We start from the raw sequence: 112,383 nt of genomic DNA on the forward strand, positions 1-112,383 counted from the left end.
GGCGACCGGGTCGAGGAGTGGGTGCCGGTGCAGGACCCGAACGTCGCCGCCTTCCTCGGCTACGGGGTCGGCGAGTGGGCGCCCGGACGGCGGCTCGGCTTCGCGGCGATACCCGCCGTGCACCACCTGCTCCTCGCGCACGGCCGCGGGGCGATCGCGCTCCGCGGGGCCGGCGCGACCACGATCGGCTGCGCGACCCACCACAGCCCCGTCTGGCCGATGTCGGAGGACCCCGCCGACGTGGGCGCCGCGAAGCTGGTGGACGCCGTGTGGAACGCCGTACCGCTCGAGGCGATGCTCCTCGGCCGCTACCCCGAGGACCTCTGCTCGCTCTTCGACGAGGTGGTCGCACCCGGTGACCTCGCGACGATCCGGCAGCCGCTCGACTTCTACGGGATCAACTTCTTCGCCCCCCAGCGGATCGGAGCGGCCGCGGAGGGCTCCGACATCCCGATGCAGGTCGTCCCGCTGCTCGGCCACCCGGCCACCGACGTCGGCTGGGCGGTGGTGCCGGCGGCGCTCCGTGAGTGGCTCATCGTCACCCGGGCGCGCTACCGCGCGGCCATGCCGCCGCTGGTCATCACCGAGTGCGGAGCGGCCTACGACCTCCCGCCGGGCGACGACGGCGTCGTCGACGACGAGCCCCGGATCGCCTACCTCGCGGCGCACATGGAGGCGGTCGCCGCGGCCATCCGGCGCGGCGTCGACATCCGAGGCTTCTACGCCTACACCCTGCTGGACGGCTGGGACTGGGACGATGGCTTCCAGGGCAAGTACGGCTTCGTCCACGTCGACCGCGCCACGCTGGCCCGGGTGCCGAAGCGGTCCTTCCAGTGGTACGCCGATGTGATCGCCGGTCAGGAGCAGCCGGCCTGAGCCCGGTGCCTAGTACGAGTGGGCCTGGTCGAACACCGCGCGCACCCGCGCGTCGTCGTACTCCTCGCCCAGCCAGTCGAACAGCCCGCGCAGGACGCCCGGGTCGGCGACGTACTCGTCGTAGTGGACCCGGAAGGCGTCCTCGCCGAGCCCGCGGGCGACCTCGAGGAGCTGCTCCTCGGCCGCCTTCAGCCGGCGCGCCTTGGCCTCGGTGTCGCCCTCGGCCCACCAGCCGCTGGCCAGCACGCCGTCGTGGTCACGGGTGTTGACGACGAAGCGGGCGCCGGGGAAGACCTGCTGCAACCAGGCGACGTAGGCCGGCAGGTCGGCAGCCGCCCAGCGGATCTCCTTGAACCCGGTGACGCGCGTGTCGGGCCGCGGCCGCATCACCACCGTGGTCGCGACCCTGCGCAGCTCCTCGAGGGACCGGTCGGCGTCGAAGTCGCCGATCCCGAACCACGGCCGGGTCGGGCGCTTGGTCTGGGGGCCGTGCCGTGCCCGCCGGTCGACCATCGTCGTGTGGAAGCGGAACAGGTGGCGCAGCGCGTCGCCGTTCTCCCCGCGCAGCAGGTAGCCGGGGATGGAGTTCAGGACGCCGTTGACGAGCGTCGAGCCGGACCGGCCGTAGGTGACCACGAAGAGGTAGCCGAGGTCGTCCCGGCCGCGCTGACGGGCCCGCAGCTGCGCGATCCGGCGGTCCTTGCGGGCGACGAGCCCGCGCAGCCGGTCCACCTCGCGGCGCAGGTCCTCGATCTGCGCCGACGTACGACGAGCGAGCCCTGCTCTCACGCGAGGTGATTCTCCCCGAGGGCGACGGCGAGGGGAAGCGGCTCAGACGAGCGCAAGACGCTCGCCGGTGGCCTTGATCGCCTCGGGATCGCCGGGGGTGGGGACCCAGGGCAGGGTGAGGTCGTCGCGCCCGGCGTAGCGCGGGATGACATGGAGGTGGAAGTGGAACACCGTCTGCCACGCCGCCTCGCCGCAGCTGTTGATGAGGTTGACGCCGTCGGCGTCGAGCGTCTCGACGACGTGCCTCGCGAGCCGCTGCCCGGTCGCCGCGACGGCGGCGAGGTCCTCGGCGGGGATCTCCAGGAGGTTCTTCGTGTGGGCCTTCGGCACCACCAGCAGATGGCCCTCCGACGCGGGCGCGAGGTCCATGAACGCGTAGGTCCGCTCGTCCTCGAAGACCCTCGTGCTCGGGATCGCGCCTGCCACGATCCCGCAGAAGACGCAGTCGCTCTGGCTCATGGTGCGAGGGTAGCGGGCCGGGCCGGGGTCGCCGAGAGCGCTGCCGCGACCCGGGTGCCCTGCTCGATGGCGCGCTTCGCGTCCAGCTCCGCGGCCACGTCCGCGCCGCCGATGAGGTGCCACCCGTCGCGCTCCCCGCCGGCTGAGGGACCGGTCCACAGGTCGCGGACCGACTCCTGACCGGTGCAGAGGACGATCGTGTCGACCTCCAGCACCCGCTGCTCGCCGTCGACGGCGTAGTGCAGCGCGACGCCGCCGGGTGCGTCGTCGATGCGGTCGTACGCCGCCCCGCGCACCTGCGTCACGCCCTCCTGCCGCAGCCTGGCGCGGTGGGCCCAACCGGAGGTCTTGCCGAGTCCGAGACCGATCGGGCTGGTCCTGCGCTGCAGGAGCGTGACCCTGCGGGCCGGCTCCCGCGGCGTCGGCTCGGTGAGGCCGCCGCGATGCACGGCGGGGTCGCCGACGCCCCAGTGGGCGCGCCACTCCTCGAGCGTCTCGGGCCGGTGGGTGAGGAAGGACGAGACGTCGACGCCGATCCCGCCCGCGCCGATCACGGCCACTCGGTCGCCCGGCTCGACCCGGCCGGACAGCACGTCGGCGTACGTCGCGACGGCGGGGTGGTCGACGCCGGCGAGGTCGGGGATGCGGGGTCGCACGCCGGTGGCGAGTACGACGTGGTCGAAGCCCTCCAGGTCGGCCGGTGTCGCCCCGGTCTTGAGCCGCGTGTCGACGCGGAGCACCTCGAGCCGGCGCCCGAAGTAGCGCAGCGTCTCGGCGAAGTCCTCCTTGCCCGGGACGGCCATCGCCAGCCGGAACTGCCCGCCGATCTCCTCGTCCCTCTCGAAGAGCGTGACGGCGAAGCCGCGCTCCGCGGCCGAGGTCGCGGCGGCGAGGCCCGCCGGTCCGGCGCCCACGACCGCGACCCTCGGCCGGTGGACACGGGAGATCGGCTCCAGGACGAGGGTGGTCTCACGCGCCGCCCGCGGGTTGACCAGGCAGGATGCCTTGCGGTTCTCGAAGGCGTGGTCGAGGCAGGCCTGGTTGCAGGCGATGCAGGTGTTGATCTCGTCGGCGCGGCCGGCGGCGGCCTTCTCGACGAAGGAGGGGTCGGCGAGCAGCGGGCGAGCCATCGAGACCAGGTCGGCGGTGCCGTCGGCGATCACCGACTCGGCCAGCTCGGGGGTGTTGATCCGGTTCGACGCGCAGACCGGGACGCTCACCTCGGCCCGCAGGCGCGCGGTCAGGTCGAGCCACGCGCCCCGCGGGACCTGGGTGATGATCGTCGGTACCCGGGCCTCGTGCCAGCCGATCCCGGTGTTGAGGACGGACACGCCGGCGGCCTCCAGCGCGTAGGCGAGGTCGACGGTCTCCTCCCAGGTCTGGCCGCCCTCGACGAGGTCGATCAGGGAGAGCCGGAACATGATCGGGAACTCCGGACCGACCAGGTCGCGGGCCCTTCGCACGATCTCGGTGGGGAAGCGCATCCGGTTGACCGCGCTGCCGCCCCAGCGGTCGGTGCGGTCGTTGGTCCGCTCGGCCAGGAACTGGTTGATCAGGTAGCCCTCCGAGCCCATGATCTCGACGGCGTCGTACCCCGCCTTCCGCGCCAGCCGGACGCTCCGCGCGAAGTCGGACGCCGTGTCGTCGACGCCCCTGCTGGACAGCGCCGACGGCTTGAACGGGTTGATCGGCGCCTTGGTCGCCGACGCCGACACGGAGAACGGCGTGTAGCCGTAGCGGCCGGCGTGGAGCACCTGCAGCGCGATGGCGCCGTCGTGCTCGTGGACCGCGTCGGTCACCCGGACGTGGCGCGCGGCGTGGAGCCGGTTGGACATCTCCGAGGCGAACGGCTTGAGCCAGCCGCGCTTGTTGGGGGAGTAGCCGCCGGTCACGATCAGCCCGACGCCGCCCTTCGCACGCTCGGCGACGTACGCCGCCAGCTTCGGCAGGTCCCACACGCGGTCCTCGAGGCCGGTGTGCATCGACCCCATTACGACGCGGTTGCGCAGGGTGAAGCCGCCGACGGTGAGCGGGCTGAGCAGGTGGTCGTACGCCATGGGCAGGCAGGTTACCCGCCGGTAGCGGCCGACGGGCGCCCGGCGGCCATACGATGCGGCCATGCCACCGCGCCGCCTCGCCCTCGTCGCCGTCCCGCTCCTTGCGCTCGCCGTGCTCAGCGGCTGCTCCGAGAAGACCGACTCCGGCGGCGCCTCCGGGGGAGGTTCGGCCTCCTCGCCGGCGTCGTGCGCGCCCGCGGACCTGCCACTGAAGAAGTCGGGCACGCTGACCATCGCGACCGACTCACCGGCGTACGAGCCGTGGTTCTCGGGCAACGACCCGAGCAACGGCAAGGGCTTCGAGTCGGCGGTGGCGTACGCCGTGGCGAAGCAGCTCGGCTTCTCCGCCGACCAGGTCACCTGGGTGAAGCAGTCGTTCAACACCTCGTACACGCCCGGGCCGAAGAGCTTCGACTTCGACATCAACCAGATCTCGGTGACGCCGGAGCGCGAGCGCGCGGTCGACTTCTCCGAGGGCTACTACACCGCCGCGCAGGCGGTGGTCACGCTGAAGAAGAACGCCGCGAAGGCCGCCACCCTGGCCGATCTCAAAGGACTCAAGCTCGGCGCACAGACGGCGACGACCTCGCTCACCGCGGTCCGCGAGGACGTCCAGCCCGACCAGCAGCCGCTGGTCTTCTCGACCACCAACGACGCCAAGCAGTCGCTGCTCAACGGCCAGGTCGACGCGATCGTCACCGACCTGCCGACGGCGTTCTACATCACCTCCGCGGAGATCCCGGGCAGCACGATCACGGGGCAGTTCGCCAGCAGCGGGTCACCCGAGGAGTTCGGGCTGCTCATGCAGAAGGGCAGCGGACTCAAGGGATGCGTCGACCAGGCGATCGACGCGCTGAAGAGCGACGGCACGCTGGCCGCCCTGGAGAAGAAGTGGCTCTCCGACGTCGTCGACGTCCCCGTCCTGAAGTGAGCGCGTGACCGGCCTCGAGGAGTGGGCGCCGAGCGCCCGCCAGCGGGAGCGGGAGGCGGTCGCCCGCGGCCTGCGCGTACGTCGCGGCGTGCTCGCCTCCGCCGTCACCGTCGTCGTGCTCGCCCTGGTGGTGGCCGGGATCCTGAGCTCGCCGGGGTGGGACCGGGTCAGGGAGTACTTCTTCTCCTGGCCGGACGCCCGTGACTCGTTCTCCTCGATCGGCACCGGCTTCTGGATCAACCTGCGGATCTTCCTCGTCGCCGAGCCGTGCGTGCTCGTGCTCGGTGCGCTCGTCGCGGTCACCCGGCAGACGGTCACCCCCTGGCTCGCGCCGCTGCGGCTCGTCGCCGTCGTCTACACCGACCTGCTGCGCGGCGTCCCGACCATCCTCGTGGTCGTGCTCTGCGGGATCGGGCTGCCGGCGCTCAACCTCACCGGCATCACCACCTCGCTGTTCTGGCTCACCACCCTTGCCCTGGTGCTGTCGTACGGCGCGTACGTCTCGGAGGTGATCCGCGCCGGCATCCTGTCGGTCCACCCGACCCAGCGGGCCTCGGCGGAGGCGCTGGCGCTCTCCCGGTCGCAGACCATGCGGTACGTCGTCCTGCCGCAGGCGGTCCGGCGCGTCGTACCCCCGCTCATGAACGACCTCGTCTCCCTCCAGAAGGACACCGCGCTCATCTCCGCCGTCGGCGTCTTCGAGGCGCTGCGAGCCGCGCAGGACTACCAGGGCTACCACTTCAACGGCACGCCGCTGGTCGTCGCGGCGGCGTACTTCCTCGTCGTCGCCGTGCCCCTCACCCGGCTCACCGACTGGCTGATGATCCGCGCGATCAGGCGGGAGCAGGGGAGATGACCCTCCTGGAGGTGACCGGCCTGCGGAAGGCGTACGGCGGCCGCGTGGTGCTGCGCGACCTGTCGCTGACCGTCGACCAGCACGACGTCGTCTGCCTCATCGGCTCGTCCGGGTCGGGCAAGTCGACCCTGCTGCGCTGCCTCGACCTGCTGGAGACGATCGACGACGGCGTGATCGTCTTCGACGGCCGGGAGATCTCCGACCCGCTCGTCGACCCGCGGGAGGTACGCCGCGAGATCGGGATGGTCTTCCAGGCCTACAACCTCTTCCCGCACCTGACCGTGCTCGACAACTGCACGCTGGCGCTGGTCAAGGTGCACGGGCTGGCGCGCGAGGAGGCTCGGGAGCGGGCGCTCGGCCTGCTCGCCCGGTTCGGGCTCGACGACAAGGCGGGCGCCCATCCCGACGCGCTCTCCGGCGGCCAGCAGCAGCGGGTGGCGCTGGTGCGGGCGATGTGCCTGCGGCCCCGGCTGCTCCTCCTCGACGAGATCACCGCCGCCCTCGACCCCGAGCTCGTCGGTGAGGTCCTCGACATCGTCCGGGCCGAGGCGGAGGCGGGGACGACGATGGTCATCGCGACCCACGAGATGGCCTTCGCGCGCGAGGTGGCGACCCGGGTGTGCTTCCTCGACGAGGGCCGGATCCTCGAGCAGGGCGCCCCCGCCGACCTCTTCAACGACCCGCAGCAGGAGCGCACGAGGCGGTTCCTCGCCCGGGTCCTCCCGTGACGGGCCGGGGACGTTTGCGTGACGTTTCGGTGACACCCCCCGCGGCTACCGCGTAGCGGCCGCAGCGGGGGCTGTGGCGCTCGTCATCAGCGCTGTTCGCGGGCGGTTTCCACTCCCTAGACTCGCGGCACCGACCAAGGCACGACTCGGCGTGAGGTGGTGGGATGGCGCTTTTCGACGCGTGGGAGGCACCGCGGCGAATCATGAGCCGCTGGGGGCGCTCCGCCCCGACCGCCGTACGCATGCCGCGGCAGCGGTTCGCCTACGGTCGCACGCTGACGATCGGCAGGTCTCCGGAGAACGACCTGGTCGTCTCCGACCATCGCGCCGACCACCACCACGCCCGGTTCGTGTCGCTGCCCGACGGGCGCTACCGGCTGCGGGATCTCGGCTCCGACCACGGCACGTACGTCAACGGCGTCCAGATCCCCGGGCGCACCGCCGTCGAGCTCCGCCACGAGGACCGGATCGCCATCGGCCGCACCACGTTCCGGATCAGCGGCAACACCCTCGAGCCCTGCACCGAGACCGCCGACATCGCCCTGTGGGCGCGGCGCCTCACCGTCACGGCGGGCGGACGGACGATCCTGCGCGACGTCTCCTTCCGCGCCCCCGAGCGCTCCCTGATCGCCGTGATCGGCCCCTCGGGGTCCGGCAAGACGACGCTGCTCAAGGCGGTGACCGGCTACCGCCCCGCCGACGAGGGGGAGGTGCTGTACGCCGAGCGCGACCTCTACCGGGAGTACGCCGAGCTGCGCGACCGGATCGGGCTCGTGCCGCAGGACGACATCCTCCACGCCGAGCTCACCGTCCGGAAGGCGCTCGGCTACGCCGCCGAGCTGCGCTTCCCGCACGACACCGCCGTCGACGTCCGCCAGGAGCGGATCGACGAGGTGCTCCGCGAGCTCCGGCTCCACGCCCACCAGGACAAGCGGATCAGCTCCCTGTCCGGCGGCCAGCGCAAGCGCACGTCGGTGGCCCTCGAGCTCCTCACCAAGCCGTCGCTGCTGCTCCTCGACGAGCCCACGTCCGGGCTCGACCCCGGCATGGACCGCGACGTCATGCAGCTGCTGCGCGGCCTCGCCGACGGCGGCCGGACGGTGCTGGTCGTCACCCACTCGGTCGCCGAGCTCGCGCTGTGCGACCAGGTGCTCGTCATGGCGCCCGGCGGCACGCTGGCGTACGCCGGGCCGCCGCACGAGGCCCTGCCGTACTTCGGCCACTCCTCCTGGGCCGACGTCTTCGCCGACTTCGAGAACGACGCCGACGCCGACTGGCGGGAGCGCTGGTTGGGGTCGGCGCCCTTCGAGCGGTACGCCGCCGACGCGGAGTCCGAGCCGGCCGCCCGGACGTCGGCCCGGGTGCGCCCCACAGCCCTGCCGCCGCGGACGCAGCCGTGGGGCACCCAGTTCTCCACCCTCGTACGCCGCTACCTCGCCGTCATCCGCGCCGATCCCGGCTTCATGGCGCTGCTGGTCGTGCTGCCCGTGGTGCTCGGGCTCTCGACGGTGACGATCAAGCCGTCCAAGGACCTGACATCGCTCGGGTACGACGCCACCGGAATGCTCATCCCCAACATCGTCACCTCGACGGTGCTGATGGTGATCGCCGTCGGCATCTGCTTCACCGGCGCCGCCAACGCCGTTCGCGAGCTGATCAAGGAGCGGGTGATCTACGAGCGAGAGCGGGCCGTCGGGCTCTCCCGCTCGGCGTACGTGTGGTCCAAGGTCGTCGTCCTCGGCGCGATCACCGCGCTGCAGGCCGTGGCGATGACCGCGATCGCGACCTCCATCCACGGCGTACCCGGGCGCGGACTGGTGCTCGGCCCCTTCGTGAGGCTGGAGCTCGCCGTACCGATGATCCTGCTCGGCGTCACCGCGATGCTGGTCGGGCTCGCGATCTCGGCGCTGGTGCGCACGTCGGAGCGGACGATGCCGCTGCTCGTGATGTTCGCGGTGCTGCAGATCAGCTTCGGCGGCTGTCTCTACTCCCTGCTCGGCTCACCCGGGAACTGGTTCTCCTGGGTCATGCCCGCCCGCTGGGGAGTCGCCGCGATGGGCGACACGCTCGACCTCAACGAGCAGTTCCGCGACCGCGACTTCCCGCACCGCATCGACTGGCTCTGGCAGCACGCCCCGGACCACTGGGCGTTCGCCGTCGGCGCGCTGCTGCTCCTCAGCACCCTCCTGCTCGTCGCCGTCTTCCGGCTGCTGCGGCGTCACGAGCCGGAGGTCATGCGCCGCTGAGTGCACGGGCGCGCCCGCGTGCAGCGGTGCCTGAGCAACCGAAATGTGATGCCGCCTGGTTGCTGAGACACCGGGGCATGCACAACCAACCCGGCAGCGGTGGCTGAGCAACCGCCGCGACCGTGCGAGGGGTTCTTAGGACACCGCTGCTCGGGACTTCGGACCGCGGGACGCGACCCGTTTGCGCTCCGCTCCGGCGCGAACGCGATCCTTCCGTGGCCCGACGGCCACTGAGCACTGCCTGAACAGAAGCTTCCACCGCTCGCCGAACTCGGGCGGTGGGCCGTCGTAGCCGGCCCTCAGCAGCTCGCGGTAGACCTCGCCGACCAGCGTCCGGGCGTGGTCGAGCTTCTCCTTGGTCGCCTGGACGTAGCGGATCCCATGTGCTCGATAGATCGCATATCGGTCGATGTCGTAGACGTACTGGTCGCGGCTCTCCTGATGCTGCGACCCTTCGTATTCGACGACCGTCTTCCACCGCTTGTAGACGAGGTCGCCAACGACGACGACATCGTCGCCGATGGGCAGCGTCACGTTGGACTCCGGAACCGGAAGCCCGGCGAACTCGAGCACGCTCCGAGTCTCGCTCTCCTTGAGTGACCGTGACCGCGGATCGAGATGGTCCAGCACCCAGACGGCCTCGTGCGCCCCGGCCCGCCACAGACCACTGAGTGCGACGTCGCGGATCTCGGAGATGGTCGTGTGCCTGTTGCGAAGCAGCCAGTCACCGACCTTGATCGCATCGACGACCCTGGCCGTCGCGCAGTAGGCGATGAACGCTGCCGCCACGCTGACGCATCGACCGTCTGTCGGTGGCAGCTCCTCGGTGCGGTGCAGGAAGATCTCATCGAACTTCAGATGGTGATCGCGCTCGACGACGAACCGCATGGGGCGCTTCGGCCCGAAGTCACAGCCGAGCTGCTGGATGAGGGTGATGCCGGTGAGGTAGGCGTCGTCGGGCAGTGCCAGGGTTGCCGCTCGGACCCAGTCGGCCTCGGTCATCGCATGGTCAGCGCACCGCCAGACTCCGGGGAAGATCCGCACGAAGCGCTTGCCCTGCAGCATGCGCGACGACACGCCGGCGCTCTTCGCGGCCTGTCGGGTGAAGGGCCCGCTTCGGAGCTCGTCGGGAATCGGCTTCATGCTCCAACGGTGGGCGCGTACGCCGCGCCGAGGCAGCCACGCCGACGAGGCTGTGGAAGGGGCGCACGCGAACCTTGCCTGTGGGTGGCCTCTGGCCAGGGCTCCAAGAGCCGAACGGCGGTGGAGCAGCAACCGAGTCCGTCGATCGTTCGGTTGCTGATCCACCGCCACCGCGGGTGCGGGCCGGGCTCAGACGGCGGGCAGCGCGGGCACCTCGGTGCCGGAGACGGACTGGACGACGCGGACGACCTGGGTGGAGTAGCCGAACTCGTTGTCGTACCAGAGGTAGAGGATCGCGTTGTCGCCGTTGACGATGGCGGCGTTGCCGTCGACGGTCACGGCGGAGCGGGAGCCGACGAAGTCGGTGGAGACGGCGTCCTTGGCCGTGGTGAAGTCGATCGCCCGCTTGAGCGGGCCACGGAGCGAGACCTCGCGCAGGTGGGCGAGCACCTCCTCCTTCGTGGTCTCCCGCGCCAGCCGCAGGTTGAGCACGGCGATGGAGACGTCAGGCGTGGGGACGCGGATCGCGTTGCCGGAGATGTGGGCCTCGAGGCCCGGCAGCGCCTTCTTGATCGCGGCCGCGGCACCGGTCTCGGTGATGACCATGTTGAGGGTCGCGGCCCGGCCGCGACGGTCGGCCTTGTGGTAGTTGTCGGCGAGGTTCTGGTCGTTGGTGAACGAGTGGACCGTCTCGACGTGGCCGGAGACGATCCCGAACTCGTCCTGCATCGCCTTGATCGGCGGGACGATCGCGTTCGTCGTGCACGAGGCGCAGGACAGGATCCGCTCCTCGGGATCGACGGAGCCCTGGTTGACGCCGTGGACGATGTTCGGCACGTCGCCCTTGCCGGGCGCGGTGAGGACGACCTTGGCGATGCCCGGGCGCAGGTGCTGGGAGAGGCCGGCCCGGTCCCGCCACTTGCCGGTGTTGTCGATCAGGATGGCGTCGTCGATGCCGTACAGCCGATAGTCGACCTCGTCGGGGGAGTTGGCGTAGATGAACTTGATCTCGTTGCCGTTGGCGATGATCGAGCTGTTCTGCTCGTCGACCACGATGGATCCCTGGAAGGCGCCGTGGATCGAGTCGCGGCGCAGCAGGGAGGCGCGCTTGGTGACGTCGTTGTCCCCGCCCTTGCGTACGACGACGGCCCGGAGCCGCAGGCCGGAGTTGGCCTCCGCCTTCTCGATGAGCAGCCGGGCGACGAGCCGGCCGATGCGGCCGAACCCGTAGAGCACCACGTCGCGCGGGCCGGACGGCTCCGGCTTGTTGTCCCCGAGGACGGGGGCGAGCTGCTCGGCGACGTACGCCTCGAGGGGGAGGCCGCGGGTGTCGGCACGGTGGCCGACGAGGAGCATGCCGATGTCGACCCGGCTCGGGCCGGGGTCGGCGGCGACGACCGCCCGGAGGACCGGCAGGGTATCGGCGACCGAGAGCTCCTCGCCCTCGACCTGGCGAGCGGCCCGGTGTGCCTTGAGGATCGAGACGACCGACTTGTTGACGAGGGTCTTGGAGTGGACCGTGATCGTGACCCCCTTGTCGCGGTGGAGGCGGCCGATGAGCGGGATCATCTCCTCCGCGTCCCTCTCGCGGGCCTGCCAGCGGGTGAACGGGTCGCTCTGCGTCACGATTCTTTAGTCCTTCTAATATCTCGACGTCGATCTGATGCTAGGTTTCCCGACCTCCGACGGCCACCTTGAACGTTCCAACGCCCCGTCCGACGTGGCCCGCGTCACGGACCGCGGGCCGTACGCGCTGAGCCGGGTGCCATGATCGGGCACATGGTCATGCTGGGAGTCGGGACCGGGCCGCTGCGCGGGGTGAAGGTGGTCGAGCTGGCCGGGATCGGACCCGGCCCGCACGCCTGCACGATCCTCGCCGACCTCGGCGCCGACGTGATCAGGATCGACCGCCCCGGCGGCCAGCTGCTCGGCGGCGGCGCCCATGACCTGCTCACCCGCGGCCGCCCATCGGTCGCGCTCGACCTCAAGCAGCCGGCGGCGGTCGAGACCGTGCTCCGGCTGGTCGGGTCCGCCGACCTCCTGGTCGAGGGGATGCGCCCGGGCGTCGCCGAGCGGCTCGGAGTCGGTCCCGAGGTCTGCCTGGAGCGCAACCCGCGGCTGGTCTACGGCCGGATGACCGGCTGGGGCCAGGACGGACCGCTCGCCCACGCCGCCGGCCACGACCTGACCTACATCGCCACCACCGGCGTCCTCCACGGCCTCGGCCAGGACCCGGCGCGTCCCCACTTCCCGGTCAACCTGGCCGGTGACTTCGGCGGCGGCTCCACCTACCTCGTCATCGGCCTGCTCGCCGCCCTCCTCGAGGCGCGGGCGAGCGGCACCGGCCAGGTCGTCGACGCCAGCATCGTCGACGGCACCAGCCACCTCGCCACGATGCTCTTCGGCATGGCCGCGGGCGGGCTCTTCTCCGAGCGCCGCGCCACCAACCTGCTGGACGGGGGCGCGCCGTACTACGACCTGTACGAGACCGAGGACGGCCGCCACGTCGCCGTCGGCGCGCTCGAGCCGCAGTTCTTCGCGGCGCTGGTGAGGCTGCTCGGGGTCGAGGACCGCTGCCCGGCCCAGCACGAGATCGAGCGGTACGACGAGATGCGTGCCCTCTTCGCGAAGGCCATCGCCACCCGGACGATGGCCGAGTGGGCCGAGCTCGCCGAGGGCACCGACGCCTGTCTCGCGCCGGTGCTCACGCCGACCGAGGCGAAGGCGCACCCCCACCTCGCCGCCCGCGGGACGCTGGTCGAGCGCGACGGCGTCACCCAGCCCGCGCCGGCGCCCCGGTTCAGCCGCACCGAGCCCGGCCTGACCACCCCGCCCGCCGCGAAGCCGGGCGCCGACACCCGGGAGGCGCTGCTGGCCTGGGGCATCGACGACGTCGACGTGCTCCTCGACGGCGGGGCGGCGGTGCAGGCCTGATGCAAGTTCCCGAGACACGGTTCCCAGGAACCTTACCCGTCGGTAGTTTGGGCCCATGACGACCACCGACCACGTCGACGTCCTCATCGTCGGAGCCGGACTGTCCGGGATCGGCGCGGCCGCGCAGCTGCGCCGGGACCTCCCGGACAAGCGCGTCGCGGTGCTGGAGTCGCGCGCTGCCAGCGGCGGCACCTGGGACCTGTTCCGCTACCCGGGGATCCGCTCGGACTCCGACATGTTCACCTTCGGCTACAAGTGGCACCCCTGGCCGAGCGACCGGTCGCTCGCCGACGGCCACATGATCCTCGACTACCTCCGCACGGTGTCGAAGGAGTACGCCGTCGACGAGCTGATCCGCTACGGCCACACCGTGACGGCGGCGAGCTGGGACAGCGCGGCCAAGCGGTGGACGGTCACGGCCGACACGGCCGACGGCCCCCGCACCTTCACCGCCGCCTTCCTGTGGAACTGCGCCGGCTACTACGACTACGACCGGGGCCACCAGCCGGAGTTCCCCGGCCTCGGCGACTACGAGGGCACCTTCGTCCACCCCCAGCACTGGCCGGAGGACCTCGACTACGCAGGCAAGAAGGTCGTCGTCATCGGCTCGGGCGCGACGGCCGTGACGCTCGTGCCGGCGATGGCCGACGAGGTGGAGCACATCACGATGCTGCAGCGCTCGCCGACCTACATCCTGGCCCGCCCGGGCCGCGACCCGCTGGCCCGCGGACTCTCCGGCGCGCTCGGCCGGCTGCCGGGCCTCGGGCCGCTCAAGCGCCTCCGGGAGAGGGCCGGCTTCGAGGCGGTCCGCTGGGCCAACATCCTGATGCTGATCGGCTCCTACCAGCTCTCCCGCAAGCGACCCGCCGCCATCAAGAAGATGGTCCGCGAGGGTGCGATCAAGCAGCTCACCGCGCGCGACGGCGGGCCGGGCCTGACGCCCGAGGAGGCCGAGCGCTACGTCGAGCAGCACTTCACGCCGGCGTACGACCCCTGGGACCAGCGGCTCTGCGTCGTCCCCGACGGCGACCTCTTCCAGGCGATCCGGGAGGGGAAGGCGAGCGTCGTCACCGACCGGATCAAGACGTTCACCGCCAAGGGGATCGAGCTCGAGTCCGGCGAGACCCTCGAGGCCGACATCGTCGTCTCCGCCACCGGCCTGTCGGTCAGGCTCTTCGGCGGCATCGACCTCACCGTCGACGGCACTCCGGTCGCCGTCAACGAGACGATGTCCTACAAGGCCCTGATGCTGTCCGGCGTCCCGAACTTCGCCTACACGATCGGCTACACCAACGCCTCGTGGACGCTCAAGGCCGACCTGGTCAGCGACTTCGTCTGCCGCCTGCTGAGGCTGATGGACGAGAAGGGGTACGCCGAGGTGGTGGTCGAGCGCGACCCGACCGTCGCGGAGCGACCGTTCATGGACCTCACCTCCGGCTACATCCAGCGGGCGCTCGACCGGATGCCCAAGCAGGGCGATCGCCCGCCGTGGCGGCTGAGGCAGAACTACCTCGTCGACCTGCGCGTCATGAGCGGGGAGATCGACGACGGCACGCTGACCTTCAGCTGACCCGGCCGACGCCGAGGGCGGCTCGCCGAATCGTCGCGGGGCCACCGGAGCCGGTAGGGTGAGGGGCACGGTCCGCCCAGTCTTGCCTCGGGCCGTGACTTTCGCGGGCCTCGGCCTGCTGAGGCCGGATCCCCGGCTCCGCCCTCCCGGGCGGTCGTGGCGAGACGCCTCGCCCCTGAGTGGATTCCCCTTGTCTTCCTTCGTCGAACTCGGCGTGCCCGCCGAGCTTGCCCGCGTGCTCGAGAGCCGCGGCATCACCACCCCCACCCCGATCCAGGCCGCGACGCTGCCGGACAGCCTCGCCGGCCGAGACGTCCTCGGCCGCGGCCGCACCGGCTCCGGCAAGACCTACGCCTTCCTGCTGCCGCTCGTGGCCCGCCTCTCCGGCGGGCGGCCGGCGCGACCGGGTCGGCCGCGTGCCCTCGTCCTGGCCCCGACCCGCGAGCTCGTCGGTCAGATCAAGGACTCGCTCGACCCGCTGGCCAGGGCCGTCGGTCTGAGCGTCCAGACGGTCTTCGGCGGCGTGGGCCAGGGTCCGCAGGTCGCCGGCCTGCGCAAGGGCGCCGACATCGTGCTCGCCTGCCCCGGCCGGCTCGAGGACCTCATCGCCCAGCGCCACGCCGACCTCGGCGCCGTCGAGCTCACCGTCCTCGACGAGGCCGACCACATGGCCGACCTCGGCTTCCTGCCCGCCGTACGCCGGCTGCTCGACACCACGCCGCGCGACGGCCAGCGCCTGCTGTTCAGCGCCACCCTCGACCGCGGCGTCGACGTCCTCGTGCGCCGCTACCTCCACGACCAGGCCGTCCACGAGGCCGACAGCGCACAGTCGCCCGTGGCCACGATGGACCACCACGTGATCCACCTGGCCACCCGCGAGCACCGGCTTCCGGTCCTGGTCGACCTCGCATCGGCGCCGGGTCGCACCGTCGTCTTCACCCGCACCAAGCACGGCGCCAAGGGCCTTGCCCGCCAGCTCAATCGCAACAGCGTCCCGGCCGTCGAGCTGCACGGCAACCTCTCCCAGGGCGCCCGGCTGCGCGCGATGGAGGCGTTCCGGTCCGGCGACGCCACCACGCTCGTCGCGACCGACCTCGCCGCCCGGGGGATCCACGTCGACGACGTCGCGCTCGTCGTCCACGCCGACCCGCCGGCCGAGCACAAGGCCTACCTCCACCGCAGCGGCCGTACGGCGAGGGCCGGTGCCTCGGGGACGGTCGTCACGCTGATGACCGACGAGCAGGTGAAGGACGTCCGCGCCCTCACCCGCGAGGCCGGGATCAAGCCGACGGTCACCCGGGTCGACGGCGTCGGCCACCCCGTTCTCGCGCAGCTCGCCCCCGGCGTACGCACGCGGCCCGGTGCGTTCTCGCCGGAGCCCGCCGCCGGTGCGGCGGGCGGGCGTCCCGCCCGGCAGGGCGGCAGCGGCGCCGCGTCGGGTGGCGCCGCGTCCGGCGGTGGTCGTCGAGGCGGTCGCCCCGGCTCGCGCTCGCGCCGGCGCAGGCGGCCTGCCGCGAAGTAGTCGCCGGTTCCGGCGCGACCCTTGATCCCGGGACATGGGTCCCATTAACTTGGCCCCATGGTCACCCAGGGCTACGCCGACACGCTCCGGACTCTGAGCACCGCGTCGGTCGAGGTCCGCTTCGAGCCGTTCAAGGACATCGACTGGGACAGCCCGGAGCTCGCCGTGATCGCCGACGACGACCGCTGGATCCTCAGCAGCGCCGACCCGATCGGCGGTCACTCGTGGTACCAGTCGCTGCCGCGCCAGCGCCAGATCGTCATCGGGATGTACCGCTCGGCCCAGCTGTCCAAGACCGGCATCCACTTCGAGCAGCTGCTGATCAGCGGCCTGATGTTCTACCTGCTCGGCGCCGACAACGGCGACCCCGAGTTCCGCTACGCCACCCATGAGGCGACGGAGGAGACGAACCACAACCAGATGTTCCAGGAGTTCGTCAATCGGGTCTGCCCGGACGCGGCCGGCGCTCCCGGCTGGCTGACGACGACGATCCCGCTCATCGCGACGGTCGCCCGCCTCTTCCCGGAGCTGTTCTTCCTCGTGGTGCTCGCGGGCGAGGAGCCGATCGACCACCTGCAGAAGGACGTCCTGCGCCACGAGAAGCAGGGCCACCCGCTCATGCGGCGGGTGATGCAGATCCATGTGGCCGAGGAGGCCCGCCACATCGGGTTCGCGCACACCTACCTCACCGAGCACGTGCCGCATCTCGACCCGGTCCGCAAGACCGTCCTCGGCCTGATGTTCCCGGTGATCCTCAGGCTCGGCTGCGACGCGATCATCAAGCCGTCACGGACGGCGCAGGACGAGATGGGGATCCCCGACGAGGTCGCCAGGGAGCTGTGGTGGGACCGCCCCGAGTCGCAGAAGGCGCTGCGCGACCTGTTCTCCGACGTACGCATGCTGGCCGACGACCTCGGCCTCCGCGGCCGCGTCCCGCGGCTGATCTGGAAGGCGCTCGGCATCGATGGTCGGCCCGCCCGGTTCCGGGCCGAGCCTGCCAGCGCTGCGACCTGAGCCACGAGGGAGCAACCCGAGGGAGCTGTCCTCCGAGGGGGATGGGGCGGAGCCACTAGGCTCCGCCCCATGGACGGACGGGCTCGGCGCTGGCAACAGCACAACGACGCTCGCCGCAGGCGCATCGTCCAGGCCGCCATCGAGCTGATCGAGGCCGAGGGCCCGGACGTGACGCTGCAGGCGATCGGCGAGCAGGCCGGCCTGTCCCGCTCGGTCGTCTACCGCCACTTCGCCGACCGCCGCGAGCTCGACGTGGCCGTCCAGATCCACGTGCTCGAGGGGCTGTGGGCGCAGCTGCTGCCCGCCGTGGAGCTGCGTGGCACCGTCCGCGAGACGATCGAGCGTGCCATCAGGGTCTACGTCACCTGGTCGGTCGAGCACCCTCGGCTGCACCGGCTCGCCGACTACGACGTCGCCTCCGACGGCAACGGCCCGCTTCAGCGTGGTCTCGAGATGGTCGCCGCCCGGATCTCGGAGGTGATCGTGGCGGCCTTCCAGCTCCTCGGCGCCGACGTGAGCGAGGCCGACAGGGCCTCGGCCGACCCGCTCGTCTTCGGGTTGGTCGGGATGGTCTTCAGCACCGTGCGCCGCTGGGTCCACCTCGGCGAGAAGTATCCCGACGCCGACGCGATGGTCGACCTCCTCACCGAGTCGGTCTGGGCGCTGCTCGAGGCGCGCGGGCGCGCCTACGGCCTCTCCCTCGACCCCGACCGTCCGCTGGACGAGCTTCTCTCCTGACGCCGGCCCCGCGACGACCGGATCGCTGCTACGTTCGCTCCGAACGTGAGACGTAGGTCACACGAGGGCGCCGCGACGCGGCGGGATCCGAGGAGGGTGACGGATGGTCAACGTGGCATCGCTGGTGTGGAGGCACGCCGACAGCGATCCGGAGCGGGTGGCGGTCATGTCGCCCACCGAGAGGGTCAGCTACCGGGAGCTGAGAGACGCCAACGCGTACGCCGCCGGCGCGGTGCGCCGGGCCGGCCTGGCGCCCCTCGACCGGGTCGTGCTCGTCGCGCCGAGCGTCCCGGAGTTCCCGAAGACCTACTACGGGCTGCACGCCGCCGGGGTCACCGTCGTCACGATGAACACGATGTCGACGCCCACCGAGGTCGGCTACGCCCTCGACGACGCTGACGTCTCGCTCGTGATCGCCTGGCAGGACTGCGCGGCCGCCGCGGAGGCAGCCGCGGGCGAGCGCGGGATCCCGTTCTGGCGGCTCACACCGGGCGGCGGCCTCGAGGGGGCGCCGGACGGCGCGCCGTCGTACGACGTCTACGACCACGAGCCGCTCGACACCGCCGTCATCCTCTACACCTCGGGGACCACCGGGCGGCCGAAGGGCGCCGAGCTCACCGCCGCCAACCTCGTCGACACGACCGCGTCGTTCGTGCCGGTCCTCGACATCACCCCGGACGACAGGTTCGGGACCGGGCTGCCGCTGTTCCACGTCTTCGGTCAGTGCGTGTGCATGAACACCACGCTGGTCAACGGGGCGAGCTTCGGGATCATCTCGCCGTTCCACCCGGTCGACATGATCGAGATGATCAAGCGCGAGCAGCTGACGACGGTCTCCGGCGTACCCACGATGTGGAACGCCATGCTCCACGTGCCCGGCTACGGGCCCGAGGACTTCGCCGCGCTTCGGATGGCGTCCTCGGGCGGCGCGTCGATGCCGGTCGAGGTGATGCGGGCGTTCCAGGAGCGGTTCGACTGCGCCATCCTCGAGGGCTACGGCCTCACCGAGACCTGCGGCGCGACCAGCTTCAACGACCTGCACAAGCCGGCCAAGCCCGGCACCGTCGGACCGGCGCTGCCCGGCACGTCGATCGAGATCCGCGACGCCGACGGCAGGCCGGTGCCGACCGGCGAGGTCGGCGAGGTGTTCATCAAGGGGCCGACGGTGATGAAGGGCTACTGGAACCGGCCCGACGCCACCGCCGCCGACCTGAAGGACGGCTGGCTGCGCACCGGCGACCTCGGGACCCTCGACGAGGACGGCTACCTCAGCATCGTCGACCGGGTGAAGGACCTGATCATCCGCGGGGGCTACAACGTCTACCCGCGCGAGGTCGAGGAGGTGCTCTACGAGCACCCCGACGTGGTCGAGGCGGCCGTGGTCGGCGTACCCGACACGCACTACGGCGAGGAGATCGCCGCCGTCGTCGTCCTCGCGCCCGGGTCGACGGCGACCGGCGACGACCTGAAGGCGTGGACGAAGGAGCGACTCTCGGCCTACAAGGTGCCGCGGCTCTACCAGTTCGTCGACGCGCTCCCGAAGGGGTCGACCGGCAAGATCCTCAAGCGCCAGATCGACCGGAGCGGCCTCGCGCCGCGGCCCGCCGCCCGCACCGCCACGACCGCCTGACCTGCCGAAGGAGCCATCGATGACCGACGTGCAGACCGTCTCCGGCCCGGTCGACTCCGCCGACCTCGGCAAGGTGCTCGTGCACGAGCACGTGTTCGTCGTGGGTGAGGAGTACCGCCAGAACTACGAGGACTGGGACGAGGAGGCGATGGTCGCGAAGGCGGTCGCCGACCTCACCGAGCTCAAGGGCCTCGGGATCGACACGATCCTCGACCCGACCGTGCTCGGCCTCGGCCGCTACATCCCGCGCATCCAGCGGATCGCGCAGCAGCTGACGAGCGACGGGGTGGACCTCAACATCGTCGCCGCGACCGGGCTCTACACCTACAACGAGATCCCCTTCCAGTTCCACTACACGGGGCCGGGGCTGCTCTTCGACGTGCCCGAGCCGCTGACCGAGATGTTCGTCAAGGACCTGACGGAGGGGATCGCCGACACCGGCGTACGCGCGGCGTTCCTCAAGTGCGCCATCGAGTCCCAGGGGCTCACGCCCGGCGTCGAGCGGGTCATGCGGGCCGTCGGCCAGGCCCACGTGCGGACCGGCGCGCCGATCACGGTGCACACGTGTGTCCAGAACGAGAGCGGCCTGATCGCCCAGCAGGTGCTCCGGGAGGAGGGCGTCGACCTGACGAAGGTCGTCATCGGCCACTCCGGCGACACCACCGACATCGGCTACCTGACCAAGCTCGCCGACGCCGGCTCGCTCCTCGGCATGGACCGGTTCGGGCTCGACGTGCTGCTGCCCTTCGAGCAGCGGGTCGACACGATCGTCGAGCTGGTGAGGCGGGGGTACGTCGACAAGGTGGTCATCGCGCACGACGCCGCCTGCTTCATCGACTGGTTCGACCCGGTCGCCAAGGAGCAGATCCAGCCGAAGTGGAACTTCCGGCACATCAGCGAGGACGTCGTCCCCGCGCTGCTGGCCAAGGGCCTCACCGAGGCGGACCTGACCACGATCCTGGTGGAGAACCCCCGGCGCTACTTCGAGTGAGCCTCAGACCCCGAGGGACCGGCCGATGATCTCCTTCTGGATCTCGGTGGTGCCGCCGTAGATGGTCTGGATGCGGCTGTCGACGTACGCCTTGGCGATGGGGTACTCGTTCATGTAGCCGTAGCCGCCGTGGAGCTGAACGCCCTGGTCGACGACCTTCTTCTGCAGCTCGGTGGTCCACCACTTCGCCATCGAGGCGAGCGAGGTGTCGACCTCGCCGCGGTCGAGCCTGAGGATGCAGTCGTTGACGAAGAGGCGGGCGATGTGGGCCTCGGTGGCCATCTCGGCGAGCAGGAAGCGGTTGTGCTGGAACCTCCCGATCGGGCGGCCGAACGCCTCGCGCTCCTTGGCGTAGGCGAGACAGAGGTCGAGGACGTGCTCGACGGCGGCGACGGCGAGCGTCGCGACCGAGACCCGCTCGCGGGGGAGCTCGGTCATCAGGTGGATGAAGCCGCCGTTCTCCTCGCCGAGGAGGTTCTCCTTCGGCACCGCGACGTTGTCGAAGAAGAGCTCCGCGGTGTCCTGCGCCTTCATCCCCATCTTGTCGAGGTTGCGGCCGCGGCTGAACCCCTCCATCCCGCGCTCGACCACGAGCAGGCTGACGCCGTGGGCGCCGGCCTCCGGGTTGGTCTTGCACACCACGACGACCAGGTCGGAGAGGATGCCGTTGGTGATGAACGTCTTCGACCCGTTGAGGACGTAGTGATCCCCCTTGTCGACCGCGGTCGTCCGCACGCCCTGCAGGTCGGACCCGGCGCCGGGCTCGGTCATCGCGATGGCCGAGACCAGCTCGCCGGTGACCAGCCCCGGAAGCCAGCGGCGCTTCTGCTCCTCGGTGCCGAGATGGCTGATGTAGGGCACCACGATGTCGTTGTGGAGCGTGAAGCCGAGCCCGCTGGCGCCCACCCGGATGATCTCCTCGGCGAGCACCGCGTTGAAGCGGAAGTCCTCGATGCCGGGGCCGCCGTACTCCTCCGCGACGTCGAAGCAGAGCAGGCCGGCCCCGCCCGCCTTGTCCCACACCGCGCGGTCGACCTGGCCGTCCTTCTCCCACTGGTCGTGGAAGGGGACGACCTCCTTCTCCAGGAAGGCGCGCGCGGTGGCGCGGAAGTCCTCGTGCTCGGCCTCGTAGATGGACGGCCTCTCGGGCATGCGGCTCTCCTCGACGGCGTACGACGGAGTGGCGGTGATGGGTGACAGCGCCACTGTGACAGCGACACTGGCACAGTGGCAAGGGCCTTGGATGCTAGCGTGCGGACCATGAGCGAGGAGGCCACCGATCTGCTGCCGGACGAGGGAGCGACCGACGAGCTGCTCACCATCGACGAGCTGTCGGCCGCGACCGGCCTGTCGGTGCGTACGACGCGCTACTACGCCGGCCTCGGGCTCGTCCCGCCGCCGATCAGGCGCGGCCGGGTCGGCTACTACGGACCCGAGCACCGGGCCCGGCTCGAGCTGGTCAGGGCGCTGCAGGACCACGGCTTCACGCTGCAGGCGATCGAGCGCTACCTCGCCCGGCTGCCGGAGGACGTGACGGTCGAGGACCTCGCGATGCAGCGGGCGATGATCACCTCCTGGACCACCGAGGCGCCCGACGACGTCCAGGCCCGGATCGGGCGGGAGCTGCTCGCGCTGGGCCTGCCACGCGACGCCCTGGCGGCGGCGTACGCCGCGACCTCGCGCCACATGGCCGCGCTGGCGGAGGAGCTCAACGGCATCCTGCGCGAGCAGGTGGTCGACGCCTTCAAGCGCACCCACCACACCCGCGAGGAGGCGGCCGAGCTGGAGAAGGCGCTGCCGCGGCTGCGCGAGCTGACCGTCGAGGCGATCGTGGTGAGCTTCCAGGATGCCGCCAACCAGGTCATCAGCCGCTCGCTGCAGCGTCCGCGCTGACGCCGTCGTACGCCGTCCGGGGGAGCCCCCTGTTGACCGTGACAGTTTCGGTGTCACAATCGTCGGCATGGCCGAGGCATTCATCTATGACCACCTCCGGACGCCCCGCGGACGTGGCAAGAAGACAGGGGCGCTGCACGAGGTGAAGCCGATCGACCTCGTCGTCGGGCTCCTCGACGAGGCGCAGAAGCGCAACCCCACCATGGACACCAGTCGGATCGACGACGTCGTGCTCGGCTGCGTGACCCCCGTCGGTGACCAGGGCATGGACATCGCCCGCACCGCGTCGCTCGTGTCGGGCCTGCCCGAGTCGGTGGCCGGCGTACAGCTCAACAGGTTCTGCGCGTCGGGCCTCGAGGCGGTCAACCAGGCCGCCGCCCGGGTGCGCAGCGGCTTCGAGGACCTCATCATCGCCGGCGGCGTCGAGTCGATGAGCCGGGTCCCGATGAGCAGCGACGGCGGCGCCTGGGCGATGGACCCGGCGACCAACCTCGCGACCGACTTCGTCCCCCAGGGCATCAGCGCCGACCTGATCGCGACGCTCGAGGGGTTCACCCGCACCGACGTCGACGGGCTCGCCGCCGAGTCGCACGCCCGCGCACACGCCGCGTGGGAGGCCGGCTACTTCAAGGACGCCGTCATCCCGGTCTACGACGCGAACGGCCAGGTCGTCCTCGACCGCGACGAGCTGATCCGTCCCGGCACCACCGTCGAGTCGCTCGCCGGGCTCAGGCCGTCGTTCGCCGACCAGGGCCGCGACGCCGGCTTCGACGACGTCGCGCTCGCGAAGTACCACTGGCTCGAGAGGATCGACCACGTCCACCACGCCGGCAACTCCTCGGGCGTCGTCGACGGCGCCGCGCTGGTGCTCGTCGGCAACGAGCAGGTGGGCAAGGACTACGGCCTCACCCCGAAGGCGAAGATCGTCTCCACCGCGGTGATCGGCTCCGAGCCGACGATCATGCTGACCGGTCCGGCCCCGGCGGCGCGCAAGGCGCTCGCCAAGGCCGGCCTCGGCGTCGAGGACATCGACCTGTGGGAGATCAACGAGGCCTTCGCCGCGGTGGCGATGCGCTTCATGAAGGACATGGGCATCGGCCCCGAGGTCACCAACGTCAACGGCGGCGCGATCGCCATGGGCCACCCGCTGGGCGCCACCGGCGCCATCATCCTCGGCACGCTCGTCGACGAGCTCCAGCGCCAGGGCAAGCGTCGCGGCCTCGCCACGCTCTGCATCGGCGGCGGCATGGGCATCGCCACGATCGTCGAGCTCGTCTGAGCGTCGCACCGAAAGGCACTTGAAGAGATGACTGACCAGACCGCCGTCCAGTACGACATCGACGCCGACGGCATCGTCACCCTGACCCTGGACGACCCCACCCAGGGCGCCAACACGATGAACGAGCTCTACGCCGACTCGATGAAGGCGGCCGTGGACCGGCTCTACGCCGAGGAGGAGCAGATCACCGGCGTCGTCGTCACGAGCGCGAAGAAGATGTTCTTCGCCGGCGGCGACCTGAAGAAGATGATCAAGGCGACCCCGGCCGACGCGCCCGCGGTCTTCGCCGAGGTCGAGGGGATCAAGGCGACCCTGCGCCGTCTCGAGACCTTCCCGAAGCCGGTCGTGGCGGCGATCAACGGCGCCGCGCTCGGCGGCGGCCTCGAGATCGCGCTGGCCACCAACCACCGGATCGCGCTCGACGCGACGTACGACATCGGCCTGCCCGAGGTCACCCTCGGCCTGCTCCCGGGCGGGGGTGGCGTGACGCGCACGGTCCGGATGTTCGGCATCATGACCGCGCTCATGGAGATCCTCGGCCAGGGCACCCGGTTCAAGCCCGCCGCCGCCAAGGAGAAGGGCCTCGTCGACGAGCTCGTCGCCACCCCGGAGGAGCTGGTCCCCGCCGCGAAGGCGTGGGTCAAGGCCAACCCGGAGGAGACCCAGCAGCCCTGGGACAAGCCCGGCTACAAGATGCCCGGCGGCACCCCGACGAGCCCGAAGCTCGCGGCGTTCCTGCCGGCGTTCCCGCCGATCCTGCGCAAGCAGCTCAAGCAGTCCGACATGCGGGCGCCGAAGGCGATCCTGGCCGCGGCCGTCGAGGGCGCCCAGGTCGACTTCGAGACCGCCACCCGGATCGAGTCGCGCTACTTCACCCACCTGGTGACGGGGCAGCAGTCGAAGAACATGATCCAGGCGTTCTTCTTCGACTTGAACGCCATCAACGCCGGCACCTTGCGGCCCGACGGCGTACCCACCTACCGGGCAGCCAAGGTCGGCGTCCTCGGCGCCGGCATGATGGGCGCAGGGATCGCGTACTCCTGCGCCCGCGCAGGCATGGAGGTCGTCCTCAAGGACGTCGCCCAGGAGAACGCCGAGCGGGGCAGGGCCTACACCGCAGGGCTCAACGAGAAGGGCGTCTCCCGCGGCAAGATCACGCCGGAGTTGGCCGACGAGATCCTCGGTCGGATCACCGCCACGGCGGACCCGGCCGACCTGGCCGGCTGCGACCTGGTGATCGAGGCGGTCTTCGAGGACGTCGCGCTCAAGCAGAGGGTGTTCGCCGAGGTCATGCCGCACGTCAACCCCGACGCGCTGCTGTGCACCAACACCTCGACGCTGCCGATCACCGACCTCGCCAAGGGGATCGACCGGCCGGGCGACTTCATCGGCCTGCACTTCTTCTCGCCGGTCGACAAGATGCCGTTGGTCGAGATCATCAGGGGCGCCGAGACCTCCGATGAGGCCCTCGCCCGGGCGTACGACGTCGTCCAGCAGATCAAGAAGACGCCGATCGTCGTCCACGACAGCCGCGGCTTCTACACCTCGCGGGTCATCGGCGTGCAGATCGAGGAGGGCATGGCGATGCTGAAGGAGGGGCTGGCGCCGTACTCCCTCGAGCGCGCCGCCACGCAGGCCGGCTACCCGGTCGGGCCGCTCCAGATCGCCGACGAGCTCAACCTCGAGCTGATGCACAAGATCGCCAGGACGACCCGCGAGGCCGCCGGCATCGAGGAGCCCACCGTCACCGAGCAGGTCGTGGACCCGATGATCGAGGCCGGCCGCTCCGGCAAGCTCAAGGGCGCCGGCTTCTACGAGTACGCCGACGGCAGGCGCGGCTCCATCTGGGCCGGGCTGGCGGAGATGTTCCCCGTGGCTGAGGAGCAGATCCCGCTCGAGGACGCGAAGGAGCGGATGCTGGTCCGCGAGGCGATCGAGACGGCGAGGTGCTTCGAGGAGGGCGTCCTCACCTCGGCCGCCCACGCCAACATCGGCTCGATCTTCGGCATCGGCTTCCCGCCGGCCACCGGCGGCGCCGCGCAGTTCATGACCGGCTACGAGGCCGCCGACGGCACCGTCGGTCTCGCGGCGTTCATCAAGCGGGCCGACGAGCTGGCCGACAAGTACGGCGAGCAGCTGCGGCCCACGTCGTACCTCCGCGACCTCGCGGCCGAGGGCGGGTCCTTCCCCGCCTGACGTCCGCGGATCGGCGCTTCGGCAGGCGACGGCTGTTCGTCAAGGTATGCAGGGAAGTGATCACTTCCCGTGCGGAGCTCCGCTGGGGGAGTGCGCCTTCGGCTGCATACCTTGACGAACATGCAGGCAGCCCGCGCTCCAGGGTTCAGCTCAGGCAGAGGCAGAACGGGTGGCCGGCCGGGTCGAGGAACACCCGGAACGACGTGCCGGGCTGGTGCTCGGCCTTGGTGGCGCCGAGGGCGAGGGTCTGCTGCTCGGCCTCGTCGAGGTCCTCGACCATGACGTCGAGGTGCATCTGCTGCGGGACGTCCTGGCCGGGCCAGACGGGCGCGCGGTAGTCCTCGACCCTCTGGAAGCCAATGGTGTTGTCGTCGGTGCGGGCGTCGGCCCAGCCCCCGTCGTCGTCCACCTTCACGTCCCAGTCGAGCAGGGCGCCGTAGAAGCCGGCGAGGGCGGCGGGGTCTGGGCAGTCGATGACGAAGGCGGGAAAGCGTGCGATAGGCATACCGACAACGTAGGAGCGGTTCCGGACGACCTACGTCCGCGAAGCGGACAAGAAAAAGTCAGGGTTGACTGTTTGTTGCGTGGCGCGCCAGGGTGGCCGGGTGACCACGGCCATCCGCGTCCCCCAGGAGCAGCGCACCCGAGTCATGCGCGCCCGGCTTCTCGACGCGACGGTGGAGCTGCTGGTGGAGAGGGGCTTCGCCGGGACGAGTACGACGCTGGTCTCGCAGCGGGCCGGCGTCTCACGGGGCGCCCAGCTGCATCACTTCCCGACCAAGAACGATCTCGTCGTCGCCGCGGTCGAGCACGTGGCCGACACCCGGGCCGAGTCGCTCCGCGCAAGCGCCCGGGAGCTGCCGGAGGGGCCGACCCACACCCGGCAGGTGCTGCAGATGCTGGCCGACCACGTCACCTCGCCGGTGTTCACCGCCGCGCTGGAGCTGTGGGTCGCCGCCCGCACCGACGCCCAGCTGCTCGCCGCGGTCGGCCCCCTCGAGCAGCGGATCGGCCGCGAGCTGCACCGGGTCACCGTCGAGCTGCTCGGCGCCGAGGAGTCGCGGGCCGGCGTACGCGAGCTCGTGCAGGCCACCCTCGACCTCGTCCGCGGGCTCGGTCTCGCCGCCACGCTCTCCGACGACGCCAGGCGACGGGAGCGGATCCTCGACCAGTGGGCCGACGTCCTGGACCGGGAGCTGACGCGATGAGCCTGCTGGACGACGTGCTGGGCGACCTCGCCCTCGAGGGGCTCGAGCTGCGCGAGGTGGTCGCCGGCCTCGGCGAGGCGGGGTGGCGTACGCCGACGCCGGCGGAGGGCTGGGACGTCGCCACCCAGATCGCCCACCTGGCGTGGACCGACGAGGCGGCGACTGCCGCGGCGCGTGCGACCACGGGCGACAAGGACGGCTGGGACGAGATCGTCACCGAGGCGCTCGACGACCCGGAGGGCTACGTCGACGCCGAGGCGAGGGCCCTCGCGACGCTGCCGTCGACCGACCTGCTCACCACCTGGGACGAGGGCCGCACCGAGCTCGCCGAGGCGCTGCGGGCGGTGCCCGAGGGCCAGCGGCTCCCGTGGTTCGGCCCCGCGATGTCGCCGGCGTCGATGGCGACCGCGCGGTTCATGGAGACCTGGGCCCACGGGCTCGACGTACGCGAGGCGCTCGGGCACACCTACGAGCCCGGCGACCGGATCCGGCATGTCTGCCATCTCGGCGTCCGCGCGCGCGACTTCGCCTACGTCGTACGTCAGCTGGACCCGCCTCCCGAGGAGTTCCGGGTCGAGCTGACCGCCCCGAGCGGCGAGGTGTGGACCTGGGGGCCCGAGGACGCCGCGCAGCGGGTCACCGGGCCGGCGTACGACTTCGCCCGGCTGGTCACCCAGCGGATCCACCGCGACGACACCGACCTGACCGCGACCGGCGACGAGGCCCCGCGATGGCTCACCATCGCGCAGGCGTTCGCCGGTCCACCGGGAGAGGGGAGACCCGCCCGTGGCTGACCCTGTGCGGATCGGCAACTGCTCCGGGTTCTACGGCGACCGGCTCTCGGCGATGCGGGAGATGCTCGAGGGCGGGCCGCTGGACTACCTGACCGGCGACTACCTCGCCGAGCTGACGATGCTGATCCTCGGCCGGGACACGCTGAAGGACCCCTCGACCGGCTACGCCCGGACCTTCCTGCGCCAGCTCGAGGACTGCCTGGGTCTCGCCCTCGAGCGCGGCGTACGCCTCGTCTCCAACGCCGGCGGGCTCAACCCGGCCGGCCTCGCCGAGGCCGTCGAGAAGCTCGGGACGGGCGCCACGGTGGCGTACGTCGACGGCGACGACCTCAGGGGCCGCGCGGCCGAGCTCGGGCACCCCGGCGCGCTCACCGCCAACGCCTACCTCGGCGCCTTCGGGATCGCGCACGCGCTCGAGGGCGGCGCCGACGTCGTGGTGACCGGGCGGGTGACGGACGCGAGCGTGGTCGCCGGGCCGGCGATCGCCCACCACGGATGGAGCCGGGACGACCTCGACGCCCTCGCCGGCGCGGTCGTCGCCGGCCACGTCATCGAGTGCGGCACCCAGGCGACCGGCGGCAACTTCTCCGGGTTCCTCGACGCCGGCCTCGGCGGGCCGGAGCCGCTCGGCTTCCCGATCGCCGAGATCGCCGCCGACGGCTCCTCGGTCATCACGAAGCATCCCGGCACCGGCGGGCTGGTCAGCGTCGACACGGTGACCGCGCAGCTCTTCTACGAGATCCAGGGTGCCCTCTATCTCGGTCCTGACGTCACCACCGACCTCACCTCGATCCGGCTCGAGCAGGTCGGGGAGGACCGGGTCGCGATCGGCGGTGTCACCGGCTCGCCGCCGCCCGCCGAGCTGAAGGTGGCCGTCAACGAGCTCGGCGGCTTCCGCAACGGCGTCGAGTTCGTGCTCACCGGGCTCGACATCGACGCCAAGGCGGCGTGGCTGCGGACGCAGCTCGGCGCGGCGCTGCCGGAGGGGCCGGACTACGCCTGGTCGACCTACCGCGTGCCCGCCCCCGACTCGCCCACCGAGGAGGGTGCCGCCTGCCTGCTGCGGCTCACCGCCCGCGCGACCGACGCCGACCTGGTCGGCAAGGCGCTCACTGCCCCGGCCATCGAGCTCGCCCTCGCCTCGTACCCCGGCTTCCACGTCACCGCCCCGCCCGGCCGGCCCTCGCCGTACGGCATCTACCAGGCGGCGTACGTCGGCCGCGACTCGGTCACCGAGACCGTCCATCTGCCCGACGGCTCGACGTACGCCGTACCCCCGCCGCCCCTCACCCAGGACGTCATACGCCCCCCGGAGCCGGAGGTCCCCCTCCGTATGACGTCCCCCGGCCCGACGACACGGGTCCCCCTCGGCCGGATCGCGTACGCCCGGTCGGGCGACAAGGGCGGCGACGCCAACCTCGGCCTCTGGATCCCGCAGGGCGGGCCGGACGCGGCGGTGGACTGGCTGCTCGGGTACGTCACCAAGGAGCGCGTCCACGAGCTCGTGCCGGAGGCGGCCGAGCTGCCGATCGAGCTCACCCCGCTCCCGAACCTGCGCGGCGTCAACGTCGTCCTGCACGGCCTGCTCGGCGAGGGCGTCGCCGCGTCGACCCGGTTCGACCCGCAGGCCAAGGCGCTGGGCGAGTGGGTGCGCTCCCGCGTGGTCGAGATCCCCGAGGAGCTGCTCCGATGACCGACCACGCCGACCTGTTCGCACTGGGCGCGGAGTTCACCCGGCGCGAGGTGGTCCCGCACCTGCAGGAGTGGGAGGACGCCGGCGAGGTGCCGCGCAGCCTCCATGCGGCGGCCGCCAAGCAGGGCCTGCTCGGCCTCGGGTTCCCCGAGGAGGTCGGCGGCGAGGGCGGCTCGGTGCGCGACGTCATCGCGATGAACGAGGGGATGCTCTCCGAGGGCGCCTCCTCGGGCCTGCTCGCCGCCCTCTTCACCTCCGGCATCGCCCTGCCCCATCTCGCCCGCCACGGCAGCCCGGAGCTGGTGGACCGCTACGTCAGGCCGACGCTGGCGGGCGAGCTGATCGGCAGCCTCGGCATCACCGAGCCGGACGGCGGCTCCGACGTCGCCCACCTGCGGACGACGGCGGTCCGGGTCTCGACGGGCTCGACCACCGAGGATCACTACGTCGTCAACGGCGCCAAGACGTTCATCACCTCCGGGGTCCGCGCCGACTTCGTGACGACGGCGGTCCGGGTCTCGACGGGCTCGACCACCGTTCCGGGCGCCGGCGGCATCTCACTGCTCGTGATCGACCGGGACACGCCCGGCTTCACCGTGACCCGCTCGCTGCGCAAGATGGGCTGGCACTGCTCCGACACTGCCGAGCTCGCCTTCGTCGACTGCCGCGTCCCGGCCTCCAACCTGGTCGGCGAGGAGAACGCCGGCTTCGGCTACATCGCCGAGGCGTTCGTGACGGAGCGGATCGCGCTCGCCGTCCAGGCGTACGGGATCGCCGCCCGCAGCCTGGCGCTCACGGCGGCGTACGCCCGTGAGCGCAGGACCTTCGGCGACCCGCTGATCAGCCGACAGGTCGTCCGCCACCGGCTGGTCGAGATGCACCGCCTGGTGGAGGTCGCAAAGACCTACACGTACGCCGTCGCCGACCGCTACGACAGCGACGGCCCCACGCCGCGGACCATCGCCGACGCCGCGCTGGCGAAGCAGACGGCCGTCGAGGCCGCGGCGTACGTCTGCGACCAGGCCGTCCAGCTCCACGGCGGGACCGGCTACATGCACGGGGCCGAGGTCGAGCGGCACTACCGCGACGCCCGGATCCTGCCGATCGGAGGAGGAGCCACCGAGGTGATGACCGACCTGGCCGCCAAGCTGCTGGGGTATGACCGATGACCAACCGCGAGGCCATGCTCGAGAAGCTGGAGTCGCTCGACGCCGAGCACGCGAAGGCGGTGGCCGGCGGCGGGCAGAAGTACGTCGAGCGCCACCATGCCCGCGGCAAGCTGCTCGCGCGCGAGCGGATCGAGCTGCTGATCGACGAGGGCAGCCCGTTCCTCGAGCTCTCCCCCCTGGCCGGGTGGGGCAGCGACTTCGCCGTCGGCGCCTCGCTGGTGACCGGGATCGGCGTGGTCGAGGGGGTCGAGTGCCTCATCACCGCCAACGACCCGACGGTCAAGGGCGGGGCGTCCAACCCGTACACCCTGCGCAAGTCCTTCCGCGCCGCCCAGATCGCGGAGGAGAACGACCTGCCGACCATCAACCTCGTCGAGTCCGGTGGCGCCGACCTGCCGACCCAGAAGGACATCTTCATCCCCGGCGGCCGGACGTTCCGCAACCTGACCCGGGCCTCCGCCGGACGCCGCCCCACCATCGCGCTCGTCTTCGGCAACTCCACCGCCGGCGGCGCCTACATCCCGGGGATGAGCGACTACGTCGTCATGGTCCGTAACCGGGCCAAGGTCTTCCTCGGCGGCCCGCCGCTGGTCAAGATGGCGACCGGCGAGGAGTCCGACGACGAGTCCCTCGGCGGCGCCGAGATGCACGCCCGCACCTCCGGGCTCGCCGACTACCTCGCTGAGGACGAGTACGACGCCCTCCGGCTCGGGCGGCGGATCGTCGCGCGGCTCAACCGGGAGCGGGTCTCCGGGGAGACATTCGCGGAGCCCGACGCCGACCCCGAGGAGCTCCTCGACCTGATCCCCGCGGACCTGAAGGAGCCGTTCGACCCGCGCGAGGTGATCCGCCGACTGGTCGACGGCCGCGGGCCGGGCAACGAGCAGGTCTTCGACGAGTTCAAGCCGCTCTACGGGCCGAGCCTGGTCACCGGCTGGGCGCGGCTCCACGGCCACCAGATCGGCATCCTCGCCAACGCGCAGGGCGTCCTCTTCAGCGAGGAGTCGCAGAAGGCCACGCAGTTCATCCAGCTGGCCAACCAGATCGACTGCCCGCTGCTCTTCCTGCACAACACGACCGGTTACATGGTGGGCGCGGACTACGAGCAGCGGGGGATCATCAAGCACGGCTCGATGATGATCAACGCCGTCTCCAACTCCACCGTCCCGCACCTGACGGTGATCATGGGCGCGTCGTACGGCGCCGGCAACTACGGCATGAACGGCCGCGCCTACGACCCCCGCTTCCTCTTCACCTGGCCCTCCGCCAAGAGCGCCGTGATGGGGCCGGCGCAGCTGGCCGGCGTGATGTCGATCGTGTCCCGCGCGAGTGCTGCGTCGAAGGGGCAGCCGTTCGACGAGGAGGCCGACGCCCAGATGCGTGCCTACGTCGAGCAGATGGTCGAGGAGCAGTCGCTGCCATACGTCCTCTCCGGGCTCGTGTACGACGACGGCGTGATCGACCCGCGCGACACCCGGACGGTCCTCGGCATCTGTCTCTCCGTCATCGCGAGGCAGCCCATCAGGGGCACGCAGAGCTGGGGGGTGTTCCGCCCGTGACCATCACCAGGCTGCTCGTCGCCAATCGCGGCGAGATCGCGAGCCGGGTCTTCCGTACCTGCCGCCGGCTGGGCATCGAGACGGTCGCGGTGCACTCCGACGCCGATGCCTGCCTGCCCTACGTGCGGGAGGCCGACCACGCCGTACGCCTCCCCGGCGACGCCCCGGCCGAGAGCTACCTGCGCGCCGACCTCCTCGTCGAGGCCGCGGAGCGCGCCGGCGCCGACGCGGTGCACCCCGGCTACGGCTTCCTCTCCGAGAGCGCCGAGTTCGCCCGCGCCGTCGAGGCCGCCGGTCTCACCTGGATCGGCCCGGCGCCTGGGTCGATCGAGGCGATGGGCTCCAAGATCGAGGCCAAGGCGATCATGAAGCGCGCGGGCGTACCCGTCCTCGAGGCGCCGCCCGACCCCACCGAGGCCGACCTGCCCCTCCTCGTGAAGGCCTCCGCGGGAGGCGGCGGCCGCGGGATGCGGGTGGTCAGGGTGCTGGCCGACCTCGAGCCCGAGATCGCCGCGGCGAAGGCGGAGGCGGCGAGCGCGTTCGGCGACGGCACCGTCTTCGTCGAGCCGTACGTCGAGCACTCCCGGCACGTCGAGGTCCAGGTCGTCGGCGACGGCCACGGCGGCGTGCTCGTCCTCGGCGAGCGGGACTGCTCGACCCAGCGGCGCCATCAGAAGGTCGTCGAGGAGTCGCCCGCACCGCTGCTGCCCGACGCCACCCGGACGGCGCTGCACGACGCGGCCCGACGGGCCGCGGCGGCGATCGGCTACCGCGGCGCGGGCACGGTCGAGTTCCTGTACGACCCCGAGGGCGACCGGTTCTGGTTCCTGGAGATGAACACCCGGCTCCAGGTCGAGCACCCGGTGACCGAGGCGGTCTTCGGCGTCGACCTGGTCGAGCTCCAGCTCGCCGTCGCGGAGCGCGGTGTGATGCCGGACGTGAGCCATGGCTCACCCCTGGCATCACAGGGGCACGCGATCGAGGTCAGGCTGTACGCCGAGGACCCCGCCGCCGGCTACCAGCCGCAGTCCGGCACGCTCGCGGCGTTCGAGATCTCGACAGGCTCGATCACCGAGGCCGGCGCCGGCATCCGGGTCGACGCCGGCTACGAGACGGGCAGCGAGGTGAGCACGTTCTACGACGCGATGCTCGCGAAGGTGATCGCCCACGCGCCGAGCCGCGAGCAGGCGGTCCGGATGCTCGCAGCGACGCTGCGCCGCGCCCGGATCCACGGAGTGGTGACGAACCGCGACCAGCTGGTCCGGATCCTCGGCTCGGAGGAGTTCCGGGCCGGCGCCGTGAGCACCGACCTGCTCGCGGACGGCAGCCTCGCCGTCGCCGAGGGTCCGGCCGACCCGGCCGCGCCGCGCGCCGCGGCCATCGCGCTCGCCGAGACCACCCGCCGGCCGGGCTTCCCCGTCGCCTGGCGCAACGTCACGAGCCAGCCGCAGCGCACGAGGTTCGAGGGCGACGTCGTCGTCGAGTGGTACGGCACCCGCACCGGCTACCGCGTCGAGGGCAACGACGTGATCGCGGTGGTCCCGACGGGCTCGACCGACGAGTGGCGCGTGACGCTCGAGACCGACGGCGTGCGCACGACGTACGACGTCGCGATCCGCGGCCGCCGCGGCGCGGAGACCGTCGACGTCGACTCGCCCCTCGGCCACACGGCGCTGCGGAGGGTGCCGCGGTTCACCGACCCGGCCGAGGCGACGAAGCCGGGCAGCCTGCTCGCGCCGATGCCCGGCACGGTCGTGGCCGTCCACGCCGAGCCCGGCGCCGACGTCACCGCCGGCCAGGCGCTGGTCGTCCTCGAGGCGATGAAGATGCAGCACACCGTGAGCGCGCCGACCGACGGCGTACTCACCCAGGTCGACGTCCGGCCCGGCATCCAGGTCGCCGCCGGCGAGGTGCTGGCGGTGGTCTCGACCGGGACCGGCTCAACCGACGAAGGAGAGGCATGACGGCGTTCACGGAGCCCGAGGAGCGGCTCGCGCTGCGCGAGGCGGTGCGCGGCCTGGCGGGGAGGTACGGCCAGGACTACATCCGGGAGCGGTCGCGGACCGGGCAGAAGACCACGGAGCTGTGGACCGACATGGGCAAGCACGGCTTCCTCGGGGTCAACATCCCCGAGGAGTACGGCGGCGGGGGCGGCGGCATCGGGGACCTGTCCGCCGTGCTCGAGGAGGCGGCGGCCGCGGGCGCGCCACTGCTCCTGATGGTCGTCAGCCCGGCGATCTGCGGAAGCATCATCGGCAGGTTCGGCACCGAGGCGCAGAGGCGGCGCTGGCTGCCGGGCATCGCCGACGGCACCTTCACGATGGCGTTCGCGATCACCGAGGCCGACGCCGGCTCGAACTCGCACAAGATCACCACCACCGCCACCAGGGACGGTGACGGCTGGGTCCTGAAGGGGCAGAAGACGTTCATCTCCGGGGTCGACGAGGCCGACGCCGTCCTCGTCGTCGCCCGGACGTCCGACGCCCGGACCGGGAAGCTGAAGCCCTGCCTCTTCGTCGTACCCACCGACGCCGCCGGCCTCTCCATGACCCACATCCCGATGACGATGCAGATGCCGGAGCGGCAGTTCACGCTCTTCCTCGACGAGGTCCACCTGCCGGGCGACGCGCTCGTCGGCGACGAGGACGCGGGCCTCCTGCAGCTCTTCGCCGGCCTCAACCCCGAGCGCATCATGGGCGCCGCGATGTCCAACGGCATGGCGCGCTACGCGCTGGAGAAGGCGGTCGCGTACGCCACCACCAGGGTCGTGTGGAAGGACGCCCCGATCGGCGCCCACCAGGGCATCGCCCACCCGCTCGCGAAGGTCAAGATCGAGCTCGAGCAGTCCCGGCTGCTGCAGCAGAAGGCCGCCGCGCTGTACGACGCCGGCGACGACCTCGGCGCCGGGGAGTACGCCAACATGGCGAAGTACGCCGCCGGCGAGGTCGCCTGCAGCGCGACCGACGTCGCCGTGCACACCCACGGCGGCAACGGGATGACCGAGGAGTACGGCCTCGCCAACATGCTTCTCGCCGCCCGGCTGGGCCGGATCGCGCCGGTCAGCCGGGAGATGATCCTGAACTTCGTCGCCATGCACACGCTCGGCCTCCCGAAGTCGTACTGACCCTCGGATCCGGTGCCCCGGACGGCCCGGATTCGGGGCGGATCGGGGCTTGACAGGTAGCCTGAGTGCGTGGCCGGCGTCATACGAGCGGTGGACCGGGCTCAGCGCCGGGTCCCTGCTGTGGCGTTCCCGCTCGGCGTGATCTACAAGTTCTTCGACGACCAGGGGAACTATCTCGCCGCGATCGTCACCTACTACGCGTTCGTGGCGATCTTCCCGCTGCTGCTCCTCGCCTCGTCGATCCTGGGCTTCTTCCTGCAGAACAACCCGCACCTGCAGGACGAGCTGCTCAACTCCGCGCTGAGCCAGTTCCCGATCATCGGCGAGCAGCTCGGCCAGAAGAAGCTGACCGGGTCGACGGGTGCCGTGATCGTCGGGTCGCTCACCGCGCTCTACGGCGCGATGGGCCTCGGCCAGGCGATCCAGAACACCGTCAACACGGCCTGGTCGGTCCCGCGCAACAGCCGGCCCAACCCGTTCCTGCTCCGGCTGCGCAGCCTGGTGCTGCTCGCGACCGCCGGCATGGCGGTTCTCAGCGTGTCCGTCGTCTCCACGCTGTTCGGCCAGACGGAGGCGTTCGGCACGCGCGCCGACCAGGTCACCCGCTGGCTCGTCACGATCGGCACCGTCGCCATCGTCACCGGCATGCTCACCGTCCTCTTCCGGCTCGCCACGACCCGCGACCACCCGCTGAAGACCGCCCTCCCCGGTGCGTTCACCTTCGCCGTGCTGTGGCAGACGCTGCAGTTCTTCGGTGCGTTGTACGTCAACAACGTCCTCAAGGTCACCAACGGCATGAACGGCACCTTCGCGCTGGTCCTCGGCCTGATGGGGTTCCTCTACATCGCCTCGGTGATGGGCGTGCTCTCGATCGAGGTCAACGTCGTCATCGCGCGCCACCTGTGGCCCCGCGCGCTGCTCACGCCGTTCACCGACCGGGTCGACCTGACCGAGGCCGACCGGCGGGCGTACGCCGGCTACGCGCTCATGCAGCGGCACAAGGGCTTCGAGACGGTGGCCGTCACCTTCGACGGCCGCGACGGCCACACCCACGAGATCGTGATGGACCCCTCGTGGCTGCAGAAGAGCACCCGCAAGATGCGCGCCCGGCCGCGGACGCCAGCGGACGAGCTCGCCCGCCCCGGCTACGCCAGCGAGCCCGGGGTCGCGCCCGAGCCCGGCACGGAGGAGACCCTGCGGCCGCCCGCGGGTCCGACCGCGCCGCCGCCGACCCGACGCGCCCACCTGCGCCCGCTGCCCAAGCCGGACGACACCGGCGAGACCCCGAAGCAGGACAAGCGCAAGCGCGGCTGATCACCGCAGCGGCACGAACCGGTACCACCCGTGCTCGCTCGTCCGCACCTCCTCGCCGTCGCGCTCGACCACCAGCATCCGCCCGTCGACGGGGATCACCATCCGGGCGCCGTCTGCGAGCTGCTCGACCAGCTCCCCGTGCAGGTGGGTGGACTCGGCGGAGACGAGGATGCGGTCGTACGGCGCATCCCGGGGCAGCCCGAACACGCCCTCCTCGGCCTGCTCGATCCGGGCCCACGGCTGGCCGGTCGCGGCGAGGTTCTGCCGCCCGAACGCCACCAGCTCGGGCACCAGCTCCACCCCGACGACGCTCCCGGCGGAGCCGACGAGGTGGGCGAGGATGCCGGTCGTCCAGCCGGAGCCGGACCCGACGTCGAGCACACGCTGCCCGGGGCGTACGTCGAGCAGCCGCAGCATGTCGGCGACGGTCCGCGGCTGGGAGTTGGTCTGACCGTGGCCGATCGGCAGCGGGCCGTCGTACGCCGCATGGCGACGCTCGCTCTCGGGGAGGAAGCCCTCCCGCGGGACGGCGGCCATCGCCTCCGCGACCGCGTCTCCGGTGGCCATGGAGCCAGTCAAGCACGGCGCAGCGGTGTGGCAAGGTGCACGCATGGCCGATCAGCTGGTGCACCTCGAGACCGCCGACGGGGTCGCGACGATCACCCTCGACTCGCAGCACAACCGCAACGCGCTCTCCCAGCAGCTCGTCACCGAGCTCTTCGCCGCGCTGCACGCCTGCGACAAGGACGACGGCGTGACCGTCGTCGTGCTGCAGGCGGCGGGGTCGGTGTTCTGCGCGGGTGCCGACCTGTCGGAGGCCGCCACCGTCGGGATGGAGGAGGGCACCCGGCAGATCGTCGCCCTCCAGCGCAGGATCCTCACGCTCGGCAAGCCGGTGGTGGCGAAGGTGCACGGCCCCGTCCGCGCCGGCGGCCTGGGGCTCGTGGCGGCCGCCGACGTCGCCCTCGCCGCCGACACCGTCAGCTTCGCGCTCACCGAGGTGCGGCTCGGACTGGCGGCGGCCGCCATCTCGCTGACGATCCTGCCGCGGGTCGACGCCCGGGCGGCGTCGTACGCCATGCTCACCGGGGAGCCCTTCGACGCCGCGAGGGCCGCGGAGATCGGGCTCGTCACGACCGCCGTCCCCGCCGACCGGCTCGACGAGGAGGTGGCAGCGGTCGTGGCCGCGCTCCGCAAGGGCTCGCCCCAGGGACTGCGGGAGACGAAGCGGCTCCTCGTCCGTGACCTGGTCGCCCACGTCGACGCCCACGGCGACGACATGGCGCACCTGTCGGCACGGCTGTTCGGCTCCGAGGAGGCGCGTACGGCGATGCAGGCGTTCCTGTCCCGGAAGAGGTAGGCAACCGGCGGCAGCGACGCGACAGTGATCGCCTACACACCCGTCTCGTGAGCAGACCCGAGCCGACGGGGTCGGGTGCGGGGTAGGATCGACTACTTGCCACCCGCGCGCGTGCGCGGGTGGCAAGTCCGGTCCTGCTTCTCATGGGGGAACAGTCAGCTTGAGTGACGAACTGGTCGAGCGCGAGGTCGCTCGTGAGCAGGAGTTCGTGGATCGGGTCTACACCCAGCTGGAGGTGTCGGCCAAGGCCGCTCAGGAGCTCGCGCAGGAGGGTCACGCCCGTGGCGGCCTCGGCCACGAGGGCGGGCTGGTGGAGCGCGACGCGATGGTGTTCCAGGCGGCCCGCCGGATGGCCCAGCTCGACGCCGCCCACGAGGGGCTGGTCTTCGGGCGGCTCGACCTCGACCCCGGGCTCGACGACGAGCCGCGCTACATCGGCCGGATCGGCCTGCGCGACGCCAACCGCGACTCGCTGCTGATCGACTGGCGCGCCCCGGCCGCCGCGGTCTTCTACCAGGCCACCGCGGTCGAGCCGCGCGGCGTGCTCCGCCGCCGGGTGCTCCGCTCCGAGGGACGCACGGTCGTCGGCGTCGAGGACGAGCTCCTCGATGCGGAGACCGCCGAGCGGGTCGAGGCCGACCTGCCGATCATCGGCGAGGGCGCGCTCATGGCGCAGCTCTCCCGCGCCCGCGACCGGCAGATGCACTCCATCGTCGCGACCATCCAGGCCGAGCAGGACAAGGCCATCCGCGCCCCTGGCAAGGGCGTCACCACGATCACCGGCGGCCCCGGGGTCGGGAAGACGGTCGTCGCGCTGCACCGGGCGGCGTACCTCCTCTACACCGACCGGCGCCGCTACGAGTCCGGCGGCGTGCTCATCGTTGGGCCGAGCGGGGTCTTCATGCGCTACATCGAGCGGGTCCTGCCCTCGCTCGGGGAGACCGCGGTCGCGCTGCGGTCGCTCGGCGAGGTCGTCGACGGCGTACGCGCGACCCGCCACGACGAGCCCGCCGTCGCCGACGTCAAGGGGTCGGCGCGGATGGCCGAGCTGATGCGGCGTACGGCGCGGCAGCAGGCGCCCGGGTCGCCCACCGAGTTCCGGGTCTTCTACCGCGACGACGTGCTGCGGCTCGACCGCGGTCGCCTCGGCCAGCTCCGCCGCCAGCTGATGGGCCAGGGCCGGCGCAACCAGCTGATCAGGCGGGTGCCCGGCGCGCTGCTCGACCTGCTGTGGCGCCAGGTCCGCAGCGAGCGCGGCCGCGACCGCGGCCGGGAGTCCTTCGATGACGAGCTGCTCGGTGACGACTCGTTCGTCGAGTTCGCCGCCGCGTGGTGGCCGCCGCTCGACGCCCGCGAGGTGCTCGGCTGGCTGCACGACCCGGAGTTCCTCGCCCGGGTTGCGGACGGCCTGCTGTCGCACGACGAGCAGCAGCTGCTCCTCAAGAGCTGGTCCGGCCGCACGACCGAGGACCGTGACCTGGCGATCGAGGACGTGCCGCTGCTTGACGAGCTGCGCTACGCGCTCGGCGACCTGCCCGAGACGCCCGACGACGAGCGCGACCGCGACCCTGAGCACGTTCGTGGGGCGGGCATCGACATCGGCGAGCTGCTCACCGCCGCCGACCGGGAGTTCTCGTCGGGTCGCTCGTGGACGCCGCCGGCCTACCGCCTCGAGGACGACCCGTTCGCCCACGTCCTCGTCGACGAGGCCCAGGACCTGACGCCGATGCAGTGGCGCATGGTGGGCCGCCGCGGTCGGGCCGCCTCGTGGACGATCGTCGGCGACCCCGCGCAGTCCTCGTGGCCGGTGCCGGAGGAGTCGGCGAAGGCGCGGGCGGAAGCGCTGGAGGGCAAGCCGCTCCACGAGTTCCACCTCTCGACCAACTACCGCAACAGCGCGGAGATCTACGCCTTCGCCGCGGCGTACGCCGACCGCGTCGGCCTCGACGCCGACCTCCCGACCGCCGTCCGGTCGACCGGCGTGGAGCCGACCGTCCTCGAGGGCGTCGCCGACCTCGAGGCGGCCACCCGGCAGGCGGTCGCGGACATCGCGTCCCAGGTCGGCGGCACCGTCGGAGTGGTCGTACCCGCCGCGCGGCGCTCCGACGTCAACCGCTGGCTGGCGTCATGGCCGGAGTTCGCCGACGACGCCCCGTCCGCGGCCGCCTCGGCCGCCGACCCGACCTCCGTGCCGTCCGGTGAGGACCGGATCGTCGTCCTCACCGGCCTCGACACCAAGGGCCTCGAGTTCGACGGCATCGTCGTCGTACGCCCCGACGAGATCGAGGCGGAGTCCGCCACCGGCCGTGCCACCCTCTACGTCGTCCTCACCCGCGCCACCCAGCTGCTCACCACGATCTCCTGACCGCGGCCAGCCAGGGGTGGCCCGGCAGCGTCCGCTCGAGCCCGTCGCGCAACCACCTGCGGCGGCGCTCGTCGAGGAAGGGCAGGGTGCTGTCGAAGTCGCGCTGGTCCTTGGGGCGCAGGCCCTTGGCCTTGTAGAGCAGCTGGATCTCGGGCTGCAGGTAGCGGACGCCATCCCTCGTCCACAGCGCGTCGGCCATCGGCATCCGCAGCGACTCGTCGCGCTTGTAGACCCACTCGGCCGGCGTGCCGGGGGCGAGCAGGATGTCGTACTCCCACGGCTGCATCGCACCGGGTCGGGTCCAGACCTGCCCGCACCCGGCGGGAAGTACGTCGTCGGCCGCGCCGAGCGGGTCGTCGTCCGGCAGCAGCGGAGTGAGCGCCCCGGCGCAGGCGGCCCAGACGTCCAACCGCCCGGCGAGATGACCTCGCAGCAGCGCCAGCTCGCAGCGCAGCACCGAGGGGTCGGTGTCCTCGTGCTCGCGCTCGACCCCGGTGAACGCCTCCAGCGCCCAGCCGCCGGCGACCCACCAGGTGCCGGTGTAGCCCTCGAAGAGGGCCGCCACCTCCGCCGGCGTACGTGGTGCCCACGGGCCGTAGAGCCGCTCGAACTCCGCCGTGTCCAGGTCGTTGACGCCCACCTGCCGAACCCTAGGTGTTGGATGGGCGGATGAGCGGCGACGCCGGAGTCTGGACCGCCTACAACAACGTCCGCGCGAGCCGGAGCGAGCCGCGGGAGTCGACCCGGGCCCTGATCGCGTACGCGGGGCCGGGCGCCGGCCGGCTCGCGCTCGACCTGGGCTCGGGCGCGGGCGTGGAGACCGAGGCGCTCGTCCGGGCGGGCTGGCGCGTGCTCGCGATCGACGCCGACCCGGCCGCCGCCGGTCTGACGCAGGCGCGCCTGCCCGAGGAGCTGCGCGACCACGTGGAGGTCCGCACCGCCGCCTTCGACGAGCTCACCGACCTGCCGCCGGCCGCGCTCGTCCACGCGGCGTACGCCCTGCCCTTCGCCGGTGACGGGTTCGAGGCGCTCTGGGCGCGGATCCGCGCCGCCCTGGAGCCGGGTGGCTGGCTCGGCTGCACGCTGTTCGGGGTCAACAACGGAACGCTCGGGGACGGGGACGAGCACGGGACCGGCGTCGTCCGGCACACCCGCGCGCAGGTGGTCGCACTGCTCGAGGGGCTCGAGGTGGTGAGGCTGGACGAGGACGAGTACGACGGCGGCTCGTTCTCCGGCCCGCAGCACTGGCACACCTTCGACGTGATCGCGCGGTGCCCCCGTCTGGTGGAACACCCCGCCGACCCTCCGGGGAGTGCAACTACGCTCACCCCATGACCACCGGCACCGATGCCCCGTCCGGCGCGCCCGCCGATGCGCGCGGCGCGATCGACGCGCTGGTGGGTCACGAGGCGTGGGCGATCATCCGCCGCTCGACCCGCGCGGGCGACCGCGCCACGGTCGGCCTCGTCGGCGGCCGGCGGTGGGTGGCCGAGTCGCTGCTCGACGTACCCCTCGAGGACGGCGCACCACTCGAGGGCAGGCAGTGCGACCGACTGGTCGCGGTGCCGTTCCGGCAGGTGCGCGAGCGCGGCTTCGAGGCCCACGACGACGGCACGCCGCTGGTGGTCGTCGACGTCGACTACGAGCGGGAGTTCTCGGTCGCCGAGGTGGTCGACGCGCTCGACGACCTGGACGACCTGGCGATCTCGTTCAGCGACACCGGCGGCTTCGAGACCGACGACGCGGCGTACGCCGACGTGGTGAAGGCGATCATCGAGGAGGAGATCGGCCAGGGGGAGGGCGCCAACCTGGTCGTCGGCCGGCACTACCGCGCCACCCTCGCCGACTGGGACCACCGCAAGGCGCTGACTGTCTTCAAGCGGCTGCTCGAGCGCGAGCGGGGCGCGTACTGGACCTACGTCTTCTTCACCGGGGACCGCTACCTCGTCGGCGCCAGCCCGGAGCGGCACGTGAGCGTGCACGGCGGCGACGTACGCATGAACCCCATCTCCGGCACCTTCCGGCTGCCTCGGGAGATGCCGGCCGAGCCGGAGGCGGCCGCGGCGGCGCTGAAGGGCCAGTTGCTCGACTTCCTGCGCGACGAGAAGGAGATCTACGAGCTCTTCATGGTCGTCGACGAGGAGCTGAAGATGATGTGCGACATCTGCGACCAGGGCGGCACCGTGCTCGGGCCGTTCCTCAAGCCGATGTCGCGGCTCATCCACACCGAGTACCTCCTCGCCGGCCGCTCCGCCCGCGACCCGCGCGAGATCCTGCGCGACACGATGTACGCCGCCACCGTGACCGGCTCCCCGGTCGAGAACGCCTGCCGGCTGATCAAGAGGTACGAGCCCGAGGGCCGCGGCTACTACGGCGCCGCGCTGGCCATCATCGGCCGCGACCCGGCCGGCGCGCCCGTCGTCGACAGCCCGATCGTCATCCGCACCGCCGACGTCTCGCTCGACGGCCGGCTGAAGGTGACCGCGGGCGCGACGCTGGTGCGCGACTCCGACCCGGCGTACGAGGTGGCCGAGACCCACGCCAAGGCCGGCGGCATCCTCAGCGCCTTCGGGCTCGTGCCGCCCGCACCGCAGCTCCGGCAGGACGTCTCCGAGCTGGTCACCGACGAGGACGTCCTCGTCGCGCTCGCCAACCGCAACCGGCGGCTCTCCGGCTTCTGGCTCACCGACCAGGCCGACGAGGAGCCCGACCCTCGCCTGCGTGGCAAGCGCGCGGTGATCCTCGACGGCGAGGACGACTTCGTCCGCATGCTCCGCCACATCCTGCGGGTGATCGGCCTGGAGTCGACGGTGGTCCGCCACGAGGAGTACGCCGCCGGTGCGTTCGACGGGGCCGACCTCGTGATCGTCGGGCCCGGCCCCGGCGACCCCCGCGACGACGCCGACCCGAAGATGGCGAAGCTGCGGGCCGCCGTCGACGAGCTGCTGACAAGCCGCAGGCCGTTCCTCGCCGTCTGCCTCGGTCACCAGGCGCTCTGCCACCGGCTCGGGCTCGGGCTGCACTACAAGGACATCGTCTTCCAGGGCACGCAGTCGCGGGTCGGCCTCGGCTTCGGCGGGCGGCCCCGGCGCGAGCGGGTCGGGTTCTACAACACCTTCGTCGGCCGCGTGGACGACGCCGCCCTGCCCCCGGGCGTCACCGTCGACGCCGACCCCGAGTCCGGTGACATCCACGCGATCAGCGGGCCGCACTACTGCGGCATCCAGTTCCACGCCGAGTCGATCCTGACCGAGCGCGGCTACGACCTGCTCCACGACCTCGTGACCGACCTGCTGGTGGGGGATGAGCGCTGAGCTCCTGCGTCCTGCGCCGCGGATCGTCGTCGTCGACCACCGCGACTCCTACGTCTGGAACCTCGTCCACCTGATCGCCGAGGTCGCCGGGCGGATGCCGGACGTCGTCGAGCACGACGAGGTCAGCGCCGGCGACCTGGCCGGCTACTCCCACGTCGTACTCTCGCCCGGGCCCGGTCACCCCACCGACCCGTGCGACTTCGCGGTCGGGCGGGAGGTGCTCCGTCTCGGGACCGTGCCGGTGCTGGGCGTCTGCCTCGGCATGCAGGGCCTCGTGACGGCGTACGGCGGCCTCGTCGAGCGGGTCCACCCCGTCCACGGCGAGGTCGCGGCGGTCGCCCACGACGGATGCGGGGTCTTCGCCGGCGTGCCGTCGCCGCTGGCGGCCGTGCGCTACCACTCGCTCGCCGCGACGCGCGTCCCCGACTGCCTCGAGGTCACCGCCCGGGCCGAGGACGGCGTCGTCATGGGCGTACGCCACCGCGAGCTTCCGCTCGAGGGCGTGCAGTTCCACCCCGAGTCGGTCCTGAGCGAGTACGGCGCCCGGCTGGTCGCCAACTTCCTCGACGCGGTGCCGGCGGTGGTCCCGTGACCACCGCGGGCGACGTCGTGGCCGCCTTCGCCGAGGTCGCCCGCACCCACCCGCGCTGCGTCTGGCTGGACGGCGGCGGCGCCCGGGACTGGTCCCGGCAGACCTCGCTGCTCGGCTGGCTCGAGGACGACGACGTCTCGCTCACCTACTCCGCAGCCCGGCGGGAGGTGCTCCGCCACCGTGCGGGCCGCGCCGAGGTGGTGGGCGATGACATCTGGGACGTCTTGGCCCGCGAGGTCGGCCCGGGCGAGCAGTGGTTCGGGTACCTCGGCTACGCCTGCCGCCCCGACCTCCCCGCCGCGCCCTCGGGCGATCTGCCCGATGCGGTCTGGATGCGGCCGTCCCACCTGCGGCTCGTCCGGCACGAGGTTGTCAGGGAAAATCCGACCTTGTCGGGTGTCTGGACAGCCGACAAGGTCGGGAATCCCCGGCCGGCCGGGGATTCCACGGCCGCCACCCCGCCGGCCACCGCCTATCGCCGCGCCTTCGGCGAGGTCCAGCAGGCGCTGCATGCGGGCGACAGCTACGAGACCAACCTGACCTACCGGGTGGGCCTGGAGGCCGACCTGGACCCCGTGGGGGCCTACCTCCGGCTGCGGCGGCTCAACCCGGCGCCGTACGCCGGCTTCCTCCAGCACGACGTGCCCGACGCGGAGGCGTGGCTGCTGAGCTCGAGCCCGGAGAGGTACGCGCTGGTCGGCGACGACCGCTGGATCGAGACCCGGCCGATCAAGGGCACCACCCCGCGCGGTGCGACCCCGGAGGAGGACGCCGCGCTCGCCGAGCTGCTCCGCAGCGACCCGAAGTTCCGCAGCGAGAACCTCATGATCACCGACCTCCTGCGCAACGACCTGTCGATGGTCTGCGACCCCGGGACCGTCTCGGTGCCCGCGCTGATGACGGTCGAGTCCTACCCGAGCGTCCACCAGCTCGTGTCCGTCGTGCGCGGCCGGCTCCGCGACGGCGTCGGCACCATCGAGGCGCTCCGCGCGCTCTTCCCGGCCGGGTCGATGACCGGCGCGCCCAAGCTGCGGACGATGGAGGTCATCGACCGGGTCGAGGCACCGGCCGCGATGGGCGGGCCGCGCGGGGTGTACGCCGGCGCGTTCGGCTGGATCTCGGGCGACGGGCCGGCGGATCTCGGTGTCGTGATCAGGAGTACGACGACGGACGGCTCGGGCAGGTGGACGATCGGCACCGGCGGCGGGATCACGGTGCGCAGCGACGCCGTCGAGGAGTGGGCCGAGTCCCGCTGGAAGGCGGAGCGGCTCGTCACGGCGCTGACCGGCGGCACACGCCGCGACATCGCCGTCACGAACACCGGGTGACACGCAGGAGACCGTCGTCACTGACCTGTTGGCCAGTGGTTGCGGGGGGTAATACCGTGGACAGCACCATGGCGACCACTGACGACCGGGCCCAGCCCCATGTCATCGTGCTCTTCGGCGCGACGGGGGATCTCGCGCGCCGCAAGCTCCTGCCGGGCCTGCTGCGACTCTTCGAGGCGGGTCTGCTCCGCGACGCGATGATCGTCGGCACCTCGCTCGAGGACATCGACGACGAGACCTTCCACAAGCAGGCCCGCCAGGCCTGCGAGGAGTTCGGCAAGGGCACCATCACCGACGCCCGGTGGGAGCCGTTCGCCGAGATGCTCACCTACGTCTCCACGGCCGAGGGCCCGCACGCGCTCGCCGACGCCGTGAAGGAGGCGGAGAAGAAGCTGGCCACGCTGGGCCGCGACGTACGCCGCCTGCACTACCTCAGCGTGCCGCCGAAGGCGGCGCTCGACGTGATCCGCCAGCTCGAGGAGGCCGACCTCGTCGAGCGCGCCCGGATCATCATGGAGAAGCCGTTCGGCACCGACCTCGAGTCGGCCAAGGTGCTCAACGCGAAGATCCACGAGGTCTTCAGCGAGGAGCAGATCTTCCGCATCGACCACTTCCTCGGCAAGGAGGCGGCGCAGAACATCCTGGCGTTCCGCTTCGCCAACGGCCTCTTCGAGCCGATCTGGAACCGCAACTTCATCGACCACGTCCAGATCGACGTCCCCGAGACGCTCGGTCTCGAGGGGCGCACGGCGTTCTACGAGTCGACCGGCGCCTACCGCGACATGGTCGTCACCCACCTCATGCAGATCCTCGCGTTCATGGCGATGGAGCCGCCGACGTCGCTGGCGCCGGGGCCGATCAGCGACGAGAAGAACAAGGTCTTCCGCTCGATCCGCCCGCTGGACCCGAAGAACGTCGTCCGCGGTCAGTACACCGGCTACCGCGGCAAGGAGGAGGTCGCGGACGACTCCGACACCGAGACCTTCGTGGCGCTCAAGGTCATCATCGACAACTGGCGCTGGGCGGGCGTGCCGTTCTTCCTCCGCACCGGCAAGAAGATGGCCGAGGGGGCGCGGATCATCTCGATCGCGTTCAAGGAGCCGCCGCTCACGATGTTCCCGGCAGGCTCCAACGCCGGCACCCAGGGGCCCGACCACCTCACCTTCGACCTGGCCGACCAGTCGAAGATGTCGCTGTCGTTCTACGGCAAGCGGCCCGGCCCGGGCATGAAGCTGGAGAAGCTGTCGATGCAGTTCGCCACCAGCGACACCTCCTCGGCGAGCGGCGTGCTGGAGGCCTACGAGCGGCTGATCCACGACGCCATGCGCGGCGACCACACCCTCTTCACCACCGCGGAGGGCATCGAGACGCTCTGGGAGATCTCCCAGCCGCTGCTCGACGCGCCGCCGCCCGTGCGGCTCTACGCCCCCGGCTCGTGGGGCCCGAACGCGATTCACCAGCTCATCGCGCCGCACGCCTGGCGGCTCCCGTTCGAGCGGTCCTGGCGCGAGACGAGCACGACCACGCGCTGAGGCGCCCTCAGCCGGTCGGCGAGGCGCTGGGCTGGTCCTTCGGCGCGTTCGCGGACAGCTGCGCGAGCAGCACCAGCGCCGAGCGGCGCATCCGGCCGGCGTCGTACGGCGCCAGCGCGAGGCCGTTGAACGACTGGATGAGTGAGCCGTCCTGCACGAACCCGGACACGTAGTAGGCCTTCTTGGTCTGCTGCACCACCATCCGGGCGGCGTCGGCGCCGGGCACCTTCGGCCGGCTCACCGTGCCGGCCTGGACGTTCATGGGCTGCCAGGCGGCGTCGAGCCCGCCGGGCCACCACAGGTAGTTCAGCTCGTACGTCGGCCCGCCCTGCTTCCCCGGCAGCAGCGCGCACCGGGCGGCCGAGCTCGAGCCGGTGTCGACCTTGAGCGGCGAGCCGAGCGCCTGCGCGACGGGGGAGGGGTCGAGCCCGTCGCAGGGGTCGTACGCCGGCCAGGCCGACGCCGAGGAGGACGACTGCCCCGACGGGCTCGGCGAGCCGCCGGACGACGGGTCGGAGGAGCCGCCGCAGGCGGAGACCCCGAGCAGCGCGGCCGAGCCGAGGGCGAGCAGGCCGCCGAGCCGGCGTACTCGCGCCGGAGCGCACACGTTCACCGGTGCGCTCCCGCGGGCTGCCCGGTCGGGGCGGTGCGCGGCATCGGGTGCGGCGAGCCGGGCAGGCGTACGACGAGCCGGGCCCCGCCGGCCGGCGTGCGGCCCGCCTCGACGCTGCCGCCGGTGCGCTCGACGACCTGCCGGACGATCGCCAGCCCGAGACCGGAGCCGGGCATGCCGCGCGACTCGGCGGAGCGGTAGAACCTGTCGAAGACGTGCGGCAGGTCGCTCTCGGCGATGCCCGGCCCCTCGTCGTCGACGGTCAGCACGCCGTGGTCGAGCGAGACCCGCACGGTGCCGTGCTCGGGGCTCCACTTGGCTGCGTTGTCGAACAGGTTGGTGACCGCGCGCTCGAGCCCGCCGGCCTCGCCGAGGACCCACCACGGCGTGGCCTCGACCTCCCAGGTCACCGTGGGGGCGCGCAGCCGCACCCGGGCGAGGGCCTGGTCGACGACGTCGTCGAGGTCGACGGCCTCGACGACCGGCGCCGGCGGCTCGTCGCGGGCGAGCTCGACGAGGTCGCCGATGAGCGTGGTGAGCTCCTCGATCTGCGCGCGGATGTCGCCGAGCAGCTCGGCGCGCTGGTCGCCGGTGATCGAGGCGTCGGCCTGGGTCAGCAGCTCGATGTTGGTGCGGAGCGAGGTGAGCGGCGTACGCAGCTCGTGGGAGGCGTCCGCCACCAGCTGCCGCTGCCGGTCCCGCGAGGCGGTCAGCGCCGCGAGCATGGTGTTGAACGACGAGGCCAGCGAGGCGATCTCGTCGTCGCCCTCCACCGGCAGCGGCGTGAGGTCCTCGGTCCGCGCCCGGTTGCGTACGGAAGCGGTCAGCCGTCTCACCGGCCGCAGCCCGCCGCTCGCCACGCCCCAGCCCGCGACGCCGGCGGCGATCACCCCGGCCGCGCCGAAGAGCAGCATGACGAGGCCGAGCCGCTTGTACATGTGCTCCTGGGGTTCGAGCGACTGCGCGAGGACGAGCGCGTTGTTCTGGCCGGGAATCGGGACAGCGACGACGCGGAAGGTCGTGGTGGTGGTGCTGACCGTGCGGACCGAGGTCGTGACCTGGCCCTGGGCCACCGCGATCTCGGGGGCGCCGGGGCGGGGGAACCTGGACGCGTCCTGGCTGGCCATCCACCAGCCCTGTTCCCCGTAGACCTCGCCGATCTGGACTCCGCCGGCGTTGAGCGCCCAGCTCGGCAGCTGCCGGTTGGTGCGGTAGTCGATGACGATGGCGTCAGCGTCGTTCGCCGCGCTGCGGGCGCGGGCGAGCAGGGACTCGTCCATCGTGGCTTGCAGCTGCATCCGCATGACGACGTAGACGCCGACGGCGATGCCCGCGATCGAGAGCCCGACCGCGATGGTCGTCAGCAGCGTCACCCGGCTGGCGAGGGAGCGCCGGTAGTGCCAACCGGTGGTGGGAAGACTCATGACTCCTTCAGGACGTACCCGATCCCGCGCACGGTGTGGATCAGCCGCGGCTCGCCGGCCGCCTCGGTCTTGCGACGCAGGTAGCCGACGTAGACCTCGAGCGAGTTCGCCGTGGTCGGGAAGTCGTAGCCCCAGACCTCCTCGAGGATGAAGGCCCGCTCGAGGACGCGTCGCGGCCGGCGGAGGAACATCTCCAGCAGGGTGAACTCGGTGCGGGTGAGGTCGATCCGACGGTCGCCGCGGGTCACCTCGCGGGTCGCGACGTTCATGGACAGGTCGGAGAAGGTGAGCACCTCGTCGTCGGCGCCCTCGGGCGGTACGGCGCGGCGCAGCACGGCCCGCAGCCGCGCCAGCAGCTCCTGCAGCGCGAACGGCTTGGTGAGGTAGTCGTCGGCACCCGCGTCGAGCCCCTCGACCCGGTCGCCGACCGAGTCGCGAGCCGTCAGCACGATGATCGGGACGTCGTTGCCGGCGGCGCGGAGCGCCTTGGTGGCCTCGATGCCGTCGAGCCTCGGCATCATGATGTCCATGACGACCACGTCGGGCGCGTGCCCGGCGATCCCCGCGAGCGCCTCCGCCCCGTCGCCGGCCAGCGCGACGTCGTACCCGTTGAACTCCAGCGACCGGCGCAGCGACTCACGCACGGCCTTGTCGTCGTCGACGACGAGGACGCGCGGCTTCGCATCGGCACTGGTCACGGTGCAAGTCTGGCACCCCAGACTGAGCCGGCGCTGAGAGCCGGAGGGGGAATCCGCTGAGGGTCGCCTCGGGGCGCTACATCTCCTCGTGGGTCTCCGGGTCGCCCCCGAACAGGCGGCCGTCGGGCCGGCCGAGCGCGGTGATCGCCGCGACCTCGTCGTCGGTGAGCTCGAAGCCGAAGACGTCGAGGTTCTCCGCCTGGCGGGACGGGGTCGCCGACTTCGGGATCGGCAGGGCGCCGAGCTGGTGCTGCCAGCGCAGGATCACCTGGCCGGGGGTCACGCCGTGGGCCTCCGCGGCGTCGCGTACGGCGGGTTCGGCGTACGGCGCCCGCCGCTTGCCCATGGGGCTCCACGACTCGGTGAGGATCCCCCGCTCGGCGTTGACGGCGCGCATCTCCACCTGCGGGAAGTACGGGTGCAGCTCGATCTGGTTGACGACCGGCGCGACACCGGTGTCGGCGCTGATCCGGTCGAGGTACGCCGCGGTGAAGTTCGAGACGCCGATCGACCTGACCAGGCCCTGCTTCTGCAGGTCGACGAGCGCGCGCCACGCCTCGGCGTACTTGTCCCGGCTCGGGTTCGGCCAGTGGATGAGGTGCAGGTCGAGGTGGTCGAGACCGAGCCGCTGGAGGGACTCCTTCGTCGAGGCGATCGCCTCGTCGTAGCCGTGGTGGCGGCCGGGCAGCTTGCTCGCGACGGCGACCTCCTCGCGCGAAATGCCGGCACGGCCCATGAATCGGCGCAGCGCCTCGCCGACCTCCTCCTCGTTGCCGTAGTTCACCGCGGTGTCGAGGAGGCGGTAGCCGGTCCTCAGGGCGCTCACGATCGCGGTCACGCCCTCCTCGCCGCGCAGCGGGTAGGTCCCGAACCCGATGGCGGGGAGGGTGGAGCCGTCGGACAGCGTGAAGGTCGGGACGTCGGCCATGCCTCCAACCTACGGGTCGGGGCCAGCGTCCGGTCAGGCGTTCTCCTTGCGGAACGTCGAGACGCCCCACCACATCGCGAGGACGAAGAGTACGACGGCCAGGCCGACGCCCCAGGCCGTCGAGCTGTCGTCGAAGACGCCGAAGAAGGAGTTGCGGACGGCGTCGACGACGTGGCGGACGGGGTTGACCTCGCTGAGCCGCTCGAGCCACGTGGTCCCGAACGACATCGGCAGCAGGATGCCGCTCAGCAGCAGGACCGGCATGGCGACGATCTGGATGACCGGCGCCATCGTGTCCTCGCTCTTGACCGTGAGCGCGAACGCGTTGGACGCGGCCGCGCAGGCACCGCCGAGCAGCATCGTGATCACGATGCCGGCGACGATCCCGCCGAGGGGCGCGTCCATCCCCAGGACCAGCCCGAGGACGACCAGGATCACCGCCTGGACCAGGAACTGCAGCAGGTCGCGGAGCAGCCGGCCGACCAGGAGGGCGCCACGGCTGGCGGGGGTGACCCGCTCGGCCTCGATGACCCCCTCGCGCCACTCGCCGATCAGGCTGAAGCCGGCGAAGAACGCGCTGAAGATCGCGAGCTGGACGAGCATGCCGGGGACGAACCAGGTGTACTTGTTGCCGCCGAGCTGACTGATCACCGGCTCGAGCAGCGGGCCGAACAGCAGCAGGTAGAGCACCGGCTGCAGGAGCCCGATGATCACCCAAGCCGGGTTGCGGAGGTTCATCCGCAGCTGGCGGGTGAAGACGATCCACGACTCCCGCAGGAAGCCGGTCACCGGCCCTGACATCGAGGCGGTCACGAGCGGGCTCCTTCCATCGCTGCCTTGGGGTCCTCGGTGGCGGCGTCGGCATCGCGCAGCGACCGCCCGGTGAGGGTGAGGAACACGTCGTCGAGAGTGGGGCGGGCGACCTCGATCGACTCGAGCGACACCCCCGACGCCTCGAGGTCGCGCAGCAGCCCCGGCACGGCCTTGCCGGCCCGGGCGACCCGGCCGCGGACGTGGCGGCCGAGCACCTCGACGTCGTCGGAGATCGAGGCCAGCCTGTCCCGAGCGCGGACGAGCTCGTCGTCCTCGGCGACCTCGAGGTCGACCAGGTCGCCGGAGATCGACGCCTTGAGGTTGTCCGGGGTGTCGTCGGCGACGATCCGGCCCCGGTCGATGATGAGCAGCCGGTCGGCGAGCGCGTCGGCCTCGTCGAGGTAGTGCGTCGTGAGGAAGACGGTCGCGCCCTCCTTGTCACGCAGGTCGGCGATGTGGCGCCAGAGGTTGGCCCGCGCCTGCGGGTCGAGCCCGGTCGTCGGCTCGTCCAGGAAGACGAGGCCGGGGTGGTGGACGAGCGCCATCACGATGTCGAGTCGGCGCTTCTGTCCGCCGGACATGTCCCGCGGCTTGCGGCGCCACAGCCCGTCGAGCTGGAGCCGGTCGAACAGCTCCCGGCCGCGGGCCACGGCCGCCTCCTTGGTCATGCCGTAGAGCCGGGCGTGGTCGACGACCTCGTCCCCGGCGTACGCCCCCGAGAAGGTGGACCCGACCTGCGAGCAGTAGCCGATGCTGCGGCGTACGTCGACGGCCTGCGTCGCGACGTCGAACCCGGCGACGGTGGCGGTGCCGGCGGTGGGCTTCAGCAGCGTCGTGAGGATCCGCAGCGTGGTCGTCTTGCCGGCGCCGTTCGGCCCGAGGAAGGCGACCACCTCGCCCTGCTCGACGTCGAGGTCGACCCCGTCGACCGCGACGACCTCCTTCTTCTGCTTCCCCTGCCCGGTGCGGAACGTATGCCTGAGTCCGCGTGCGTGGATCATCGATTCCCCCTGGATGTGCGCCGTCCAGCCAAACACGGGCCGCCGACGGCCGTCACCCGCGTTTTCGCGCGAGGTTCTAGGAACACGCTGTCGCGGCCCGCCGGTCGCGGACCCGAACCGACACAGTTCGGTGGTGGTCGGCAGGATCGCAGCGGGCCGGCTCGCGCGCGGGCGGGCGAGCTGCGTCGCTCCGGGCGGGCGACGACGCGGTCTCATTGGGTACGCGGCGCGGAGCGGTGCGGGGCTTGTCGACCATCATGTCGGCGGCGCGATCTCGTCGGTGACCGCCGGTCGTCGGTGGCAGAGGCGGAGCGGCGTCGCTGTCATGGCATCTCCCTGGTGTTCGAGGGTGCTCTCACCTCTACGACGAAGCAGGGTCGTCCGATTCGACATCCGCGAACGTGCCGGCGAGGAGCTGCCATCGATGCCCGTCGGGATCCGCAACGAGGGCGCGGTAGCCCCAGGAGGTCGGCCCCGGCTCCGCGACGGCGGCACCGCCTCCGGCGACCGCCTTCGCGAAGAGGGCGTCGACCGCCGCGACCTCGTCGAGCTCCAGGGTGAGCACGCACTCGACGTCCGCGTCGGGCGCGGCCGGGCGCCCGGCCACCCACGAGAAGCCTCCGTCAGGCACGAGGACCGCCTGGCAGCCCTCCGAGAGGACGACGCGGAGCGGCTCGGGTACGCCGTCCTCGGCCGGCTCGCCCGGCGTCTCCAGGCCGAGGCCGTCGCGGCAGAACGCGTGCGCCGTGCGTCGGTCGTGGGTGGGCAGGAGGATCGTCGTACGCATCGGACCCCCTTAGTGGCAGTGGTGGTCGCCGGCGGGCCCGGTCGCGCCCAGGTCGTCGCTGCGGCCGGCCTCGAGGCGGGACCATTGCAGCGTCGGGCGGCCGTTGAGACGGAACTGCTCGCCGCGGGTGCCGAGGTCCTGCGGCCAGCCCTCCGGCGAGTCCTCCCAGACCTCCTGGCGACCGTAGACGGTGAGGTCGAGCAGGCCGTAGGAGTTGGACATGATCTCGCAGCCCCGCCCGGTGATCTCGTACGTCTGGAAGACACGGTCCCCGTCGCGCAGGAACACCTTGATGCCGGAATCGCCGAGCTCCTCGTAGAGCTCCGGCGCGGTGTACCACGGCGCCTCGAGCCCGAGGAAGTCCCGGTAGCGGGCGACCTCGCTCCACGGCCCGTGGGTGATGGTCGCGTACGTGACGTCGCGGGAGTGCAGGTAGGAGAGCTCGCGGACGTGGCCGTTGAAGAACGAGCAGCCCTCGCACTGGTCCGGCGCGGTGTGGCCGGCGTGCCACATGTGGAAGTAGGTGATCAGCTGGCGGCGGCCCTCGAACACGTCGAGCAGCGTCACGTCGCCGTCGGCGCCGACCAGCGGCGTGGCCGCGTCGAGCTCGACCATCGGCAGCCGCCGGCGGGCCGCGGCGATCGCGTCGCCCTCGCGGGTGTGGGCCTTCTCGCGGACGAGGAGCTCGTCGACCTGCTGCTGCCAGGTCTCCCGGTCGACGACGGGAGGTGTTGCGGTCATGGTGGACTCCTTGGTGGGAGGGGTGCCGTCACCCTGCGACGGCGTAGGTGAGGGCGACGGTGCCCTTGCTGCTGGTGCCGGTGGCGACGAGGCGCAGGCGCTGCGGCTCGACGAGGTCGCCGAAGAGCCGCTTGCCGCCGCCGAGGACGAGCGGGTGGAGGAAGAGCCGGAGCTCGTCGACGAGCCGGGCGCCCATCAGCTGCTGGACGATCGTGCCGCTGCCGAGGATCACGAGGCCGCCGTCGCCGCCGGCCTTCAGTCGCGTGACGGCGTCGACGAGGTCGCTGGCGAGCAGCTCCGCGCCCTTCCAGTCGAGCGCGGTGACGCGCCGGCTGGCGACGTACTTCGTCGCGTTGTTGAGGCTGGCCGCGATCGGGTCGCTGTCCGGCTGGTGCGGCCAGTAGGCGGCCAGCACGTCGTACGTCCTGCGGCCGAGGAGGTACGCCGAGGTCGCGCCGGAGCCGATCTCGCCCGTCACCTCGCCGACGGCGTCGCCGTACGGCACGCCCCAGCCGCCGTGCTCGAAGCCTCCGGAGCGGTCCTCGTCGGGCGACGCGAGACCCTGCATGACGCCGTCGACGCTCAGGAACTCGACGGCTGTGATCCTCATCGGCATGGCTGCTACGATAAACATAGTTTCTGGTCTTGTGAAGATAGTTATTGGCAGCGAAGGGGATCTCTTGCCGACGAAGCGCACGTACCGCGACCACGGCGACGCCTGTCGCGCCGCGAACGCGCTCGACCTCGTGGGCGACCGCTGGAGCCTCCTGGTCGTCCGGGAGCTGATCCTCGGGCCGAAGCGCTTCGCCGACCTCCAGGACGACGTCCGCGGCATCACCCCGGCCGTGCTCACCGATCGGCTGCGCTCGCTCCAGGAGGCCGGCATCGTCGAGCAGGTCGTGCTCGACGACCTGGCCCGGACGCGCGCGTACGTCGCGACCGAGTGGGGCCGGGGCCTCGAGACGATCCTGCAGGACCTCGGTCGGTGGTACTCCGCAGGCCCCTTCGCGTCCGCCGCGCCCGACGGGCTGGGCATGACCCCGGACGCCATGGTGATGGCGATGCGCACGATGGCGCCGCCCGTCCCGGACGGCCTGCCGCCCATCTCCCTACGCCTGTACGACGGCCGCCGACCCGATCCGCCGAGCCGGCACTACCAGGTCGCCGCCGCCCGTCGTCGCCTCGTGGCGGAGCGCGGCATCCCCGTCGACCCGGTAGCGACGGTGACGGCCGACGCCACCGCCTGGAGCGGCGTGCTGTTCGGTGGTCTGCCGCTCTCCGAGGCTGAGCGGAGCGGCGCGGTCGTGGTCGAGGGCAGGCGGAAGCCCGTGAAGCGTCTGGTGGCGCTCTACGCCCGGCCGTGAAGTCGTTGCTTGTTCAACCGACCGTGGACGGCTTTCCCGCCGACATACCGACGGTCTAACCTTCCCCACCGTGCGTGCGCGAAGGAAGGCCTCATCGACGATCACCGTCGGCACCCGTCCCCTCGAGGACTTCCACGTACGCCAGGCGAAGGATCCCCACAGCCGTGTGCTGGCCGGGGAGGCGCGTGACTGGCTGCTGGTCAAGTCCCTGCTCCACCCCGGCGAGCGTCCGCTGGCCCGGGTGGCGGTGCGCTTCCCACACGAGGGCAAGGCCGCCGGGCACGCGTTCCTCACCGACCTGCGCGTGATGTTCGAGTTCCGCGAGAAGGTGTTCTCGATCAACCTGGGCGCCATCGTCTTCGCCGGCCGCCCGCCCGGCCCGAGCCTCGGCGACTTCGTCGTCGAGGCGATGGTGCCCGACCGCAACGGCATGTCGCGCTTCTCGACGACCATGCGGGTGCGGGACGAGGCGGCCTTCCACGACTTCTTCCCCACCCTGCTCGCCGCCGCTCGCGCGGCGGGCGCCCAGCCGGCCGTCGACACCGACTGGGCAGGTGACGCGGCGCCGCCGGCGCCGGTCGAGCCGCCGGCCGCCACCACGATCACGACCGGCCGGCAGGAGGACCTCCCCGAGCACGTCATCGTGAAGGCGCTCTCGGGCTTCCTGCACCAGGGCGAGACGGTCGTCGCCGCGGCCGACATGGTCCACAACATGAGCGAGGTCGCGCTCAAGGTGTTCGTGACCGGCGAGCGCCTCATCGTCGTCGAGGGCACCCTCATCTGGGCGGCCGACCTGGGCCAGGTCCATCTCGTGTACGCCGGCGGTGCGCAGACGCACCTGCGGCTGCTGGTGGGCTCGGTCGACGACAGCCTGACCCTCGGCTCCGGCACCGCGACGGTGACCGAGCAGCGCCGGCTGGTGCTGCGGTCGCGCTACGACCAGCTCGCCTGCGAGCGGATCCACGCGCACCTGGCCGAGCACGCCGGCGGCGTACTCCAGGCCTGGCCGGACTGAGCGCACCCCCGGCACAGATCGCGACAGGCCCCGGCCGGACGGCCGGGGCTGTCGTCGTGCAGACGCTCGGCGCTCAGTCCTGCGGGTTGAAGATGAAGCCGAGCGCCAGCGACCAGGCGAGGTGCCACACGTAGATCGCGACGACCATGCTCAGGCCGAGGTTGAGCGAGAAGAACCCGGGATGGAACGCGGTCATCTGCGTCGGGACCCACCACAGGCAGCTCAGCGTCGCCAGGACCATCCCCATGCCGACGCCGCGGGCAACGTTGCGGCCGGTGGTGTGGGTCTTGCCGAGCAGCGGGAAGATGGGCAGGCCGTAGCCCAGCGCGAAGACCATCCCGTTGAGGCTGTGGAAGAGCATCCCCTCGAACCACTGCGGCGTGGCGTCGGCCTTCGGCATGAGGACGAGGCCGTTGAAGAGCGCGAAGTCCAGCTTCGGCAGCCCGAAGAGGCCGGACATCCAGTAGCCGATCATGTCGGCGACGTGGCTGGCGAAGAAGCCCGCGACGAGCGACCCGATCAGGCGGTGGTTGTTGACGTACTGCGGCCAGTGCGTGCCGGTCGTCTGGCTCAGCACCGCCGGGATCGGGGCGTCTGCCATCTGCGGGCTCAGCGGTGCGGCCGGCAGGCCCGCGTGCGGGGGCCCCTGGGCCGGTGGCGGGGTCTGGGGCGGGGTCTCGGGCGGGAAGCCCTGGTACGAGTCGGACAGCATGTTGCGCCGGGCCGCGAGCTCTTCGGCGCTGGCGGCGTGGACTGGCCGATACGGCTGGTGCGACGAAATGGTGGTTCCTCCTTGGTCGGCCCCCATGGCTTCGGACGTCGAGCCTGCGAGACGCCGGTGGTCTCGACAGCCGGTGGCTACGTCCGCCGGAGGATACCGGCGGTACGAGCGCGGTTCAGTGCCCGGGTCCGCGCGGACCCACCGGGTCGGCGCAGAGGGCGACGATGGTGCCGGGCGAGGACGTCGTCGTACCTCTGGGCAAGGGAGCGGCCCTGCTGCGGCCCGGACACGGCGTTGACGACCGGGAGCGTGACGAGCGCGGTGAGGGCGGCGGCCTTCGCGGCGGTCAACAGCGTGGCGACCGCCTCCGGCGGTCTGGGGACTCCGAGCAAAGCCGGTCGACGACGCCACCGGCCGGCGGTGACGGCCACGCCGTAATCTCGGCGCATGGACTCCTGGTTCTCCTCCCCGTCCGACGTGGCCCAGCGGCTCACCGGGGTCGGCTACCTGGCCGACCCGGCGACCGCCACGACGGCCTACCTCGCCGGGAGGCTCGAGAAGCCGGTCCTCGTCGAGGGCCCCGCCGGCGTCGGCAAGACCGAGCTGGCGAAGGCGATCTCCCGCGCCACCGGCGCGGAGCTGGTCAGGCTGCAGTGCTACGAGGGGCTCGACGAGGCCCGGGCGCTCTACGAGTGGAACTACAAGAAGCAGCTGCTGCGCATCCAGGCCTCCGGGGCTCTGCTCGAAAAGGAGGGGGCCTGGGAGGCGACACACGACGACATCTTCAGCGAGGAGTTCCTGCTCACCCGGCCGCTGCTGACGGCGATCCGCCGTGACGAGCCGACGGTGCTGCTGATCGACGAGGTCGACAAGACCGACGTCGAGGTCGAGGCGCTGCTGCTCGAGGTTCTCTCCGACTTCCAGGTGACGATCCCGGAGCTCGGCACCGTCGCCGCCGTACGCCGCCCGCTCGTCGTCCTCACCTCCAACGCGGCGCGCGAGCTGTCGGAGGCGCTCAAGCGGCGCTGTCTCTACCTGCACCTCGACTACCCGAACGCCGAGCGGGAGCGGGCGATCGTGACCTCCCAGGTGCCCGAGCTCGACGACAAGGTCGCCGGCCAGCTGGTCTCGGTCGTCGCGCGGCTGCGCGAGCTGGAGCTGAAGAAGGCGCCGAGCATCGCCGAGTCGGTCGACTGGGCGCGGACGCTCATCGCGCTCGAGATCGACGACTTCGACGAGAAGGCCGTCAGCGACACCCTCGGGGTCGTGCTCAAGCACGTCTCCGACCAGGAGCGGGCCATCAAGGAGCTGCGCCTGCGATGACGCTCCTGGACCGCCACCTCGCCTTCCTCGAGGCGCTGCGCGGCGCCGGCCTGCCGGTGTCGCTCTCGGAGGACCTCGACGCCGTCGCCGCCGTCTCGGCGATCGGCTGGTCGTCGCGGGAGACGGTCAAGGACACCTACGCCGCCACGCTGGTGAAGAAGCAGAGCCTGCGGCCCACGTTCGACGCGCTCTTCGAGCTGTACTTCCCGCGGATGGTCGGCGAGGGGGCGGTTCCCGCCGACGCGGAGCAGGTCGCCGGCGAGGGCACGGCGAAGGACGGCCCCGAGGCGCTGGTGGACCTGCGCGCCGAGCTCCAGGAGGCCCTCGAGTCCGGTGACGAGGAGCGGCTGCGGGCGCTCGCCGCGGAGGCGATGGCACGGTTCGGCGCGATGCCGGGTCGCGGTCCCGGGCTGAGCTCGTGGTCGTCGTACACCGCGCTGCGGCGGATCGCACCCGACGAGCTGATGGAGAACCTCGTCGACGGCCTGCGTCGCTCGGGCTGGACCGAGGAGGAGGCGGAGCGTACGGCGGACCGCCGGCTGGCGTCGTACACCGCGATGGTCGAGGCCGACGCGCGCCGCCGGATCGCCGAGGAGAAGGGCCCGCAGCACATCGCCAACGTGCACGTGAAGCCGACGCTCGACCGGCTCGACTTCCTCCACATGCGCCGGGCCGACGTCGACCGGCTGCGCCGGGAGATCTACCCGCTGGCGCGGCGGCTGGCCACCCGGCTGGCGCTCGAGCAGCACACCCGGCGGCGCGGCCCGATCGACATGCGCCGCACGATCCGGTCCTCCATCGCCGCCGGCGGCGTCCCGCTCGACACCCACCACAAGCCGCGTCGCCCGCACCGCACCGAGCTGGTGGTGCTCTGCGACGTGTCCGGCTCGGTCGCCAACTTCGCCTCCTTCACACTGCTGCTGGTCTTCGCGCTGCAGGAGGTCTTCGGCAAGGTGCGGGCGTTCACGTTCGTGGACACGGTCCACGAGGTGACGTCGTACTTCCGGCCCGGCGCCGACCTCGCCGAGGTGATGACCCGGCTCGTGGAGTCCTCGGCGCATGCCTCGATCTTCGGGCGCACCAACTACGGGCGGGCGTTCAAGACCTTCACCGAGGAGTACGTCGAGGCGATCACCCCCAAGACCTCGCTGCTGGTCCTCGGGGACGCGCGCAACAACTACTCCGACCCCGAGCTCGCCGCGCTGCGGACCATGGCCGGCCGCGCCCGGCATGCCTGGTGGCTCAACCCCGAGGCGAAGCGACAGTGGGACACCGGCGACTCCGAGGCGTCCAGGTACGGCACGATCGTGCCGATGGTCGAGTGCCGCAACCTCGGCCAGCTCTCGGAGTTCGTCCGCGAGATCGCCTAGGCCTCTCCCGCCAGGCTCATGTCGACCAGCCACTCGACCGGCGCGACGTCGTCGGTGTAGACCCGCCCGCCGTCGAGCCCGGGCTCGATCCGCGCAGCCGTGGCCGCGACGACCGGGGAGAGGTCCGCGGGCAGCCCGGGGAGCGCGGCGCGCAGGCCCTCGGCGGGGTCGGGGCCGGTGGTCGCGACCAGCTGGCTGTTGGTCGGCTGCGAGGCGTCCCGCCAGACGTGGTCACCGAACGACGTGCGCAGGGTGGCGGTCAGGACCTTCTCGAGCGTGTCGGACCCCTCCGGGTGCGCGGAGTTGATGACGAGCACACCGCCCGGGTCGAGGTGCTGCTTCGCGAGCGCGAAGAACTCCCGGGTGGTGAGGTAGAACGGGATGTAGGGCTGCCGGTAGCAGTCGAGCATGATCACGTCGAAGCGCCGGTCGGTCTCCTCCAGCCACGGGCGCGCGTCGGCGGTGTGGGTGTGGAGGTTCGGCCCGTGCAGGTCGAAGAGCTCGCGCCCGACCTTGGTCAGCTCGCCGTCGATCTCGACCGCGTCGACGCGCGTGGCGGGGAGGTAGTGGCCGAGCTGCCGTGCCGTCGTACCCGCCGCGCTGCCGAGGATCGCCACCGAGTCGGGCGCCCGCCCGCCGGCGTACGCGAGGGCGAGCATCTCGTCCCAGTAGTTCCCGGTCAGCCAGTGTCCGGGGCGGTAGGCGGAGTGCACGGCGTGCCCCTCGTTGAGCTCGAGGTAGCGGGTGCCGTCGGCCTCCTGGATCACCCGGGCGTACTGGTACTCCGTCTCGCGCTCCCAGATCACCCGCGCCCCCTGGGTATCGGCCGACTTGACCGTGCCGGTCGGGAGGGCGATGAGGCCGAGGATGAGGACGGGTACGGCGGCCGCCGGCCACCATCGGCGCGCCAGGTGAGGCAGCGCCGAGAGCGCCATCGCGGCCGCGAAGACCAGGAAGGTACGCCGCGTCCCGACCACCGGGATGAGCAGCAGCGCGGCGAGGAAGGTGCCGACCAGCGACCCCACGGTGGAGATCGCGTAGAGCCGGCCCGCGGTGTGGCCCGCCCCCTCGATCGAGTCGACCCGGAGCCGGACGGCGTACGGCGAGACCATGCCGAGCAGGAGCAGCGGGATCGCGAGGAGTACGCCGACGCCGACCAGGCTCCCGACGAAGGTGGCCGCGCTGAGCTGGTCGACCGCCTTCACCGCCTCCCTCAGGAACGGCCCGCTCACGAACGGCACGACGGCCAGCAGCGCCGAGGCGACCATCACGATCTTCGCCAGGCCGCTCGGGTGCGGGTCGCGGTCGGCCATCCGCCCGCCCAGCGCGTAGCCCACCGACAGCGCCACCAGCACGATCGCGATCGTGTTCGCCCACACGATCGTGCTCGCCCCGAACCACGGCGCCAGCAGCCGCGCCGCCGCGATCTCCGCCCCCAGCGTCCCGGCGCCCACGGTGAACACCAGCAGCTCCAGGGAGCGGGATCGCAGGCTCATGCTCGCAACCTATCCGCGGGGCGGGGACGTGCCGGCCCTTGGAATCCCCGGCCGGCCGGGGAAACCCGACCTTGTCGGCCATCCAGACACCCCACAAGGTCGGATTTCCCCTGACAACCTCGGGCGTCGCGGGGTTCGCGCGCGTGCGCTGCGCGTCGCCGCGCCGTAGCCTCCCGCCTCATGCATGACACGCATCCGCTGGCCGGCCGGGCCGCACTCGTCACCGGGGTCAGTCGACGGCGCGGGATCGGCTTCGCCGTCGCGCGGCGGCTGGCGCGGATGGGTGCGTCGCTGGCGATCCATCACCACGCGGAGCACGACAAGATCGAGTACGGCGAGGCCGAGGACGTCGGCGTACTCGCCGAGGAGCTGCGCGCCGACCTGATCGGCGGCGCGCAGCTCGTCGACCTCCCGGGCGACCTGTCGGACCCCGATGCTCCGGCCGCCCTCGTCGAGGGGGCACGGGCAGTGCTCGGTCATCTCGACATCCTGGTGTGCAACCACGCCCACGGCGGCGACGCTGTCTCGATCCGCGACGTCACCGCGGAGGCACTCGATCGGCACTGGGCCGTCAACACCCGGGCCACGCTGCTGTTGACGAGGCACTTCGCCGCCCAGCACGACGGCCGCCCGGGCGGCCGGGTCGTCTGGATGACGTCCGGGCAGGCGCTCGGCCCGATGAGCGACAACCTGGCGTACGCCGCGTCCAAAGCCGCCCTCGCAGGTGCGACGCTCTCGGCCAGCGCCGACCTTGCCCGCGACGGGGTCCTGCTCAACACCGTGAACCCCGGACCGGTCAACACCGGCTACCTCGACGACGCACCGCCCGCGGTGGTCGAGCGCTTCCCGGCCGGCCGCATCGGAGAGCCGGACGACCCCGCCCGGTTGATCGCGTGGCTCGTCTCCGACGAGGGCCGCTGGATGGTCGGGCAGCTGCTCGACAGCGAGGGCGGCTTCGTCCGATGAGCACGCGCCACGTCCTGACCGAGCGGCTCGACCTGCGACCCATGGCACCGGAGGACGCCGAGGTGCTCTTCCCGATCCTGAGCGACCCGCGGATCTGGTGGTACGACCCGGAGCTGCGCCACACCGACCTCGAGCAGACCCGAGCGTACGCCGTACGCGCGGCCGACCGCTGGACGCCCGGGCCGAGCTACTGGACGGTGCGGCTGCGCGCGAGCGGCGAGGTGATCGGCTCCGGCGGCGTACAGCGCCACGAGCCAACGAGCTGGAACCTCAACTACCGGATCGCGCCGGCAGCGCAGGGCCACGGGTACGCCACCGAGCTGGCGCTCGAGGCCCTCCGGGTCGCCCATGCCGCCGACCCGGACAGCGCCGTGATCGCCTGGATCGACGAGCACAACACGCCGTCGCGCCGGGTCGCCGAGCGGGTGGGCCTCCTCGACCAGGGCGTCCGGCCGACCCCGAACGACGGCAGGCCGCGGGTGGCGTACGCCGACCGGCCGCTGCCCGGCGCGCCGTAGGCTCGCGCCCTCCGGATCCTGCCCGGCCGCCGCTACGTTCGCCGTGCTGCACGCGCGCGATCCGCGCACAGGCAGCCAGGTGTGGTCTGACGAGTGACCGCGCGCCGCAGCACGTCCGAGCGCGGCCGGCTGACCGAGGAGGACCCCGCCGAGCACCGGCTGGTCGCGCTCTTCACCGCGAAGGAGCGGGAGACGCTCGCCCGGCTCCTCGAGAAGTGGGCCGTCGACCTCGGCGCTTGACCTTCACCCAACGGCAACGCCCAGCCTCGTCGTACCGGTGATGGTCACCGGAGGACGAGGATGGGTGCCGTGAGCGACCGGATGAGCATCGGCGACTTCGCCCGCAGGACCGGGCTGACGCCGAAGGCGCTGCGGTTGTACGACGAGCTCGGGCTGCTCGTGCCGGTGGAGGTGGACGCCCTCACCGGCTACCGGTGGTACGCCGCCGGGCAGCTCGAGCGGGCCCGGCTGGTCGCGAGCCTGCGACTGGTCGGGATGCCGCTCGCGCGGATCCGGCCGCTGCTCGACCTGCCGCCCGAGGAGGCGGCGGCCGAGCTCGAGGCGTACTGGCGGCAGGTCGAGGCCGACACCGCCTCGCGCCGGCGCGTCGTGCGCACCCTCGTCCAGCAGCTGAGGATCGAGGAGACCAGCATGATCACACCCACCACCGCGCCGCTCCACGCCGAGACCGGGGTCAGCCTCCGGCAGGGCGGGCGCGAGCGCCAGCAGGACGCCGTGATCGCGACGGCCGACACGTTCGGGATCGCCGACGGCTTCGGGGAGCGCGACGACCTGGCGGCCGCCGCCCTCGACGCCTTCCTCGGAGGCGGCTTCGAGGCGGCGCTCGCCGCGGCCGCGACGGGAGGCCCCGAGACCGGGACGACGCTCACCGTCGTACGCCTCGCCGGCGGACGCGCCCGGATCACCCACGTCGGCGACGGCCGGGTCCACCTCGTCCGCGACGACGAGGTCACCCGGCTGACCCGCGACCACACGATGGTCGCGGCTCTCGTCGAGGCCGGCGAGCTGACCGAGGAGGAGGCGCGGTCGCACCCGCACCGCGCCCTGATCAACCGCGCGCTCGCCGGAACGCCCGTCGTCCCCGACGAGACCGGTGTGGACCTGCGTCCCAGCGACCGGCTCGTGCTCACGACCGACGGCGTCCACTCGGTGCTCGCCGACGACCTGCTCGCCGACCTGATCACGGCAGACGCCGGTCCGCAGCGGGTGGCCGACGCGCTCGCGGCCGCGGTCGAGGACGCCGGCGCGCCCGACAACCACGGCGTGGTCGTCGTCGACGTCTCCTAGGCGAGGTAGCCCAGCTCGCGGATCCGGTCGAGCTCCGCACGCAGCTCGGGGTGCGGGGCGGAGTCGGCCGCCCGGGCACCGTGGACGAAGCTGCTCTCCTCCTCCGTCGACGCGCCGTCATAGACGACGGTGAGTCGGTGGGGGGCCGAGGCGTTGATGAGTCCTCCGAGCAGCGCCACCGGGTCGGACCGGTCCTCCAGCGAGAGCACGCGGATCGACTCCGGCACGCGAGGTGCGGCCGCGGCGGGCGCGCCGACGGTCACGACCTGGTCGATGTTGAAGCCGGCCGGCGGCCCGGCGGCCATCGAGGCGGCGGTGGCGCCGCCGGCTGCCGAGCCGACGAGCATCAGGTGGGAGCCCGGCTCCACGGCCTGCTCGATCGCCTGGGTCGCCGCCTCGGCGTACGACGCCAGGTCGCCGGACACCAGCCGCAGCCGTCGCTCGGGCGAGCCGGGGGCGTACGGGCCGGGGAGGTAGGCGATGTAGCGGCCGGGTGCGGCGGGACGGACCGAGACCGAGGTGGTGACGCCCTCGAGGGTGCGCATGAGCTCCTCGAGCGAGCGGGGTACGTCGGCGGCCGGCTGTGACGCGGGGGCCGTCGCCTCCTCGGGCTCGGCGACCAGCTCGCCGGCGACGTCGCGCAGCGCGAACCGGGGGTCGGTCGCGAACGGCCCGACGGAGACCGCCCGCAGCCCGCCGGCGGCGGCCAGTGAGCCCTGCTCGCCCCGCGGGATCCCGGAGGTGAGCAGCGAGCGCAGCTGGAGCGACTCGAGGAGGGTGCCGCCGGAGGCGATGTGCTCCATCAGCTCGGGGTGCTCCTGGGCGAGCTCGCCGAGGTAGGCGGTGACGCCGTCGCGGTCGAGCGCGTCGGTCTCGATCAGCCCGGCGGAGACCAGCGAGCCGCCGAGCTCGACCTCGGGCGCGAGGTAGCCGACGGCGCGGCCGGCGACCGAGCCCAGGCTCTTGTAGGCGGCGCTCTGGAGCTCGTCGATCCACTGGTAGGTGAGCACGGTGGCGCGGACGATCAGCGCGTCGGCGTCGAGCTCGACGCCGCGGTTGAGCAGGCCCTGCTTGCCGCTCGTGGCGGCGCGCACCTCCTCCTCCGCGTCGGCCCAGGTCCTCGGGGAGAGCTCCGCGGAGTCGGCCACGTCGGGATCGCGGAGGATGTCGCTGCCGAGCCTGGCCCAGTCGCGCAGCTGCTCGCCCACCGCGTCGAAGCCGTCGGCGAGCTCGAGCATCCGGGCGTACTTGTCGACGTCGGTCATCGGGCCACCTCCGCGAGCACCGGGGCCAGCTCGGCGGCGAGGTCCGAGGGCTCCACCCGGGTGAGGACGAGCGTGGCCTCGTCGTCGCGGACGGTCGGCCGCATCGCCCGCCAGCCGTCGTCGACGAGGGTCCAGGAGACGATGCCGATCGGGGCCGAGCCCTCGGCGGTGACCGGGGCGACGATCGCGCGCAGCCGGCCGTGGGCCTCGGTCGCGAGCGCGGTGAGCACCGAGATCAGGGTCGCGTCGCCCGAGGCGAGCACCGGCACGAGATCGTCCCGGCCGGAGCGGAGCGCCTCCAGGACCGAGTCGGCCAGGGCGAAGGGGACCTCGAGGTGGTCGGGCACCTGCGACGGTCTGAGCCCGCAGTCCTCCGGCAGCCCGGCGGCGCGGCCGAGCTCCGCGGCCCAGCCTGCGGTCGGGAACCAGGCGAGCTCGAAGAGCAGGCCGTCGGTCGTGGCGAGGGTGGCGACGGCGTCGCCCTTCTGCCGGTGCCAGGCGTGGCCGCGCAGGTCGTCGACGGCCACGTCGAGGTCGACCGCGACCTCCGGGGTGGCGAGCAGGCCGAGGGCGCCGGAGATGCCGGCGTCGAGCTCCTCGTCGACGACCAGCCCTCGTCGGGCGAGCGAGGAGGCGGGGTCGCCGAGCGTCGCGGCCGCCTCCGCGAAGGCGGCGTCCTGGGCCGACGCACGGCTCTGGCCGAGACGGTCCTCGAGGCCGCTGGCGGGTCCCGACTCGACGACGTCGAACGGGAGCGGGGCGTCGACGAGCCGGCAGGCGTGGCGCAGCTCAGCGAGGGTGAGTCCGACCCGGCGGGGTACGCCGGCCCAGGGCTCGTCGGGCTGCGCGGGGGAGGAGGGCCCGAGATCGATCGTCGTCACGCGAGCTCCACCTCCAGCCAGTCCTTGTGGCCGGGCTGCGGCCTGGTGAGGCCGAGCACGCCGTCGGCGGCAAGGGCGTCGGCGCGCCGCTCTGCGGCGGCGATCGCCTCCTTGAGCCGGTCGACCTCGAGCAGGTGCTTCTCGAGCGCGTCCGCGGCGGTCTCGTGGCGCTGGGCCACGTTGCGGAGCGCGAGCGCACGGGCTTTGATCCGCTCGCGCATCGCGTCGGCCGCCCGGCCCCTCCACTCGACGCTCTCCGCGCGGGCGACGAGCTGGTCGGCGGCGACTCGGATCTCGTCGGCCCGCTCCCTGAGCCGCTCGGTCCGGTGGCGCATCACCTCGGTGTCGCCGTACATGTCCCTCCTCTGCCGTGCCCTGCGGGCCCCCTACCCGGCGGCGCGGCTGCCGAAACCACCGACTTCGCTAGGCGACCAGGACTGTGGACAGCCGGTCGAGGGCCTCCTCGATCTCCTCGCCCGAGCCCGCGAAGGAGAGCCGCACGTAGCGGTGGCCGTCCTCGGTGTCGAAGTCGACCCCCGGCGCCACCGCGACGCCGGTGGTGTCGAGCAGCCGGTGGGCCCACACCATGGTGTCGTCGGTCCAGCGGCTCACGTCGGCGTACACGTAGAAGGCGCCGTCGGCGGGCGCCATCGTCGTCACGCCGAGCGACCTCAGCCCGTCGAGGAGCAGCCCGCGGTTGGCGGCGTAGCGCGCGACGTGGCCGTCCAGCTCGGCGTACGCCGCCGGGGTGAATGCCGCGACGGCGGCGTACTGCGCCAGCGCCGGCGGGCAGATGGTGAAGTTCCCGACCAGCACATCGACCGCACGACGCAGCCGCTCCGGCACGAGCAGCCAGCCGATCCGCCAGCCGGTCATCGAGAAGTACTTGCTGAAGCTGCCGAAGACCACCGCCTCCCGGGAGGTCTCCCAGGCGCTGTGGCCACGCCCGCCGCCGTCGTAGGTGATGCCGTGGTAGATCTCGTCGGAGATCAGCCAGATCCCCTGCTCCTCGCAGTAGCGAGCGAGCGCGGCCAGCTCCTCGGGGAGCAACATCGTGCCGGTGGGGTTGGCCGGGCTGGCGACGACGAGCCCGTCGAGCCCGGGGCCCGACCCGTACCGCTCGGCGACCTGCTCGACGGTGGGCTGGAAGCGGGTGGCCGGCCCGGTCGGGATCTCGACGACCTCGCAGCCGAGGGCGCTGAGCACGTTGCGGTAGCAGGGGTACGTCGGCCGGGCCATCGCCACCCGGGACCCGACGTCGAACGCGGCGAGGAACGCCGCCAGGAAGCCGCCGCTCGCGCCGGTGGTGACGACGACGTCGTCGGGCGAGACGTCGAGGCCGTGCCAGCGGCGGTGGTGGCCGGCGATCGCCTCCCGCAGCTCGAGGATCCCGGTGGCCGAGGTGTAGCCGAGCGGGTCGCCGCTCTGCAGCAGCCTGACCGCCTCGTCGGCCACCGCCTTCGGCGCCCCCGTGGACGGCTGGCCGGCCATGAGCGACAGGGCGTCGCCGTGGTCCCGCTGGCGCTGCGCCGCTCTCGCGATCATGTCCATGACGTGGAACGGAGGTACGTCGGCGCGCTGGGCGACGCCCAGCCGCGAGGCCACCGTCCGATCCATGCCAGCAAATTACGCCCGCCGATAGACTCAGACGCCGCCACCCCCACCTGCGAGGTGACATGAGTCTCGACGTGCACCAGCTCGACATGTTCGTGCTGGTCGGCGCCGCGGTCACACTGCTGGCGATCCTCGCGGTACGCGTCTCCTCCAAGGCCGGGCTGCCCTCCCTGCTCGTCTACCTGCTCATGGGCGTCGCGCTCGGGGAGTCCGGGCTCGGCATCCAGTTCGAGGACGCCGAGGCGGCGCACGCGCTCGGGTTCGCCGCGCTGGCGCTGATCCTGGCCGAGGGCGGCGTCACCACCCACTGGGCGGAGGTGCGTCCGTCGATCCGGCTGGGCGCGGTCCTCGCCACCGTCGGGGTGACGATCTCGATCGCCGTAGTCGCGGTCGGTGCCCACTTCCTGCTCGGGCTGACCTGGGAGCTGGCCTTCCTGCTCGGCGCCGTCACCAGCCCCACCGACGCGGCGGCGGTGTTCTCGGTGCTCCGCGTCGTACCCCTCCCGCGGAGGCTCACCGGCGCCCTCGAGGCCGAGTCCGGTCTCAACGACGCCCCGACCGTCGTGATCGTCACCCTGATCGCCGAGGGCGGCATCCACGAGCACGAGCCCTGGACGATCGTCGGGATCGTCCTCGGCGAGCTGCTCCTCGGCATCGTCTGCGGGCTGGCGGCCGGCTTCGGCGGTGCCTGGCTGATGCGCCGCGCCGCGCTGCCAGCGTCCGGTCTCTACCCGCTGGCCGTGCTGACCCTGACCTTCCTCGGGTACGGCGTCGCGACCTGGGCGCACGGCTCCGGGTTCGCCGCGGTGTACGTCGCCGCGCTGGTGCTCGGGAACTCCGACCTGCCCCACCGGGCGGCCACCAGGTCGTTCGCCGAAGGCGTCGCCTGGCTGGCCCAGATCGGGCTGTTCGTCATGCTCGGCCTGCTGCTCTCGCCCGGCCGGATCGGCGTGTCGACGGTCGGCCTGGCGCTGCTCGGGGGCCTGATCCTCACCTTCGTGGCCCGCCCGCTGTCGGTGCTGGTCAGCAGCCTCGCGGAACGGCTGCCGCTGGGCGAGCTCGTCTTCCTGTCGTGGGCGGGCCTGCGCGGCGCGGTCCCCGTCGTACTCACGACCATCCCGCTCGCCGAGGGCACCGACGGCGCCGAGCAGCTCTTCGACCTGGTCTTCGTGATGGTCGTCGTCTACACGCTGCTGACCGGCCCGACGCTGCCGCTGATCGCCCGCTGGCTCGGGATCGCGCGGCCGATGGACCCGCGCTCGCTCGACCTCGAGGTCGCGCCGCTGGAGCAGATCGCCGCCGACCTGCTCCAGGTCCGCATCCCGCAGGAGTCCAAGCTCCACGGCGTCGAGATCGGCGAGCTGCGGCTGCCGCGCGGGGCATCGGTCTCGCTGGTCATCCGCGACGGCCAGACGCTGGTGCCCGAGCAGCGCACGGTGCTGAAGGCGCGCGACGTGCTCCTCGTCGTCGCCCCGCGGAGCCTGCGGGAGACGACCGAGAAGAGGCTCGAGCAGGTCAGCCGGCGCGGCCGCCTGGCCGGGTGGCTCTAGTCGACCGTCGGACTGCAGATCGTCGTGTCGAAGGTGGCCTTGACCATCTTCTTCCCGCCGGAGACCTCGGGGAACTTCTCGCCGACCACCACGACGACGCCGGGGTGGGTGGTCGCCCGCTTGATGATCTTGGGGCCGTGCAGCCAGCTCGCCACGAGGCGTACGGCGGGGCTGTGCGGGGTCGTCGTCCAGATCTGGACCCGGGGCACGCCGGCCTGCTTCGGTGCGTTGGTGCTGGCGCCCTGGCTGAAGCCCTCGTCGGTCAGCGCCGAGATCGTGCGGGCCGCGAGCCCCTCCCGGTCGCTCGCGTTGAGCACCGTCACCACCACCTGCGCGGGGAAGATCTTGTCGCCCTTCGAGACCGGGGTGTCCACGCAGACCGAGGCGTCGGCCTTGCCCGGCAGCGGCTTGGTGAGCGACTTCCAGCCCCAGACGAAGGCTCCCACCAGCACGATGGCGACCACGGAGAGCACGACCGTCGTACGCACAGGGGAGACGCTGCCGGAGAGCATCATGACGCCACCGTGTGCACACGCGCATGGAGCACGTTCCGCTGCTGCAGGGCGGCCCGCAGCGCGCGGTGGAGGCCGTCCTCGAGGTAGTACTCGCCGCGCCACTCCACGACGTGGGCGAAGAGGTCGCCGTAGAACGTCGAGTCCTCGTCGAGCAGCGAGCCGAGCTGCAGGGTGTCCTTGGTCGTCACCAGCTCGTCGAGGCGGATCTGGCGCGGGGGGAGAGCGGCCCATGCCTTCGCGGTCAGACCGTGATCCGGGTAGGGGCGCCCGACTCCGACACGCTTGAAGATCACGCCGCAGACTGTATCGCCGCTTGCCAGGGGCCACATCCCGAAGCGGAGGAACGCGCGCCAGCGCCTGAGGCGACGGCGGAAATTGAATAGGCTTCGGGCATGACCGACGCTGCTGCCATCGTCGAGGCGGTCGGCCCCGGCTACCGGTTCGACGGGCCTGCTCTCGAGCTCGGCGGGCTGATGACCGACGCCGAGAGCCTGTCCGACGTCCACATCCGGATCCCGATCCAGATGTTGAACCGGCACGGCCTCGTCGCCGGAGCGACCGGGACCGGCAAGACGAAGACGCTGCAGCTCATGGCCGAGCAGCTCGCCGCTGCCGGCGTACCCGTCTTCGCCGCGGACATCAAGGGCGACCTCTCCGGGCTCGCCACCCCCGGCGCGGCGAGCGAGAAGGTCAGCGCGCGGGCCAGGACGGTGGGCCAGGAGTGGCAGGCGAGGGGCTTCCCGGTCGAGTACTTCGCGCTGGGTGGCGTCGGCACCGGCATCCCCGTGCGGGTGACGATGGAGGGGTTCGGGCCGACCCTGCTGAGCAAGGTGCTGGGCCTCAACGACACCCAGGAGTCCTCGCTGGGCCTGGTCTTCCACTACGCCCAGCAGAAGCAGCTGAAGCTCGTGGACCTCGCCGACCTGCGGTCGGTGGTGCAGTACCTCGTGTCCGACGAGGGCAAGGCCGACCTCAAGGGGCTCGGCGGGCTCTCGCCGGCGACCGCGGGCGTCATCCTGCGCGACCTGATCGCCTTCTCCGACCAGGGCGCCGACGCGTTCTTCGGCGAGCCCGCGTTCGACACCAGCGACCTGCTGCGGACCGGGGCCGACGGCACCGGGCTGATCTCGCTGATGGAGCTGCCCAACCTGCAGGACCGCCCGGCGATCTTCTCCACCTTCCTGATGTGGCTGCTCGGCGACCTGTACCGCCGGCTCCCCGAGGTCGGCGACGTGGACAAGCCGAAGCTGGTCTTCTTCTTCGACGAGGCGCACCTGCTCTTCAACGACGCCTCGGACGCGTTCCTCGACCAGATCACGCAGACGGTGCGGCTGATCCGGTCGAAGGGGGTCGGCGTCTTCTTCGTGACGCAGTCGCCCACCGACGTACCCGAGGAGGTGCTGGCGCAGCTCGGGTCACGGGTCCAGCACCAGCTCCGGGTGAACACCCCGAACGACGCGAAGGCGCTCAAGGCCACGGTCAACACCTACCCGACCTCGTCGTACGACGACCTCGGCAAGGTCATCCAGACCCTCGGGATCGGCGAGGCGATCGTGACCGTGATGAACGAGCGCGGCGCGCCGACGCCGGTCGCGTGGACCCGGCTGCGCGCCCCGGAGTCGCTGATGGCGCCGACCGCGGCGGCGACCATCGAGGCACAGGTGAAGGCGAGCCCGCTGTACGCCAAGTACGCCACTGCGGCCGACCCGGAGTCGGCCGCCGAGACGCTCGACGCCAGGATGAAGGCCGCCGAGGAGGCGGCACAGCAGGCGGAACGCGAGCAGGCCGAGGCCAAGAAGGCGGCCAGAGGGGCCCGCTCGAGGCCGACGTCGTCGACGAGCCGCCGGAAGCAGGACGACGACTCGATGCTCGAGCAGGTCGTGAAGTCCTCGGCGTTCAAGAACGCCATGAACACCGCCGCCCGGGAGATCGTCAAGGGGCTCTTCCGCCGACGCTGACCCGGGCACGCGAAGGGGCACGCGAAAGGGCCGGTCCGTGCGCAACGGACCGGCCCTTCAGGTCTGCGGTGCGACGGGCTCGGGACCCGTCCCCGCTGTCTGCGATCTCCCGATGGGCGATCAGGCAGACCAGCGAAGCGAGTCGTCGACGAGGTCGGCGAGTGCGTGCACACCTCGCAGGTCCTGCCGCTCGTCCATGAGCTTGGCAAGTCTGCTGGCGTGGCGGAACTTGAGGCTGGCGCGCTGCGTGACCACGCGCTCCAGCTCGGCGTCCCGGTCGAGCGAAATCGGGTTCTCCATCTCGGCCCCCTGAACGTGTCTTGTAGCGGTTCTTGCGGTGTGGCATCAGAGTGCGCCAGCAAGGTCGCCAGAAGATTGTTGGAACGTTACAAGCAGGTGACCTGAGGGCGCGCCCGGGTGTGATCTCGGCGACGTCTTCCGCGGGTCGGAAGTCCCGCCGCCCGGGCCCGATCCGGGACCCATCCCGGACCGATCCGGGACCGACGGGAAGCGGCTAGAGCGACGGCTCGGTGAGGGCGAGCTGGACGACCTCGACGCCCCGGTCCCGGGTCATCAGCCGGCCGCGCCCGGGCGGCATCGGCACCGGCCGCAGGTTGCCGAGCAGCGGGCCCTCGTCGGGTGAGCCGGAGAGCAGCAGGCCCGGCATCGCGAGGTCGCGCAGGGACTGGATCACCGGCTCGTACAGCGACCGCGAGGCGCCGCCCGAGCGGCGGGCCAGGATGACGTGCAGGCCGACGTCGCGCGCCTGGGCGAGCAGCGGCTGCATCGCGTGGACGGGCGAGCCCTGCTGGGTCGCGACGAGGTCGTAGTCGTCGACGAGGACGAAGACCTCGGCGCCCTTCCACCACGACCTGTTGCGGAGCTGCTCGGGGGTGACGTCGGGGCCGGGGATGCGGTTCTCGAGGTACGCCGCTAGGTCCCGCAGCGCCGGCTGCGCCTGCGTCGCGGAGGTGAGGTAGTTGAGCAGGTAGTCCTCCGGGATCTCGCCCAGCATCGAGCGGCGGTAGTCGACCGCGACGATCTGCGCCTCCTTGGGCGTGCGGGTGCGCATGATCTCGCGGGCCAGGGTGCGCAGCAGGGTGCTCTTGCCGGACTGGCCGTCACCGAAGACGAGCAGGTGGGGCTCGGCGTCCGGGTCGATGCCCACCGGGGCGAGCTCCTTCTCGTTGACGCCGAGCCACAGCCGCCTGTCCGTGGACCCGGGGCCCGCCCCGGCGCCGACGCCCGCCTGGGCGAGCAGGTCCTCGAGCGGCAGCTTGGACGGCAGCAGCCGCAGCTTCGGCCCGGCGGGCCCGGTCCAGGCGGCGTCGATCCGCGCGATGAGGTCGTCGACGCCCTCCCCGAGCGAGTCGGCGGCCGGCTCGCCGTCGATGCGCGGGAGCGCCCCGAGGAAGTGCAGCTTCTGCATCACCAGGCCGCGCCCCGGACGGCCGGACGGCACGAGCGCCGCGATCTTGCGGTCGACCTCCGAGTCGAGCGGGTCGCCGAGGCGCAGCTCGAGGCGGGTCCCGAACATGTCGCGCATCGCGGCCCGGAAGTCGGCCCACCGGGTCGCGGCCGCCACGATGTGGACGCCGTACGTCAGGCCCCGCGGGGCGAGCTGCTGGATCTCGAACTCGAGCTCGTCGAAGTCCGCGCGCAGCGTGCCCCAGCCGTCGATGACGAGGAAGACGTCGCCCCAGCCGTCGTCGGCACGGCCCTGCGCGCGCCGGGTGCGGTAGGTCTCGATCGAGTCGATGCCGGCACTGCGGAAGTACGCCTCGCGCCGGTCGATGATCCCGCTGACCTCGGCCAGGACGCGGTGCACGATGTCGGGCTCCGACCGGGTGCCGACACCGGCGACGTGCGGGAGCCGCGCGAGCGGCGCGAAGGTGCCGCCGCCGAAGTCGAGCACGAAGAACTGCGACTCCTGCGGGGTCGTGGTCAGCGCCATCGACGCCACGATGGTGCGCATCAGGGTGCTCTTGCCGCTCCGCGGCCCGCCGACGACGGCGACGTGGCCGGCCGCGCCGCCGAGGTCGATGGTGAGCGTGTCGCGTCGCTGCTCGCGCGGACGGTCGACGGTGCCGAGCGGGATGACGAGGCCGCCGAGGTTGCGCCAGCCCGGCGACACCAGCCCGAGCCGGGGGTCGACGGTGAGGTCGGCCATCAGCTCGTCGAGGGTGTCGGGTACGTCGAGCGGCGGCAGCCAGACCTGGTGGGCCGGAAGCCCCTGGCCGGTCATCCGCTGCACGGCGACGTCGAGCAGCGACGGCTGGTTCCCGTCGGCCGCGGCGGCCGCCGCCGGCGTACGGGCCCCCTCCGGCTCCGGCTCGGGCAGGTCGAGCTGGCGGACCTCGGCGATGGTGAACGGCAGGATGCCCTGCAGCTTGCCGCCCTCGTCGCGCCGGATCCTGCTTCCGCCCGCCGGCGGTCCGGAGACGTAGGCCGCCTTGAACCGCTGCATCGTCGTCGGGTCGGGCTTGAGGTAGCCGAGCCCCGGAATGGCGGGCAGCTCGTAGGCGTCGGGTACGCCGAGGACCGCGCGCGACTCCTGCGCGCTGAAGGTGCGCAGGCCGACACGGTAGGACAGGTGCGACTCGAGGCCGCGGAGCCGGCCCTCCTCGAGACGCTGCGAGGCGAGCAGGAGGTGGAGGCCGAGCGAGCGGCCGAGACGGCCGATCGTGACGAAGAGGTCGATGAACTCCGGCTTGGCCGACAGCATCTCGGAGAACTCGTCGACCACGATGAACAGCGACGGAAGCGGGGCCATCGACGGGTCCGCCGTACGGGCCCGGTTGTAGTCGCGGATCGAGGCGAAGTTGCCCGCCTCGCGCAGCAGCTCCTGGCGCCGCACCATCTCGCCGGAGAGCGCGTCCTGCATGCGGTCGACGAGGGTGAGCTCGTTGGCGAGGTTGGTGATGACGGCTGAGACGTGCGGCAGGTCGGCCATGCCGGCGAACGTCGCGCCACCCTTGAAGTCGACGAGCACGAAGTTGAGCTGCTCGGGCGAGTGAGTCAGGGCGAGGCCGAGCACGAGGGTGCGCAGGAACTCCGACTTCCCGGAGCCGGTCGCCCCGATGACGAGGCCGTGCGGCCCCATGCCCTGCTGGGCGGACTCCTTGATGTCGAGGTGGACCGGGCTGCCGTTGTCACCGAGACCGATCGGCACCCGGAGCCGGTCGCGCGCGGGCCGCGGGCGCCAGGAGAGGTCCGGGTCGAGGGTGCGTACGTCGCCGAGCCCGAGCAGCTCCATGAAGTCAGTGGGGCCGGCGATCTCCGTGGCGCTGCCCTCGCTCTCGCCGCCCGGGCTGATGGTGTGAAGCGCGGTGAGCCGGCGGGCGTACGCCTCCGCGCCCTGGACGCTGAGCTGGTCGACCCGCACCCGGACCGGCTCCTCGCGCACCCGCACGACCTGGGCGCGCCAGCTGGTCTCCTCGCCGTCGGCCTCGGCCTCGCCGGGGCCGGTCAGCAGCAGCCGGAGGTGGCTGGAGTCGATCAGCTCGTCCCAGCGGGCCGGCAGGTCGAGAACGGTGACGCCGTGAACGCCGTCCTCGGGGATCACGTGGTTGCCCGGCGGGACGTGGCCGCCGTCGACGACGACCACGACGTGCGGGGTCATCGGCCGCTCGTCGGCACCGAAGCGGGGCCGCTCGACCAGGTCGGCCGGGAGCAGCACGGCGAGGTCGTCGACCGAGGTCGCCACCATCCGCATCGGCCCGACGGCGTCGGTCTCGCGGGCGCTCTGGGCGTGGGGGAGCCACTTGACCCAGTCCCAGTCGGCGAGGTGGTCCTCGGAGGTCAGCACCGCCACGATGAGCTGGTCGGGGGAGTGGAACGCCGTCGCCGAGCAGATCAGCGCCCGCGCCGCCGACCGGGCCTGCTCCTCGGGCCCGCAGATCTCGATCTTGTCGAAGGCGCCGAGATCGAGCGCGGCGGGCAGGTCGGGCTGGAGACGGTGCACGACCAGCAGTCGGTGGAGCGCGCTCGCGGATGCCGGGTCGACCTGGTCGATCGGCGCGCTCTCGGGCGGCACCAGCTGGAGGGACAGCGGCTGGTTGCAGACGCCGTACCTCACCTGCAGGAAGCGCGGGTCTCCGGAGCCGCGCTCCCACAGCCGGGACCGCTCCTCCGCGATCGCGGGCAGCGACTGCGGGTCGGGGTTGTACCAGGTCAGCGCCCGGCGCTGCTGCTCACCGGCCTTCCGGGCCGTCGCGCGTACGCCGGCGAGGTAGCGCAGGTAGTCGGTGCGCTGGCCGCCCACGGTCTGCTGCCGCTGCTTGCGCTGCCGGTCGATCTGGACGAACACGAACCCGAGCGTCGCGAAGAGGAACATCCCGGCCGAGATGAACTGCCGGCCGCCGGTGCCGCTCTGGCCGCTCATCGTCGCGACGAGGACGATCGAGCCGAGGCTGCCGAGCATCGGGATGGCGTTCATCATGACGCCGCTGGCGCCCTCGGACTGCTCGATCGGCGGCGGGGGCTGCAGGACCAGCTGGCCCTCGGGGATCTCGGGCTCCTCCGTGCGGCCACCACGGAGCGTGGTCGAGATCGTCACATGTCCCCCTTGACTGCCCCTCGAAGACGGAACCCGGAAATCTTGCGCTGGGAAGGCCGGCGGTCGATCGATGATAGAGCCGTGGCACGAGTGCTACTACCCTGCTGACGTCGCCCTACACACGACGGGACCAGACGCACGCATCCGGGAGGCGCGATGACTGGACGCACGGCCATCGGGGTCGGTGCGCTCGCCGTGACCGTGCACGGGCCCGCCGGCGTCCTCGATCTCGTCGTACCCGCCGACGCCCAGGCCTCCGACGTCGCGAGGGAGTACGCCGGCCAGCTCGGTCTCCCCTCGGTGCCCGTCCTGCGCAGCCGCCGCGGGGAGGCGTTCGGGCCGGAGGAGGCGCTCGCCGCGCGCGGGATCGCCAGCGGCGACCTGCTCGTGGCCGACGGTCCGGTCCCGGCCCCGCCGACGACCCGCCGGGCACCGAGCGCCACGACGGCCGCTCCCACGCTCTCGGCACTCTCGGCGTTCTGGGTCGCGGTGGCCGGCGCCGTGGCCGCCCTCGCGGGCTGGACCGGCGCGCACAGCGACGGCGTACGCCTGGACGTGACGGTCGTGCTCCTCGGGCTGGCGGCCCTCACCGGCCTCCTGCCCACCGACGCGCTCGCGCCCCGGCGCGCGGTCGTCGCCCCGGCGTTCGCCGGCGCGGCCGCGTTCGCGGTCGCGTGGGACCCCGAGCCCGAGCGGCTGCCCACCGTGGTCGGCGTCGCCGCCCTGGCGGCCGCGGTGGTCGCGGCGCTGGCCCGAGCGGTCGACCGGCGAGCCGAGGAGGCGCTGCGGGTGTGGATCCTCGCGGGCGCCGCCGTCTTCGTCGTCAGCTGCGGCGGCGCGCTCGCAGGCGTCGCGCCCCAGGTCGTGTGGGCGGTGTTCTTCGTGGCGTCGGTGCTCGCGGCGCGGATCGTCCCGTCGTACGCCGTCGACGTGCCGGACTCCTACCTCATCGACATCGAGCGGCTCGCCGTGACCGCCTGGTCCGCGCGCACACGCCCTGCGGGCCGGCGCGGGCGGACGCTGGTGCCGCCGGCCGCCGTCGCCGAGGTGGCGGCCCGCGGCTCGCGCACGCTCACCGCGGCGAGCTGGGCGGTGCTGCTGCTCTCCTGCGTCTCCGGGCCCCTGCTGCTGGCCACCGCGACGGCGCCGGTGGACCGGATCGGCGCCCGGGTCGTCGTCCTCGCCGGGGCCAGCGCACTGCTCCTCGCGGCCCGGAGCTACCGGCACGCCTTCGCCCGCGGCCTGCTCCGCACCGCCGGCGTGATCACCGGCGCCGCCGGGCTGGCCGCCGTCCTCGCGGCTGCCGACTCCGGCGTGGTCGTCGGGCTCGGCATCGCCGCCGTGGTGATCGCCGTCCTCGTCGTCGCGGCGGCGGTCGCGACCGGCCGCGGGTGGCGCTCGGTCTGGTGGGCGGCACGCGCCGACCTGGCCGAGTCGCTGGCCGGCGCGGCAGCGATCGCGGCGCTGGTCGTCGCGGTCGGACTCGTCCGTCACCTGTGGGAATCAGGTTTCGGTGTTTAGGCCCGTGAGACAGGGGCATATGGAGGTTCGTCCGGCCTCCGGGGGACTGCTCCGGGGTCGGTCGGCAGCAAGACTGACCAATCCGAGCCCGGCGTCCATGTCCGGGGGGAAAGGGAACACGGACACATGACTTCCGGCAACGAAATCAGGCAGGATCACTCACTCAACACCGCCTCGCAGGCCCTGGTCGACGCCCGGGAGGAGCTGAGGCGCAAGGCCGCACGACTCGAGTCGGCGATCATGCACTACCAGAAGGACTTCCAGGGCGACGCCGGTGACGCGTTCTTCGCGCTCCACACGCTGTGGCAGGACCGCCACCGCCAGATCACCAACGCGCTCAACGTCCTCTCCGACGGGCTGACCGGCACCCACAAGCTCGGCATGACGGCCGACGAGACGATCGCGTCGTACGCCAAGCAGGAGCAGAAGGACCTCAGCTACTACGACGGCAAGCTCGGCGGCTGACCGCCACCGCGACGACCAGGAGAGACCGATGAGTAACGACCAGATCTACATCAAGCACGCCTCCCTCGACGAGGCCCGCGCCCACCTCGAGATGGGTGTCAAGGACATCGACAGCACCCTCACCAACCTCGAGCACCAGCTGAACCCGCTGCGCGCCAACTTCAGCGGTCTCGCCAAGGAGGCCTACCAGCTCGCCCAGCAGATGTGGGACGGCGCGATCACCGACATGAAGGCCGCGCTGCTCAAGCACGGCCAGCTCGTGCAGGACGCCAACGACGGGTTCCGCGACGCCGACAAGAAGGCCGCGAGCTACTTCGAGGGCTAGGACCCGACCACGGGCCGTGCGGTTTCGACGCCGCCACGTCCCACCCCCGAAGGGGCCGGTGACTCCACCGGTCCCTTTCGGCACGTCCGCTGAGAGCTCGCCACCACAAGGAGTCAGTCCATGACGCAGATGTCGGTCGGGGCTTCCGGCCTGGTGAGGGTGACCGTCGCCTCCGGGACCCGGCGCGTCGATCTCGTCCTCCCGGGCACGGTCCCCGTGGCCGAGCTGCTGCCCGAGCTGGCCCGCAGCGTCGGGCTGCTCGACGCCGCGACCGTCTACGGCGGCTACCGCGTCGTCCTCGCCGACGGCCGCCGACTGTCCGGCGACACCGGGCTGATCCCCCAGGGCGTCGAGGACGGCGGTGTCCTCACGGTCACGGCGGGCGTCGACGTGGAGCCGCCGCGCGTCTACGACGACGTGGTCGAGGCGATGACCGACGTCGTCGAGCGCGACCTGAAGCCCTGGCAGCCCGAGGCCGGCCGGCGTACTGCCCTCTCGGCCGCGTGCCTGCTGCTCCTCCTCGGGGCCGTCGCCCTGCTCGTCCAGGGCGGCGCGGCGCTCGCCGGCGCCGCTGCAGCGGTCATCGCCGTCGTGCTCGTCGGCGGCGCGGTGGTGCTCTCCCGTGCCGAGTCCGAGCCCGCCGCCGCGGTGGCGGTGTCGTGGATGGCCGAGCTGTACGCCGCCGTCGCCGGCCTCCTGGTGGCGCTCCACCAGACCTCGGACCGGGTCTTCGGGATCCCGGTCGCGTGCGCCGGGGCGGGCGCGCTGATCGCGGGGCTGCTGTGCCTCCTCGGCCTGGGCGAGGGTCGGATGCTGGTGCTCCCCGGTGCGATCGTCGGGCTGGTCTACGTCGCGGCCGGGCTCGTGCTGCACGCCGTCGACTGGCGGGCGCCGGTGCTCATGACGGTCGTGCTCGTCGTGGTCGTGCTCTTCGGGAGCATCTTCCCCTGGATCGCCCTGTCGCTGACGTCGACCGACGTCCAGCGGCTCTACTCCCCGCAGGACATCACTGCCGAGCCCGGCGACATCGATCCGTCGCGGGTGGCGGCCGACGCGCGGGTCGCCCACGAGATCCTGGTCGCGATCTCGGCGACCGTCGGGCTGCTGCTCGTGCTGGTCGCGCCGATGGCCGTCAGCCTCGGCGTCTCCGGCACGCTGCTCGCGGTCGCCGCCTGCCTGGTCGTCATGCTGCGCACGAGGCAGTACCGCACCGGCTCGGAGGTCCTCGTCGGCCTGGTGTCGGGCATCCTCGGCCTGGCGGCGACCGCCGTCGCGCTGCTCTGGCTCCACCCCGACTGGCGGCCCACGACGGCGGTTGTGCTGGCCGCGGCGGGCGGCGTACTCCTCGCGCTGACGCTCGTCCCCACCAGCGCGTCCATCCGGCGCGGTCGGCTCGGCGACGTCGCTGAGACGGTCGGGCTGCTCGCGCTGCTGCCGCTCCTCGTGCTCGCGTCCGGCCTCTTCTCCTCCGTGAACGTCTGAGATGACGACGAAGAAGGACCTGGTCGAGGCCCACGCGTTCAGCCGTCGCCGGCTGGTCACCGCGTTCGTCTCCGGCGCGCCCGGTGGCCGGGAGGTCGAGCCGACCCGGCCCGGCCGCACCATCGTGGGCGGGGTCGCCCTCGCCGTGCTCCTCGTCGCGGGCGCCGCGATCGGCTCCGTGCTCGCCCCGCGCGCCTCTGACGACTGGGACTCCCGCGGCCTGGTCGTGACGAAGGAGGGGGAGAGGTACGTCGTCACCGAGGACAACGGCGACCTGCGCCCGGTCATCAACCTCACCTCGGCCCAGCTGATCCTCGGCCTCGAGCCGCCCACGTCGGTGGTCTCCCAGGAGACGGTCGACGGCGAGACCCCCGGCGCGACGATCGGGATCGACGGCGCGCCGGAGGCGCTTCCGCGCCCGAGCGAGTTCGTCGAGAGCGGCTGGACGGCGTGTACGTCGGACGGCCAGGGCATCGCCGTCGACATCGAGGGCGACCCGGCCGTGAAGAACGCGCCGACCACGGGGTTCCCCGTCACGACCAAGGACGGCAAGGACTGGCTGATCGCGGAGAGCGTCGGCAGCGACGGCGTCGCCCGCGCCTACCGCTTCCAGCTGCCGGGAAAGCCGGCCGCCGTGCTCAACGGCGTCTTCGGCTCCTCGGTGAGCCCGATGACCGTGCCCGACCGCTGGCTCGCCCTCTTCGACCAGGGCGACCCGCTGACGTCGTCGAGCTTCGACTACACCGACGCCGGCAGGCCCTCCGACCTCGCCGGGAAGGACGGCGTCCCGGAAGGCGCCAAGGTCGGCATGCTGGCGACCTACCAGGGCAAGAGCTACCTCGTAGCGCGCGACGGCCTGCTCGCCCTCACCGAGTTCGAGGCGACCGTCTACGCCAACACGCAGGTCGCGGGCGCCGGAGCGACCCCGGACTCGATCGAGCTCGATCGACAGCCCCTGGACCTGGTCGATGAGAAGCTGCCCGCCACCTGGCCGGCGAGCGACCTGACCCCGGTCGTCGGCGCGATGTGCGCCCGACTCGTGGCGGCCCCGGGCGAGGACTCCTCGGTGCGGCTCGGCGTCGACCCCGGCACCACCGCGTGGCCCGAGACGCCGCCCGCGGCCGCCGCCGTCCAGCAGCACGTCGAGCCCGGCGCCGGCGCCTTCGTCTACTCGGGGAGCGGATCTGACGAGAAGGGGCTGATCCCGTGGATGGTCGACGGCCGCGGGGCGGCCAACCAGGTCGGCGACGCGACCAGCGTCGCCAACCTCGGGCTCGGCTCCTACGACGCGCCGGTCGTGAGCGACGCCTGGATCGAGGTGCTCGGCCGGGGCGTCGAGCTGTCCACGGACCTCGCGCTCTGCCCGCCGGGCTCCACGACCAAGAAGGGCTCCTCCGAGTGCGCGCCCAGCGGCACCTGACCGCGGCCGCCGCGGTCCTCCTCGCCCTCGGCACCGGCGCCGGGTCGGCGGTCGTCGGTGTCGTGACCGCCCCGCCGGCGTACGCCGCGGAGAGGTCGGTCCCGTGCCGGTCCGTCGCCACGGTGGACGACGCCGGCGTGAAGAGCGTCGACCTCAGCTATCCCGACCCGTACGACGAGATGCGGATCGCCGACGCACAGCGGGCGGTCGGTCGTACGCCGGGCAGCGGCGTGACGGTCGCCGTCCTCGACTCCGGCATCTGGCCGGGGGTCGCGGCGCACGTCCTGCGACCGTCGTTCAAGCCGAGCCAGACGCCGGGGAAGTACTACCACGGCACCACGGTCGCCGGGCTCATCGCCGGGAAGGCGACCGGCGGCGCCCCCGGTGGGATCGCTCCGGGCGCGACGCTGATCGACCTGCCGGTCAGCACCGCGCCGCAGACCGGCGACGAGGAGCCCGCGGTCTCGCGGCCCTCGGTGGAGGCGGCGCTGCACTACCTCAACGCGACGCGGTCGAAGTACTCCCACCTCGTCGTCAACCTCTCCGTCGAGTTCGACACGGGCAGCCCGGTGCTGCGGCGGGAGATCAGACGACTGGTGCGCAGCGGCGCGATCGTGGTGGCCGCCGCCGGCAACCGGACGGAGTCCGAGGAGACCACCTCGCCGACGCCGAGCGCCGGTCCCGCGGACGCCCGCGACCAGGTCTTCCCGGCGGCCTACCCCGGTGTCGTCGCCGTCGGCGCCACCCTCACGGAGGGGATGTCCGGCGACGTCAGCCAGTACGTCGTGCCGAACTCCGCCACCGACGTCGCCGCGCCCCCCGTCGGCGCGCACTCCTACACGCTCACGGGCCGGCCGTGCATCGTCGACGAGCCGACCACCTCGTGGTCGACCGCGGAGGTCAGCGGCGTGCTCGCGCTGCTCGCCTCGGCGTACCCCAAGGCGAGCGCCGGCGAGATCGTCGACCGGCTGCTCCGGACCGCGAGCGGCCGTGAGGACGTCCCCGGCCGCTACACCGGCGCCGGCGTCGTCCAGGCCTACGACGCCGTCACCCGGCCGCTCGACGACGGCAGGACCGCGGCCCCGGCGCCGGTGGCGCGCGCCAACCTCGGCCGGCCGGAGCGCGACGTCCTCCGCGGGACCCGCCATGCGGCGCTCTGGTGGGGCCTCGTCGGAGGCGGGGCGCTCGTCCTCGGGCTGGTGCTGCGGCCGCTGCTCTCGCGCCGGCGACGCTGAGCCGGACGCAGCGGCCGCGATGTGATGCGGCCGAAACCATGCGCGGCGAGAATGCCGTCGGGAGGTGCAGCATGCACACAGCGGAGCCCGGCGCCGTCACGGCCACCGACCTCGAGATCGCGGTGCTCGGCCCGCCGCGCCACCCCTCGCCGCTGGCGAGCACGCTCGTCGAGCGGCGCAGCTCGCTGCACTGGGTCGACGAGGGCGACCGGGTGCTGTTCGACGACACCCTCGGGATCGCCGCGGGTCGCGACGTGCCGATCAGTCTGCTGCCGTCGATGGAGCCCGGCGGGCCGCGCCGTCGGCTCTACTTCGACCCCGCCACCGCGCGGGCCGGCGTCGTCAGCTGCGGCGGGCTCTGTCCCGGGATCAACGACGTCGTACGCGGCCTCGTGCTGCAGCTCGCGCAGTACGGCGTACGCACCGTGCTCGGCTTCCGCAACGGCTACCTCGGGCTGGTCCCGCCGCTCGGCGAGGAGCCCTTGGAGCTGACCCCGGCGTCGGTCCGCGGCATCGACCGGCAGGGCGGCTCGCTGCTCGGCACCTCCCGCGGGGCGCAGGACCCGGAGGCGGTCGTCGACACGCTGCAGCGGCACGGTCTCGACATGCTCTTCGTCATCGGGGGCGACGGGACGCTGCGGGGCGCCGCCGCGATCGCCGCGGCCGCCCGTGCGCGGCGGGCGGACATCGCCGTCGTCGGCGTACCCAAGACCATCGACAACGACATCCCCTACATCGACCACAGCTTCGGCTTCCAGACCGCGTTCGCGCGGGCGGCCGAGTCGATCCGTGCCGCGCAGGTCGAGGCCGCGGCCACGCCGTACGGCGTCGGGCTGGTCAAGCTGATGGGCAGGCACTCGGGCTTCATCGCCTGCTACGCCTCGCTGGCCTGTCACGACGTCGACGTCGTGCTGGTGCCCGAGGTGCCGTTCACGCTCGACGGGCCGCGCGGCGTCCTCGAGTTCGTACGCCGCAAGGTCGAGGAGCAGGGGCACGCGGTCGTCGTCCTCGCCGAGGGGGCGGGGCAGGACCTCGTCCCACCCGACGGCGCGGGCGCCGCGGACGCCTCCGGCAACCTGCGGCTCGCCGACATCGGCGGCCTGCTGCGCCGCCGGCTGACCGAGCACTTCGCCGAGCATCGGATGGGGCTCAACCTGCGCTACGTCGACCCCGGCTACGCGATCCGCAGCGTCCCGGCGAACGGGTACGACGGCGTCTACTGCACCAGGCTCGCGCACGCCGCCGTCCACGCGGCGCTGTCCGGGCGGACCGAGATGATCGTCGGCCGCTGGCACGGCCGCTTCGTGCACCTCCCGATCGCGCTCGTCACCGGCGTACGCAACGTCGTGGACCCCGAGGGCGACCTGTGGCTCACCGTCCTCGAGACCACCGGGCAGCCGCCGGTCTTCGACGGCTGAGACGCGAAGCTGGTGCCGGTCGGCCCTCGATCTGCTCGATCGGCTGCCGTACGACACCAGCTTCCTCGCCTGGCGGAGGATGCGGGATTCGAACCCGCGAGGGCTGTTAACCCAACCCGCTTTCCAAGCGAGCGCCATAGGCCTCTAGGCGAATCCTCCGCGGAGGAGGGTACCGGTGCGCCGGTGCCGGAGCGAAATCGCGTCGGGGCCGCCGGCCCGGCTTTGGAGTGGCCGCCGGTGCTCACCTAGACTCCAGGGCAACCCCCCGTGTGGCGGCATCTCGCCGAATCCCCCAGGGCCGGAAGGCAGCAAGGGTAAGTGAGCTCTGTCGGGTACGCGGGGGGCCTCCTGCATTTCGCGGGCTCGACCTCCGGCCAGAGGTGGCTCGGCCGGCGTACACCTGCGCGGCCGGAGGCCGCTACCAGGTGTCGGTGGGGATGGTTAGGGTTTCTGACGTGGACTCACCCCTCGCCCTCTACCGCCGCTACCGGCCCGAGACGTTCGCCGAGGTCATCGGCCAGGACCACGTCACGACGCCGCTGCGCAACGCGCTGGCGAACAACCGGGTGAACCACGCCTATCTGTTCTCGGGCCCGCGCGGCTGCGGCAAGACGACCAGCGCGCGCATCCTCGCCCGGGCGCTGAACTGCGAGAAGGCGCCGGTGGCGGACCCGTGCGGGGAGTGCGACAGCTGTCGCGACCTGGCCCGTGGCGGGCCGGGGTCGATCGACGTCATCGAGATCGACGCCGCCTCCCACAACGGCGTCGACGACGCCCGCGACCTGCGGGAGAAGGCGTTCTTCGCCCCGGTGAGGAGCCGCTACAAGGTCTACATCATCGACGAGGCCCACATGGTCACGGCGCAGGCGTTCAACGCCATGCTGAAGCTCGTCGAGGAGCCTCCCCCGCACCTGCGGTTCATCTTCGCCACCACCGAGCCGGACAAGGTCATCCCGACGATCCGGTCGCGGACGCATCACTACCCGTTCCGGCTCTTCCCGCCCAAGCTGGTCGCCGACTACATCGCCACGCTGTGCGAGAAGGAGGGGATCGCGGTCGAGCCGGCGGCGCTGCCGCTGGTGGCCCGTGCTGGTGGCGGCTCGATGCGCGACAGCCTCTCGGTCATGGACCAGCTGCTCGGCGGTGCCGGTCCGCAGGGGGTCACCTACGAGCTGGCCGTCGGCCTGCTCGGCTACACCCCCGACTGGCTGCTCGACGAGGTGGTCGACGCGTTCGCCGCCCGCGACGGCGCCGCCGTCTTCGGTGTTATCGACAAGGTCATCGAGACCGGCCAGGACCCGCGCCGCTTCACCGAGGACCTCCTCCGCCGGCTGCGCGACCTCGTCATCGTCGCCGCCGTCCCCGACGCTCCGGCCAGTGGGCTCGTCGAGGTCTCCGAGGACGCCGGCGAGCGGCTGGTGGCCCAGGCCAACCGGTTCGGAGTGCACGAGCTCTCCCGCGCCGCCGACATCGTCGCGACCGGGCTGACCGAGATGCGTGGGGCGACGGCTCCGCGGCTGCTGCTCGAGCTCGTCTGCGCGCGGGTCCTGCTGCCCGGCGCCGACCACGGCACCGAGGGGCTCGCCGCACGGCTCGACCGGCTCGAGCGCCGGGTCGATATCAGCGGCACCCCGTCGCCGGCCCCGGCTCCCGCCCCGGCCGCTCCCGCGCAGGACCGCCCGGTCCTCAAGCCCTCGGTGGGCGCGCCGCGCAGCGGTGATTCCGCACCCGTTCCCGACGAACGATCGGTTGCCCCGCCACCGCCACCCACCGCCGGCGGTGAGCCTGCAACCGTTCCCGACGAGCGATCGGTTGCTGCGCCACCGCCGCCCGAGGAGGGCCACCCCGAGACCGCCCACCCGGAGCCCGAGCCGGCCCAGCCGGCCACGGGCGGCCTCACCCTTGTCGACGTACGCCGACTGTGGCCGGACGTCGTCGAGGCGGTGAAGACGAGGCGGCGGATGGCGTGGATCCACCTCACCCAGAACAGCCAGGTGGTGGCGCTCGACGGCAACGTCCTGACGCTCGGGTTCACCAACCCCGGCGCGCGCGAGTCGTTCGTCAACGGCCGCTCCGACGAGGTAGTCAGGCAGGCGGTGATCGACGTCGTCGGCGCCGACTGGCGGATCGAGGCGATCGTCGACCCCGGCGCCCAGGCGGGCGGGCCCCCGCCCGAGCCGCCACGGGGGAGCGCCCCGCCGACGCCACCCGGGTCGGGGTCACAGCCCGGACCGCCGGGTGGGGCGCCGCCGGGCGACCCGGGCAGTGACCCCGCCGCGATCGCGAAGGCGCGTGGGGCGATCCGCCCGACCCGCACCGGTGAGCAGCCGCCGTCGGTCGAGGACCGCGCCGCGCGGCTCGCCCAGGCCGATGCCGACGCCCACCCCGACGACCTCGATGCCGACGTCGAGGTGCTCGGCGGCGCCGAGCTGCTCCAGCGGGAGCTCGGCGCCCAGATGATCGAAGAGATCCGCCACCAGTAGGAGGACCAGATGAGTCAGAACCCGTTCGAGGGGCTGGGCGGCGGCCTCGACCTCAACGCGCTGCTCCAGCAGGCCCAGCAGATGCAGGAGCAGCTGGTCTCGGCGCAGGACAAGCTCGCCGAGACGATCGTCGAGGGCACCGTCGCCGGCGGCGCGGTGACCGTGAAGGTCAACGGCATCGGCGAGCTGGTCGGCGTGGACATCAAGCAGGGTGAGTTCGACGGCAGCGACCCCGACGACCTCGAGGACCTCTCGGCCGTCATCGTCGCCGCCTACCGCGACGCCAAGGCCCAGGCCGACGCACTCGCCAGCGAGTCGCTCGGCCCGCTCGCGGGCGGCGGACTGCCCGGCGGGCTCCCCGGCGGGCTCCCTGGCGGGCTCCCCGGCGGTCTGCCCGGTGCCGGCGGCGGATCGGGCGAGACGCCCGGCAAGCTGGGCTTCTAGAGAGCGGGCAGCGTTGTACGAAGGTGTCGTCCAGGATCTCATCGACGAGCTCGGCAGACTGCCGGGCGTGGGTCCGAAGAGCGCGCAGCGGATCGCGTTCCATCTGCTGCAGGCCGACCCGGCCGACGTACGCCGGCTCGCCGACGTGCTCGTCGAGGTGAAGGCGAAGGTCAAGTTCTGCTCGGTCTGCTTCAACGTGTCCGAGGAGGAGACCTGCCGGATCTGTCGCGACCCGCGGCGCGACCCGAGCGTGCTGTGCGTGGTGGAGGAGTACAAGGACGTCGTGGCGATCGAGCGGACCCGTGAGTTCCGCGGCCGCTACCACGTGCTCGGCGGCGCGATCAGCCCGATCGACGGGATCGGCCCCGACCAGCTCCGGATCCGCGAGCTCGTGCAGCGGCTCAACGACCCCGCGATCACCGAGGTCATCCTCGCCACCGACCCCAACCTGGAGGGCGAGGCGACGGCGACCTACCTCACCCGCCAGCTGGGCCCTCTGGGGCTGAAGGTGACCCGACTGGCCAGCGGGCTTCCCGTAGGCGGAGACTTGGAGTACGCCGACGAGGTCACGCTCGGGCGGGCATTCGCAGGAAGGCGGGCAGCTGAATGACGACACCGACGCCGGGAGAGACGACTCTCGACCCCCAGACCAACGGGTTCGCGATCCAGATCGCGGACTCCGTGGAGAGCTTCCTGCTCGCGATCCGGGCGATCGCCTCGGAGGGTGACCGCGGCAGCGCCGTACCCCTGCTGCTCCTCGAGGTGAGCCAGGTGCTCCTCGCCGGAGCCCGTCTGGGGGCCCACGCGGACTTCGAGGTGCGGGAGGAGTACCAGCCCGACGTCGGCCCGGAGGTCGACGTCGACGAGCTGCGGCTGCGGCTCGCCGAGCTCCTCGGCTCCCTCGACACCTACAGCTTCGTCTTCGACCCGTACGAGCCGGAGGTCGTGATCAGCCAGATCTCCGACGACCTCGCCAGCGTCGTCGCCGACGTCGAGAACGGCCTGCGCCACTTCAAGCGTGGCGACATCGCCGAGGCGCTGTGGTGGTGGCAGTTCAGCTACGTCAGCAACTGGGGCAACCTCGCGGGGGCGGTGCTCAACGCGCTCGTGACGGTCGTGTCGCACGACCGGCTCGACGCCGAGTTCACCGGCGAGGAGGAGGACCTCGCCGCGGCCAATGAGATGCTGGAGGGGGAGGACCCCTCGGCAACGTAGAATTCGGTGAACCCTACGCACCGAACCCGAGGACCATCAGTGGGCATTGTCGTCCAGAAGTACGGCGGCAGCTCCGTCGCCGACGCTGCCGGCATCAAGCGGGTCGCGCAGCGCATCGTCAACACCAAGAAGCAGGGCCACGACGTCGTCGTCGTGGTCTCCGCCATGGGCGACACGACCGACGAGCTGCGTGACCTCGCCGAGCAGGTGACCCCGCTCCCGCCGCCGCGCGAGCTCGACATGCTGCTCACCGCCGGCGAGCGGATCTCGATGGCGCTGGTCGCGATGGCGATCGCCCAGCTCGGCCACGAGGCCCGCTCGTTCACCGGCTCGCAGGCCGGCGTGATCACCGACTCGGTGCACGGCAAGGCGAAGATCATCGACATCAAGCCCGGCCGGATCGAGACCGCCGTCAAGGACGGCGCCATCGCCATCGTCGCCGGCTTCCAGGGTGTCTCGCAGGACACCAAGGACGTCACCACCCTCGGCCGCGGCGCCTCCGACACGACGGCGGTCGCGCTCGCGGCGGCGCTCGGCGCCGAGGTCTGCGAGATCTACAGCGACGTCGACGGCGTCTTCACCGCCGACCCGAGGATCGTCGAGACCGCGCGCAAGCTCGACCGCGTCTCCACCGAGGAGATGCTCGAGCTGGCCGCCTCGGGTGCGAAGATCCTCCACCTGCGGTGCGTCGAGTACGCCCGCAACTACGACATGCCGATCCACGTCCGCTCCTCCTTCTCCACCAAGGAGGGCACCTGGATCATCCCCGACAGCGCACTGGCAGGAGAAGAGACCATGGAGCAGGCGATCATCGCCGGCGTGGCCCACGACCGCTCGGAGGCCAAGGTCACCGTCGTCGGCGTCCCCGACAAGGTCGGCGAGGCCGCGCGTATCTTCGAGACGCTCGCGGCGGCCGAGATCAACATCGACATGGTCGTGCAGAACGTGTCCGCGGCCGCCACCGGGCTCACCGACATCTCGTTCACGCTGCCGCGCAACGACGGCCAGACTGCCATGGGCGCGCTCGCCCGGCTGCAGTCCGAGATCGGCTACGACAAGCTGCTCTACGACGACCAGATCGGCAAGGTCTCTCTCATCGGGGCCGGCATGCGCTCCCACCCGGGGATCACGGCGAAGTTCTTCTCCGCCCTCGCCTCGGCCGGGGTCAACATCGAGATGATCTCGACCTCCGAGATCCGGATCTCCGTCATCGTCGACGAGGCGCAGGTCGACACCGCCGTCCAGGCCGCCCACACCGCGTTCGACCTCGACGCCGACGAGGTCGAGGCGGTCGTCTACGGAGGGACCGGCCGATGAGCGAGAAGCGGGTCAACATCGGGGTCGTCGGCGCCACCGGCCAGGTGGGCGTCGCGATGCGGCAGATCCTCGCGGAGCGGAAGTTCCCGGTCGGCGAGATCAGGTTCTTCTCCTCCCCGCGCTCGGCGGGCAAGGTGCTGGAGTTCGAGGGGCCCGGTGGTCGGCAGAGCGTCGTCGTCGAGGACGCCGAGACCGCCGACCCGACCGGGCTCGACATCGCGCTCTTCTCCGCCGGTGCGGGCGCCTCCCGCGCGCTGGCGCCGAAGTTCGCCGCCGCCGGCGTGATCGTCATCGACAACTCCTCCGCCTGGCGCAAGGACCCCGCGATCCCGTTGGTCGTCGCGGAGGTCAACGCCGCTGCGATGGCGCCGGTGATCGAGGCCCGCCAGGGGATCGTCGCCAACCCGAACTGCACGACCATGGCGGCGATGCCGGTCCTCAAGCCGCTGCACGACGCGGCCGGCCTGACGCGGCTGGTCATCTCGTCCTACCAGGCCGTCTCCGGCTCCGGGATCGCCGGCGTCGAGGAGCTGGCCACCGAGGTCTCCGCGGCCGGCGAGAAGGCCCGCGAGCTGGCGTACGACGGCGAGAGCGTCGCCTTCCCCGAGCCGGTCACGTACGTCGACACGATCGCCTACAACGTCCTCCCCATGGCCGGCTCCATCGTCGACGACGGGTTGAACGAGACCGACGAGGAGCAGAAGCTCCGCAACGAGTCCCGCAAGATCCTCGACATCCCCGACCTGCCGGTCTCCGGCATCTGCGTTCGGGTCCCGGTCTTCACCGGCCACTCGCTGTCGGTCAACGCCGAGTTCGGTGAGGAGATGACCCCCGAGCGCGCCCGCGAGCTGCTCGCCGGCGCCCCCGGCGTGGAGCTCCGCGACGTCCCGACACCGCTGTACGCGGCCGGCAAGGACCCCTCCTACGTCGGTCGGCTCCGTCAGGACGAGGGTGTCCCGGGCAACCGCGGGCTGGCGATGTTCATCGCAGGCGACAACCTCCGCAAGGGCGCGGCGCTCAACACCGTGCAGCTCGCGGAGATCGTCGCCGCTGCCCTCTGAGCGGTCCGCCCGGCCTCACAGCCAGTCGGCGAACGCGGCCGGCACCCCGAGCTGGTCGAACGCGCCCTCGTCGCGGATCCGGGACGCGGCGGTGGCCAGCGACGCGTACGCGACCAGCGCCAGCCTGCCCCCGACGCTGATCCGGCGTACGCCGGCCCCCGCCAGCTGCGCGACGGTCAGGTCCGCCGGCGCGAGCACGTTGACGGGCCGCGCCACGGCCTCGCAGACCGCGCGGATCTCGTCGAGGGTGCGCAGCCCGGGCGCGAACAGCACGTCGGCCCCGGCCTCCTCGTAGGCCTGCATCCGCGTGATCGTGTCGTCGAGGGCGGGGTTGCCGCGGATGTGGTTCTCGGCGCGGGCGGTGAGGACGAAGGGTACGTCGAGCGCGCGGGCGGCCTGCGCCGCGGCGGCGACCCGCTCGGCGGCCAGGGCGAGCGGGTAGAGCCCGTCGACGGGGTCGAAGTCCTCGATCGACCCACCGACCGCGCCCGCGCCGGAGGCCGTGGTGACGGCGAGCGCAGCGTCGGCGGGCCGTGGTCCGTAGCCGTTCTCCAGGTCCATCGCGACCGGCAGGTCGGTCGCCTCGTCGAGCACGCGGGCGTGCGCGGCCACCTCGTGGAGCGCGACGCTGCCGTCGGCCCGGCCGAGTCCGAACGCGAAGCCGGAGCTGGTGCTCGCGATCGCCGGGAAGCCCAGAGTCGTGAGGACCCGGGCGGAGCCGGCGTCCCAGGCGTTGGCGATGACGAAGGTCCCGCGCTCGTGGAGCGCGCGGAACGCCTCGCCCTTCTGCTGCTGGCGTGATCCCATGCCTCGACCCTGGCACCCGGGCGGGCGACCTCGCACGCGGGTTTCGGACGGGTCAGCCGGTCACGTCGCGTCGATGTAGCGCACGCTCACCCATCGGGCCAGCACGAAGGAGGCCACCGCGAGGACGACGATCACCACGGCGCCCCACAGGGAGTCGACGTGGTCGGTCAGGAACAGGATCGACAGCACCGAGACCAGCCCGGTGCCGAGGAAGCCGATGCTGAACGGGGACGGCGTGCCGAAGGCGCGCAGCAGCAGCCCTCCGCCGACCACCCCGATGACGAAGATGCCGAGCAGTAGGGGGAAGCCGGCCCGACCCAGCGACGTCGTCCCGCGGGCGGCCTGGCTGAGCTGCTCGCAGCCCCAGACCGACACGACGAGCCAGAGGCCGACGACCAGGCCGGTCACGGCCGCGGCCGTGTGTCCGTCGAGCGGGAGCTCACGGGCCGGTCGGGGCGCCTTCGGCGGCTTCGGGACGCGTCCCGCCTTCGCGGGCTTCTCGTCGGGCCCGGGCTGCTCGGGCTCCGCGGCCTGCTCGGGCCCGGCGGCCTGCGCGGGGAGCACCTGGGTGGGCTCCTCGCCCGGCTCCTTCGGCTTCCAGCGGTCGTCGTCCACCGGCTCGAGTCGGGCGGTGTCAGCGGTATCCGGCGTCTCCTCGGCGGGCTCGGTCCGCTCGTCGCGCGAGTCGTCCGCCGGCGTACGCCCCGCCTTCTCCTTCTTCCGCCGGAAGCCCAGCTTCGGCGGCTCGAGCCGGTTGCCGAGATCGTTGCCCATGCGGGCCAGTGTTCCACGGGTCGCGGGCCGACCCGGAGACGTCAGAGGCCGGCGCCGCGCGCGGCGAGGCGCCGCTCCTCCTGGGGTACGACGTCGCGGGAGTGCTCCACGAGCGTGCGCGCCACCCGGCTCAGCGGCCGGCCGCGCCGCCACGCCATGACGACGACCTCGGGCGCCGTCGACTGCTGCAGCGGCCGGGTGACCACCGGCAGCCCCTCGGACGTCATCCTCATGGCCGGACGCTGGAGCAGGAGCGTCCAGCCCAGGCCGCGGCCGACCAGGGACCGGACGGTCTCGATGTTGGTCGAGCGGAAGCGTACGTCGGGCTCGACGCCCATCGACCCGAGCACGTTCAGGGCGTGCTGCTGCGTCACGGGCGTCGCGAGCAGGATGTAGGGCTCGTCGGCGAGGTCGCGGGCGTCGAGCGGGGTCTCGGGGTCGGCGGCGGCCCAGTGGTCGGCCGCGAGCAGGACGGCCGGGCTGCGGGTGCCGAGACGCACCCGCTCGGAGCCGACCGGCAGCATGTAGTCGTAGCAGACCAGGACGTCGATCAGGCCGTGGTCGAGCGCGTCGGTGAGGTCGTCCTGGCTGCCCTCGCGGAACGTGAGGTCGACGGCCGGATGCAGCTCGGTGAACGTCGAGAGGACGATCGGCAGGATCGTGGGGCCGAGGCTCTGGAAGCAGCCGATCGACACCGCGCCGGTGAGGTGCTCCGGTCCCACCCGGGTCTCGTGCAGGAAGTCGTCGGCCGTGTGAAGGACCGCGCGGGCGCGCTCGAGCACGTAACGGCCGGTCGGCGTGAGCGCGACGCCGCGCGACCGCTGCCGGGTGAACAGCGTCTCGCCGAGCGCCTTCTCGAGCTGTCCGACGGCGAGTGAGACGGCCGTCGGCGAGAGGATCAGCTGCTCGGCGGCGCGGGTGATCGTGCCGCTCTCCGCCACCGCCACGAAGAGCTGGAGCTGGCGCAGCGTGAACGGCAGGTCGCCCTGCAGCGGAGCCTCCGACTGGGTGACCACCACCACTCCTTCCTCAGTTCAGCAGTGGAACTAGGCACGGATTCTGTGCTTGCAGCGAGTATGACGCACGCCACATGCTCGACGCACCCATCCCGGACGAGAGGAAGCGCAGATGTCCGCGCCAGTGGCCTTCACCCCCGAGCACGAGGAGTTCGCCTCGTGGGTCAGGGACTTCGCCGCCGAGTTCAGCGACGGCTACAACGACCGCGCCCACAGCGACGAGTTCCCCTGGGACCTCGGCCGCGCCATGGGGAAGCAGGGCCTGCTCGGGCTCGGCACCTCGGAGGAGCGGGGCGGCCAGGGCCTGCTCGGTGACGAGCTCACCAAGACCCACCTCGGCATCGCCCACGAGGAGCTGGCGTACGCCGACTTCTACCTCAGCCAGCTCGCCTACACGTGCAACCTGACCGCGCCGCTGCTGGAGCGGTTCCTGCCGTCCCACCGTGCCGACGAGTACGTCCCCGGCATCGTCAACGGCGACCACGTCGTCGCGCTCGGCCTCACCGAGCCGGGCAGCGGCTCCGACGCCGCCGCCATGCGGATGAAGGCGACCCGCGTCGAGGGCGGCTGGAAGCTGAACGGCGAGAAGACCTCGATCACCTTCGCCCCCCACGCCACCGCGATGATCACCTTCGCCAAGGTGGTCGACGAGAGCACCGGCGAGGGCGGGATCACCGCCTTCCTCGTTCCTCTGGCCCAGGACGGCGTGACGATCCAGAGGTTCGCCGACCCGGGCTGGCGCCCGCTCGGTCGCGCCGCGGTCTTCCTCGACGACGTGGTCGTCCCCGACGACCTGGTCATCGGCGGCGTCGGCAACGGCTTCAAGCTGGTCATGAAGGAGTTCGACTACACCCGCTCGGTCATCGGCCTCATGTCCTCCGGCGTGGCCCGCAAGGCGCTCGACCTCGGCATCTCCTACGCCCGCGACCGCAAGGCGTTCGGCAGGCCGATCGGCGCCAACCAGGGCGTCAGCTTCCCGATCGCCGAGCAGGCCACCAAGCTCGAGGCCGCCCGCTGGCTCTGCTATCGCGCGCTCTCGCTCGCCGACCTCGGGAGGTCCTTCACCAGGGAGGCGGCGATGGTGAAGTGGTGGGTCACCGACGTCTCCCTCGAGACGATCCGCCAGGTCGTCATCCTGCACGGCCACACCGGCTTCGCCGAGGAGATGCCGCTCCAGGCGATGCTCCGCGACGTCTCCGGCCTCGAGATCGGCGAGGGCACCCCCCAGATCCAGAAGCTCGTCATCGCGCGCAGCCTGATCGGGCGGGAGACGGTGGGATGACCGAGCAGCAGACCCAGCAGCCGGCCGGCCCGCTCGCCGGCGTACGCGTCGTCGACCTGACCCAGGCCCTCGCCGGCCCGTTCACGACCGCCCTCCTCGCCGACCTGGGCGCGGACGTGGTCAAGGTCGAGCCGCCGCGCGGCGACATGCTCCGCAACGTCGGGCCCTTCCATCCCGACGACGAGCGCCGGCCGTACGGCGCGGTCTTCGGCAACGCCAACCGCAACAAGCGCAGCCTCGTGCTGGACCTCAAGGCCCCGGAGGGGCGCGAGGTGCTCCTCGAACTGGTCGACGGCGCCGACGCCGTCGTCGAGAACTTCTCGCTCGGCGTCATGGACCGCCTCGGCCTCTCGTACGAGACGCTCGCCGAGCGCAACCCGAAGCTCGTCTACACCTCGATCCGCGGCTTCGGAGACACCCGCGGCGGCGAGAGCCCGTACGCCGACTGGCCGGCCTTCGACATCGTCGCCCAGGCCATGGGCGGACTGATGTCGATCACCGGCCAGGACCGCGACAGCCGGGTCCGGGTCGGGTCGGGGATCGGTGACACCGCCGCCTCCCTCTTCGCCGTCTACGGCACCCTCGCCGCGCTCTTCGAGGCGCAGCGCTCCGGGAAGGGTCAGTACGTCGACGTCGCGATGGTCGACGCCGTGCTCGCGCTCTCCGAGGTCGTCGTCAACAACTACGCCTACACCGGCATCGCGCCCGAGCCGATGGGCAACCAGCTCAACGGGTTCGCGCCGTTCGACGTCGTACCCACCAAGGACGGCGAGGTCGCCCTCGGCGCCCCGCACCGCGCGCAGTGGGTCAAGCTCTGCGCCGCGATGGAGCGCGAGGACCTCGTCGACGACCCGCGCTACGCCACCGACCACGCCCGCTGGCTGCACCGCGAGGAGGTCTACGAGGTCCTCAACGAGTGGACCTCGCGGCACTCCACCGAGGAGCTGGTGGACCTGCTCGCCGGACAGGTGCCGCTCGGCCCGGTCAACACCGCGGCCGACATCTTCGCCGACCCGCACTTCCGCACCCGCGAGATGCTCCCGACCGTCGAGGTCCCGGGCACGGCCGACCGGGTGTCGGTGACCGGGGTCGTGCCCAAGCTGTCCCGCACCGCGGGCGGCGTACGCCATCGGGCCCCGCTCGTCGGCGAGCACACCGCCGAGATCCTCCGCGGCCTCGGGTACGACGAGGCCCGCATCGCCGCGCTCACCGACGCCGGCGCCACCACCGTCCCGACCGCCGTCCCCACCGAGACTCCCGAAGGAGCCGTCCGATGAAGATCACCCGGATCGACCTGATCCCCGTCTCGACCCCGATGGTCAAGCCGTTCAAGATGCCCGGCACCAACATCACCCACATCCACAGCCTCGTGCTGCGGATCGAGACCGACGAGGGCGTCGTCGGCGTCGGCGACTCGGGCGACACCTCGAGCTGGTACCGCGGGGAGACCCCCGACTCCATCGCCGCGATGATCCGCGACCACATCGCGCCCCGCTTCCTCCTCGGCCAGGACCCGCTCGCGATCGAGAAGATCGTCGGCCAGATGGACACCTTCGTCCGCGACAACAACCAGGCCAAGGCGCTGGTCGACTTCGCGCTGCACGACCTCAAGGGCAAGGCCTTCGGGATGCCGGTCTACGAGCTGCTCGGCGGGAAGACCACGGACGGCTCGGTCCAGGGCTGGGTCGCTGGCGCCGGCTCCGCCGAGGAGCTCGCCGCGGAGGCCCGCCGCGCGCTCGACGCCGGCTTCGCGCTGGTCAAGATCAAGTCCGGCGGCGACCAGGCCGCCGACGTACGCAACGTGGCGGCGGTCCGCGACGAGATCGGCGACGACGTACGCCTTGTCCTCGACGTCAACGGCTTCTGGAACTACGACCAGGCGCTCACCACCATCCGCAGGCTGGACGGGTACGGCCTGTACTGCATCGAGCAGCCGCTGCCGCACTACGACATCGAGGGGCTCGCCAGGCTTCGTGACCGGGTCGGCACGCCGATCTTCGCCGACGAGTCCGCCCAGGAGCTGCACCACCTCAAGGAGATCATCGACCGCCGCGCGGCCGACGGCCTGTTCATCAAGCTGCAGAAGGCCGGCGGGCTCGTGAAGGCCCAGCGCTGGCTCACCATGGCCCGCCTCGCCGGCCTGCCGGTGATGAGCGGCTGCATGATCGGCTCCGGCCTCGAGGCCAGCCCGTCGGCGCACCTGATGATGTCGAACCAGTGGGCCTCGCAGTTCACCCACGAGAACCTCGGTCCGCTCATCATCAACAACCAGCTCGAGAACGCCGAGCAGGTCATCACCGAGGACATCGCCGACAACGTCCCGGTCTTCCGCGACGGCGTGCTCTACCCGAACGAGGGCCCCGGCTACGGCATCGAGCTCAACGAGGCCTTCATCGAGAAGAACCTCACCGCCGGCAAGCAGGTCACCACCCTCTCGGCCGACAGCAGCTCGACGGTCCTGGCATGACCACGACGGCACCCGGCCCTCTCGCCGGCCTGCGCGTGGTGGAGCTCGGCGGGCTCGGCCCGGCCCCGTTCGCCACGATGTACCTTGCCGACCTCGGTGCGGACGTCGTCCGCATCGACCGGTCGGGCGCGGGCTTCGAGATGCCGATCGACCCGACCCTGGACACGCTGCAGCGCGGCAAGACCCGGCTGACGCTCGACCTGAAGCAGGAGTCCGACCGCGAGGTCGCCCTCGCGCTGGTCGACGCCGCCGACGTCCTCGTCGAGTCCTACCGGCCGGGTGCCGCCGCACGGCTCGGGCTCGGCCCGGAGGAGTGCCGGACGCGCAACCCCCGGCTCGTCTACGCCCACATGACCGGCTGGGGGCAGGACGGCCCGCTCGCCCAGCGCGCCGGCCACGACCCGTCCTACATCGCCCTCACCGGCGCCCTGCACGCCATCGGCCGCGCCGGCGGCCCGCCCCAGCTCCCGCTGAGCCTCGTCGGCGACTTCGCCGGCGGCGCGATGTACCTCGTCGCCGGCATCCTCGCCGCCCTCGTCGAGCGGTCGGTCTCCGGCGAGGGCCAGGTCGTCGACGCCGCCATCGTCGACGGGGTCAGCCACCTGATGGCCAACCCCTACAGCCTGCTCGCGGGCGGCGCCTGGCGCGACGAGCGCGGCACCAACCTGATCGACTCCGGAGCGCCGTTCGTCGACGTGTACGAGTGCCGCGACGGCCGCCACGTCGCCGTCGCCGCCCTCGAGCCGCCGTTCTACGCCGCCTTGGTCGAGGGCCTGGGCCTCGACACCGCCGACCTCCCCGGCCAGTGGGACGTCGACGGCTGGCCGGTGCTCCGCAAGCACCTCGCCGAGGCGTTCGCGGCCCGCGACCGCGACGAGTGGGCCGACCACTTCACCGGCACCGACGCCTGCGTCTCCCCGGTGCTGTCGATGACCGAGGCGCCGCACCACGAGCACCTCGCCGCGCGCGGCACCTTCCTGGACCGCGACGGTCACCCCGAGCCCGCACCGGCGCCCCGCTTCGACCGCACGCCCGCCGGCGTACCGGCTCCGCCCCCGCCGCCCGGCGCCGCCGACCCCACCGACGTCCTCCGCGCCTGGTCAGCCACGCCGCGGACGGCCACGACCGAACCCACCCACGCCAACCACTCTGCGCGAGCGTCGGCCGCGTCCGACAGAACGAAGGTGAACCGATGACCACAACCGTCGCCGTCAGCGAGAGCCGGCCGGTCGAGGCGAGCGATCGCTCGGAGCTCCGCCGCGTGATCCTCTCCAGCTATCTCGGCAGCACGATCGAGATGTACGACTTCATCCTCTACGCGACCGCGTCGACGGTCGTGTTCGGACCGGTCTTCTTCGCCGACCTGGACCCGCTGTGGGGCACCGTGGCGTCGTACGCCCTCTTCGCCATCGGGTACATCGCCCGCCCGCTGGGCGGGGTCGTCTTCGGGCACTTCGGCGACCTCGTCGGCCGGAAGCGGATGCTGCTCATCGCCATGCTCGTCATGGGGCTGGCCTCCTTCGCGGTCGGGCTGGTGCCGGCGGTGCCGACCTGGGGCGCCCTGGCGCTGGTCGTCCTCCGCGCGGTGCAGGGCATCGCGATCGGGGGCGAGTGGGGCGGCGCGGCGCTGATGTCGCTCGAGCACTCCCCGACGAGGAGCCGCGGCCTGGCGGCCTCCTTCGCCAACGCCGGCGGTCCGGCCGGGGCCTTCCTCGGCACGGTCGCGCTGGCCCTCGTCGCGCTGCTGCCGAAGGACGAGTTCCTGTCGTGGGGCTGGCGCGTTCCGTTCCTCGCATCGATCGTGCTGCTGGCCGTCGGTCTCTGGGTCCGCTCGTCGATCTCCGAGAGCCCGGTCTTCCAGGCCGCGATGGAGCGGCAGGAGGAGCTCGAGGCCGAGCGCGCCACGCGCAAGCTGCCGATCGCCGAGGTCCTGCGTCGCCCCGGCACGCTGGTCGCCGTCGCGATCGTCGGCATGGGCGCCTTCGTGATCCAGGCGCTCTTCTCCACGATGGGCATCACCATCGCGGTCACGAACGGCGTCTCCGAGTCCCAGGGGCTGTGGGCGTTCGCGATCTCGCAGGCCGTCGCCGCGTTCACCATCCCCGTCTCCGCCGCGATCTCCGACCGGGTGGGCCGCCGGCCGGTCATGCTCACCGGCCTGCTGGCCACCGCGGCCCTCGGCTTCCCGGTCTTCCACCTGATGTCGTCCGGTTCCTGGCCGCAGGTGATCCTCGGGTTCCTCCTCGCCTGCCCGGTGCTGCAGTCGCTGACCTACGGCCCGCTCGCCGCGTTCCTGACCGAGAACTTCTCGACCACGTCGCGCTACACCGGTGCCTCGCTCGGCTACCAGCTGGCGAGTCTCCTGGGTGCGGGCTTCACCCCGCTCATCACCTCGTCGATCTTCGCCGCGCAGCACGGGACGTACGCCGGCGTCGGGCTGTTCCTCGTCGGCGGCGTGCTGGTCAGCGCGGTCGTCCTGGCCGTCGCGGCCCGGGAGACCCGCGGGCGCGACCTGGTCGCCGACGTAGCCTGAGAATCGACCCCCCATCCCCCGAAGGAGCAGCATGACCACGACCGCCTGGCACGAGAGCATCTACAGCGCCGGCTGGATCCCCGGCTCGGCCGGCACGCTCACTGTGACAGCACCGGCGACCGGCGAGGAGCTGGCCCGCGTCGGGCTCGCGGACGCCGCCGACCTCGACCGCGCCGTCGCCGGCGCCAAGGAGGCCCAGCGGGCCTGGGGCGGTGCGCCGTACGTCGAGCGCGCCGCGGTCCTCCGCAGGGCCGCCCAGCTGCTCGAGGCCGACCCGTCCCGGCTCGCCGGCTGGCTCGTCCCGGAGTCCGGCTCGGCGCAGGCCAAGGCCGCCTTCGAGGTCGGCCTCGTGGTCGAGGAGCTCTACGAGTGCGCCGCGGTCGCCTCCGCCCCGCCGGGCCAGCTGCTCCGCAGCGTCAAGCCGCGGCTCTCGTACGCCCGCCGAGTGCCGTACGGCGTCGTCGGGGTCGTCGCGCCGTTCAACTTCCCCGCGATCCTCGCGATGCGGTCGGTCGCGCCCGCGCTCGCGGTCGGCAACGCCGTCGTCCTCAAGCCCGACCCGCGTACGCCGATCGCGGGCGGGCTCGCGCTGGCCGAGCTGCTCGAGGAGGCCGGCCTCCCCGAGGGCGTGCTGCACGTGCTCCCGGGCGGCGCCGAGGTCGGGCAGGCGCTGGTCGCGCACCCGGACGTCCCGTGCCTCTCGTTCACCGGGTCGACGCCGGCCGGGCGGGCGATCGGGGAGGCGGCGGGGCCGCTGCTCAAGACCGTCCACCTCGAGCTCGGCGGCAACAACGCGCTGGTCGTCCTGCCCGACGCCGACGTCGCCGCCGCGGCGTCGGTCGGCGCGTGGTCGTCGTTCCTCCACCAGGGCCAGATCTGCATGACCGCCGGTCGTCACCTCGTCCACCGCTCGCTCGTGGACGAGTACACCGCGCTCCTCGCCGAGAAGGCCGACAAGGTCCCGGTCGGCGACCCCACGGACGGCGCGGTGATGCTGGGCCCGCTCATCGACGAACGGCAGCTCTCGCACGTCGACGGCGTCGTCAGCGACAGCGTCGCGGCCGGAGCCCGGCTCGTCGCCGGTGGGACCCACGAGGGCCTGCTCTACCGGCCGACGGTGCTCGCCGACGTCCCCCTCGACTCGCGCGCGTGGCAGGAGGAGATCTTCGGCCCTGTCGCCCCGGTGGTCGCCTACGACGACGTCGACGAGGCGATCGAGCTGGTCAACGGCTCGGAGTTCGGCCTCTCGGTCTCGCTCCTCACCTCGAACGCCTACGCCGCCGTCGAGCTCGCCGACCGCATCCACTCCGGCGCGGTGCACGTCAACGACAGCACCGTCGACGACGAGGCGGTCGCGCCGTTCGGCGGCATCAAGGCCTCGGGCGTCGGCGGCCGCTTCGGTGGCGCCGCCGCCAACCTCGAGACCTTCTGCGAGACCCAGTGGGTCACGGTGCAGGGACGCCCCGAGCAGTACCCGTTCTGAGGCCCGGTCCAAGGACACCCGGGCGGGTGACCACCGGCTCATCCGCCCGGGAACGGGTGCGCGGACGCTGGGGGCTCGAGAGCCTCCACTGAGCCCGAAATGACAGACGGACCCACGCGTTCGTGGGTCCGTCTCCGGTTGGTCGGGCTGACAGGATTTGAACCTGCGGCCTCTTCGTCCCGAACGAAGCGCGCTACCAAACTGCGCCACAGCCCGATCGTGACCTCCCGATCGACGGGGGCTCACAGGCACGTGAGCATATCCCAGCCGCGAGCCCCACCCGTAATCGGGGATCACCCGCGAGACAGTGCCGGATCGGCTCCGCGCTCGACCAGCGTCAGCATCGTCGCCTCCGGCCGGCAGCAGACCCGGACGCGGGCGTACGGCGACGTGCCGAGCCCCGCCGAGACGTGCAGCCACGCGGTGCGCCCGCCGGCGCTGTAGTAGTGCAGCCCGCGGGCGCGGGCCGTGTCGAGGTCGCAGTTCGTGGTGAGCGCCCGGCCGCCGGGCAGGCAGACCTGGCCGCCGTGGGTGTGGCCGGCCAGGATCGCGTCGTACCCGTCCGCGGCGTACTGGTCCAGCACCCGCAGGTACGGCGCATGAGCGACCCCGAGGCGTACGTCGGCGGCCGGGTCGGCCGGACCGGCGACGAGGTCCAGCCGGTCGTAGGAGAGGTGCGGGTCATCGACGCCGGCGAACGCGACCCGCACGCCCTTGACGGTCAGCGACGTGCGGGTGTTGGTGAGGTCGAGCCAGCCGGCGCGGCTGAAGCCGGCGGTGAGGTCGCGCCAGGGCAGCTGCGGCACGTCGGTACGCCGCTTGCCGTCGTCGGGCAGGAGGTACTTGACCGGGTTGCGCAGCCGGGGCTCGAAGTAGTCGTTGGACCCGTGCACGAACACGCCCGGCACGCGAAGGAGGCCCGACAGTGCGCCGAGGACGGCCGGGACGGCCCGCTGGTGGGAGAGGTTGTCGCCGGTGTTGACGACCAGGTCCGGCCCGGTGTCCATCAGGTCGGCGAGCCAGCGGATCTTCTTCCGCTGCGAGGGGACCATGTGGATGTCGGAGAGGTGCAGGACCTTCAGCTGGGGCGCGCCCGCGGGCAGCACCGGCACGGTCACCTGGCGCAGCACGTAGTCGCGCGACTCCCAGGCGGCGTACGCCGTCAGCGCGGCGCCCGCGGCGATCCCGGCGCCCGCGGTGGTGGCGAGAAACGGGCGGAGGCGCATGCGGCAACCCTGCCACAATGGGCCTCATGAGCGACCTCAAGGACCGCATCCGGACCGACCTCACCGCCGCGATGAAGGCGCGGGACGAGGTCCGCTCGTCGACGTTGAGGATGCTGCTCGCCGCGATCACCAACGCCGAGGTCGCCGGCAAGCAGGCCCGCGAGCTCAGTGACGACGACGTCGTGGGCGTCCTGTCCACCGAGGCCAAGAAGCGCCGGGAGGCGGCCACCGCGTTCGCCGAGGGCGGGCGGGCGGAGATGGCGGCCAAGGAGTCCGCCGAGGCCGCGGTCATCACCGAGTACCTCCCGGCTCAGCTCTCGGAGCAGGAGATCGCCGACCTGGTCACCCAGGCGATCGGCCAGGTCGGCGCCGCCGGCGAGGGGATGAAGGCGATGGGCAAGGTCATGGGCGTGCTCACCCCACGGACCAAGGGCCGCGCCGACGGTGCCGCCGTCGCCGCGGAGGTACGCCGACAGTTGGCCTGAGCGCTCGCCGTCTCAGGCCGATCCTCGGCCTCCTCAGTGGTGGCCGCCGCCGGGCGGGTTCCACGGGAAGTTGTTGCCGCCCCCGTTGCCGCCGCCGTTGCCGCCGCCACCGCGGTTCTTGCCCTTGTTCTTCTTCTTGGGCGGCGCCGGCTTCTCCCCCTTGGAGATGTAGAGCGAGACGGTGCTCCCGCTCGGCGCCTGGGACGAGGGGTAGGAGTAGGCGACCGTGCCGGGGGAGCAGGAGGAGTAGTCGCTGCCTCCGGTCGTCACGGTGAAGCCGGCCTTCTCCAGGGTGTCGGTCGCCGAGGAGACGGACAGGCAGCTCACCGACGGCACGGAGATCAGGACGCCCTTGACGTCGTTCGGGTTCGGCTTGGTGAACGGGATCGGGTCGAGGTACTGCGCCACCGGATGCATGGCGTCGGCCCACATCGGGCCGGCGAAGCCCGATCCGGACACCTCGTAGATGTAGCTGTTGTGGATCGTCTGACCCACCAGCGAGATCGGGTGGCCCTGCTTGTTGGCGCCGGCGATCATCGCGGCGGTCGCCACCTGCGGGGTGTAGCCCATGAACCACACGGACCGGCCGGACTGGGTGGTGCCGGTCTTGCCCGCCGACGGGATCGTCTTGCCGTCCGCGTCGGTGAGGTTGGTGTGGCCGAGGTCGTAGCCGAAGCCGCCTGGCTCCTGGACGCCGCGCAGGACGTCGTTGACCGCATCGGCGGTCGACTCAGGCATGACCTGCTTGCACTTCTTGGGGTACTCGCGGATGACGTTGCCGGCCGCGTCGAGGATCTTCGTCACCGGGTGCGGCTCGCAGAACTGGCCGCGGGCGCCGAAGGTCGCGTACGCGCCGGCCATCTCGAGCGGGCTGACGTCGACGATGCCGAGGGTGAAGGTCGGGTGCCGCTCGGACGCCGGGTCGGTGAGGTAGAGACCCATCGCCTTGGCGAGGTTGTAGGGCTTGCAGACGCCGGTCTTCTCCTCGAGCTGGGCGAAGTAGGTGTTCACCGACTCGCGGGTGCCGCGGTAGGCGTCCATCACGCCGTCGACGGTGGAGTTGCTGACGTGCCAGGTGCCGACGAAGTTCCCCGCGCCCGGGCAGTTGGCGTAGTTGGACTGCGGGATGTCCATCGTGTGCTGGGCGTTGAAGGTCTGGCTCAGCGGGATGCCCTGGGTGATCGCCGCCGCGAGGGTGAACACCTTGAACGTCGACCCCGCCTGGAAGCCGGGCGCGTTGCCGACCTCCCTGGGGATCGTGTAGTCGATGTAGGTCTCGCCCTTCTTGACGTTGGCGCCCATCGGGCGGGACTGGGCGAGTGCCAGCACGTTGCCGGTGCCGGGCTCCACCTCGGCGACGCCGCCGATCGCCTGGTCGGCGGCGTTGACGTGGTCGCGCACCGCCTTGGCGGCGGCGTCCTCGAACGCCGGCTTCATGGTCGTCTGGACCGTCAGGCCGCCGGAGTAGAGCTTCTTCTTGCGCGCCTCCTCGGTGTCACCGAGGGCGCTGTCCTGGAGCAGGTAGTTGACGACGTAGTCGCAGAACCACGGCGCGGTGGAGTTCACACACCCGTTGCGGGTGGGCGTGACGTGGAGCAGCAGCTTGCGCTTCTTGAGCTGCTCCGCCTTCGCCTGGGGGATGACCTTGAGCTGGGCCATCCGGTCGAGGACGACGTTGCGGCGCGCGATGGCGGCGTCGGGGAACGTCGTGGGGTCGTAGCCGCTGGGGTTCTTCACCAGCCCGGCGAGGGTCGCGGACTGCTGCCAGTTGAGCTTGTCGGCGTTGACGCCGAAGTAGTGCTTGGCGGCGGCCTGGATGCCGTAGGCCCCGTCCCCGAAGTACGCCGCGTTGAGGTAGTGCTCGAGGATCCAGTCCTTGCTGTGGTTCTGCTCGAGCGCGACGGCGTAGCGCAGCTCCCGCAGCTTGCGGGCGTAGCTGTCGTCGGTCGCCGCCTGCTGCAGCTTCTTGTTGGCGCCGGCCTGGTAGAGCAGGGTGATCTTGACCAGCTGCTGGGTGATGGACGACCCGCCCTGGACGACGCCGTTGTTGGCCTCGTTCGTGACGAAGGCGCGCATCGTGCCCTTGATGTCCAGCGCGCCGTGCTGGTAGAAGCGGTAGTCCTCGATCGAGACGATGGCCGAGGTCATCTTCCGCGAGATCTGGTTGAGCGGGCGGTAGACGCGGTTCTGGTCGTAGAGCGTCGTGATCAGGTCGCCCTTGGCGTCCAGGATCTTCGTCGTCTGGGCGAGGTCGCCGACCTCGAAGTCGGCCGGCAGCTTGTCCATCGTCTTGGCCGCGTCGCGCGCGCTGAGGCCGAGCAGGCCGGCGAACGGGATCGCCAGACCGGCGACGACGACACCGAGAACGGCGGCGACGGCGCACATCACGGCAAGGTGCTTGAGCACCTTGTGGACAGGGAAGACCGGCGCGGACATGCCGGCAAGAGTACCGGGGACCGGCGCCGATGCAGACTTCCGCGAAGCGCCCGGCGTACGGCGTCGACGGTGGCCGTATGAGGAGCTCCCTGAGCCGAGGGCCTGAGGTACCCCCAGGGTGACTAGTCATTTCGGACTACGGAACTTGGGTCGGATGGACCTGTCCTGGGGTCGGTCCAGACCTTAACTTTCTACTCGCAAGGGGGACTCGTCGTCGTGGGGACGGGCGAGACCCCTTGGGCACGAGTGGGGACACACACATGTGGGTTGAAGACTGGACACCCAAGGCTGCCTGCCGTACGCAGGAGCCAGACAAGCTCTTCGTCCGGGGAGCCGAGCAGAACAAGGCGAAGCAGGTCTGCACCGGCTGCCCGGTGCGCACCGAGTGCCTGGCCGAGGCTCTCGACAACCAGATCGAGTGGGGCGTCTGGGGCGGGATGACGGAGCGTGAGCGCCGCGCGCTGCTCCGTCGTCGCCCCAGCTCCTCCTGGCGGTCGGTCCTCGAGGCCGCCCGCACCAAGCAGTCGGTCGACGTCCGGGCCGTCTGACGTCTACGCCGGGCGCGACTCAGTGCCCGGCGAGGAGCGTCCCGATCTCGCGGAGTCCGTCGAGGTCGTGGACGTCGCCCGCGAGCGCGGGCACGACCGCGGTCGCCACGTGGGGATGCGCCGCGGCGAACCGCGCCCGCAGCTGCTCCTGCCGCTCGACCAGCAGCGCGCGGTCGGCGTGCAGCCGGAGCAGCCCGGCGGTGACGGGCGCCTGGCCGCCGAGCCGCTCGGCCGCGGCCTCCGCGGCCGCGGCCGACAGGCTCTCCTCCGTGGCGATCGTCGAGCGGTTCACGATCAGTCCTTGCAGCGGCATCCGGTCGCCGCTGAGCCGCTCGACGAAGTACGCCGCCTCCCGCATCGCGTCGGGCTCGGGCGCCGCCACGACCAGGAACGCCGTCTCCGCCGCCTGCAGGAGCGCGTAGGTCTGCTGGGCGCGCTGCCGGAAGCCACCGAAGACGGTGTCGAGCGCCGCCACGAACGTCTGCATGTCGCGCAGGATCTGCCCGCCCAGGATCCTGGTGAGCGCATTGGTGACGAGGTTGAAGCCGGCGGACATCAGCCGCGCGGGACCGCGGGCGGGGGCGAGCATGAGCCTGATGAAGCGGCCGTCGAGGAAGCTCGAGAGCCGCTCGGGGGCGTCGAGGAAGTCGAGCGCGCTGCGGCTCGGCGGGGTGTCGACGACGATGAGGTCGTAGGTGCCGTCCCGGCGGGCGTCGCGGTAGAGCTGGCCGAGCTTCTCCATCGCCATGTACTCCTGCGTGCCCGCGAACGAGCTCGACAGCGCGATGTAGAACGGGTTCTGCAGGATCTGGCGGGCCTTCTCCGGGCTCGCCTGGGACTCGACGACCTCGTCGAAGGTCCGCTTCATGTCGAGCATCATCGCGTCGAGCGAGCCCGCGGGGTCGACCAGCGGCACCGGCCGCGGGGTGTTGTCGAGCTGGCGGATCCCCATCGACTGCGCGAGGCGGCGGGCCGGGTCGATCGTGAGGACAACGGCCTTGCGGCCCCGCTCCGCCGCGCGCAGCGCCAGGGCAGCGCTGGTCGTCGTCTTGCCGACGCCGCCGGAGCCGCAGCACACGACGATGTGGGTGCCGGGGTCGTCGAGGAGGGCGTCGACGTCGAGGACCGGCGCGCCGACGGCGCGCGCGGCGAGCGGGCCGACTCTCGGGTGCGTCCTCATGCCAGGTGCTGCTCCTTCAGGCACTCCGCCAGCTCGTACAGGCTGCCGAGGTCGATGCCGGCGGCGAGCCGCTCGAGCTCGTAGGTGGGTACGCCGAGGCCGCCCACGACCTCCCGCTGCTCGTCCTCGAGCGCGCGCCGCTCGGCGTACTCCCTGGCCTCGTCGAGGAGCGTGTCGACGAACTCCTCGCCGGCCTCGACGCCCGCGCGCTTGAGGTCCTGCTCGACCGCCGTGCGGTCGAGCGTGCCGGTCCGGGCGGCCTCGAGCGCCTCGTCGGGCAGGTCGCGGGGGCGGACCTGGTTGACGACGACGCCGCCGACCGGCAGCCGGGCGGCCTTCAGCTCCGCGATGGCGTCGGCGGTCTCCTGCACCGGCATCTCCTCGAGCAGCGTGACCAGGTGGACAGCGGTCCGCGGTGACCTGAAGAGCGTCATCATCGTGTCGGCCTGGTGCTTGATCGGCCCGACCTTGGCGAGCCCTGCGACCGACTCGGACACGTTGAGGAACGCCGTGATGCGGCCGGTCGGCGGAGCGTCGAGTACGACGGCGTCGTACTGCCTCGCGCCGCGGTTCCTGCTGTTGCGCTGGACCGCCTCGAAGACCTTGCCGGTGAGCAGCACGTCGCGTACGCCGGGGGCGATCGTGGTCGCGAACTCGATGACGCCGAACCGGTCGAGGGCACGGCCGGCGGGGCCGAGCTTGTAGTACATCCGCAGGTACTCCAGCAGCGCGGCCTCGGGGTCGATGTGGAGGGCGTAGACGCCGCCGGGCGGATGGTCGTCGTGACGCAGGCCGGTCGCGATGCGGGTCTCGGCGTACGGCAGAGGGTCGACGTCGAACATCCGGGCGACGCCCTGGCGGCCCTCCACCTCACAGAGCAGGACGTTCTTGCCGTGCGAGGCGAGGCCGAGCGCGAGCGCCGCGGCCACCGTGGACTTGCCGGTGCCGCCCTTGCCGGTGACCACGTGCAGCTGCACGCGCGGCCAGTCGGAGGTCATAGGGGCGACTCTAGTGCGGACTGTCGGAGGGTCGGGTTAGGTTCGGTCCATGGCCCTGGCGACCTACAAGGACCTCTGCATCGACGCCGTGGACGCGGAGCGGATGGCTGGCTACTGGGCGAGCGTGCTCGGGCTGCGGGCCGACCTGCGGCCGGGACTGCCGAGCCCGCTCATCGGACCCACCGCGCGGCACACGGTGTGGGTCAACCCCGTGCCCGAGCCGGTGACCACGAAGCAGCGGGTGCACATCGACGTGCACGCCTCCTCCGTCGAGGACGTGCTCGACCTCGGCGCCTCGCCCTACGACTTCGAGTCCTTCCGGTGGAAGATCGTCCGCGACCCCGAGGGCGGGGAGATGTGCGTCTTCGAGCGGGAGACCGTGCCCGACTACCGGCTCTACGAGCTCGGGGTCGACGCGGAGGAGCCGGAGCGGGTGGCGACCTGGTGGGGCGAGGTCCTCGGCGCCGAGGTGGGTCACGAGCAGGGCGTGCCGTGGTGGTGGGTCGACCACGTGCCCGGGATGCCGTTCGAGTCGATCGTGTTCCAGCCGGTGCCCGAGCCGAAGCTGGTGAAGAACCGCATCCACTGGGACGTCACCGCGGAGGTCGGCCCGCTCGTCGAGGCGGGCGCGACGGTCCTGCGCAAGCCCGACGACGAGATCGACTGGACGGTCCTGGCGGACCCCGAGGGCAACGAGTTCTGCGCCTTCCCGGAGACCGAGTGATGGTGCTCTCCGGGGAGGAGCTGCTGCTCCCGGACGCCGCCGCGTGGCGGGCCTGGCTGGAGGCCAACCACGCGACGGTCGCGGCGGTGTGGCTGGTCATGACCAGGAAGGGCGGCACGGTCACGGCGCTCACCTACGACGCGGCACTCGACGAGGCGCTCTGCTTCGGGTGGATCGACGGCCAGACCCGGCGGCGTGACGACCAGACCACCTTCCAGCGCTGGACGCCGCGGGGCCGGAGGAGCCGGTGGTCGGCGCTCAACGTCGCCCACGTCGAGCGGCTCGAGGCGGAGGGCCGGATGGCGCCGGCCGGCCTTGCCGCCGTGAAGATGGCCAAGGCCGACGGGCGGTGGGAGGCGGCGTACGCCCCGCAGGCGAAGGCCGAGCTCCCTGCCGACCTGCTCGCCGCCGTCGCAGCGGTGCCGGAGGCGCAGGCCATGCTCGACGTCCTCTCCTCCCAGAACCGCTACGCGCTCTACCACCGGCTCTCGGCGATCAGGTCGGCGGAGGCGCGGGCGCGCCGGATCGAGGACTACGTCGCGATGCTCGCCCGCGGCGAGGTGTTCCACCCGCAGAAGCTGCGGCCGTAGGCGCGGGTCACGGCGTGACGGCGAGGTTCTCGACGATCCGCTCGCCGAGCTCCCGGTCGCCGTCGATCGCGACGGCGGCGGGGTCCACCCCGCCGCGACCGCCGGCCAGCCGGATGAACGTCTCCCGGTCGGTGCGCAGCGTGACCGTCGGCTCCGTCGGTGGCTCCGGCAGCGGCACTCCCTTGCCGTCGGCGCGGACGGCGTACGCCGCCGGGCCGCTCCCCTCGACGAGCGCCAGGACGGACGTGCCGGGCGCAGCGCCCGCGCGCCTGGCGAGGACGAACCCGAGGCTCTCGAGGAGGTAGGCCGCCGTGTGGTCGGCCGCGGGGGAGTCGAGGCCGCCCGGGCGCCCGACGGCCCGCCGGATGTCCTGCTCGTGCATCCAGACATCGAGGGGACGGTTGCGCAGCAGCGTGCCGGTGCTCCAGCCAATGGCACCGAAGATGCCCGGTGCCTTCGCCTCCGGGTCGGTGGGCGGGTCGGCGAGCAGCGCCTCGTGGCGTACGGCGGCGTACCGCCGGATCTGGTCGACGATCTCGCCCGGGGCCGTGGTGCGCCGGGTGACGACGCCGATCTCGGTGAACTGCTGCTGCGGACGCTGCAGGTGGGGCGCCTCCCCGATCTCCGCGGTCTCGTGCGGGCCGCCGCCGAGGATCGACTCGAGGTGGGCGACGTGCGACACGACCGCCTTGACGTCCCAGCCCGCGAGGTCGGTCGGCCGCGACCAGTCCTCGTCGGTCAGGGTGTCGGCCAGCGCGGTGAAGTCGCCGATCGCCTTCCACCAGACCTCGACGTACGCCGCCAGCGTCTGCGTCGTCGTCGGCGTGGTCGGCTCCGTGTCCACCATGCCCAGCACCCTAGGGGAGCGGCGTGTCGCGCGCAGTAGGGTGCCGACATGACCACGTGGGAGTACCAGGTCGCGCCGATCCTCAACCATGCGGCGGCGCAGATCCTCAACAACTTCGGCCAGGACGGCTGGGAGCTCGTCACCATCATCGACAACGGCACCGGCAACTATGTCGGCTTCTTCAAGCGCCCGGGCGAGGGCCAGTGAGCAGCCCGTCGAGCAGCCCGTCGAGCAGCCCGTCGAGCAGCCCGTCGAGCAGCCCGGAGGAGGTGCTCGCAGGCCTGGGGCTGAGCGTCCCGGAGGCGGTGCCGCCGGTGGCGGCCTACGTACCGGCCGTGCGCAGCGGGGACCACATCTACACCTCGGGTCAGCTGCCGATGAAGGACGGCGCGCTCGCCGCGACCGGCAAGGTGGGGGCAGAGGTGACGCCGGAGGTCGCGTTCGACTGCGCTCAGCAGTGCGCGCTCAACGCAATCGCCGCGGTGAAGGCCGAGATCGGAGACCTGTCGCTGGTCAAGCGGGTCGTCAAGGTGGTCGCGTTCGTGGCGTCGGCCCCCGACTTCACCGCCCAGCCGAAGGTGGCCAACGGCGCCTCCGAGCTGCTCGGCAAGGTCTTCGGCGACGCCGGCGTCCACGCCCGCTCCGCGGTCGGGGTCGCGGTGCTGCCGCTCGACGCCCCGGTCGAGGTGGAGATCGTCGTCGAGGTCTGAGGTCGAGGATGCGGATCCCCACGCCGCCGGCGCTGCTGCCCGAGAAGGTCGTCGCCGTCGCGCAGGAGTACGCCGCCGGCGTACGCACTCCGGTGGAGCCCCGTGACGCCGCGACGGTGATCCTGCTGCGGCCCGGCGCCGGGGCACCGGAGGTCTACCTCCTGCGGCGGCAGACGTCGATGGCGTTCGCGGCCGGGATGTGCGTCTTCCCGGGCGGCGGCGTGGACCCGCGCGACGCCGAGCTCGGCGACGAGCACTGGGCCGGGCCGTCGCCGGCGGTCTGGGCGGAGCGCCTCGGTGCGACCGAGGAGGAGGCCCGTGCACTGCTGGCGGCCGCTGTGCGCGAGACCTTCGAGGAGTCCGGCGTGCTGCTCGCCGGGGCCGCGGCCGGGGAGGTCGTGGCGGACGTCAGCGGCGAGGACTGGGAGGCCGACCGGGTCGCGCTGGAGTCGCGGGAGCTCTCGCTGACCGAGCTGCTGGACCGTCGCGGGCTGGTGCTGCGCACCGATCTCCTCGGGGCGTGGGCGGCGTGGACGACGCCCGCGTTCGAGCCGAAGCGGTACCGCACCTGGTTCTTCGTCGCATCGCTGCCAGACGGGCAGCTCACCCGGGACGTGTCGTCGGAGTCGGAGTCGGTCGCCTGGCTTCCGACCGACCAGGCGCTCGCGCAGGCCGACCGAGGCGAGATCGGCCTCATGCACCCGACCTACCTGAACATCCTGGAGATCAGCCAGTACGCCGACCCCGGTGCCGTCCTCCGGTCGACGGCCGACCGGCGGGTGGAGATGTTCACCCCGGCGGTTGAGGAGGTCGACGGCGGCCACGCACTGACGATCATGGACCACCACCGCGAGCTGCTCCGGGCGCGCCATGGGTGAGCCGACGGGTGAGCCGACGGGTGAGCCGACGGGTGAGCCGGCGGGTGAGCCGGGCTGGGCCGGCGGGAGCTTCGGCGCGCGCGGCAGGTGCGTCCTCGCCCCCAACCCGGGCCCGATGACGCTCGACGGCACCAACACCTGGATCCTGCGGGAGCCGGGCGCGCGGAGGTCGGTCGTCGTCGACCCGGGGCCCGCCGACCCCGCTCACCTCGACGCGATTGTGGAGGCGGCCGGCCCGGTGGGCGTCGTACTCCTCACCCATCACCACCTCGACCACTCCGAGGCAGCGCGGTCGTTCGCGGAGCGGGTCGGCGCCGGCGTACGCGCCCTCGACCCGGCGCAACGGCTCGGCTCCGAGGGGCTCGCCGACTCCGACGTCGTG

The 112,383-nt window shown here is 72.2% G+C and carries 103 protein-coding genes, 2 tRNA genes and 1 other RNA gene (2 of these 106 cut by a window edge); 68 read left to right on the plus strand and 38 right to left on the minus strand.

What is annotated here, in order from left to right:
• A protein-coding gene (locus ABLE53_RS18645; RefSeq protein ID WP_348860635.1) for a GH1 family beta-glucosidase crosses the window boundary here: on the plus strand, positions 1–876 show its 3' portion. The gene continues 474 nt to the left of window position 1, outside the view; only the last 876 of its 1,350 coding nucleotides appear in the window; its start codon lies beyond the left edge, outside the window; it ends in the stop codon at positions 874–876.
• Between the two features lie 9 nt (positions 877–885).
• Here the strand turns inward: ABLE53_RS18645 and ABLE53_RS18650 are convergent, their stop codons facing one another.
• From ABLE53_RS18650 to ABLE53_RS18660, 3 genes are read right to left on the minus strand one after another with little or no spacing between them, the layout of a single operon-like run.
• Positions 886–1,665, minus strand: a complete 780-nt coding sequence (locus ABLE53_RS18650) for a sulfotransferase (RefSeq protein WP_348860636.1) — start codon at positions 1,663–1,665, stop codon at positions 886–888.
• 42 nt (positions 1,666–1,707) lie between these two features.
• Complete coding sequence (locus tag ABLE53_RS18655) at positions 1,708–2,124, minus strand: HIT family protein (RefSeq protein ID WP_348860637.1); 417 nt, start codon at positions 2,122–2,124, stop codon at positions 1,708–1,710.
• Positions 2,121–4,181, minus strand: a complete 2,061-nt coding sequence (locus ABLE53_RS18660; protein WP_348860638.1) for an FAD-dependent oxidoreductase — start codon at positions 4,179–4,181, stop codon at positions 2,121–2,123. Before ABLE53_RS18660 ends, ABLE53_RS18655 begins: the two co-directional genes overlap by 4 nt.
• Positions 4,182–4,242: 61 nt before the next feature.
• On the opposite strand from ABLE53_RS18660, the gene ABLE53_RS18665 reads away from it, so the two are divergent.
• The 4 genes from ABLE53_RS18665 (at position 4,243) to ABLE53_RS18680 (ending at position 8,942) form a co-directional block, all read left to right on the plus strand.
• Positions 4,243–5,112, plus strand: coding sequence for an ABC transporter substrate-binding protein (locus tag ABLE53_RS18665; protein WP_348860639.1), 870 nt, complete (start codon positions 4,243–4,245; stop codon positions 5,110–5,112).
• 4 nt (positions 5,113–5,116) lie between these two features.
• Positions 5,117–5,968, plus strand: a complete 852-nt coding sequence (locus ABLE53_RS18670; RefSeq protein WP_348860640.1) for an amino acid ABC transporter permease — start codon at positions 5,117–5,119, stop codon at positions 5,966–5,968.
• On the plus strand, positions 5,965–6,696 hold the full coding sequence (locus tag ABLE53_RS18675; protein ID WP_348860641.1) for an amino acid ABC transporter ATP-binding protein: 732 nt from the start codon (positions 5,965–5,967) through the stop codon (positions 6,694–6,696). Before ABLE53_RS18670 ends, ABLE53_RS18675 begins: the two co-directional genes overlap by 4 nt.
• A 164-nt stretch (positions 6,697–6,860) precedes the next feature.
• Positions 6,861–8,942, plus strand: coding sequence for an ATP-binding cassette domain-containing protein (locus ABLE53_RS18680; RefSeq protein ID WP_348860642.1), 2,082 nt, complete (start codon positions 6,861–6,863; stop codon positions 8,940–8,942).
• 135 nt (positions 8,943–9,077) lie between these two features.
• Here ABLE53_RS18680 and ABLE53_RS18685 read toward each other — a convergent pair whose 3' ends face one another.
• Both ABLE53_RS18685 and ABLE53_RS18690 read right to left on the minus strand, forming a co-directional pair.
• Complete coding sequence (locus tag ABLE53_RS18685) at positions 9,078–10,085, minus strand: hypothetical protein (RefSeq protein WP_348860643.1); 1,008 nt, start codon at positions 10,083–10,085, stop codon at positions 9,078–9,080.
• Between the two features lie 189 nt (positions 10,086–10,274).
• Positions 10,275–11,711, minus strand: a complete 1,437-nt coding sequence (locus tag ABLE53_RS18690) for a glyceraldehyde-3-phosphate dehydrogenase (protein ID WP_348860644.1) — start codon at positions 11,709–11,711, stop codon at positions 10,275–10,277.
• A 153-nt stretch (positions 11,712–11,864) separates the two neighbouring features.
• Here ABLE53_RS18690 and ABLE53_RS18695 point away from each other — a divergent pair, with 153 nt between their 5' ends.
• The 7 genes from ABLE53_RS18695 to ABLE53_RS18725 all read left to right on the plus strand — a co-directional run bounded on the left by ABLE53_RS18695 (position 11,865) and on the right by ABLE53_RS18725 (position 20,484).
• Complete coding sequence (locus ABLE53_RS18695; RefSeq protein ID WP_348860645.1) at positions 11,865–13,019, plus strand: CaiB/BaiF CoA transferase family protein; 1,155 nt, start codon at positions 11,865–11,867, stop codon at positions 13,017–13,019.
• Between the two features lie 55 nt (positions 13,020–13,074).
• The gene (locus tag ABLE53_RS18700; protein ID WP_348860646.1) at positions 13,075–14,589 is read left to right on the plus strand and encodes a flavin-containing monooxygenase; all 1,515 of its coding nucleotides are present in this window, start codon (positions 13,075–13,077) and stop codon (positions 14,587–14,589) included.
• 190 nt (positions 14,590–14,779) lie between these two features.
• Positions 14,780–16,111 (plus strand): DEAD/DEAH box helicase, encoded by a 1,332-nt coding sequence (locus tag ABLE53_RS18705; protein ID WP_348860647.1) that lies wholly within the window; start codon positions 14,780–14,782, stop codon positions 16,109–16,111.
• A 57-nt stretch (positions 16,112–16,168) separates the two neighbouring features.
• Positions 16,169–17,125 carry an AurF N-oxygenase family protein gene (locus tag ABLE53_RS18710; protein ID WP_348860648.1) on the plus strand — a complete coding sequence of 319 codons (957 nt, stop codon included), beginning with the start codon at positions 16,169–16,171 and terminating at the stop codon, positions 17,123–17,125.
• Positions 17,126–17,194: 69 nt separating this feature from the next.
• Entirely contained in the window at positions 17,195–17,863 is a 669-nt protein-coding gene (locus ABLE53_RS18715; protein ID WP_348860649.1) for a TetR/AcrR family transcriptional regulator, read from the plus strand.
• 103 nt (positions 17,864–17,966) lie between these two features.
• Positions 17,967–19,493 (plus strand): long-chain-fatty-acid--CoA ligase, encoded by a 1,527-nt coding sequence (locus tag ABLE53_RS18720; protein WP_348860650.1) that lies wholly within the window; start codon positions 17,967–17,969, stop codon positions 19,491–19,493.
• A 19-nt stretch (positions 19,494–19,512) separates the two neighbouring features.
• Positions 19,513–20,484 carry a phosphotriesterase family protein gene (locus tag ABLE53_RS18725; RefSeq protein ID WP_348860652.1) on the plus strand — a complete coding sequence of 324 codons (972 nt, stop codon included), beginning with the start codon at positions 19,513–19,515 and terminating at the stop codon, positions 20,482–20,484.
• A gap of 3 nt (positions 20,485–20,487) precedes the next feature.
• Here the strand turns inward: ABLE53_RS18725 and ABLE53_RS18730 are convergent, their stop codons facing one another.
• Positions 20,488–21,636, minus strand: a complete 1,149-nt coding sequence (locus tag ABLE53_RS18730; protein WP_348860653.1) for an acyl-CoA dehydrogenase family protein — start codon at positions 21,634–21,636, stop codon at positions 20,488–20,490.
• A 108-nt stretch (positions 21,637–21,744) separates the two neighbouring features.
• Here ABLE53_RS18730 and ABLE53_RS18735 point away from each other — a divergent pair, with 108 nt between their 5' ends.
• From ABLE53_RS18735 to ABLE53_RS18745, 3 genes are all read left to right on the plus strand, one after another.
• Positions 21,745–22,377 carry a MerR family transcriptional regulator gene (locus ABLE53_RS18735; RefSeq protein WP_348860654.1) on the plus strand — a complete coding sequence of 211 codons (633 nt, stop codon included), beginning with the start codon at positions 21,745–21,747 and terminating at the stop codon, positions 22,375–22,377.
• A gap of 67 nt (positions 22,378–22,444) precedes the next feature.
• Entirely contained in the window at positions 22,445–23,656 is a 1,212-nt protein-coding gene (locus ABLE53_RS18740; RefSeq protein ID WP_348860655.1) for an acetyl-CoA C-acetyltransferase, read from the plus strand.
• 27 nt (positions 23,657–23,683) lie between these two features.
• A complete protein-coding gene (locus ABLE53_RS18745; RefSeq protein ID WP_348860656.1) occupies positions 23,684–25,852 on the plus strand; it encodes a 3-hydroxyacyl-CoA dehydrogenase NAD-binding domain-containing protein in 2,169 nt (722 codons plus the stop codon).
• 145 nt (positions 25,853–25,997) lie between these two features.
• Here the strand turns inward: ABLE53_RS18745 and ABLE53_RS18750 are convergent, their stop codons facing one another.
• The gene (locus ABLE53_RS18750) at positions 25,998–26,357 is read right to left on the minus strand and encodes a VOC family protein (RefSeq protein ID WP_348860657.1); all 360 of its coding nucleotides are present in this window, start codon (positions 26,355–26,357) and stop codon (positions 25,998–26,000) included.
• Positions 26,358–26,457: 100 nt separating this feature from the next.
• Here ABLE53_RS18750 and ABLE53_RS18755 point away from each other — a divergent pair, with 100 nt between their 5' ends.
• The 8 genes from ABLE53_RS18755 to ABLE53_RS18790 all read left to right on the plus strand — a co-directional run bounded on the left by ABLE53_RS18755 (position 26,458) and on the right by ABLE53_RS18790 (position 36,713).
• On the plus strand, positions 26,458–27,060 hold the full coding sequence (locus tag ABLE53_RS18755; protein WP_348860658.1) for a TetR/AcrR family transcriptional regulator: 603 nt from the start codon (positions 26,458–26,460) through the stop codon (positions 27,058–27,060).
• Positions 27,057–27,854, plus strand: coding sequence for a TIGR03084 family metal-binding protein (locus ABLE53_RS18760; RefSeq protein WP_348860659.1), 798 nt, complete (start codon positions 27,057–27,059; stop codon positions 27,852–27,854). Before ABLE53_RS18755 ends, ABLE53_RS18760 begins: the two co-directional genes overlap by 4 nt.
• Positions 27,847–29,547, plus strand: a complete 1,701-nt coding sequence (locus ABLE53_RS18765) for an acyclic terpene utilization AtuA family protein (protein WP_348860660.1) — start codon at positions 27,847–27,849, stop codon at positions 29,545–29,547. The genes ABLE53_RS18760 and ABLE53_RS18765 overlap by 8 nt, the downstream gene beginning before the upstream one ends.
• Entirely contained in the window at positions 29,544–30,716 is a 1,173-nt protein-coding gene (locus ABLE53_RS18770; RefSeq protein ID WP_348860661.1) for an acyl-CoA dehydrogenase family protein, read from the plus strand. Before ABLE53_RS18765 ends, ABLE53_RS18770 begins: the two co-directional genes overlap by 4 nt.
• Positions 30,713–32,275 (plus strand): acyl-CoA carboxylase subunit beta, encoded by a 1,563-nt coding sequence (locus tag ABLE53_RS18775; protein ID WP_348860662.1) that lies wholly within the window; start codon positions 30,713–30,715, stop codon positions 32,273–32,275. The genes ABLE53_RS18770 and ABLE53_RS18775 overlap by 4 nt, the downstream gene beginning before the upstream one ends.
• Positions 32,272–34,239: an acetyl/propionyl/methylcrotonyl-CoA carboxylase subunit alpha gene (locus tag ABLE53_RS18780; RefSeq protein WP_348860663.1), complete on the plus strand. Its 1,968-nt coding sequence runs from the start codon at positions 32,272–32,274 to the stop codon at positions 34,237–34,239. Before ABLE53_RS18775 ends, ABLE53_RS18780 begins: the two co-directional genes overlap by 4 nt.
• A complete protein-coding gene (locus ABLE53_RS18785; protein WP_348860664.1) occupies positions 34,236–35,399 on the plus strand; it encodes an acyl-CoA dehydrogenase family protein in 1,164 nt (387 codons plus the stop codon). Before ABLE53_RS18780 ends, ABLE53_RS18785 begins: the two co-directional genes overlap by 4 nt.
• A 69-nt stretch (positions 35,400–35,468) precedes the next feature.
• Positions 35,469–36,713, plus strand: a complete 1,245-nt coding sequence (locus ABLE53_RS18790; RefSeq protein WP_348860665.1) for a YihY/virulence factor BrkB family protein — start codon at positions 35,469–35,471, stop codon at positions 36,711–36,713.
• On the opposite strand, the gene ABLE53_RS18795 is transcribed toward ABLE53_RS18790, so the two are convergent.
• Positions 36,714–37,280, minus strand: a complete 567-nt coding sequence (locus tag ABLE53_RS18795) for a protein-L-isoaspartate O-methyltransferase family protein (RefSeq protein ID WP_348860666.1) — start codon at positions 37,278–37,280, stop codon at positions 36,714–36,716.
• A gap of 43 nt (positions 37,281–37,323) precedes the next feature.
• On the opposite strand from ABLE53_RS18795, the gene ABLE53_RS18800 reads away from it, so the two are divergent.
• On the plus strand, positions 37,324–38,073 hold the full coding sequence (locus tag ABLE53_RS18800) for an enoyl-CoA hydratase family protein (RefSeq protein ID WP_348860667.1): 750 nt from the start codon (positions 37,324–37,326) through the stop codon (positions 38,071–38,073).
• Positions 38,074–38,233: 160 nt separating this feature from the next.
• Complete coding sequence (locus ABLE53_RS18805; RefSeq protein WP_348860668.1) at positions 38,234–40,438, plus strand: HelD family protein; 2,205 nt, start codon at positions 38,234–38,236, stop codon at positions 40,436–40,438.
• Here the strand turns inward: ABLE53_RS18805 and ABLE53_RS18810 are convergent.
• A complete protein-coding gene (locus ABLE53_RS18810) occupies positions 40,422–41,078 on the minus strand; it encodes a hypothetical protein (protein ID WP_348860669.1) in 657 nt (218 codons plus the stop codon). The genes ABLE53_RS18805 and ABLE53_RS18810 overlap by 17 nt on opposite strands.
• 29 nt (positions 41,079–41,107) lie before the next feature.
• On the opposite strand from ABLE53_RS18810, the gene ABLE53_RS18815 reads away from it, so the two are divergent.
• From ABLE53_RS18815 to zwf, 5 genes are all read left to right on the plus strand, one after another.
• Positions 41,108–41,773 carry a class I SAM-dependent methyltransferase gene (locus tag ABLE53_RS18815; protein WP_348860670.1) on the plus strand — a complete coding sequence of 222 codons (666 nt, stop codon included), beginning with the start codon at positions 41,108–41,110 and terminating at the stop codon, positions 41,771–41,773.
• Complete coding sequence (locus ABLE53_RS18820) at positions 41,770–43,752, plus strand: anthranilate synthase family protein (protein ID WP_348860671.1); 1,983 nt, start codon at positions 41,770–41,772, stop codon at positions 43,750–43,752. Before ABLE53_RS18815 ends, ABLE53_RS18820 begins: the two co-directional genes overlap by 4 nt.
• The gene (locus tag ABLE53_RS18825; protein ID WP_348860672.1) at positions 43,742–44,344 is read left to right on the plus strand and encodes an anthranilate synthase component II; all 603 of its coding nucleotides are present in this window, start codon (positions 43,742–43,744) and stop codon (positions 44,342–44,344) included. Before ABLE53_RS18820 ends, ABLE53_RS18825 begins: the two co-directional genes overlap by 11 nt.
• Positions 44,341–45,672, plus strand: coding sequence for an anthranilate synthase component I family protein (locus ABLE53_RS18830; protein ID WP_348860673.1), 1,332 nt, complete (start codon positions 44,341–44,343; stop codon positions 45,670–45,672). Before ABLE53_RS18825 ends, ABLE53_RS18830 begins: the two co-directional genes overlap by 4 nt.
• 68 nt (positions 45,673–45,740) lie before the next feature.
• A complete protein-coding gene (gene zwf, locus ABLE53_RS18835; RefSeq protein WP_348860674.1) occupies positions 45,741–47,204 on the plus strand; it encodes a glucose-6-phosphate dehydrogenase in 1,464 nt (487 codons plus the stop codon).
• A 7-nt stretch (positions 47,205–47,211) separates the two neighbouring features.
• Here the strand turns inward: zwf and ABLE53_RS18840 are convergent, their stop codons facing one another.
• From ABLE53_RS18840 to ABLE53_RS18880, 9 genes are all read right to left on the minus strand, one after another.
• Positions 47,212–47,817 (minus strand): hypothetical protein, encoded by a 606-nt coding sequence (locus ABLE53_RS18840; protein WP_348860675.1) that lies wholly within the window; start codon positions 47,815–47,817, stop codon positions 47,212–47,214.
• Entirely contained in the window at positions 47,814–49,241 is a 1,428-nt protein-coding gene (locus ABLE53_RS18845; protein ID WP_348860676.1) for an ATP-binding protein, read from the minus strand. Before ABLE53_RS18845 ends, ABLE53_RS18840 begins: the two co-directional genes overlap by 4 nt.
• The gene (locus tag ABLE53_RS18850; protein ID WP_348860677.1) at positions 49,238–49,939 is read right to left on the minus strand and encodes a response regulator transcription factor; all 702 of its coding nucleotides are present in this window, start codon (positions 49,937–49,939) and stop codon (positions 49,238–49,240) included. The genes ABLE53_RS18845 and ABLE53_RS18850 overlap by 4 nt, the downstream gene beginning before the upstream one ends.
• 76 nt (positions 49,940–50,015) lie before the next feature.
• A complete protein-coding gene (locus ABLE53_RS18855) occupies positions 50,016–50,867 on the minus strand; it encodes an aldo/keto reductase (RefSeq protein WP_348860678.1) in 852 nt (283 codons plus the stop codon).
• A gap of 33 nt (positions 50,868–50,900) precedes the next feature.
• Positions 50,901–51,680 carry an ABC transporter permease gene (locus ABLE53_RS18860; protein WP_348860680.1) on the minus strand — a complete coding sequence of 260 codons (780 nt, stop codon included), beginning with the start codon at positions 51,678–51,680 and terminating at the stop codon, positions 50,901–50,903.
• Positions 51,677–52,681, minus strand: a complete 1,005-nt coding sequence (locus tag ABLE53_RS18865; protein ID WP_348860681.1) for an ATP-binding cassette domain-containing protein — start codon at positions 52,679–52,681, stop codon at positions 51,677–51,679. The genes ABLE53_RS18860 and ABLE53_RS18865 overlap by 4 nt, the downstream gene beginning before the upstream one ends.
• 361 nt (positions 52,682–53,042) lie before the next feature.
• A complete protein-coding gene (locus ABLE53_RS18870; RefSeq protein ID WP_348860682.1) occupies positions 53,043–53,468 on the minus strand; it encodes a VOC family protein in 426 nt (141 codons plus the stop codon).
• Between the two features lie 9 nt (positions 53,469–53,477).
• Positions 53,478–54,209: a DUF899 family protein gene (locus ABLE53_RS18875; RefSeq protein WP_348860683.1), complete on the minus strand. Its 732-nt coding sequence runs from the start codon at positions 54,207–54,209 to the stop codon at positions 53,478–53,480.
• 28 nt (positions 54,210–54,237) lie between these two features.
• Positions 54,238–54,819: a dihydrofolate reductase family protein gene (locus ABLE53_RS18880; RefSeq protein WP_348860684.1), complete on the minus strand. Its 582-nt coding sequence runs from the start codon at positions 54,817–54,819 to the stop codon at positions 54,238–54,240.
• Positions 54,820–54,889: 70 nt separating this feature from the next.
• Between ABLE53_RS18880 and ABLE53_RS18885 the strand changes: the two genes are divergently transcribed.
• A complete protein-coding gene (locus tag ABLE53_RS18885) occupies positions 54,890–55,573 on the plus strand; it encodes a winged helix-turn-helix transcriptional regulator (RefSeq protein WP_348860685.1) in 684 nt (227 codons plus the stop codon).
• A gap of 70 nt (positions 55,574–55,643) precedes the next feature.
• Positions 55,644–56,588 carry a hypothetical protein gene (locus tag ABLE53_RS18890; RefSeq protein WP_348860687.1) on the plus strand — a complete coding sequence of 315 codons (945 nt, stop codon included), beginning with the start codon at positions 55,644–55,646 and terminating at the stop codon, positions 56,586–56,588.
• Between the two features lie 73 nt (positions 56,589–56,661).
• On the opposite strand, the gene ABLE53_RS18895 is transcribed toward ABLE53_RS18890, so the two are convergent.
• A complete protein-coding gene (locus ABLE53_RS18895) occupies positions 56,662–57,300 on the minus strand; it encodes a hypothetical protein (protein ID WP_348860688.1) in 639 nt (212 codons plus the stop codon).
• Positions 57,301–57,756: 456 nt separating this feature from the next.
• Between ABLE53_RS18895 and ABLE53_RS18900 the strand changes: the two genes are divergently transcribed.
• Both ABLE53_RS18900 and ABLE53_RS18905 read left to right on the plus strand, forming a co-directional pair.
• Entirely contained in the window at positions 57,757–58,632 is an 876-nt protein-coding gene (locus ABLE53_RS18900; RefSeq protein WP_348860689.1) for an AAA family ATPase, read from the plus strand.
• The gene (locus tag ABLE53_RS18905; RefSeq protein ID WP_348860690.1) at positions 58,629–60,002 is read left to right on the plus strand and encodes a vWA domain-containing protein; all 1,374 of its coding nucleotides are present in this window, start codon (positions 58,629–58,631) and stop codon (positions 60,000–60,002) included. The genes ABLE53_RS18900 and ABLE53_RS18905 overlap by 4 nt, the downstream gene beginning before the upstream one ends.
• On the opposite strand, the gene ABLE53_RS18910 is transcribed toward ABLE53_RS18905, so the two are convergent.
• Positions 59,999–61,498, minus strand: a complete 1,500-nt coding sequence (locus ABLE53_RS18910) for a spermidine synthase (protein WP_348860691.1) — start codon at positions 61,496–61,498, stop codon at positions 59,999–60,001. The genes ABLE53_RS18905 and ABLE53_RS18910 overlap by 4 nt on opposite strands.
• 180 nt (positions 61,499–61,678) lie before the next feature.
• Here ABLE53_RS18910 and ABLE53_RS18915 point away from each other — a divergent pair, with 180 nt between their 5' ends.
• The 4 genes from ABLE53_RS18915 (at position 61,679) to ABLE53_RS18930 (ending at position 64,290) form a co-directional block, all read left to right on the plus strand.
• Positions 61,679–62,464, plus strand: a complete 786-nt coding sequence (locus tag ABLE53_RS18915; RefSeq protein ID WP_348860693.1) for an SDR family oxidoreductase — start codon at positions 61,679–61,681, stop codon at positions 62,462–62,464.
• The gene (locus ABLE53_RS18920) at positions 62,461–62,982 is read left to right on the plus strand and encodes a GNAT family N-acetyltransferase (protein WP_348860694.1); all 522 of its coding nucleotides are present in this window, start codon (positions 62,461–62,463) and stop codon (positions 62,980–62,982) included. Before ABLE53_RS18915 ends, ABLE53_RS18920 begins: the two co-directional genes overlap by 4 nt.
• A gap of 93 nt (positions 62,983–63,075) precedes the next feature.
• Positions 63,076–63,222: a hypothetical protein gene (locus tag ABLE53_RS18925; protein ID WP_348860695.1), complete on the plus strand. Its 147-nt coding sequence runs from the start codon at positions 63,076–63,078 to the stop codon at positions 63,220–63,222.
• 69 nt (positions 63,223–63,291) lie between these two features.
• Entirely contained in the window at positions 63,292–64,290 is a 999-nt protein-coding gene (locus tag ABLE53_RS18930) for a MerR family transcriptional regulator (RefSeq protein WP_348860697.1), read from the plus strand.
• Here the strand turns inward: ABLE53_RS18930 and ABLE53_RS18935 are convergent.
• From ABLE53_RS18935 to ABLE53_RS18950, 4 genes are all read right to left on the minus strand, one after another.
• A complete protein-coding gene (locus tag ABLE53_RS18935) occupies positions 64,287–65,555 on the minus strand; it encodes a hypothetical protein (protein WP_348860698.1) in 1,269 nt (422 codons plus the stop codon). The genes ABLE53_RS18930 and ABLE53_RS18935 overlap by 4 nt on opposite strands.
• Positions 65,552–66,436: a hypothetical protein gene (locus ABLE53_RS18940; RefSeq protein ID WP_348860699.1), complete on the minus strand. Its 885-nt coding sequence runs from the start codon at positions 66,434–66,436 to the stop codon at positions 65,552–65,554. Before ABLE53_RS18940 ends, ABLE53_RS18935 begins: the two co-directional genes overlap by 4 nt.
• A complete protein-coding gene (locus ABLE53_RS18945; RefSeq protein WP_348860700.1) occupies positions 66,433–66,792 on the minus strand; it encodes a hypothetical protein in 360 nt (119 codons plus the stop codon). Before ABLE53_RS18945 ends, ABLE53_RS18940 begins: the two co-directional genes overlap by 4 nt.
• Positions 66,793–66,859: 67 nt before the next feature.
• Entirely contained in the window at positions 66,860–68,053 is a 1,194-nt protein-coding gene (locus ABLE53_RS18950; RefSeq protein WP_348860701.1) for a pyridoxal phosphate-dependent aminotransferase, read from the minus strand.
• 59 nt (positions 68,054–68,112) lie between these two features.
• Here ABLE53_RS18950 and ABLE53_RS18955 point away from each other — a divergent pair, with 59 nt between their 5' ends.
• Positions 68,113–69,600, plus strand: coding sequence for a potassium/proton antiporter (locus ABLE53_RS18955; protein ID WP_348860702.1), 1,488 nt, complete (start codon positions 68,113–68,115; stop codon positions 69,598–69,600).
• Here ABLE53_RS18955 and ABLE53_RS18960 read toward each other — a convergent pair.
• A complete protein-coding gene (locus ABLE53_RS18960; protein ID WP_348860704.1) occupies positions 69,597–70,115 on the minus strand; it encodes a LytR C-terminal domain-containing protein in 519 nt (172 codons plus the stop codon). The two genes, ABLE53_RS18955 and ABLE53_RS18960, sit on opposite strands and share 4 nt — an antisense overlap.
• The gene (locus ABLE53_RS18965) at positions 70,112–70,408 is read right to left on the minus strand and encodes a type II toxin-antitoxin system VapB family antitoxin (protein WP_348860705.1); all 297 of its coding nucleotides are present in this window, start codon (positions 70,406–70,408) and stop codon (positions 70,112–70,114) included. Before ABLE53_RS18965 ends, ABLE53_RS18960 begins: the two co-directional genes overlap by 4 nt.
• 99 nt (positions 70,409–70,507) lie before the next feature.
• Between ABLE53_RS18965 and ABLE53_RS18970 the strand changes: the two genes are divergently transcribed.
• Positions 70,508–72,073, plus strand: a complete 1,566-nt coding sequence (locus ABLE53_RS18970; protein WP_348860706.1) for a helicase HerA-like domain-containing protein — start codon at positions 70,508–70,510, stop codon at positions 72,071–72,073.
• A 120-nt stretch (positions 72,074–72,193) separates the two neighbouring features.
• Here the strand turns inward: ABLE53_RS18970 and ABLE53_RS18975 are convergent, their stop codons facing one another.
• Both ABLE53_RS18975 and eccCa read right to left on the minus strand, forming a co-directional pair.
• Positions 72,194–72,373 (minus strand): hypothetical protein, encoded by a 180-nt coding sequence (locus ABLE53_RS18975; RefSeq protein WP_348860707.1) that lies wholly within the window; start codon positions 72,371–72,373, stop codon positions 72,194–72,196.
• A gap of 214 nt (positions 72,374–72,587) precedes the next feature.
• Positions 72,588–76,631: a type VII secretion protein EccCa gene (gene eccCa, locus ABLE53_RS18980; RefSeq protein WP_348860708.1), complete on the minus strand. Its 4,044-nt coding sequence runs from the start codon at positions 76,629–76,631 to the stop codon at positions 72,588–72,590.
• Positions 76,632–76,787: 156 nt separating this feature from the next.
• Here eccCa and ABLE53_RS18985 point away from each other — a divergent pair, with 156 nt between their 5' ends.
• The 7 genes from ABLE53_RS18985 to ABLE53_RS19015 all read left to right on the plus strand — a co-directional run bounded on the left by ABLE53_RS18985 (position 76,788) and on the right by ABLE53_RS19015 (position 84,497).
• Positions 76,788–78,152: a ubiquitin family protein gene (locus ABLE53_RS18985; protein WP_348860709.1), complete on the plus strand. Its 1,365-nt coding sequence runs from the start codon at positions 76,788–76,790 to the stop codon at positions 78,150–78,152.
• 126 nt (positions 78,153–78,278) lie between these two features.
• A complete protein-coding gene (locus ABLE53_RS18990) occupies positions 78,279–78,617 on the plus strand; it encodes a WXG100 family type VII secretion target (protein WP_348860710.1) in 339 nt (112 codons plus the stop codon).
• Positions 78,618–78,645: 28 nt separating this feature from the next.
• Positions 78,646–78,942, plus strand: a complete 297-nt coding sequence (locus ABLE53_RS18995) for a WXG100 family type VII secretion target (RefSeq protein WP_348860711.1) — start codon at positions 78,646–78,648, stop codon at positions 78,940–78,942.
• Between the two features lie 120 nt (positions 78,943–79,062).
• Positions 79,063–80,424: a type VII secretion integral membrane protein EccD gene (eccD, locus tag ABLE53_RS19000; RefSeq protein ID WP_348860712.1), complete on the plus strand. Its 1,362-nt coding sequence runs from the start codon at positions 79,063–79,065 to the stop codon at positions 80,422–80,424.
• 1 nt (position 80,425) lies between these two features.
• Positions 80,426–81,844, plus strand: a complete 1,419-nt coding sequence (locus ABLE53_RS19005; RefSeq protein ID WP_348860713.1) for a type VII secretion protein EccB — start codon at positions 80,426–80,428, stop codon at positions 81,842–81,844.
• The gene (locus ABLE53_RS19010) at positions 81,823–83,079 is read left to right on the plus strand and encodes a S8/S53 family peptidase (protein ID WP_348860714.1); all 1,257 of its coding nucleotides are present in this window, start codon (positions 81,823–81,825) and stop codon (positions 83,077–83,079) included. Before ABLE53_RS19005 ends, ABLE53_RS19010 begins: the two co-directional genes overlap by 22 nt.
• Before the next feature lie 71 nt (positions 83,080–83,150).
• A complete protein-coding gene (locus tag ABLE53_RS19015) occupies positions 83,151–84,497 on the plus strand; it encodes an ATP-dependent 6-phosphofructokinase (protein ID WP_348860715.1) in 1,347 nt (448 codons plus the stop codon).
• Positions 84,498–84,567: 70 nt separating this feature from the next.
• Here ABLE53_RS19015 and ABLE53_RS19020 read toward each other — a convergent pair.
• Positions 84,568–84,656, minus strand: a tRNA-Ser gene (locus ABLE53_RS19020).
• Positions 84,657–84,756: 100 nt separating this feature from the next.
• On the opposite strand from ABLE53_RS19020, the gene ffs reads away from it, so the two are divergent.
• From ffs to ABLE53_RS19055, 7 genes are all read left to right on the plus strand, one after another.
• Positions 84,757–84,846: signal recognition particle sRNA small type (ffs, locus tag ABLE53_RS19025), an RNA gene on the plus strand.
• 88 nt (positions 84,847–84,934) lie between these two features.
• The gene (locus tag ABLE53_RS19030; protein ID WP_348860716.1) at positions 84,935–86,980 is read left to right on the plus strand and encodes a DNA polymerase III subunit gamma and tau; all 2,046 of its coding nucleotides are present in this window, start codon (positions 84,935–84,937) and stop codon (positions 86,978–86,980) included.
• Positions 86,981–86,989: 9 nt separating this feature from the next.
• A complete protein-coding gene (locus tag ABLE53_RS19035; RefSeq protein ID WP_348860717.1) occupies positions 86,990–87,424 on the plus strand; it encodes a YbaB/EbfC family nucleoid-associated protein in 435 nt (144 codons plus the stop codon).
• Between the two features lie 13 nt (positions 87,425–87,437).
• Complete coding sequence (recR, locus tag ABLE53_RS19040; protein WP_348860718.1) at positions 87,438–88,034, plus strand: recombination mediator RecR; 597 nt, start codon at positions 87,438–87,440, stop codon at positions 88,032–88,034.
• On the plus strand, positions 88,031–88,639 hold the full coding sequence (locus ABLE53_RS19045) for a DUF5063 domain-containing protein (protein ID WP_348860719.1): 609 nt from the start codon (positions 88,031–88,033) through the stop codon (positions 88,637–88,639). The genes recR and ABLE53_RS19045 overlap by 4 nt, the downstream gene beginning before the upstream one ends.
• A gap of 39 nt (positions 88,640–88,678) precedes the next feature.
• Positions 88,679–89,956 (plus strand): aspartate kinase, encoded by a 1,278-nt coding sequence (locus ABLE53_RS19050; protein WP_348860720.1) that lies wholly within the window; start codon positions 88,679–88,681, stop codon positions 89,954–89,956.
• Positions 89,953–91,017 carry an aspartate-semialdehyde dehydrogenase gene (locus tag ABLE53_RS19055; protein WP_348860721.1) on the plus strand — a complete coding sequence of 355 codons (1,065 nt, stop codon included), beginning with the start codon at positions 89,953–89,955 and terminating at the stop codon, positions 91,015–91,017. The genes ABLE53_RS19050 and ABLE53_RS19055 overlap by 4 nt, the downstream gene beginning before the upstream one ends.
• A gap of 15 nt (positions 91,018–91,032) precedes the next feature.
• Here ABLE53_RS19055 and ABLE53_RS19060 read toward each other — a convergent pair whose 3' ends face one another.
• Genes ABLE53_RS19060 through ABLE53_RS19070 form a run of 3 tightly spaced genes read right to left on the minus strand, consistent with a single transcriptional unit; the run spans position 91,033 to position 93,614 of the window.
• A complete protein-coding gene (locus tag ABLE53_RS19060) occupies positions 91,033–91,824 on the minus strand; it encodes an isocitrate lyase/PEP mutase family protein (RefSeq protein WP_348860722.1) in 792 nt (263 codons plus the stop codon).
• Positions 91,825–91,884: 60 nt separating this feature from the next.
• Positions 91,885–92,598 carry a hypothetical protein gene (locus ABLE53_RS19065; RefSeq protein WP_348860723.1) on the minus strand — a complete coding sequence of 238 codons (714 nt, stop codon included), beginning with the start codon at positions 92,596–92,598 and terminating at the stop codon, positions 91,885–91,887.
• 41 nt (positions 92,599–92,639) lie between these two features.
• Positions 92,640–93,614 carry a LysR family transcriptional regulator gene (locus ABLE53_RS19070; RefSeq protein ID WP_348860724.1) on the minus strand — a complete coding sequence of 325 codons (975 nt, stop codon included), beginning with the start codon at positions 93,612–93,614 and terminating at the stop codon, positions 92,640–92,642.
• A 112-nt stretch (positions 93,615–93,726) separates the two neighbouring features.
• On the opposite strand from ABLE53_RS19070, the gene ABLE53_RS19075 reads away from it, so the two are divergent.
• Genes ABLE53_RS19075 through ABLE53_RS19100 form a run of 6 tightly spaced genes read left to right on the plus strand, consistent with a single transcriptional unit; the run spans position 93,727 to position 101,379 of the window.
• Positions 93,727–94,896, plus strand: a complete 1,170-nt coding sequence (locus tag ABLE53_RS19075; protein WP_348860725.1) for an acyl-CoA dehydrogenase family protein — start codon at positions 93,727–93,729, stop codon at positions 94,894–94,896.
• Entirely contained in the window at positions 94,893–96,173 is a 1,281-nt protein-coding gene (locus ABLE53_RS19080) for a CaiB/BaiF CoA transferase family protein (RefSeq protein ID WP_348860726.1), read from the plus strand. The genes ABLE53_RS19075 and ABLE53_RS19080 overlap by 4 nt, the downstream gene beginning before the upstream one ends.
• Positions 96,170–97,363 (plus strand): mandelate racemase/muconate lactonizing enzyme family protein, encoded by a 1,194-nt coding sequence (locus ABLE53_RS19085; RefSeq protein WP_348860727.1) that lies wholly within the window; start codon positions 96,170–96,172, stop codon positions 97,361–97,363. The genes ABLE53_RS19080 and ABLE53_RS19085 overlap by 4 nt, the downstream gene beginning before the upstream one ends.
• Complete coding sequence (locus tag ABLE53_RS19090) at positions 97,360–98,559, plus strand: CaiB/BaiF CoA transferase family protein (protein WP_348860728.1); 1,200 nt, start codon at positions 97,360–97,362, stop codon at positions 98,557–98,559. The genes ABLE53_RS19085 and ABLE53_RS19090 overlap by 4 nt, the downstream gene beginning before the upstream one ends.
• Positions 98,556–99,896 carry an MFS transporter gene (locus ABLE53_RS19095; protein ID WP_348860729.1) on the plus strand — a complete coding sequence of 447 codons (1,341 nt, stop codon included), beginning with the start codon at positions 98,556–98,558 and terminating at the stop codon, positions 99,894–99,896. The genes ABLE53_RS19090 and ABLE53_RS19095 overlap by 4 nt, the downstream gene beginning before the upstream one ends.
• Positions 99,897–99,927: 31 nt before the next feature.
• Positions 99,928–101,379, plus strand: coding sequence for an aldehyde dehydrogenase family protein (locus tag ABLE53_RS19100; protein WP_348860730.1), 1,452 nt, complete (start codon positions 99,928–99,930; stop codon positions 101,377–101,379).
• A 139-nt stretch (positions 101,380–101,518) separates the two neighbouring features.
• On the opposite strand, the gene ABLE53_RS19105 is transcribed toward ABLE53_RS19100, so the two are convergent.
• Positions 101,519–101,595: transfer RNA gene (locus ABLE53_RS19105), tRNA-Pro, on the minus strand.
• Positions 101,596–101,672: 77 nt separating this feature from the next.
• Positions 101,673–102,605 (minus strand): metallophosphoesterase, encoded by a 933-nt coding sequence (locus tag ABLE53_RS19110; RefSeq protein ID WP_348860731.1) that lies wholly within the window; start codon positions 102,603–102,605, stop codon positions 101,673–101,675.
• Between the two features lie 26 nt (positions 102,606–102,631).
• Between ABLE53_RS19110 and ABLE53_RS19115 the strand changes: the two genes are divergently transcribed.
• Positions 102,632–103,090 (plus strand): GatB/YqeY domain-containing protein, encoded by a 459-nt coding sequence (locus ABLE53_RS19115; RefSeq protein WP_348860732.1) that lies wholly within the window; start codon positions 102,632–102,634, stop codon positions 103,088–103,090.
• Positions 103,091–103,123: 33 nt separating this feature from the next.
• Here ABLE53_RS19115 and ABLE53_RS19120 read toward each other — a convergent pair whose 3' ends face one another.
• Complete coding sequence (locus ABLE53_RS19120; protein ID WP_348860733.1) at positions 103,124–105,526, minus strand: penicillin-binding protein; 2,403 nt, start codon at positions 105,524–105,526, stop codon at positions 103,124–103,126.
• Between the two features lie 260 nt (positions 105,527–105,786).
• Here ABLE53_RS19120 and ABLE53_RS19125 point away from each other — a divergent pair, with 260 nt between their 5' ends.
• Positions 105,787–106,074 (plus strand): WhiB family transcriptional regulator, encoded by a 288-nt coding sequence (locus ABLE53_RS19125; protein WP_348860734.1) that lies wholly within the window; start codon positions 105,787–105,789, stop codon positions 106,072–106,074.
• A 19-nt stretch (positions 106,075–106,093) separates the two neighbouring features.
• Here ABLE53_RS19125 and bagB read toward each other — a convergent pair whose 3' ends face one another.
• Together bagB and bagA are read right to left on the minus strand one after the other, a co-directional pair.
• Positions 106,094–107,254 carry an ArsA family ATPase gene (gene bagB / locus ABLE53_RS19130; RefSeq protein ID WP_348860735.1) on the minus strand — a complete coding sequence of 387 codons (1,161 nt, stop codon included), beginning with the start codon at positions 107,252–107,254 and terminating at the stop codon, positions 106,094–106,096.
• A complete protein-coding gene (gene bagA / locus ABLE53_RS19135) occupies positions 107,251–108,252 on the minus strand; it encodes an ATPase BagA (protein WP_348860736.1) in 1,002 nt (333 codons plus the stop codon). Before bagA ends, bagB begins: the two co-directional genes overlap by 4 nt.
• 49 nt (positions 108,253–108,301) lie before the next feature.
• Between bagA and ABLE53_RS19140 the strand changes: the two genes are divergently transcribed.
• Complete coding sequence (locus ABLE53_RS19140; protein WP_348860737.1) at positions 108,302–108,976, plus strand: VOC family protein; 675 nt, start codon at positions 108,302–108,304, stop codon at positions 108,974–108,976.
• Positions 108,976–109,566 (plus strand): YdeI/OmpD-associated family protein, encoded by a 591-nt coding sequence (locus tag ABLE53_RS19145; protein ID WP_348860738.1) that lies wholly within the window; start codon positions 108,976–108,978, stop codon positions 109,564–109,566. The genes ABLE53_RS19140 and ABLE53_RS19145 overlap by 1 nt, the downstream gene beginning before the upstream one ends.
• 7 nt (positions 109,567–109,573) lie before the next feature.
• On the opposite strand, the gene ABLE53_RS19150 is transcribed toward ABLE53_RS19145, so the two are convergent.
• Positions 109,574–110,413, minus strand: coding sequence for a maleylpyruvate isomerase family mycothiol-dependent enzyme (locus ABLE53_RS19150; RefSeq protein WP_348860739.1), 840 nt, complete (start codon positions 110,411–110,413; stop codon positions 109,574–109,576).
• A 48-nt stretch (positions 110,414–110,461) separates the two neighbouring features.
• On the opposite strand from ABLE53_RS19150, the gene sp36 reads away from it, so the two are divergent.
• The 4 genes in view from sp36 to ABLE53_RS19170 are tightly spaced (at most 8 nt apart) and all read left to right on the plus strand, a layout consistent with a single transcriptional unit that may run on beyond the window.
• Positions 110,462–110,620 (plus strand): Sp36 family protein, encoded by a 159-nt coding sequence (gene sp36, locus ABLE53_RS19155; RefSeq protein ID WP_348860740.1) that lies wholly within the window; start codon positions 110,462–110,464, stop codon positions 110,618–110,620.
• Positions 110,617–111,123, plus strand: a complete 507-nt coding sequence (locus ABLE53_RS19160; protein ID WP_348860741.1) for a RidA family protein — start codon at positions 110,617–110,619, stop codon at positions 111,121–111,123. The genes sp36 and ABLE53_RS19160 overlap by 4 nt, the downstream gene beginning before the upstream one ends.
• 8 nt (positions 111,124–111,131) lie before the next feature.
• Complete coding sequence (locus ABLE53_RS19165) at positions 111,132–112,001, plus strand: NUDIX hydrolase (RefSeq protein ID WP_348860742.1); 870 nt, start codon at positions 111,132–111,134, stop codon at positions 111,999–112,001.
• Positions 111,994–112,383, plus strand: partial view of an MBL fold metallo-hydrolase gene (locus ABLE53_RS19170; protein ID WP_425474894.1) — the 5' portion only. The gene runs 456 nt beyond the window's last position; only the first 390 of its 846 coding nucleotides appear in the window; the start codon lies at positions 111,994–111,996; its stop codon lies off the right edge, out of view. Before ABLE53_RS19165 ends, ABLE53_RS19170 begins: the two co-directional genes overlap by 8 nt.

Origin of the sequence: Nocardioides asiaticus, assembly GCF_040049175.1 — a bacterium.
GTDB classification, from domain to species: Bacteria; Actinomycetota; Actinomycetes; order Propionibacteriales; family Nocardioidaceae; genus Nocardioides; species Nocardioides cheoyonin.

Bases quoted from the DNA above. Each gene is read 5' to 3' on its own strand.
- ABLE53_RS18655 (WP_348860637.1), bottom strand. From the start codon at position 2,124: ATGAGCCAGAGCGACTGCGTCTTCTGCGGGATCGTGGCAGGCGCGATC.
- ABLE53_RS18660 (WP_348860638.1), bottom strand. From the start codon at position 4,181: ATGGCGTACGACCACCTGCTCAGCCCGCTCACCGTCGGCGGCTTCACC.
- ABLE53_RS18665 (WP_348860639.1), top strand. From the start codon at position 4,243: ATGCCACCGCGCCGCCTCGCCCTCGTCGCCGTCCCGCTCCTTGCGCTC.
- ABLE53_RS18675 (WP_348860641.1), top strand. From the start codon at position 5,965: ATGACCCTCCTGGAGGTGACCGGCCTGCGGAAGGCGTACGGCGGCCGC.
- ABLE53_RS18680 (WP_348860642.1), top strand. From the start codon at position 6,861: ATGGCGCTTTTCGACGCGTGGGAGGCACCGCGGCGAATCATGAGCCGC.
- ABLE53_RS18685 (WP_348860643.1), bottom strand. From the start codon at position 10,085: ATGAAGCCGATTCCCGACGAGCTCCGAAGCGGGCCCTTCACCCGACAG.
- ABLE53_RS18695 (WP_348860645.1), top strand. From the start codon at position 11,865: ATGGTCATGCTGGGAGTCGGGACCGGGCCGCTGCGCGGGGTGAAGGTG.
- ABLE53_RS18700 (WP_348860646.1), top strand. From the start codon at position 13,075: ATGACGACCACCGACCACGTCGACGTCCTCATCGTCGGAGCCGGACTG.
- ABLE53_RS18710 (WP_348860648.1), top strand. From the start codon at position 16,169: ATGGTCACCCAGGGCTACGCCGACACGCTCCGGACTCTGAGCACCGCG.
- ABLE53_RS18715 (WP_348860649.1), top strand. From the start codon at position 17,195: ATGGACGGACGGGCTCGGCGCTGGCAACAGCACAACGACGCTCGCCGC.
- ABLE53_RS18720 (WP_348860650.1), top strand. From the start codon at position 17,967: ATGGTCAACGTGGCATCGCTGGTGTGGAGGCACGCCGACAGCGATCCG.
- ABLE53_RS18725 (WP_348860652.1), top strand. From the start codon at position 19,513: ATGACCGACGTGCAGACCGTCTCCGGCCCGGTCGACTCCGCCGACCTC.
- ABLE53_RS18730 (WP_348860653.1), bottom strand. From the start codon at position 21,636: ATGCCCGAGAGGCCGTCCATCTACGAGGCCGAGCACGAGGACTTCCGC.
- ABLE53_RS18735 (WP_348860654.1), top strand. From the start codon at position 21,745: ATGAGCGAGGAGGCCACCGATCTGCTGCCGGACGAGGGAGCGACCGAC.
- ABLE53_RS18740 (WP_348860655.1), top strand. From the start codon at position 22,445: ATGGCCGAGGCATTCATCTATGACCACCTCCGGACGCCCCGCGGACGT.
- ABLE53_RS18745 (WP_348860656.1), top strand. From the start codon at position 23,684: ATGACTGACCAGACCGCCGTCCAGTACGACATCGACGCCGACGGCATC.
- ABLE53_RS18750 (WP_348860657.1), bottom strand. From the start codon at position 26,357: ATGCCTATCGCACGCTTTCCCGCCTTCGTCATCGACTGCCCAGACCCC.
- ABLE53_RS18760 (WP_348860659.1), top strand. From the start codon at position 27,057: ATGAGCCTGCTGGACGACGTGCTGGGCGACCTCGCCCTCGAGGGGCTC.
- ABLE53_RS18770 (WP_348860661.1), top strand. From the start codon at position 29,544: ATGACCGACCACGCCGACCTGTTCGCACTGGGCGCGGAGTTCACCCGG.
- ABLE53_RS18775 (WP_348860662.1), top strand. From the start codon at position 30,713: ATGACCAACCGCGAGGCCATGCTCGAGAAGCTGGAGTCGCTCGACGCC.
- ABLE53_RS18785 (WP_348860664.1), top strand. From the start codon at position 34,236: ATGACGGCGTTCACGGAGCCCGAGGAGCGGCTCGCGCTGCGCGAGGCG.
- ABLE53_RS18795 (WP_348860666.1), bottom strand. From the start codon at position 37,280: ATGGCCACCGGAGACGCGGTCGCGGAGGCGATGGCCGCCGTCCCGCGG.
- ABLE53_RS18800 (WP_348860667.1), top strand. From the start codon at position 37,324: ATGGCCGATCAGCTGGTGCACCTCGAGACCGCCGACGGGGTCGCGACG.
- ABLE53_RS18815 (WP_348860670.1), top strand. From the start codon at position 41,108: ATGAGCGGCGACGCCGGAGTCTGGACCGCCTACAACAACGTCCGCGCG.
- ABLE53_RS18820 (WP_348860671.1), top strand. From the start codon at position 41,770: ATGACCACCGGCACCGATGCCCCGTCCGGCGCGCCCGCCGATGCGCGC.
- ABLE53_RS18825 (WP_348860672.1), top strand. From the start codon at position 43,742: ATGAGCGCTGAGCTCCTGCGTCCTGCGCCGCGGATCGTCGTCGTCGAC.
- zwf (WP_348860674.1), top strand. From the start codon at position 45,741: ATGGCGACCACTGACGACCGGGCCCAGCCCCATGTCATCGTGCTCTTC.
- ABLE53_RS18845 (WP_348860676.1), bottom strand. From the start codon at position 49,241: ATGAGTCTTCCCACCACCGGTTGGCACTACCGGCGCTCCCTCGCCAGC.
- ABLE53_RS18855 (WP_348860678.1), bottom strand. From the start codon at position 50,867: ATGGCCGACGTCCCGACCTTCACGCTGTCCGACGGCTCCACCCTCCCC.
- ABLE53_RS18865 (WP_348860681.1), bottom strand. From the start codon at position 52,681: ATGATCCACGCACGCGGACTCAGGCATACGTTCCGCACCGGGCAGGGG.
- ABLE53_RS18870 (WP_348860682.1), bottom strand. From the start codon at position 53,468: ATGCGTACGACGATCCTCCTGCCCACCCACGACCGACGCACGGCGCAC.
- ABLE53_RS18875 (WP_348860683.1), bottom strand. From the start codon at position 54,209: ATGACCGCAACACCTCCCGTCGTCGACCGGGAGACCTGGCAGCAGCAG.
- ABLE53_RS18880 (WP_348860684.1), bottom strand. From the start codon at position 54,819: ATGAGGATCACAGCCGTCGAGTTCCTGAGCGTCGACGGCGTCATGCAG.
- ABLE53_RS18895 (WP_348860688.1), bottom strand. From the start codon at position 57,300: ATGCTGTCCGACTCGTACCAGGGCTTCCCGCCCGAGACCCCGCCCCAG.
- ABLE53_RS18900 (WP_348860689.1), top strand. From the start codon at position 57,757: ATGGACTCCTGGTTCTCCTCCCCGTCCGACGTGGCCCAGCGGCTCACC.
- ABLE53_RS18905 (WP_348860690.1), top strand. From the start codon at position 58,629: ATGACGCTCCTGGACCGCCACCTCGCCTTCCTCGAGGCGCTGCGCGGC.
- ABLE53_RS18910 (WP_348860691.1), bottom strand. From the start codon at position 61,498: ATGAGCCTGCGATCCCGCTCCCTGGAGCTGCTGGTGTTCACCGTGGGC.
- ABLE53_RS18915 (WP_348860693.1), top strand. From the start codon at position 61,679: ATGCATGACACGCATCCGCTGGCCGGCCGGGCCGCACTCGTCACCGGG.
- ABLE53_RS18920 (WP_348860694.1), top strand. From the start codon at position 62,461: ATGAGCACGCGCCACGTCCTGACCGAGCGGCTCGACCTGCGACCCATG.
- ABLE53_RS18935 (WP_348860698.1), bottom strand. From the start codon at position 65,555: ATGACCGACGTCGACAAGTACGCCCGGATGCTCGAGCTCGCCGACGGC.
- ABLE53_RS18945 (WP_348860700.1), bottom strand. From the start codon at position 66,792: ATGTACGGCGACACCGAGGTGATGCGCCACCGGACCGAGCGGCTCAGG.
- ABLE53_RS18950 (WP_348860701.1), bottom strand. From the start codon at position 68,053: ATGGATCGGACGGTGGCCTCGCGGCTGGGCGTCGCCCAGCGCGCCGAC.
- ABLE53_RS18955 (WP_348860702.1), top strand. From the start codon at position 68,113: ATGAGTCTCGACGTGCACCAGCTCGACATGTTCGTGCTGGTCGGCGCC.
- ABLE53_RS18960 (WP_348860704.1), bottom strand. From the start codon at position 70,115: ATGATGCTCTCCGGCAGCGTCTCCCCTGTGCGTACGACGGTCGTGCTC.
- ABLE53_RS18970 (WP_348860706.1), top strand. From the start codon at position 70,508: ATGACCGACGCTGCTGCCATCGTCGAGGCGGTCGGCCCCGGCTACCGG.
- ABLE53_RS18975 (WP_348860707.1), bottom strand. From the start codon at position 72,373: ATGGAGAACCCGATTTCGCTCGACCGGGACGCCGAGCTGGAGCGCGTG.
- ABLE53_RS18985 (WP_348860709.1), top strand. From the start codon at position 76,788: ATGACTGGACGCACGGCCATCGGGGTCGGTGCGCTCGCCGTGACCGTG.
- ABLE53_RS18990 (WP_348860710.1), top strand. From the start codon at position 78,279: ATGACTTCCGGCAACGAAATCAGGCAGGATCACTCACTCAACACCGCC.
- ABLE53_RS18995 (WP_348860711.1), top strand. From the start codon at position 78,646: ATGAGTAACGACCAGATCTACATCAAGCACGCCTCCCTCGACGAGGCC.
- eccD (WP_348860712.1), top strand. From the start codon at position 79,063: ATGACGCAGATGTCGGTCGGGGCTTCCGGCCTGGTGAGGGTGACCGTC.
- ABLE53_RS19005 (WP_348860713.1), top strand. From the start codon at position 80,426: ATGACGACGAAGAAGGACCTGGTCGAGGCCCACGCGTTCAGCCGTCGC.
- ABLE53_RS19015 (WP_348860715.1), top strand. From the start codon at position 83,151: ATGCACACAGCGGAGCCCGGCGCCGTCACGGCCACCGACCTCGAGATC.
- ABLE53_RS19030 (WP_348860716.1), top strand. From the start codon at position 84,935: ATGGTTAGGGTTTCTGACGTGGACTCACCCCTCGCCCTCTACCGCCGC.
- ABLE53_RS19035 (WP_348860717.1), top strand. From the start codon at position 86,990: ATGAGTCAGAACCCGTTCGAGGGGCTGGGCGGCGGCCTCGACCTCAAC.
- ABLE53_RS19045 (WP_348860719.1), top strand. From the start codon at position 88,031: ATGACGACACCGACGCCGGGAGAGACGACTCTCGACCCCCAGACCAAC.
- ABLE53_RS19055 (WP_348860721.1), top strand. From the start codon at position 89,953: ATGAGCGAGAAGCGGGTCAACATCGGGGTCGTCGGCGCCACCGGCCAG.
- ABLE53_RS19060 (WP_348860722.1), bottom strand. From the start codon at position 91,824: ATGGGATCACGCCAGCAGCAGAAGGGCGAGGCGTTCCGCGCGCTCCAC.
- ABLE53_RS19065 (WP_348860723.1), bottom strand. From the start codon at position 92,598: ATGGGCAACGATCTCGGCAACCGGCTCGAGCCGCCGAAGCTGGGCTTC.
- ABLE53_RS19075 (WP_348860725.1), top strand. From the start codon at position 93,727: ATGTCCGCGCCAGTGGCCTTCACCCCCGAGCACGAGGAGTTCGCCTCG.
- ABLE53_RS19080 (WP_348860726.1), top strand. From the start codon at position 94,893: ATGACCGAGCAGCAGACCCAGCAGCCGGCCGGCCCGCTCGCCGGCGTA.
- ABLE53_RS19085 (WP_348860727.1), top strand. From the start codon at position 96,170: ATGAAGATCACCCGGATCGACCTGATCCCCGTCTCGACCCCGATGGTC.
- ABLE53_RS19090 (WP_348860728.1), top strand. From the start codon at position 97,360: ATGACCACGACGGCACCCGGCCCTCTCGCCGGCCTGCGCGTGGTGGAG.
- ABLE53_RS19095 (WP_348860729.1), top strand. From the start codon at position 98,556: ATGACCACAACCGTCGCCGTCAGCGAGAGCCGGCCGGTCGAGGCGAGC.
- ABLE53_RS19100 (WP_348860730.1), top strand. From the start codon at position 99,928: ATGACCACGACCGCCTGGCACGAGAGCATCTACAGCGCCGGCTGGATC.
- ABLE53_RS19110 (WP_348860731.1), bottom strand. From the start codon at position 102,605: ATGCGCCTCCGCCCGTTTCTCGCCACCACCGCGGGCGCCGGGATCGCC.
- ABLE53_RS19115 (WP_348860732.1), top strand. From the start codon at position 102,632: ATGAGCGACCTCAAGGACCGCATCCGGACCGACCTCACCGCCGCGATG.
- ABLE53_RS19120 (WP_348860733.1), bottom strand. From the start codon at position 105,526: ATGTCCGCGCCGGTCTTCCCTGTCCACAAGGTGCTCAAGCACCTTGCC.
- ABLE53_RS19125 (WP_348860734.1), top strand. From the start codon at position 105,787: ATGTGGGTTGAAGACTGGACACCCAAGGCTGCCTGCCGTACGCAGGAG.
- bagB (WP_348860735.1), bottom strand. From the start codon at position 107,254: ATGAGGACGCACCCGAGAGTCGGCCCGCTCGCCGCGCGCGCCGTCGGC.
- bagA (WP_348860736.1), bottom strand. From the start codon at position 108,252: ATGACCTCCGACTGGCCGCGCGTGCAGCTGCACGTGGTCACCGGCAAG.
- ABLE53_RS19140 (WP_348860737.1), top strand. From the start codon at position 108,302: ATGGCCCTGGCGACCTACAAGGACCTCTGCATCGACGCCGTGGACGCG.
- ABLE53_RS19145 (WP_348860738.1), top strand. From the start codon at position 108,976: ATGGTGCTCTCCGGGGAGGAGCTGCTGCTCCCGGACGCCGCCGCGTGG.
- ABLE53_RS19150 (WP_348860739.1), bottom strand. From the start codon at position 110,413: ATGGTGGACACGGAGCCGACCACGCCGACGACGACGCAGACGCTGGCG.
- sp36 (WP_348860740.1), top strand. From the start codon at position 110,462: ATGACCACGTGGGAGTACCAGGTCGCGCCGATCCTCAACCATGCGGCG.
- ABLE53_RS19165 (WP_348860742.1), top strand. From the start codon at position 111,132: ATGCGGATCCCCACGCCGCCGGCGCTGCTGCCCGAGAAGGTCGTCGCC.